General features: G+C 45.9%; 95 protein-coding genes, 1 tRNA gene, 2 pseudogenes and 1 riboswitch (2 of these 99 only partly in view). Of the genes and pseudogenes, 45 read left to right on the top strand and 53 right to left on the bottom strand.

From position 1 onward, the window contains the following. The 6 genes from ACGHVY_RS14410 to ACGHVY_RS14435 all read right to left on the bottom strand — a co-directional run. A protein-coding gene (locus tag ACGHVY_RS14410) for a hypothetical protein (protein WP_390599690.1) crosses the window boundary here: on the bottom strand, positions 1-341 show its beginning. It extends 517 nt beyond the left edge of the window; 341 of the gene's 858 nt are visible here — the first part of the coding sequence; the start codon lies at positions 339-341; the stop codon falls past the left edge of the window. A gap of 7 nt (positions 342-348) precedes the next feature. Then, positions 349-1,041: a hypothetical protein gene (locus ACGHVY_RS14415; RefSeq protein ID WP_390599691.1), complete on the bottom strand. Its 693-nt coding sequence runs from the start codon at positions 1,039-1,041 to the stop codon at positions 349-351. A 57-nt stretch (positions 1,042-1,098) separates the two neighbouring features. Beyond that, entirely contained in the window at positions 1,099-3,330 is a 2,232-nt protein-coding gene (locus ACGHVY_RS14420) for a DUF4493 domain-containing protein (protein WP_390599527.1), read from the bottom strand. A gap of 16 nt (positions 3,331-3,346) precedes the next feature. Next, entirely contained in the window at positions 3,347-4,609 is a 1,263-nt protein-coding gene (locus ACGHVY_RS14425; protein ID WP_308744449.1) for a DUF4493 domain-containing protein, read from the bottom strand. Between the two features lie 13 nt (positions 4,610-4,622). Beyond that, positions 4,623-7,076, bottom strand: coding sequence for a DUF4493 domain-containing protein (locus ACGHVY_RS14430; RefSeq protein WP_390599528.1), 2,454 nt, complete (start codon positions 7,074-7,076; stop codon positions 4,623-4,625). A gap of 225 nt (positions 7,077-7,301) precedes the next feature. Next, positions 7,302-10,277 carry a PEP/pyruvate-binding domain-containing protein gene (locus ACGHVY_RS14435; protein WP_390599529.1) on the bottom strand — a complete coding sequence of 992 codons (2,976 nt, stop codon included), beginning with the start codon at positions 10,275-10,277 and terminating at the stop codon, positions 7,302-7,304. Between the two features lie 170 nt (positions 10,278-10,447). Here ACGHVY_RS14435 and ACGHVY_RS14440 point away from each other — a divergent pair, with 170 nt between their 5' ends. The 5 genes from ACGHVY_RS14440 (at position 10,448) to ACGHVY_RS14460 (ending at position 18,798) form a co-directional block, all read left to right on the top strand. Next, complete coding sequence (locus ACGHVY_RS14440; protein ID WP_390599530.1) at positions 10,448-12,559, top strand: prolyl oligopeptidase family protein; 2,112 nt, start codon at positions 10,448-10,450, stop codon at positions 12,557-12,559. 216 nt (positions 12,560-12,775) lie between these two features. Then, positions 12,776-14,113 (top strand): NADP-specific glutamate dehydrogenase, encoded by a 1,338-nt coding sequence (gene gdhA / locus ACGHVY_RS14445; protein WP_390599531.1) that lies wholly within the window; start codon positions 12,776-12,778, stop codon positions 14,111-14,113. Positions 14,114-14,293: 180 nt separating this feature from the next. Further along, positions 14,294-15,457 (top strand): M24 family metallopeptidase, encoded by a 1,164-nt coding sequence (locus ACGHVY_RS14450; protein ID WP_390599532.1) that lies wholly within the window; start codon positions 14,294-14,296, stop codon positions 15,455-15,457. 186 nt (positions 15,458-15,643) lie between these two features. Continuing rightward, entirely contained in the window at positions 15,644-17,206 is a 1,563-nt protein-coding gene (locus ACGHVY_RS14455) for an arylsulfatase (protein ID WP_390599692.1), read from the top strand. 65 nt (positions 17,207-17,271) lie between these two features. Beyond that, positions 17,272-18,798 (top strand): arylsulfatase, encoded by a 1,527-nt coding sequence (locus tag ACGHVY_RS14460; RefSeq protein WP_390599533.1) that lies wholly within the window; start codon positions 17,272-17,274, stop codon positions 18,796-18,798. A gap of 189 nt (positions 18,799-18,987) precedes the next feature. Here the strand turns inward: ACGHVY_RS14460 and ACGHVY_RS14465 are convergent, their stop codons facing one another. Further along, on the bottom strand, positions 18,988-20,421 hold the full coding sequence (locus ACGHVY_RS14465; RefSeq protein ID WP_390599534.1) for a CCA tRNA nucleotidyltransferase: 1,434 nt from the start codon (positions 20,419-20,421) through the stop codon (positions 18,988-18,990). Positions 20,422-20,572: 151 nt separating this feature from the next. On the opposite strand from ACGHVY_RS14465, the gene ACGHVY_RS14470 reads away from it, so the two are divergent. Then, positions 20,573-21,412, top strand: a complete 840-nt coding sequence (locus tag ACGHVY_RS14470; protein ID WP_390599535.1) for a hypothetical protein — start codon at positions 20,573-20,575, stop codon at positions 21,410-21,412. 355 nt (positions 21,413-21,767) lie between these two features. On the opposite strand, the gene ACGHVY_RS14475 is transcribed toward ACGHVY_RS14470, so the two are convergent. Then, positions 21,768-22,760, bottom strand: coding sequence for a DUF3843 family protein (locus ACGHVY_RS14475; protein ID WP_390599693.1), 993 nt, complete (start codon positions 22,758-22,760; stop codon positions 21,768-21,770). Positions 22,761-22,780: 20 nt separating this feature from the next. Then, the gene (ruvA, locus tag ACGHVY_RS14480) at positions 22,781-23,389 is read right to left on the bottom strand and encodes a Holliday junction branch migration protein RuvA (protein ID WP_390599536.1); all 609 of its coding nucleotides are present in this window, start codon (positions 23,387-23,389) and stop codon (positions 22,781-22,783) included. A 232-nt stretch (positions 23,390-23,621) separates the two neighbouring features. On the opposite strand from ruvA, the gene ACGHVY_RS14485 reads away from it, so the two are divergent. The 4 genes from ACGHVY_RS14485 to ACGHVY_RS14500 all read left to right on the top strand — a co-directional run bounded on the left by ACGHVY_RS14485 (position 23,622) and on the right by ACGHVY_RS14500 (position 28,063). Then, the gene (locus ACGHVY_RS14485; protein ID WP_390599537.1) at positions 23,622-24,521 is read left to right on the top strand and encodes a diaminopimelate dehydrogenase; all 900 of its coding nucleotides are present in this window, start codon (positions 23,622-23,624) and stop codon (positions 24,519-24,521) included. A 101-nt stretch (positions 24,522-24,622) separates the two neighbouring features. Next, the gene (locus ACGHVY_RS14490) at positions 24,623-25,306 is read left to right on the top strand and encodes a DUF3857 domain-containing protein (protein WP_390599538.1); all 684 of its coding nucleotides are present in this window, start codon (positions 24,623-24,625) and stop codon (positions 25,304-25,306) included. Positions 25,307-25,424: 118 nt separating this feature from the next. Beyond that, positions 25,425-27,347 carry a DUF3857 domain-containing protein gene (locus ACGHVY_RS14495; protein ID WP_390599539.1) on the top strand — a complete coding sequence of 641 codons (1,923 nt, stop codon included), beginning with the start codon at positions 25,425-25,427 and terminating at the stop codon, positions 27,345-27,347. 65 nt (positions 27,348-27,412) lie between these two features. Further along, positions 27,413-28,063 carry a hemolysin III family protein gene (locus ACGHVY_RS14500; RefSeq protein ID WP_390599540.1) on the top strand — a complete coding sequence of 217 codons (651 nt, stop codon included), beginning with the start codon at positions 27,413-27,415 and terminating at the stop codon, positions 28,061-28,063. Between the two features lie 246 nt (positions 28,064-28,309). On the opposite strand, the gene ACGHVY_RS14505 is transcribed toward ACGHVY_RS14500, so the two are convergent. The 5 genes from ACGHVY_RS14505 to ACGHVY_RS14525 all read right to left on the bottom strand — a co-directional run bounded on the left by ACGHVY_RS14505 (position 28,310) and on the right by ACGHVY_RS14525 (position 33,311). After that, complete coding sequence (locus ACGHVY_RS14505) at positions 28,310-28,645, bottom strand: PDDEXK nuclease domain-containing protein (RefSeq protein ID WP_390599541.1); 336 nt, start codon at positions 28,643-28,645, stop codon at positions 28,310-28,312. A 41-nt stretch (positions 28,646-28,686) separates the two neighbouring features. After that, entirely contained in the window at positions 28,687-29,700 is a 1,014-nt protein-coding gene (locus tag ACGHVY_RS14510) for a tyrosine-type recombinase/integrase (protein WP_390599542.1), read from the bottom strand. Next, a complete protein-coding gene (locus ACGHVY_RS14515; protein ID WP_390599543.1) occupies positions 29,693-30,640 on the bottom strand; it encodes a tyrosine-type recombinase/integrase in 948 nt (315 codons plus the stop codon). The genes ACGHVY_RS14510 and ACGHVY_RS14515 overlap by 8 nt, the downstream gene beginning before the upstream one ends. After that, entirely contained in the window at positions 30,637-32,250 is a 1,614-nt protein-coding gene (locus ACGHVY_RS14520) for a tyrosine-type recombinase/integrase (RefSeq protein ID WP_390599544.1), read from the bottom strand. Before ACGHVY_RS14520 ends, ACGHVY_RS14515 begins: the two co-directional genes overlap by 4 nt. A 194-nt stretch (positions 32,251-32,444) precedes the next feature. Beyond that, positions 32,445-33,311, bottom strand: coding sequence for a PDDEXK nuclease domain-containing protein (locus tag ACGHVY_RS14525; protein ID WP_390599545.1), 867 nt, complete (start codon positions 33,309-33,311; stop codon positions 32,445-32,447). 154 nt (positions 33,312-33,465) lie between these two features. Between ACGHVY_RS14525 and rpiA the strand changes: the two genes are divergently transcribed. The 4 genes from rpiA (at position 33,466) to ACGHVY_RS14545 (ending at position 38,975) form a co-directional block, all read left to right on the top strand. After that, positions 33,466-34,167 carry a ribose 5-phosphate isomerase A gene (gene rpiA / locus ACGHVY_RS14530; RefSeq protein ID WP_390599546.1) on the top strand — a complete coding sequence of 234 codons (702 nt, stop codon included), beginning with the start codon at positions 33,466-33,468 and terminating at the stop codon, positions 34,165-34,167. Between the two features lie 191 nt (positions 34,168-34,358). Further along, a riboswitch (cobalamin riboswitch) is annotated at positions 34,359-34,546 on the top strand. A gap of 27 nt (positions 34,547-34,573) precedes the next feature. Further along, positions 34,574-36,967, top strand: a complete 2,394-nt coding sequence (locus ACGHVY_RS14535) for an anaerobic ribonucleoside triphosphate reductase (RefSeq protein WP_390599547.1) — start codon at positions 34,574-34,576, stop codon at positions 36,965-36,967. 4 nt (positions 36,968-36,971) lie between these two features. Then, a complete protein-coding gene (gene nrdG, locus ACGHVY_RS14540) occupies positions 36,972-37,430 on the top strand; it encodes an anaerobic ribonucleoside-triphosphate reductase activating protein (protein WP_308745571.1) in 459 nt (152 codons plus the stop codon). Between the two features lie 141 nt (positions 37,431-37,571). After that, complete coding sequence (locus ACGHVY_RS14545) at positions 37,572-38,975, top strand: MFS transporter (protein WP_390599548.1); 1,404 nt, start codon at positions 37,572-37,574, stop codon at positions 38,973-38,975. A gap of 285 nt (positions 38,976-39,260) precedes the next feature. Here ACGHVY_RS14545 and rseP read toward each other — a convergent pair whose 3' ends face one another. The 7 genes from rseP to tsaB all read right to left on the bottom strand — a co-directional run bounded on the left by rseP (position 39,261) and on the right by tsaB (position 46,046). Beyond that, a complete protein-coding gene (gene rseP, locus ACGHVY_RS14550) occupies positions 39,261-40,616 on the bottom strand; it encodes an RIP metalloprotease RseP (RefSeq protein ID WP_390599549.1) in 1,356 nt (451 codons plus the stop codon). A 45-nt stretch (positions 40,617-40,661) separates the two neighbouring features. After that, positions 40,662-41,846 (bottom strand): 1-deoxy-D-xylulose-5-phosphate reductoisomerase, encoded by a 1,185-nt coding sequence (locus tag ACGHVY_RS14555; protein WP_390599550.1) that lies wholly within the window; start codon positions 41,844-41,846, stop codon positions 40,662-40,664. A 2-nt stretch (positions 41,847-41,848) separates the two neighbouring features. Beyond that, entirely contained in the window at positions 41,849-42,709 is an 861-nt protein-coding gene (locus ACGHVY_RS14560; protein WP_308745574.1) for a M23 family metallopeptidase, read from the bottom strand. Between the two features lie 89 nt (positions 42,710-42,798). Then, positions 42,799-43,341: a ribosome maturation factor RimM gene (rimM, locus tag ACGHVY_RS14565; protein ID WP_308745575.1), complete on the bottom strand. Its 543-nt coding sequence runs from the start codon at positions 43,339-43,341 to the stop codon at positions 42,799-42,801. Beyond that, positions 43,338-44,642, bottom strand: coding sequence for a UDP-N-acetylglucosamine 1-carboxyvinyltransferase (gene murA, locus ACGHVY_RS14570; protein ID WP_308745576.1), 1,305 nt, complete (start codon positions 44,640-44,642; stop codon positions 43,338-43,340). The genes rimM and murA overlap by 4 nt, the downstream gene beginning before the upstream one ends. A 45-nt stretch (positions 44,643-44,687) precedes the next feature. After that, positions 44,688-45,299: a DUF4290 domain-containing protein gene (locus tag ACGHVY_RS14575; protein ID WP_308745612.1), complete on the bottom strand. Its 612-nt coding sequence runs from the start codon at positions 45,297-45,299 to the stop codon at positions 44,688-44,690. A 57-nt stretch (positions 45,300-45,356) separates the two neighbouring features. After that, on the bottom strand, positions 45,357-46,046 hold the full coding sequence (gene tsaB, locus ACGHVY_RS14580) for a tRNA (adenosine(37)-N6)-threonylcarbamoyltransferase complex dimerization subunit type 1 TsaB (protein WP_390599551.1): 690 nt from the start codon (positions 46,044-46,046) through the stop codon (positions 45,357-45,359). Between the two features lie 89 nt (positions 46,047-46,135). On the opposite strand from tsaB, the gene ACGHVY_RS14585 reads away from it, so the two are divergent. From ACGHVY_RS14585 to nadD, 3 genes are read left to right on the top strand one after another with little or no spacing between them, the layout of a single operon-like run. After that, positions 46,136-47,017 carry a YicC/YloC family endoribonuclease gene (locus ACGHVY_RS14585; RefSeq protein WP_308745578.1) on the top strand — a complete coding sequence of 294 codons (882 nt, stop codon included), beginning with the start codon at positions 46,136-46,138 and terminating at the stop codon, positions 47,015-47,017. A 53-nt stretch (positions 47,018-47,070) separates the two neighbouring features. Then, the gene (gmk, locus tag ACGHVY_RS14590) at positions 47,071-47,637 is read left to right on the top strand and encodes a guanylate kinase (RefSeq protein ID WP_308745579.1); all 567 of its coding nucleotides are present in this window, start codon (positions 47,071-47,073) and stop codon (positions 47,635-47,637) included. Positions 47,638-47,649: 12 nt separating this feature from the next. Next, positions 47,650-48,240 (top strand): nicotinate (nicotinamide) nucleotide adenylyltransferase, encoded by a 591-nt coding sequence (gene nadD / locus ACGHVY_RS14595; RefSeq protein ID WP_390599552.1) that lies wholly within the window; start codon positions 47,650-47,652, stop codon positions 48,238-48,240. 56 nt (positions 48,241-48,296) lie between these two features. Here nadD and ACGHVY_RS14600 read toward each other — a convergent pair whose 3' ends face one another. The 3 genes from ACGHVY_RS14600 to ACGHVY_RS14610 form a co-directional block, all read right to left on the bottom strand. Further along, positions 48,297-49,361, bottom strand: coding sequence for a metallophosphoesterase (locus tag ACGHVY_RS14600; protein WP_390599553.1), 1,065 nt, complete (start codon positions 49,359-49,361; stop codon positions 48,297-48,299). A 54-nt stretch (positions 49,362-49,415) separates the two neighbouring features. After that, a complete protein-coding gene (locus ACGHVY_RS14605) occupies positions 49,416-50,324 on the bottom strand; it encodes an Rpn family recombination-promoting nuclease/putative transposase (RefSeq protein WP_308745582.1) in 909 nt (302 codons plus the stop codon). A gap of 73 nt (positions 50,325-50,397) precedes the next feature. Further along, the gene (locus tag ACGHVY_RS14610; protein WP_390599554.1) at positions 50,398-50,571 is read right to left on the bottom strand and encodes a hypothetical protein; all 174 of its coding nucleotides are present in this window, start codon (positions 50,569-50,571) and stop codon (positions 50,398-50,400) included. 525 nt (positions 50,572-51,096) lie between these two features. Between ACGHVY_RS14610 and ACGHVY_RS14615 the strand changes: the two genes are divergently transcribed. Then, complete coding sequence (locus ACGHVY_RS14615) at positions 51,097-51,807, top strand: hypothetical protein (RefSeq protein WP_308745584.1); 711 nt, start codon at positions 51,097-51,099, stop codon at positions 51,805-51,807. A 142-nt stretch (positions 51,808-51,949) separates the two neighbouring features. Then, positions 51,950-52,843, top strand: a complete 894-nt coding sequence (locus ACGHVY_RS14620; RefSeq protein ID WP_390599694.1) for a 1,4-dihydroxy-2-naphthoate polyprenyltransferase — start codon at positions 51,950-51,952, stop codon at positions 52,841-52,843. Positions 52,844-52,847: 4 nt separating this feature from the next. Here the strand turns inward: ACGHVY_RS14620 and rfbB are convergent, their stop codons facing one another. The 3 genes from rfbB to ACGHVY_RS14635 form a co-directional block, all read right to left on the bottom strand. After that, on the bottom strand, positions 52,848-53,984 hold the full coding sequence (gene rfbB, locus ACGHVY_RS14625) for a dTDP-glucose 4,6-dehydratase (protein ID WP_308745585.1): 1,137 nt from the start codon (positions 53,982-53,984) through the stop codon (positions 52,848-52,850). A gap of 21 nt (positions 53,985-54,005) precedes the next feature. Further along, the gene (gene rfbA, locus ACGHVY_RS14630) at positions 54,006-54,875 is read right to left on the bottom strand and encodes a glucose-1-phosphate thymidylyltransferase RfbA (RefSeq protein WP_308745586.1); all 870 of its coding nucleotides are present in this window, start codon (positions 54,873-54,875) and stop codon (positions 54,006-54,008) included. Positions 54,876-55,002: 127 nt separating this feature from the next. After that, the gene (locus ACGHVY_RS14635) at positions 55,003-55,497 is read right to left on the bottom strand and encodes a metallophosphoesterase family protein (protein ID WP_308745587.1); all 495 of its coding nucleotides are present in this window, start codon (positions 55,495-55,497) and stop codon (positions 55,003-55,005) included. Positions 55,498-55,552: 55 nt separating this feature from the next. Here ACGHVY_RS14635 and ACGHVY_RS14640 point away from each other — a divergent pair, with 55 nt between their 5' ends. Together ACGHVY_RS14640 and ACGHVY_RS14645 are read left to right on the top strand one after the other, a co-directional pair. Continuing rightward, positions 55,553-57,619 carry an RNA degradosome polyphosphate kinase gene (locus tag ACGHVY_RS14640; protein WP_390599555.1) on the top strand — a complete coding sequence of 689 codons (2,067 nt, stop codon included), beginning with the start codon at positions 55,553-55,555 and terminating at the stop codon, positions 57,617-57,619. Between the two features lie 513 nt (positions 57,620-58,132). Beyond that, positions 58,133-60,382: an anion permease gene (locus tag ACGHVY_RS14645; RefSeq protein WP_390599556.1), complete on the top strand. Its 2,250-nt coding sequence runs from the start codon at positions 58,133-58,135 to the stop codon at positions 60,380-60,382. 412 nt (positions 60,383-60,794) lie between these two features. Here the strand turns inward: ACGHVY_RS14645 and ACGHVY_RS14650 are convergent, their stop codons facing one another. Beyond that, complete coding sequence (locus ACGHVY_RS14650) at positions 60,795-61,016, bottom strand: carboxypeptidase-like regulatory domain-containing protein (RefSeq protein WP_308745590.1); 222 nt, start codon at positions 61,014-61,016, stop codon at positions 60,795-60,797. A gap of 334 nt (positions 61,017-61,350) precedes the next feature. Between ACGHVY_RS14650 and ACGHVY_RS14655 the strand changes: the two are divergent. From ACGHVY_RS14655 to ACGHVY_RS14665, 3 genes and pseudogenes are all read left to right on the top strand, one after another. After that, positions 61,351-64,362 (top strand): annotated as a pseudogene (locus ACGHVY_RS14655) (SusC/RagA family TonB-linked outer membrane protein); the annotation flags it as partial. A 13-nt stretch (positions 64,363-64,375) separates the two neighbouring features. Beyond that, on the top strand, positions 64,376-65,845 hold the full coding sequence (locus tag ACGHVY_RS14660; RefSeq protein ID WP_308745591.1) for a SusD/RagB family nutrient-binding outer membrane lipoprotein: 1,470 nt from the start codon (positions 64,376-64,378) through the stop codon (positions 65,843-65,845). 40 nt (positions 65,846-65,885) lie between these two features. Next, positions 65,886-66,437, top strand: coding sequence for a lipid-binding protein (locus ACGHVY_RS14665; RefSeq protein WP_390599557.1), 552 nt, complete (start codon positions 65,886-65,888; stop codon positions 66,435-66,437). A 381-nt stretch (positions 66,438-66,818) separates the two neighbouring features. Here ACGHVY_RS14665 and ACGHVY_RS14670 read toward each other — a convergent pair whose 3' ends face one another. Then, positions 66,819-67,217 carry a response regulator gene (locus ACGHVY_RS14670; RefSeq protein ID WP_308745593.1) on the bottom strand — a complete coding sequence of 133 codons (399 nt, stop codon included), beginning with the start codon at positions 67,215-67,217 and terminating at the stop codon, positions 66,819-66,821. Positions 67,218-67,335: 118 nt separating this feature from the next. On the opposite strand from ACGHVY_RS14670, the gene ACGHVY_RS14675 reads away from it, so the two are divergent. From ACGHVY_RS14675 to ACGHVY_RS14695, 5 genes are all read left to right on the top strand, one after another. After that, positions 67,336-68,973, top strand: coding sequence for an ABC-F family ATP-binding cassette domain-containing protein (locus ACGHVY_RS14675; protein WP_308745594.1), 1,638 nt, complete (start codon positions 67,336-67,338; stop codon positions 68,971-68,973). A gap of 280 nt (positions 68,974-69,253) precedes the next feature. Beyond that, the gene (locus tag ACGHVY_RS14680) at positions 69,254-69,670 is read left to right on the top strand and encodes a DUF6769 family protein (protein WP_308745595.1); all 417 of its coding nucleotides are present in this window, start codon (positions 69,254-69,256) and stop codon (positions 69,668-69,670) included. Between the two features lie 86 nt (positions 69,671-69,756). After that, a complete protein-coding gene (locus tag ACGHVY_RS14685) occupies positions 69,757-71,055 on the top strand; it encodes an efflux RND transporter periplasmic adaptor subunit (RefSeq protein WP_390599558.1) in 1,299 nt (432 codons plus the stop codon). 74 nt (positions 71,056-71,129) lie between these two features. After that, the gene (locus tag ACGHVY_RS14690; protein WP_390599559.1) at positions 71,130-74,234 is read left to right on the top strand and encodes an efflux RND transporter permease subunit; all 3,105 of its coding nucleotides are present in this window, start codon (positions 71,130-71,132) and stop codon (positions 74,232-74,234) included. Beyond that, positions 74,231-75,424 carry a TolC family protein gene (locus ACGHVY_RS14695; protein ID WP_390599560.1) on the top strand — a complete coding sequence of 398 codons (1,194 nt, stop codon included), beginning with the start codon at positions 74,231-74,233 and terminating at the stop codon, positions 75,422-75,424. Before ACGHVY_RS14690 ends, ACGHVY_RS14695 begins: the two co-directional genes overlap by 4 nt. On the opposite strand, the gene ACGHVY_RS14700 is transcribed toward ACGHVY_RS14695, so the two are convergent. Continuing rightward, positions 75,419-76,882, bottom strand: coding sequence for a methyltransferase RsmF C-terminal domain-like protein (locus ACGHVY_RS14700; protein WP_390599561.1), 1,464 nt, complete (start codon positions 76,880-76,882; stop codon positions 75,419-75,421). The two genes, ACGHVY_RS14695 and ACGHVY_RS14700, sit on opposite strands and share 6 nt — an antisense overlap. A gap of 108 nt (positions 76,883-76,990) precedes the next feature. Here ACGHVY_RS14700 and ACGHVY_RS14705 point away from each other — a divergent pair, with 108 nt between their 5' ends. From ACGHVY_RS14705 to ACGHVY_RS14730, 6 genes are all read left to right on the top strand, one after another. Further along, positions 76,991-77,713, top strand: a complete 723-nt coding sequence (locus tag ACGHVY_RS14705) for a DUF6249 domain-containing protein (RefSeq protein ID WP_390599562.1) — start codon at positions 76,991-76,993, stop codon at positions 77,711-77,713. Further along, on the top strand, positions 77,713-78,264 hold the full coding sequence (locus tag ACGHVY_RS14710) for an RNA polymerase sigma factor (RefSeq protein ID WP_390599564.1): 552 nt from the start codon (positions 77,713-77,715) through the stop codon (positions 78,262-78,264). The genes ACGHVY_RS14705 and ACGHVY_RS14710 overlap by 1 nt, the downstream gene beginning before the upstream one ends. Then, entirely contained in the window at positions 78,245-78,574 is a 330-nt protein-coding gene (locus tag ACGHVY_RS14715; protein ID WP_390599565.1) for a DUF5056 domain-containing protein, read from the top strand. Before ACGHVY_RS14710 ends, ACGHVY_RS14715 begins: the two co-directional genes overlap by 20 nt. 197 nt (positions 78,575-78,771) lie before the next feature. Beyond that, complete coding sequence (cls, locus tag ACGHVY_RS14720; RefSeq protein WP_390599566.1) at positions 78,772-80,043, top strand: cardiolipin synthase; 1,272 nt, start codon at positions 78,772-78,774, stop codon at positions 80,041-80,043. Positions 80,044-80,107: 64 nt separating this feature from the next. Beyond that, positions 80,108-80,902, top strand: coding sequence for a thymidylate synthase (locus ACGHVY_RS14725; protein WP_390599567.1), 795 nt, complete (start codon positions 80,108-80,110; stop codon positions 80,900-80,902). 4 nt (positions 80,903-80,906) lie between these two features. Continuing rightward, on the top strand, positions 80,907-81,401 hold the full coding sequence (locus ACGHVY_RS14730; protein WP_308745605.1) for a dihydrofolate reductase: 495 nt from the start codon (positions 80,907-80,909) through the stop codon (positions 81,399-81,401). Positions 81,402-81,431: 30 nt separating this feature from the next. On the opposite strand, the gene ACGHVY_RS14735 is transcribed toward ACGHVY_RS14730, so the two are convergent. Next, on the bottom strand, positions 81,432-81,911 hold the full coding sequence (locus tag ACGHVY_RS14735; RefSeq protein WP_308745606.1) for an Lrp/AsnC ligand binding domain-containing protein: 480 nt from the start codon (positions 81,909-81,911) through the stop codon (positions 81,432-81,434). Positions 81,912-82,064: 153 nt separating this feature from the next. On the opposite strand from ACGHVY_RS14735, the gene ACGHVY_RS14740 reads away from it, so the two are divergent. Continuing rightward, positions 82,065-83,342: an IgA Peptidase M64 gene (locus tag ACGHVY_RS14740; protein WP_390599568.1), complete on the top strand. Its 1,278-nt coding sequence runs from the start codon at positions 82,065-82,067 to the stop codon at positions 83,340-83,342. Between the two features lie 36 nt (positions 83,343-83,378). Beyond that, a complete protein-coding gene (locus ACGHVY_RS14745) occupies positions 83,379-83,915 on the top strand; it encodes a GNAT family N-acetyltransferase (RefSeq protein WP_308745608.1) in 537 nt (178 codons plus the stop codon). A gap of 117 nt (positions 83,916-84,032) precedes the next feature. On the opposite strand, the gene ACGHVY_RS14750 is transcribed toward ACGHVY_RS14745, so the two are convergent. The 9 genes from ACGHVY_RS14750 to ACGHVY_RS14790 form a co-directional block, all read right to left on the bottom strand. Next, positions 84,033-84,503 carry a biopolymer transporter ExbD gene (locus ACGHVY_RS14750; RefSeq protein ID WP_294629015.1) on the bottom strand — a complete coding sequence of 157 codons (471 nt, stop codon included), beginning with the start codon at positions 84,501-84,503 and terminating at the stop codon, positions 84,033-84,035. 3 nt (positions 84,504-84,506) lie between these two features. Then, complete coding sequence (locus tag ACGHVY_RS14755; protein ID WP_308745609.1) at positions 84,507-85,100, bottom strand: biopolymer transporter ExbD; 594 nt, start codon at positions 85,098-85,100, stop codon at positions 84,507-84,509. 35 nt (positions 85,101-85,135) lie between these two features. Further along, positions 85,136-85,621, bottom strand: a complete 486-nt coding sequence (locus ACGHVY_RS14760) for a hypothetical protein (RefSeq protein WP_308745610.1) — start codon at positions 85,619-85,621, stop codon at positions 85,136-85,138. A gap of 6 nt (positions 85,622-85,627) precedes the next feature. Further along, a complete protein-coding gene (locus tag ACGHVY_RS14765; protein ID WP_390599569.1) occupies positions 85,628-86,428 on the bottom strand; it encodes a MotA/TolQ/ExbB proton channel family protein in 801 nt (266 codons plus the stop codon). A gap of 74 nt (positions 86,429-86,502) precedes the next feature. Continuing rightward, positions 86,503-86,590 (bottom strand) — tRNA-Ser (locus tag ACGHVY_RS14770). A 120-nt stretch (positions 86,591-86,710) separates the two neighbouring features. Further along, positions 86,711-87,487, bottom strand: coding sequence for a TatD family hydrolase (locus tag ACGHVY_RS14775; RefSeq protein ID WP_390599570.1), 777 nt, complete (start codon positions 87,485-87,487; stop codon positions 86,711-86,713). Next, complete coding sequence (locus ACGHVY_RS14780) at positions 87,481-88,197, bottom strand: hypothetical protein (protein WP_390599571.1); 717 nt, start codon at positions 88,195-88,197, stop codon at positions 87,481-87,483. Before ACGHVY_RS14780 ends, ACGHVY_RS14775 begins: the two co-directional genes overlap by 7 nt. Positions 88,198-88,213: 16 nt before the next feature. After that, positions 88,214-89,188: a polyprenyl synthetase family protein gene (locus ACGHVY_RS14785; RefSeq protein ID WP_308746781.1), complete on the bottom strand. Its 975-nt coding sequence runs from the start codon at positions 89,186-89,188 to the stop codon at positions 88,214-88,216. A gap of 71 nt (positions 89,189-89,259) precedes the next feature. Beyond that, positions 89,260-89,943: an energy transducer TonB gene (locus ACGHVY_RS14790; RefSeq protein WP_022136555.1), complete on the bottom strand. Its 684-nt coding sequence runs from the start codon at positions 89,941-89,943 to the stop codon at positions 89,260-89,262. Positions 89,944-90,165: 222 nt separating this feature from the next. Here ACGHVY_RS14790 and cmk point away from each other — a divergent pair, with 222 nt between their 5' ends. From cmk to pfkA, 3 genes are all read left to right on the top strand, one after another. Further along, entirely contained in the window at positions 90,166-90,852 is a 687-nt protein-coding gene (cmk, locus tag ACGHVY_RS14795; protein WP_390599572.1) for a (d)CMP kinase, read from the top strand. A 75-nt stretch (positions 90,853-90,927) separates the two neighbouring features. Beyond that, complete coding sequence (locus ACGHVY_RS14800; protein WP_308746779.1) at positions 90,928-91,791, top strand: 4-hydroxy-3-methylbut-2-enyl diphosphate reductase; 864 nt, start codon at positions 90,928-90,930, stop codon at positions 91,789-91,791. Positions 91,792-91,975: 184 nt separating this feature from the next. Next, entirely contained in the window at positions 91,976-92,956 is a 981-nt protein-coding gene (gene pfkA, locus ACGHVY_RS14805) for a 6-phosphofructokinase (protein ID WP_308746778.1), read from the top strand. Positions 92,957-93,032: 76 nt separating this feature from the next. On the opposite strand, the gene ACGHVY_RS14810 is transcribed toward pfkA, so the two are convergent. From ACGHVY_RS14810 to ACGHVY_RS14835, 6 genes and pseudogenes are all read right to left on the bottom strand, one after another. Beyond that, positions 93,033-93,884 carry an SDR family oxidoreductase gene (locus ACGHVY_RS14810; protein ID WP_390599573.1) on the bottom strand — a complete coding sequence of 284 codons (852 nt, stop codon included), beginning with the start codon at positions 93,882-93,884 and terminating at the stop codon, positions 93,033-93,035. Continuing rightward, positions 93,881-95,104, bottom strand: a complete 1,224-nt coding sequence (locus ACGHVY_RS14815) for an NADH:flavin oxidoreductase (protein WP_390599574.1) — start codon at positions 95,102-95,104, stop codon at positions 93,881-93,883. Before ACGHVY_RS14815 ends, ACGHVY_RS14810 begins: the two co-directional genes overlap by 4 nt. Positions 95,105-95,168: 64 nt before the next feature. Then, on the bottom strand, positions 95,169-95,930 hold the full coding sequence (locus ACGHVY_RS14820) for a DUF1295 domain-containing protein (protein ID WP_390599575.1): 762 nt from the start codon (positions 95,928-95,930) through the stop codon (positions 95,169-95,171). A gap of 316 nt (positions 95,931-96,246) precedes the next feature. Beyond that, positions 96,247-97,590, bottom strand: a complete 1,344-nt coding sequence (locus tag ACGHVY_RS14825) for a citrate/2-methylcitrate synthase (RefSeq protein WP_390599576.1) — start codon at positions 97,588-97,590, stop codon at positions 96,247-96,249. A gap of 22 nt (positions 97,591-97,612) precedes the next feature. Then, a pseudogene (icd, locus tag ACGHVY_RS14830) lies at positions 97,613-98,806 on the bottom strand (NADP-dependent isocitrate dehydrogenase); the annotation flags it as partial. A gap of 19 nt (positions 98,807-98,825) precedes the next feature. After that, complete coding sequence (locus ACGHVY_RS14835; RefSeq protein ID WP_390599577.1) at positions 98,826-101,069, bottom strand: aconitate hydratase; 2,244 nt, start codon at positions 101,067-101,069, stop codon at positions 98,826-98,828. A 66-nt stretch (positions 101,070-101,135) separates the two neighbouring features. Between ACGHVY_RS14835 and ACGHVY_RS14840 the strand changes: the two genes are divergently transcribed. Beyond that, the gene (locus ACGHVY_RS14840; RefSeq protein ID WP_390599578.1) at positions 101,136-103,076 is read left to right on the top strand and encodes an AAA domain-containing protein; all 1,941 of its coding nucleotides are present in this window, start codon (positions 101,136-101,138) and stop codon (positions 103,074-103,076) included. Positions 103,077-103,624: 548 nt separating this feature from the next. Here the strand turns inward: ACGHVY_RS14840 and ilvC are convergent. The 5 genes from ilvC to ilvD all read right to left on the bottom strand — a co-directional run bounded on the left by ilvC (position 103,625) and on the right by ilvD (position 109,623). Further along, positions 103,625-104,668 carry a ketol-acid reductoisomerase gene (gene ilvC / locus ACGHVY_RS14845; RefSeq protein ID WP_308746770.1) on the bottom strand — a complete coding sequence of 348 codons (1,044 nt, stop codon included), beginning with the start codon at positions 104,666-104,668 and terminating at the stop codon, positions 103,625-103,627. Between the two features lie 64 nt (positions 104,669-104,732). Beyond that, positions 104,733-105,476 carry an acyl-[acyl-carrier-protein] thioesterase gene (locus ACGHVY_RS14850; RefSeq protein WP_390599579.1) on the bottom strand — a complete coding sequence of 248 codons (744 nt, stop codon included), beginning with the start codon at positions 105,474-105,476 and terminating at the stop codon, positions 104,733-104,735. Then, positions 105,476-106,039 carry an acetolactate synthase small subunit gene (gene ilvN / locus ACGHVY_RS14855; RefSeq protein ID WP_308746768.1) on the bottom strand — a complete coding sequence of 188 codons (564 nt, stop codon included), beginning with the start codon at positions 106,037-106,039 and terminating at the stop codon, positions 105,476-105,478. The genes ACGHVY_RS14850 and ilvN overlap by 1 nt, the downstream gene beginning before the upstream one ends. A gap of 56 nt (positions 106,040-106,095) precedes the next feature. Beyond that, the gene (ilvB, locus tag ACGHVY_RS14860) at positions 106,096-107,793 is read right to left on the bottom strand and encodes a biosynthetic-type acetolactate synthase large subunit (RefSeq protein ID WP_308746767.1); all 1,698 of its coding nucleotides are present in this window, start codon (positions 107,791-107,793) and stop codon (positions 106,096-106,098) included. Positions 107,794-107,820: 27 nt separating this feature from the next. Continuing rightward, positions 107,821-109,623 (bottom strand): dihydroxy-acid dehydratase, encoded by a 1,803-nt coding sequence (ilvD, locus tag ACGHVY_RS14865; protein ID WP_390599580.1) that lies wholly within the window; start codon positions 109,621-109,623, stop codon positions 107,821-107,823. 482 nt (positions 109,624-110,105) lie between these two features. Here ilvD and ACGHVY_RS14870 point away from each other — a divergent pair, with 482 nt between their 5' ends. After that, the gene (locus tag ACGHVY_RS14870) at positions 110,106-110,699 is read left to right on the top strand and encodes a peptidylprolyl isomerase (RefSeq protein WP_390599581.1); all 594 of its coding nucleotides are present in this window, start codon (positions 110,106-110,108) and stop codon (positions 110,697-110,699) included. 130 nt (positions 110,700-110,829) lie between these two features. On the opposite strand, the gene ACGHVY_RS14875 is transcribed toward ACGHVY_RS14870, so the two are convergent. Then, entirely contained in the window at positions 110,830-112,116 is a 1,287-nt protein-coding gene (locus ACGHVY_RS14875; RefSeq protein WP_390599582.1) for a serine dehydratase subunit alpha family protein, read from the bottom strand. A gap of 132 nt (positions 112,117-112,248) precedes the next feature. Between ACGHVY_RS14875 and ACGHVY_RS14880 the strand changes: the two genes are divergently transcribed. Continuing rightward, a complete protein-coding gene (locus tag ACGHVY_RS14880; RefSeq protein WP_390599583.1) occupies positions 112,249-113,334 on the top strand; it encodes a PCMD domain-containing protein in 1,086 nt (361 codons plus the stop codon). Between the two features lie 19 nt (positions 113,335-113,353). Continuing rightward, positions 113,354-114,139: a porin family protein gene (locus tag ACGHVY_RS14885; protein WP_390599584.1), complete on the top strand. Its 786-nt coding sequence runs from the start codon at positions 113,354-113,356 to the stop codon at positions 114,137-114,139. Between the two features lie 87 nt (positions 114,140-114,226). Here ACGHVY_RS14885 and ACGHVY_RS14890 read toward each other — a convergent pair whose 3' ends face one another. After that, complete coding sequence (locus ACGHVY_RS14890) at positions 114,227-114,790, bottom strand: calycin-like domain-containing protein (protein ID WP_390599585.1); 564 nt, start codon at positions 114,788-114,790, stop codon at positions 114,227-114,229. A gap of 158 nt (positions 114,791-114,948) precedes the next feature. On the opposite strand from ACGHVY_RS14890, the gene aroC reads away from it, so the two are divergent. After that, a protein-coding gene (gene aroC, locus ACGHVY_RS14895) for a chorismate synthase (RefSeq protein WP_308747188.1) crosses the window boundary here: on the top strand, positions 114,949-115,343 show its start. 682 nt of this gene lie beyond the right edge of the window; the window shows 395 of its 1,077 coding nt (coding positions 1-395); its start codon is at positions 114,949-114,951; the stop codon falls past the right edge of the window.

Raw genomic sequence — 115,343 nt, forward strand, 5'->3', positions numbered from 1 at the left:
ACAGAAAACGTCTTAAAGTTACAATCAAAATCCTTTAGCATGGAGAACAGCAAACGACTGTCGTCACTATCAAAATTAACATAGGAGAAAGTGAGACCACCGATCCATTTTTTCTTAGGAATAAACCGGTAACTCACAATTCCACGGTCAAAACGTCCTATTGGTTTTATACGAACCAAGTTAGTGTTCTCCACAATATCTTTATCTTTCTTTCTCTCCAATTCCGCTTTATCCAAATAAATGGTATCACGTATTATAATTGTATCCCGTTGTTGTGCCGAAAGTGTCTGTACTCCAGCCAACACAACCATTACACATATATAGATTAATCGACTCATTATTCCTTCCTTATAAATAGAATGCTATACCTAATCCAATGGAGAATAGGTTAATTTTAAAGTTTGCCGAACTTGACGAACGCTCTCCGATATATACTTGATCTGTAGTCTGTTTTACCTTACTAAAATCTAGTCCAAGTACTCCAATACTGACCTCGACTGCTGTAAAATTGTTTATAAATGCAACAATACCAGGAGCAACTCCCAAACCAAAATCTGTAGTCTTTGAGTAAGTTCCAGTCAGCGAAGTATTATCCTTCGTAACGATCTTGGACTGACTTCCACCGACTTCCAACCTCGTTTCTGCAAAAAGAGCAAAACGCCTGCTTGTTCCTAAGTTGATATAATTTCGAAGAATCCCAATAGCACCATATGTATGCTTCAATTGATACATATCATTCACATCAAATTTAGTATCCTCGTCAAGATTCAAAGTCACACCATCTAATTTTGTTAATGTACGCCCATAAGAGAAACGCCCTCCGGCAGCCACATTATCTTTAAATGCATAACAAAACATTGGGCTCACCTTAAAGGTATATCCATCCGAATTAAAACCGTCAATTACCAGGAATTGGTAGTTCTGCTCGTTGTGTTCGGAATAAGAAACCGAACTACCCACAATCCATTGTCCTTTCGGAACAAAAGTACGAGCCTCTATATTACGTTTAAACTCTTGTGCCTGTGCAGTCATCCCCGCCATTAACAAGATATATATTAAAAACTTTTTCACGTGCAATATTTATTTGATAATCAACAGTTAATATACAAGTTCTACATCATCTATCCACATAATGCTTCCCACGGCCCCGGCAAAATAATCTCCATAACGACTAGATGAAGCAACCATCACAATATATTTGGGCAAACGAGTGTTATCACGATAATTCAGAGGAATGACAATTTCTGCCATTTCAGCGTCTTCGCCAATATCCTCCGTAAAGATACGCTCACCATAGGCTATTATATTCTCATCATTCGGATCAAAAGTACGTGTATTTTCCGGATGATTAAAATCTGTCTGCGCAACGACAGCCCATTCATATCCTGGAATATATTCACCACCCGTTCCAGACCAATCACCTATAGCCACATAAATGATTCCCTGATCTGGCTCCCCTGAAATCAATCCTTGCTCAGGCAATGGGTTAGTTACCGCTTTAGGACGATACTTAACATAGACACGTAAAGCTGACGGACGAGCAGTAAAAGGACGCCCCCAACCTAAGACACCATTTCCTTTCAATCCATCCATTATTGTTTTCAAATATCTGCCAGCAAATAGATTACCTGCTGCAAACTGTCCGATCCCCAAAACTTTGGCATCTGTTGAGGTTAACTTGGCAGAATATTTTCCACTATGTCTAATAGAAGCATCGGCAACCGTAATATCAACACTCGCAGATTTGGAACCATGATTTCCTGAATCCCAAAAAATATCACTTTCGGCAGATGAAGGCGCAATATAGGTAGGAACACTTCCCGACCAATATTCAAAACTACTATTTCCCAATTGCAATGCTTTTTCCGTAGTGAACGTACAGACAACTGTAGATAGTACATCACCATCCATTAATTGATATTCATACTTCGTGTCAGAAAGCAATCCTGTCACAGCAGACACACTCTGAACGTTCTGTCCGTCACGAACGGCATCTACTATTTTCCAGTCTTGTTCATCCGCCTTACGATAGCGGAAGGCCAATATACCTTGTGGCTCACGACCGGGAAGAACACTACCATACAAAGTTGCTTTTGTTGCCCACACTTCATAGACCGGAACAGGCTCTGTTTGTACGGTAGCATTTGAAACTACCATCTTCCAGTTTGCTGTACGCATCTTATTATTTGCGTCTGTCGCAGTTAAACTAATTGCATAAAACCCTTCGTTAACCGTATATTTTCGAATCAAATCAGCAGACAGAGTCAGATTCAATGCATATCCTTTGGATTCTGCTTTTTCATCAATCAGTATTCCACCTGCTGTCAACTGAGTTTTTTGTTCCTCTGTCAGATTTTTCAAGTCAAAAGAGTTTTCACTTGTTGCCAAAAATTCAGGAAACTGTTCAGATGAAAGAAGTACCTGTTGCAAAGCAGAAGAGCCAGTAATATTTATAGTAACATCCGAACCACTTTCAGTAGCAACATAACTTGTGGCATCCAGATTTAAAGTTTCATCTCCATATTTAGCAGTAAATACCGGGCGACGGTAATACATAACCTCTTCTTCAATGATTTCCAACGGAGTGGCATCCACTTGTAAATGTAAAATAGCTCCTCCGGTATCAGGATTTCCCACCTCAATATCCTTATATTCATAAGTCAACTGATAAAGAGTGGCTGCTTTTGCTTGTGGAATAGTATCAATCTGTGTATACGGACGTCCTGCAATATCAGTTGCCGAAAATGTACAAAACAAAGTATCACAATCGGCTGGAAGAGAAAAATATCCCATTGCTTCCAAATTATCCGCATTAAAATCCAATATTCCATTTTCTGCCTTTACGGCTATTGACACAGCATATTCTTCTTTAAAAACAGTTTTCAAAGATTCACCAAAAGCAACTTTTGTTACTGTGTTCGCAATATTGCATATTACATCTACCGGGGTTACTTTTGCTCTTTCGACAGTGAAAGGTTTAACTCCCTCATAGAACTTTTTGGTAAACGATGCAGCCACAGAATCTCCGGCAGTCACCCGTACCCGGTATTCACCGGAAGGCAATGTTATTCCTTCTTCCGGAAGTTCTGCCGTGCCCAAGTATTTACGAATCAACTTATCCGTATCATAAATTCGAATTTTACAATCTTTTGCCAAAGCACTTTCTTCATCAACAGTCAGAGAACGAGTAACAACCACCTGCAAGTCATTTTTCATCTGTACCTCCAAACGAAGCGTACCTTCTCCGCCATAGCCTATATTTTCATCACTCTGACAACCAGTTAAAGCCAGTAGAGATAAAATGATATATTTATTTATCTTTTTCATCATACTCCTTTACTTCATTTTACTTGGTATTCAACGTCAAAGTAGCTGTAGCAGATGCATTTGTTACATCTTTCACCGTAATCTTAAACTGATGCATGCCATGATATACCTGCAACAGTGGAACAAATTTTGTAATATTAAAAGGTACCGTCTCTGTTGTTTTCACTTCATCTCCAACCGGGAAACCTAATGAAATCAAGTTATTTTTATGATCCTCATCTGCCGGCGGGTTTGCCAAATCAAAGGATGTAGCACCAAACAACTCTACTACAGCCGCCACAAAATCGCTATCAGTACTTGTAATCTCCACAATCACATTCTTTATTCCTCTGGAAGCCAACAAATTCACAACAACAGGACCATCAACCTCTTCATTATAGTCATTTGCATCAATTGGAGTATTCAAATCAAAATTCTTATTACCACTTGTCACAGTAGGGTCAGTACCTTCCTTATCTCCTCCTGATGGAAAGTCGTCTATTCCCTCTTCCTTTCCGGGATGAACAGAACCATCCAACTCTACAATATCACAGGTAACATCATACTCAACGGACGGATTGACAACTCCTCCTGTGCCCGGATCACCATTAGCATCCCGCAATGTATAAGTAATAATCAACTGAGAGCCAATATTTATATTAGGAAAGGATTTATTAATTGGCACATCTAGTTCATCATCAAGCTCACCTATAAAGTTCGCATCAATTACATTACCACTCGCTTCCGCAGGAAAATAACCGGCACGAGTTTCATCTTTTTCAAAATTAAGAGAGTATTTATTATTAACAGTAACTTTAATATTAGCCTCATCCCCCAACAATTTCCTGAAATTCTCATCATATTGGATAGTCACCATGATACAATTCAATGTACAGTTAACCGTTTCAAGATTAGTAATCTGATCTTTCTGAATCTCAAAATTCTTCGATCCTTCACAATAGGGTTCATCAAATAAAGCTGTATCAACATTAGGAGCATGAGCTATCACTTTATATTTTCCCACCTTTAACTGAAAAATCTCAGGAAGCTCACTATATTTCCATTCCGAAACCAAAGTTTCATCTTCTGCATTATAGATGCCTACTATATAATTACTGGGATCTACTGTTTCAGCACGAGATACTGGAGTAGCATTTACATTTACCGACAGTCCCATAGAAGCCAAATTCACTTGTCCATAATCATTGGACTCTTTTCCAAAATCCATGTTTTCGCGATCACATGAAGTAAGTATATGCATACTCAAGATTAAAACGATTATTATAGATACTATTTTATTCATAGCACAGTTTTTTTTAATTATATTCTAACTTTATATTGTCAATATACAACTGACTTCCAATATATTCACCATCACTTAAATTCATTCTTGAAGGTACCTTGAAATATTTGTATTCTGTTACAGTTCCTGATTTGAATAATATATACAAATGGGTAGCCTGATGATGAACATCAACATAGTTTAGCTGAATTTTCTTTGGGGTATATTCAGCAACAATCCCCCCTTCTTTAAGATATTCATCCGCTAATACTATTTTATTATCTCCCTCTCTATGTTCAACAATCACTCGAATTTCAAAATTATCATTACTTTGTTGTTTACCCGACGCAGGAGTATACTTATAATAGAAAGATAAAGCCGCAGGACGAGAAACAAAAGCATAAGGAATGTAGGTACTCTCCGGACTTTCTGAATATTCTCCTAAATAAAGATAACCAGGATCCACTCTTTTCATGCTTCCATCCCAAAAAGGACCTGGAGCTGTGGTTCCTTTACCCCAACCTATAGTTCGTATTAATGCTGCATAATCTCCTTCATAACAATCAGCAGTCTGAATCGTACCGGAATTTGCGATATAAGCATAAGCACTGGCAATACCTCCACCACCATCAGCAGTAGTTTTCTCATTAATAGTATTCCAGCCCTTAGAGCTTTCACTATTCCATGGGAACCATTTACGCCACCAGTCATTTGTTCCGGTTTCATAAGACCACTCTTCCATATTGGCATTAGGAAGCTGCATTTCTTTTTCCGTATGAATCGTCAAAAGATTAGAAGTTCCAACAATATCACCTTCTTTATCTCTATTTACAAATCGACAAATCAATTTTTCGTTCGATGGAAGGCTTTTCAAATATATTTCTGTTCCCGATAACGAATAATCCGCAGCACTCCAATTTCCTTTTTTAGAATATTGAAAATCCCAGCCTGTTTCCACCACCTTATCTACCTGTAGCGTTGCTTTATTATTCCAAACATCACCAGGATAAGCCAAACTAAGTGTATATAATGGAGATTCAACAGTACTTTCTACCGACTTCATCCGACGAAGGTAGTTAGCTTCTATTTGCATTACGGAAGTCTGTGACTCAGGCAAAACAAAAGTCAGTTGATGTTGTTCCTTATCAGAGTTTATTTTCTTTGGAGTAATAGCTTGCTTGCTATCACCTACCTTCAACCAATAATTAACTTTTAATGGATCTCCATCAAGCGTCATATTCACATTCACTTTGGTCGTACCATAAGCAATTGTAGGTCCAGTAGTAATTGCAAACTTATTATCCAGACTATTCACTTTGAGAGTCAACGGTTCTTCATTGGTTTTTGAAAGTATATCAACCGCATTTAAAGTGAAAAGATGTTCTGCGTCCCCTTCTTTATATTCCAAGAAAGGGATAACATTTGTAAAATCAATCATCGCTATCTTATCCTTCTTGTCACTTAGACCTACGATTTTCAATCCTAACCCTTGCATTTTTTCTAAAATCTCGGCAGGCACATTAGCCAAGTCCACCGACTCCGGCCATCCTTGCTCAATCAAAGTATTGGAGTGAGTTGTCAAATTACAATGGGCAATCCCACCAGCCGCATTCAAATATGCGTAAATATGTGATGATTCTGCACTTTTACCTTCAACAACAGACAATGCTTCTGTCCCAAATCCATTCGCTTTCAGATAAGGAGCCGGAGCACTTAACGCTTCGTCAGAAACATCAATTGTTATTGGTTCCTGATTTGGAATATCGTCACTGAACGATATATTTACCATTGATGAACCTGCATCCACATCAAGCGTCAAAATATAAGCATGACGGGCTTCTGCAAAAAAAGTTTTTGCTTGCACAGTCACTTCCTGACTGCTACCTTGCTTTTTGCGAAATGTTGTACGGACTTGCAGCTCTCCTGGTTTAAAAAATCCATAACGTTCTTCTAATTTTTCATACTTAACTATATTATTTAAAGAAGAAGTAACCTCGGAAGAGTAAGAAGAAAAGAATTCTTTAAAAGCATCCGTATAAGCAATCTTTAGTTTTGCATTCGCTAAATAGCAAGTCACTTTCACATTAGTCGTTTTTCCTTTCGATATAGTAAACGATTGATTACCTTCAAAATATGGTAATTCGAATCCTTCATTTTCGACATCACTATACGAAGCAACTGCTGTATAATTTCCCGGACGAAGTGTAAGCTCATCATCAGACCGAAAATCTGCCAAAGTAGCCCATTTCCCACGAAGAGTTTCTCCTTTAAATATGGAAAAAGAGAAATCATTTACATCAGGAACTCCCTGTTCTGTTCCGTCACCCACCCGAGTATTGGTTCCCACTACCACCTCGGGATTTGCATTAACCTGTACATGTAATGTCCCACTTCCTTCACTACCTTCATCACGTTCTGAAGAACAAGAAAAAAACAGAGGCAAAAGACATATACAAAAAGCTAGTTTTACTAGTTGTCTGTTACTCATCTCTCTAGAATCTCTAAAATGTATAAAACTGAACGCAAAAGTACAGTTTTACTTCTTTATAATAAAGTATCCAAAGAAAGTTTTATTCCCCAATATGAAAAAAGGGACACAAATAAGTTTACGTATCTAAAAAAATGACTATTTTAAAGAGGTAAAACACAAAAGTTCTGTCTTTCATATGAAAAACAGAACTTTCCTTATTCAAGTTGAGAGTGTTAACAGAACTTATTTGTCGATACCCGGCATCAGGACGACTCCGAGCTTTTTCTTCCCGTCCATCTTGACAATCATCGGTTTTTCAAAACGGACGTGACGAAGGTATTTTGTTTCTTCCACTGCCGGCTGCGCGTTGAGAAATTCCTGATTATAAACCCCATCGTTCATAAAGGCATTGATGGTGAAATAGCCTACTCCAAAAGAAGTCAAGTTCTGGAAGAAGTGCGTGCCCTGACTGGGGTCTACGCGATAGTTGGTCAATCCGGCTTCTACGATTACACGGGCGGCGGAGATATGCGGCCACTTCACCGGGATACCCAACCATGTGTCACTGCTTCCCCAACGTCCCGGCCCGACAAGGACATAATTCTTGCCTGCGTCCAGGAATTGCTGGTTTATCTTCTCTATCTCCCAGGCAATAGCCTGATTATTCGAAGCACTGTAACCGTCGGTCTTGACATAGACAACATCACAAATGTCATTCATAACGCCATGTCCCAATGAGTTATACGAACGAAGCACTACATCCTCATCCGGTATCTCGTTCAAATCTTCATCCAACATCTCTTTACTATCTACGATAGGCCGGATTTGCAAGAGATAGAAAGTACCCGTTTTATCTTGCTCACGGCTCAGCGTAGCCGCAAACTCTATCTCAACGGGACGACGCATTTCCTGCTCACCATATTTCAACACTAATTGAAGAATACGTGCCAACGGAAAAACATCATGTTGAAGGATATTAGCAAACGTAATCACTTTACGGCCGCCCGGATACAAGCCATCCCTGATAATTTGGTCATACGGGTCATATGTAGAAGCGATGTAGCGCAAAGCGCCGTCATTTTCCGCCTCTTTCACATGAAGTTTCAAGAGGTTGAAGCCGTCGTCGATAGAGAAATCATGCCCTGCGTTCTTCAAGTCCAAAGCATAGAAACGGGTTTGTGTTTCTTTCAGGGCTATTTCCATTTCGCTGGTTTGTAACACCTGATTCGGATGATAAGGAGAGAAACGGAGAGTCATGCCACCGTCCACAATATACTTTCCTAATCCTAAAGCCAGGTTTACCGTTCCTTCTTCCGCCTTTTCATCGCCTAACGGATAATAATTCAACGAACGGGCTACGCCGGACATGGAAGGATAATAGCGGTCGCCATACTGATTGCCCACCACTTCCTGCAAGATTACAGCCATTTTCTCCTGGTCGATAACATTTGAAGTAGCCTGCATATACGCTTTGCTGTCGCGGAAATATACCGAAGCATACACTCCTTTGATAGCATCGGAAAGCATACGCAACATCTCATAACGGTCGTCCAGATAAGGAATCATATATGTATTGTAGATTCCGGCAAACGGTTGATAATGAGAGTCCTCTAATAAAGAAGAAGAACGGATAGCAATCGGAGACTTCACTACATCGAAGAAAGTGAAGAAATCCTCTACCAGTCTGTCCGGCAATTTTGCTTTCAGGAAATATCTCAGAATCACATCGTCGTCTGCATCCGAAAGGGCAATCTGATACAAATTATTAGTATCCATAAATTCATCGAATACGTCGGTACAGAGCACCACCGTCTTGGGAATGGCAACCCGCGCATTTTCAAACTCGTCAAACTCTGGATGACGCTTCACCATATTGTCGATAAAAGCCAGTCCGCGCCCTTTTCCACCTAATGAACCGTCACCGATACGGGCAAAATTGGAATAACGGTCGAAACGGTCGCGTTTGAAGACCGCCACGACCCCTTGATTCTTCATTTTGCGGTATTTCACGATAGCTTCGAAGATAATGCGACGATGAGCATCCACATCCTGAAGACTGCTCCAGGTGATAGGCTTCAAGAACTCCGCCACAGGAAACATAGCCCGCGAATAAAGCCAGCGGGACACGTGATTACGGCTAATATGATACAGGAAAGATTCGGCAGGCACGGCAAACAGGATATTCTGCAACTCTTTCAGATTACGTACGTGCGCTATCTCCTCACCCGTCTCGGGATTGCGGAAAACAAAATCACCGAAACCGAAATTGTCGGAAACGATGCGGCGCAAATCAACGTCCATCTTCTTCGAGTTCTTATCAATAAAACTCGCACCGTATTTCGCTGCATAAGAAGAGTTTTCCGATTCGGAAGACTGGATAATCAAAGGTACAAACGGGTCGTTCTTCCGTATCTCGGCACATAACTTGATACCTGCCAGACCGTCTTTCTCTCCCCGTTCCACTTTCGGGAAACGCACGTCGGTAATTACACCTAATATATTATTCTGATATTTGTGATAAATCTCCATCGCTTCCTGATACGTACGCGCCAACACGATTTTAGGACGCCCGCGCATACGAAGCGTACGCTGGTGTGCATTCAGAGCTTCCGTAGAAAATTCCTGGCTTTGCTTCAAAACGAACTTATACAGGTTCGGAAGAATGGAAGAATAGAAACGGATACCATCCTCTACCAACAGAATCAACTGCACACCCACTTCCTGTACGTCATGCTCCAAATTCATTTTATCTTCCATCAACTTAATGATGGACACCAACAAGTCGGTATTGCCCAACCAGCAGAACACATATTCGAACGCGCTCAAATCCTCGTTGATGATTCGTTTCGTGATACCATGACTAAAAGGAGTCAGGATAACGATAGGAATATGCTCATATTTCTCCTTGATATGCCGACCGATGTCAAAACTGTCGTTATCTCCCGTGCCCGGCATACAAATCACCAGGTCGAATGACATACTTTCCAACTGCGCCAACGCTTCCTCTTCCGTAGACACCTGCGAGAACCGGGGCGGATAACGCAGAGATAATGAAGTATATTCATTGAAAATCTTCTCATCGATGCGTCCGTCATCTTCGAGCATGAAAGCATCATAAGGGTTGGCTATTAACAACACGTTAAAAATTCGCCGGGTCATTAAATTAGCGAATTGCGTATCTTTGAAGTAAAGCTGGTTTAATTTATATTTACTGAGCATAAAATAATTCTCCTTTCTTATTCAAGTCGTCATTCTTCAAAATCACATTTTGCAAAGTTAATTCTTTAAATCTCATTTTCCACCATCTTCTTTATAAAGTTTACTTGTTTATCTCTTATTATTTTGTAGATTTGTAACTTTAAGTTTATTCAAAAAGACTTTTTATTCACATGAAAAAAGTAACTTTATTAATGAGTGGAATCATGGTGATGTCATGCGCTCCCCAGCAGAAAAAGCTGCTCTACCCCGAGACGGCAAAGGTAGACACAATAGACGTGTATTTTGGCACGCAAGTACCCGACCCTTACAGATGGTTGGAAAACGACACCAGTGCAGCTACTACCGCCTGGGTAGAAGCACAGAACAAAGTGACGAACGAGTACCTGAGCCAAATCCCTTTCCGGGAAAACCTCTTGAAACGATTGACGGAACTGGCCGACTATGAGAAAATCAGCGCCCCAATCAAAAAACATGGAAAATATTACTTCAGCAAGAACGACGGTTTGCAGAACCAGAGCGTATTCTACGTACAAGATTCTCTGGACGGTGAACCCCGCGTATTCCTCGACCCGAACAAACTGTCGGAAGACGGCACAGTAGCCCTCACAGGCCTTTACTTCTCCAACGACGGCCAGTACGCAGCTTACAGCATTTCACGCAGCGGCTCGGACTGGTCTGAAATTTATGTAATGGACACCGAAAGCGGCAAACTGCTGGAAGACCACATCGAATGGGCTAAATTCACCGGTGCCGCCTGGCAGGGAGACGGCTTCTATTACAGCGCTTACGATGCTCCAAGCAAAGGAAAAGAGTTCTCCAACGTGAACGAAAATCATAAAATCTATTACCATAAAATAGGTGAACCGCAATCGAAAGACAAACTGGTTTATCAGAATCCGGCTTATCCGAAACGCTTCTACACTTCCAGCACCAGTGAAGACGAACGCATCCTCTTCCTGACAGAATCCGGTGCCGGAAGAGGAAACAATCTGTTCGTCCGCGACCTGAAAAAGCCGAACTCCCCTTTCATCCAACTGACTACCGACCTCGACTACCAATACTACCCGATTGAAGTAATCGGTGACCAGATTTATATCTACACTAACTATGGCGCACCGAAAAACAGAATCATGGTAGCCGATATCAACCGTCCCAAACTGGAAGACTGGAAAGAACTCGTCCCCGAATCGGAAGCTGTCCTTTCCAATGCAGAAGTGATTGGTGGCAAACTATTCCTTACCTACGATAAGGACGCATCCAACCACGCCTACGTTTACAGTCTCGACGGCAAGCAATTGCAGGAAATCGAATTACCGTCACTCGGCTCTGTAGGTTTCAGCGGTAACAAGGATGACAAGGAATGTTTCTTCGGATTCACTTCTTTCACCATCCCCGGCGCTACCTATAAATATGATATGGACAGCAACACCTACGAACTATACCGCGCCCCGAAAGTACAGTTCAACTCGGACGACTTCGTGACCGAACAAGTGTTCTATCCCAGCAAGGACGGTGTGAAAATCCCGATGTTCCTTACCTATAAGAAAGACCTGAAGAAAGACGGCAAGAATCCCGTATTCCTCTACGGCTACGGTGGCTTCGGCATCAGCCTCAACCCAAGTTTCAGCGCCATCCGCATCCCGTTCCTCGAAAATGGCGGAATCTACGCCCAAGTCAACCTTCGCGGTGGCAGCGAATATGGCGAAGACTGGCACGTAGCGGGAACCAAAATGCAAAAACAGAACGTATTCGACGACTTCATCTCTGCCGCCGAATACCTTATCGACCAGAAATATACCGACAAGGACAAGATAGCAATCGTAGGCGGTTCCAACGGCGGTCTGCTGGTAGGTGCCTGCATGACGCAACGCCCCGACCTGTTCCGCGTTGCCATCCCGCAAGTAGGTGTAATGGATATGCTCCGCTACCACAAATTCACCATCGGCTGGAACTGGGCAAGCGACTACGGGACAAGCGAAGACAGCAAAGAGATGTTCGAATACCTCAAAGGCTACTCTCCGCTGCACAACCTCAAACCGGGCACTAACTATCCCGCAACCCTCGTCACCACTGCCGACCACGACGACCGTGTAGTTCCCGCTCACTCATTCAAGTTTGCCGCTACCCTGCAAGCAGACAATGACGGCACGAACCCCACACTCATCCGCATCGACAGCAAAGCCGGACACGGTGCCGGCAAACCGATGGCGAAAGTGCTGGAAGAACAAGCAGACATCTACGGATTTATCATGTATAACCTGGGAATGAAGCCGAAATTCTAAAGCGCGACTTTCTATTTGCAAACACATAGAAGCCCCGTAGCCTGTATTTTACATTACAGGTCACGGGACTTTGTGTTTTTCAACAGAGAAATATGACATTTTATTATTAATTAATCAAAATATCCGCTTCAAAACAAGCGAATTTGAAAAATTTTCCTATATTTGCAGTGAGTTAGTTGACATTTTATCAGAATCAACCTTTTAAAATATAGTATCATGAACATCCAAAAAATCATGTCCTCTTTAGAGGCAAAGCATCCCGGTGAATCTGAGTATCTTCAAGCAGTAAAAGAAGTTCTTCTCTCCATTGAAGATATATACAATCAACATCCTGAATTCGAAAAAGCTAAAATCATAGAAAGACTGGTAGAGCCCGACCGTATCTTTACTTTCCGTGTGACGTGGGTAGACGATAACGGTGAAGTGCAGACCAACCTCGGTTATCGCGTACAGTTCAACAACGCTATCGGCCCGTACAAAGGCGGTATCCGTTTCCACGCTTCCGTGAACCTTTCCATCCTGAAATTCCTCGGTTTCGAACAGACATTCAAGAACGCGCTCACTACCCTGCCTATGGGCGGCGGCAAAGGCGGTTCCGACTTCTCTCCACGTGGAAAGAGCAATGCCGAAATCATGCGCTTCTGCCAAGCATTCATGCTGGAATTGTGGCGTCATCTCGGTCCCGACATGGATGTGCCTGCCGGTGACATCGGCGTAGGCGGACGTGAAGTAGGCTATATGTTCGGAATGTACAAGAAGCTGACCCGTGAATTTACAGGCACTTTCACAGGAAAAGGATTGGAATTCGGCGGTTCCCTGATTCGCCCCGAAGCTACCGGTTTCGGCGGTCTGTACTTTGTCAATCAGATGTTGCAGGCAAAAAACATTGATATCAAAGGCAAGACAGTAGCCATCTCCGGATTCGGAAACGTTGCCTGGGGCGCAGCAACCAAAGCCACCGAACTGGGTGCCAAGGTAATTACCATCTCAGGTCCGGACGGATATATCTACGACCCGGACGGCATCAGCGGCGAAAAGATAGATTATATGCTTGAACTTCGTTCTTCGGGTAATGACATCGTTGCTCCTTACGCAGAAAAATATCCGAACGCAACCTTCGTAGAAGGCAAGCGTCCGTGGGAAGTAAAAGCGGATATTGCACTCCCTTGCGCGACCCAGAACGAATTAAATGGAGAAGATGCTCAAAATCTCATAAAAAATGACGTACTTTGCGTCGGAGAAATTTCCAACATGGGCTGTACGCCGGAAGCCATCGACCTTTTCATCGAACATAAGACGATGTATGCCCCGGGTAAAGCAGTCAACGCAGGTGGTGTTGCCACTTCCGGACTGGAAATGTCCCAAAATGCCATGCACCTGAGCTGGAGTGCCGCCGAAGTGGATGAAAAACTCCACGCAATCATGCACGGCATCCACGCGCAATGCGTGAAGTACGGTACGGAACCCGACGGATACATTAATTATGTAAAGGGTGCCAACATTGCCGGATTTATGAAAGTAGCTCACGCAATGATGGGACAAGGCGTCATTTAAAAAGACTTTGTTTAGTTGTATTTGTATTTGTGGTTTGCGCTGCTCGCCTCCTGTGACAGGACGCGGGCAGCGCTATTTTTTTGAAATTAACCATATTTTCCATGGAATTAATTATCTTTGTGGCATCAATAGGGTAACTAATAGTTCTACAATAAATATTCATGTAACAAATAAATAAAGATGCTACAACCCGAATTAAAATTCCGCCGCGATAAGATTCGCAGTCTGATGGCGTTACAGGGCATTGATGCCGCGCTAATCACTTGTAATGCAAATTTAATTTATACTTATGGCTGCGTAGTCAGCGGTTATATTTATCTCCCTCTCCACTCACCTGCATTGCTGTTTTTCAAACGTCCCAATAATATCACAGGCGAGCATGCGTTCCCTATCCGTAAACCGGAACAAATTGTCGATTTGCTGAAAGAACAGGGATTGCCGATGCCTGCAAAATTGATGTTGGAAGGCGACGAACTTCCCTACACGGAATATTGCCGTCTGGCAAGCCTATTCCCTGAAGCGGAAGTTGTGAACGGAACCCCGCTGATTCGCCAGGCACGCAGTGTAAAGACTCCTATCGAAATCGAAATGTTCCGCCGTTCGGGCATCGCCCATGCAAAGGCGTACGACCTGATACCAAGCGTATATCGTCCCGGCATGACAGACATCGAGTTTTCTACCGAAATAGAACGCCTGATGCGTCTGCAAGGTTGTTTGGGCATCTTCCGCGTATTCGGACGCAGCATGGAAATCTTCATGGGCAGCGTGCTGACCGGAGACAATGCCGGTTATCCTTCCCCGTATGACTTTGCTTTAGGCGGTCAAGGTCTTGACCCTGCCCTACCGGGTGGAGCCAACAAAACTCCGCTGAAAGAAGGACAAAGCGTCATGGTAGACCTGGGCGGCAACTTCAACGGATACATGGGTGACATGAGTCGCGTATTCTCCATCGGAAAGCTACCTGAAAAGGCTTATGCAGCTCATCAAGTCTGCCTCGACATTCAAGAAAAGATTGCCACCATAGCCCGTCCGGGTGTTTCTTGCGAGAAGTTATATGATGCAGCCATCGAAATAGTTACCACCGCCGGATTTGCAGACAAATTCATGGGTATAGGCCAGCAAGCCAAGTTTATCGGTCACGGCATCGGGCTCGAAATCAATGAAGCTCCGGTACTCGCCCCCCGTGTCAAGCAGGAACTGGAACCGGGAATGGTGTTTGCCCTCGAACCGAAAATCGTTCTGCCGGGCGTAGGGCCTGTCGGCATAGAAAACTCTTGGGTAGTCACCAACGAAGGAATCGAGAAACTGACTAATTGCAATGAAGAAATTATCGAATTAAGCTGATATCTGCATTAGGAGGACACTTATAAAAGGCAAAAAGCATATACAATGAGAAAGCCTCGATAAAAAGAGGCTTTCACTCTGTCATTTAAAACAGACCTTTTCAATATACTTTTTAATACATACATTAATAAACACACCCATTCTATCAAAAAATTTAATCAATTTAATAACACCCCCAACAAGATGATGAAACAACCTTTGATTCTAACCCTTGTATCTTCTGTTGCCTGCACAGCAACCGCAACGAACAAAACGCCGGAAAACACAACACCGACAAAGTCAAAAACCCCTAACGTCGTATTTATCTACGCCGATGACCTCGGCTACGGAGACTTGCAATGCTATGGAGCCAAAAACGTAGAAACGCCCAACGTCAACCGACTGGCGAAATCAGGCATTCTTTTCACAAATGCCCATGCCACAGCCGCAACCAGCACCCCTTCCCGCTATTCCATGCTGACAGGCGAATACGCATGGCGCAAAAAAGGTACAGACGTAGCTGCCGGAAACGCCGGAATGATTATCCGTCCCGAGCAATACACGATGGCGGATATGTTCAAAAGTACAGGCTACACTACCGCAGCCATCGGCAAATGGCATCTCGGACTCGGAGATAAAGGCGGCACACAAGACTGGAACGCTCCCCTGCCCTGCGCACTGGGCGATTTAGGCTTCGACTACCACTACATCATGGCTGCCACAGCCGACCGTGTCCCCTGTGTATACATCGAAAACGGGAAAGTAGCCAACTACGACCCCAGCGCCCCTATCGAAGTAAGCTACCAGAAGAACTTTGAAGGTGAACCTACCGGAAAAAGCAACCCTGAAATGCTGTATAACTTGAAGCCCAGCCACGGTCATGACATGTCCATCGTCAACGGGATTTCCCGTATCGGCTACATGAAAGGCGGCGGCAAGGCACTCTGGAAAGACGAGAATATAGCAGACTCACTGACTACCCACGCCATCCGGTTCATCGAAGAAAACAAGGATAAACCTTTCTTCCTTTATTTCGCAACGAACGACGTACACGTTCCCCGCTTCCCTCACGACCGTTTCAGAGGAAAGAACCCGATGGGACTGAGAGGTGACGCTATCGTACAATTCGACTATTGTGTCGGCGAAATCATGAACACACTGGAGAAACTGGGATTGAGAGAAAACACCCTTATCATCCTTTCAAGCGATAACGGCCCGGTAGTAGACGACGGATATGACGATAAAGCGGAAGAACTACTCAACGGACACAGCCCTGCCGGACCGCTGAGAGGTAACAAATACAGTGCCTTTGAAGGTGGAACCCGCATTCCTGCCATCGTCAGTTGGCCTGCCGGAGTGAGAAAAGGCATGACTTCGGACTTATTGGTTTCACAAGTCGACTGGTTAGCTTCTCTGGCTTCACTGACCGGAGCCATTATGCCAAAGAATACCGCACCGGACAGCTACAACTTCCTCGGAAGCTGGTTGGGCAAAGAGAAGAAAGACCGCCCGTGGGTTATCGAGCAGGCTTCCAACCACACTTTATCCGTCCGCACCAAAGACTGGAAATACATCGAACCGAGCAACGGACCGAAAATGATTCAATGGGGACCGAAGATTGAAACCGGAAACTCCAAAGAACCTCAACTCTACAAAATGCAGGAAGTAAAAGAGGTGACCAACTATGCTTCCCAGATGCCGGAAAAAGTGACCGAACTGCAAAATATTCTCCAAAGCGTACGCGACGGAAAGGATATAATAGGCAAATAATTCCGGGCACTCATACATTCAACCTTAAAAAACATACATTCAACTTTTAAAAATCAAACAACCTAATGGATTATAAATCAATCTCAATAGTTGGTGGCACACTGCTCTTATCCGCCCTGTCCGCCAATGCACAGAAAAAGACTGCCCAACCTAATATTATATTCATCCTTTGTGATGACATGGGATACGGAGATTTGGGATGCTACGATCAGCCGTTTATACGCACTCCACATATAGACGCTATGGCAGGCGAGGGCATACGTTTCACACAAGCCTATGCAGGCAGCCCCGTCAGCGCTCCTTCGAGAGCCTCGTTCATGACAGGACAACACAGCGGTCACTGCGAAGTACGCGGCAACAAGGAATATTGGGGAAATTCCCCCATCATCATGTACGGAAACAACAAAGAATTTTCCGTAGTGGGACAGCATCCTTACGACCCTGACCACATTATCCTGCCGGAAATCATGAAAGACAACGGCTATACCACAGGTATGTTCGGCAAATGGGCAGGCGGCTACGAAGGCTCCTGCTCCACTCCTGACAAACGGGGCATAGATGAGTATTACGGCTATATCTGCCAGTTCCAGGCTCACCTCTACTACCCCAACTTCCTGAACCGTTACAGCAAAGCGCTGGGCGACACAGGCGTAGTACGTGTCATTATGGACGAGAACATCAAATATCCGATGTACGGTCCCGAATACCAGAAACGCCCGCAATACTCCGCCGACATGATTCATGAGAAGGCAATGGAATGGTTAGACCATCAAGACGGCAAACAGCCTTTCTTCGGTATATTTACTTACACATTGCCTCATGCGGAACTGGTTCAACCGGAAGATTCTATCCTGAACGAATATAAAGCGAAATTCGACCCGGACAAAGTATTCAAAGGCAGTGAAGGCTCACGCTACAATGCCATCACGCATACACACGCCCAATTTGCCGCTATGATTACCCGCCTTGACTATTACGTAGGCGAAGTCCTGAAGAAACTGAAAGAGAAAGGACTGGACGAGAACACACTAGTCATCTTCTCGAGTGACAACGGCCCTCACGAAGAAGGCGGAGCCGACCCCACTTTCTTCGGCAGAGACGGAAAGCTGCGCGGACTGAAACGCCAATGCCACGAAGGCGGCATACGTATTCCGTTTATCGCCCGTTGGCCGGGACGTGTACCCGCAGGTGAAGTAAACGACCATATCTGTGCTTTCTATGATTTAATGCCTACTTTCTGCGACATAGCCGGCGTCAAGAACTATGAGAAGAAATACCGCAACAAGGAGAAAGACGTGGATTATTTCGACGGAATCTCTTTCGCTCCGACATTACTGGGCAAGAAGAAACAGAAACAGCATGACTTCCTCTACTGGGAATTCAACGAAACGAACCAGATAGCCGTGCGCATGGGTGACTGGAAGCTAATCGTCAAAAAGGGAAAACCGTCCCTCTACAATCTGAAGACCGATATTCACGAGGACAACGACATAGCCCTGCAACATCCGGACATCGTAGAAAAGATGAAAGCCATCATCTTTGAGCAACATACTCCGAATCCATATTTCTCTGTGACGTTGCCCAAGCAGTAACCGCAATTACCGGAAGAAATAACAAGATAAGCGATTATTATATTTCAGGCACGGATTACACGGATTTCACGATTTTTGTTAATCACATCACAAATGATTAGCTACCGTGTAATCCGTGAAATCCGTGCCTGAATAATATTCTTAGATAAGGTCGATTTTATTTAACCCTACCCTTTATATCAACTTATATCAGCGCACCGGCACCAACCCCATCTTCTTCGCCCGCTCCATCAGATAAGCATGGGCAGCTTCATATTCATTGGGAATCACACCGTCCAGAATAGCATCCTTTATCGCGCTTTTCAGCACACCCACTTCCCGACAGGGTTGCAAACCGAAGATTTCCATAATCTCCTCTCCGCTCACCGGCGGTTGGAAATTACGTACCCGGTCTTTTTCTTCCAAGTCTTTCAGCTTCTGACGTACCAACTGGAAATTATTCAGGAAACGCTGCTTGCGTTCCATATTCTTGGAAGTAATATCCGCTTCGCAAAGCATCATCAAGTCATCAATATCATCGCCCGCCTCAAAGAGCAAACGACGCACCGCCGAGTCCGTCACCACATCATCCGCAATGACAATAGGGCGCATATGCAGACTGACCAGCTTCTGCACATACTTCATCTTCTCATTCATCGGCAACTTCATCTTCCGGAAGATATTCGGAATCATCTTCTCACCAATGAAATTATGATTATGGAACGTCCATCCCGCCTTCGGCTCCCACCGTTTCGTGACAGGCTTGGCAATATCGTGCAGCAGAGCCGCCCAACGCAACCAAAGATTATCAGTCTTCTTGCTGATATTATCCAACACTTCAAGCGTATGATAAAAATTATCCTTGTGCGAACGCCCGTTCCGTGTCTCCACCCCTTGCAACGCTGCAAATTCCGGGAAAATCAACGGCAGCAACCCGCTACGGTCGAGGTCGATAAACCCTTTCGAGGGAATCGGCGAAAGAATAATCTTGTTCAGTTCGTCCGCAATGCGCTCACGGGAAATAATCTCAATCCGTTCCTTGTTGCGGCAAAGGGAGTCGAAAGTATCGTCATCAATATAAAAGCCCAACTGCGTGGCAAAACGGATGCAGCGCATCATGCGCAACGGGTCGTCACTAAAAGTAATATCCGGGTCGAGAGGAGTACGAATCGTCTTCTCCTTCATATCATCCAAACCGGCGAACGGGTCTACCAGTTCACCGAAACGCGCCTTATTGAGACAAACCGCAAGAGCGTTGATAGTGAAATCCCGACGGTTCTGGTCGTCTTCCAGCGTACCGTCCTCAACAATCGGCTTGCGCGAATCCCGCTGGTACGACTCCTTGCGTGCGCCGACAAATTCCACTTCCGTACCTTTATATTTAACCTGTGCCGTTCCGAAATTCTTGAAAACAGAAACGTGCGCACCCCGTCCCAGACGTTTGCCGAGTGCTTCCGCCATTGCAATTCCACTGCCTACAACTACTACATCTATATCTTTAGAGGGACGTTGCAGAAAAATATCGCGAACATAACCGCCTACCACATAGCACTCCAAACCGAGCGCATCCGCCGTTTCGGCTATCTGTCCGAAGATGGGTTCGCTAAATTGCTGCTTCAATTCCTCTTGAGTCAACTCTATCATTCCTTTTAGTTATACGTTTTGAGGGTGCAAAATTACAAAAATAAGGGATATATTTGTACTTTTGCCGTTAATAAGTGAACAATGAACCATAAACAGGCCGTCTGTCCTGGATAGTAAACCGTAAATAATAAAATAGTAAACAAAACTTGTAATGAAAAAACTGATTATCCTCTTTTGCGGCACGCTGGCACTGGCTGCCTGCGGCAACGGACTTGAGAAAAAAGCCAATGAGAAACTGGCAATTGCCAAGGCAGCCTACGAACGTGGCGACTACGAAGAAGCCAAGTCGCAAATCGACAGTATCAAAATCCTCTACCCCAAAGCCTTCGAAGCACGCAAAGCGGGACAGGCACTGATGCTCGATGTAGAGACAAAGGCACAGCAGAAGACACTCGCTTACCTCGACAGCGCCTTCCAGGCAAAAACCGAAGCGTTCAACGCCATCAAAGACAAATTCATCCTTGAAAAGGACGCTGAATACCAACAGGTAGGCAATTATCTCCACCCTGCACAGACCGTCGAAAAGAACATGCACCGCTCCTTTCTCCGCTTTCAGGTGGACGAACAGGGCAACATGAGCATGACTTCCATCTATTGCGGCGCAGGCAATATCCATCATATAGGTGTCAAAGTGATTGCCCCCGACGGTAGCTTTGCCGAAACTCCGGCTTCCAAAGACAGCTACGAAACGACCGACATGAATGAAAAAATAGAGAAAGCGGACTACAAACTGGGAGAAGACGGAAACGTTATCGGATTCATCAACCTCAACAAAGACAAGAATCTCCGCGTAGAATACCTCGGTGACCGTGCCTACAAAACAACCATGAGCCCGACCGACCGTCAGGCTGCGGCATCTGTCTACGAGTTGGCACAAATTCTTTCCGCCATGCAGCAGATTAAGAAAGAACAAGAAGAAGCCAATCTGAAAATCGAATTTATCAATAAGAAAAAAGAACGGAAAGCGCAGGAAGCAGCAACCGACAAGTAAAAGAAGCATCCTCGGCTAAAGATAAAAGAGTTGACGGGAACAGTTGCGATTTTTTCATATCAGCAACTGTTCCCGTCAACTCTATCATAACGTTCTCTATTCCCTGTTCCGAAGAAACGACGTTTCCTCATATAAAGAAACGGTGTACTCTGTCCTCATAAAACGGTGTAATCTCTCAACCCAAAAGAGCGTAGACTGCCACAGCCTTATTTCACCCTTCTATTCAACTGATTATTAGACTTTTCCTGCTTCGACTTACCCACCCGTTTTCCGGAATTCTTCTTTTTCCCCACTCCGGGCTTTGCCTTTCCGGCAAAAGGATTATTACTTTTTTTTTATTGGCATAGCTTACTTCTTATTCTCCTTCATAAAACTCACCCAAGAACCAGCGAGCCACAAAATCCCAATTCTCCTGTAGCAGCGCCTTTCCATTCTCGAACGGGAACTGCGCATCCGGCAGCAGATTATGTTCCATTCCATACTTCAGCAAGTCGAACGGACATAAACCCTCTTCGCAGAACATTTCATACGCCCCTTCTTCAGCCGCTTCGGCATTATAAAGCGGATTATTCCCGTCAGCAAAGAATTCGGCAACATCAGGGCCTATCAACAACCCTTTCGGATTGCCGTAAACAACGAAATTATCAAACTCCGCCAAATCCGGCAACAGAGCATCTTCCTCATCTTCCCACTTCAACGAATGTACAAAGAAGAATTTCAGTGCGTCATACGAATCGAAAAACAGGAGCGACTCCCCTTTGCTCGCTTCAAAGAAGCGTTCCACATTGGTCGGCATCTTCTCCCCCAGCAAAGCTGCCGGCAGAGGTTCGCGTTTCTTCCGCATCAACTCCGTTTCCATCATCCAGCCCGGAGCAAGGTGTTCGCTGATAGGAGCCGATTCAAAAACAGCGTCCAAGCGTTCGTAAAGCACCCCCGCAAACTCCAGTAAATCCGCGTCCATCGGATTCTCCACCCAGTCGAAATCATCACCGACCGGCGAATTGATAGCCCACAGCAGAAAAGCGATGTCCTCACGGTTGATTTCGTCCGGCAAGTAGTCCTCAGACAGCGGATAGAACGGCAGATAACGGCCGTAATTCTCCTTATGCCAATGAATAAACTCCCGCCAGTTTCCCGCGTCCGCCACGCAATCTTCCAGATACAGGGCACACGACAAAGCCACCCGTCGCTGGTCTTCCACCATTTCCCTGCCTTTATACATATAAGAGTTCGCTACCAACGGCAACAGTTCATTTGCCAAATTAAGATACCACTCATCCGTAGCCGTCACCTTCGCACGACCATGCATCTCAGTCCATGCCCGCATATAAATCTTCTGTTCCTTCATCGTTACAGTCGTTACAATCATTACAATCGTTTCAAGGCCAGTTTAATAACCTTTTCCACCGGAGCATCCGGCTCTTCCTTCATTATAGCCAACACCACCTTCTGCGAAGGCGCAGTGGCAAAACCGAGCATCGTCAACGCAGCCACAGCCTCTTCCTGCACTTCCGCATTGGCAGCTTGCAGCAACATGCCCCCCGCACCGGCAACGCCGCCCGAGGCAGACATTCCCATCGTCTTAATCTTGTCCTTCAGGTCGACAATCACACGCTGCGCAGTCTTCAGACCGATACCTTTCACCGTCTTCAGCATATTCGCGTTCTCGGTGCTGATTACATTCACCAGTTCGGCAGGCGAAAGGGCGGAAAGAATCATACGCGCCGTATTCCCGCCGATGCCCGAAACAGAAATCAGCAACAGGAAAATCTCCCGCTCCTGCTTCTCGGCAAAGCCATACAACACATACGCGTCCTCACGAATCGCCTCGTAAATATACAACTTACAAGTTTTTTTTCCTTGAATAGCCGAATAGGTATTCAAGGATATATTGGCGGCATACCCCACCCCGTTACAGTCGATTACCGCGGTTGCCGGACTGAGTTCGGCAAGCTCGCCTCTAATATATTCTATCATAATGGGAACAAAGATAAAACTTTCCCGCCACAGATTATCCCGTTTTCTACAGATTATTCGTTTTAAGAGCCCGACGGTTAAAATCTGACGCACGCACAAGGTGTATTCCACGCAATCCATAGCGAATCTAAAAAAAATAAAAATAATGCAGCCCGTAAACAATCCTTCCTAATAATTTGTTTACTTTTGTGGCAGAAACAAAGAAAAATGTTCATATAAAACCAAGAAAAGAATGAAAAAAGTAAGAGCCGCCATCGTCGGTTATGGCAACATTGGACACTACGTACTTGAAGCGTTGCAGGCAGCGCCTGATTTCGAAATAGCCGGAGTCGTTCGTCGTGCAGGAGCAGAGAACAAACCGGAAGAGTTGGCAAACTACGCAGTAGTAAAGGACATTAAAGAGCTGGAAGGCGTAGACGTGGCAATTCTTTGCACGCCCACCCGCAGCGTTGAGAAATATGCAAAAGAATACCTGGCTATGGGCATCAATACCGTAGACAGTTTCGATATCCACACCGGCATCGTCGATTTGCGCCGCACACTGGACGCAACCGCCAAAGAACACAAAGCCGTATCCATCATCTCCGCAGGCTGGGACCCGGGAAGTGACTCCATCGTGCGTACGATGCTCGAAGCGATTGCCCCGAAAGGCATCACTTACACCAACTTCGGCCCGGGCATGAGCATGGGACACACCGTAGCCGTGAAAGCCGTCGACGGTGTGAAAGCCGCCCTTTCCATGACCATCCCCACCGGTACGGGAATCCACCGCCGCATGGTGTACATCGAACTGAAAGACGGATACAAATTTGAAGAAGTAGCCGCCGCCATCAAGGCAGACCCATACTTCGTGAACGACGAGACACACGTGAAACTCGTTCCGAGCGTAGACGCGCTGCTCGACATGGGACACGGTGTAAATCTCACTCGCAAAGGCGTATCGGGAAAAACGCAGAACCAGTTGTTCGAATTTAACATGCGCATCAACAACCCCGCACTGACCGCACAGGTACTGGTATGCGTGGCACGCGCTTCGATGAGACAACAGCCGGGATGCTACACTATGGTGGAAGTTCCGGTCATCGACCTTCTTCCGGGCGACCGTGAAGAGTGGATTGGACACTTAGTATAATATTTTATCCATCCGATAAATAAAAAAATAGAGAAAGGAGTACCACCTTTCTCTATTTTTTTTATCTTTGTGGGAATAGTACTAAAAAAAACACACTAACAATGGGAAAACTATTCATTCTCTGCGCATTACTATTCCAATTCCTGTCGCCCGTTTACTCGCAGCAAACAGACACAGACGTCATCAAACCCAGTATGAAATACGGCAAACCCACCGAGGAAGAGCTGAAGATGACCACCTACGCACCGGACACCGCCGCAACCGCCGTCGTACTGTACACCAGAAACAACGCCCGCTACGACCTGCTGAACAATGACTTCCGGCTCGTGTACACCTATGAGGTAAAAATAAAGGTACTGAAATCCGAAGGCACGTCCTATGCGGACATCATCATACCTTATTATTCTAAAGAAAAAGCAGGCGGCACCATGAAAGAAAACATCACCCAACTCGACGCTTCCGCCTACAACCTCGAAGACGGCAAGATAGTACGCACCAAGATGAAACGCGACCTCGTCTTCGAAGAAAGGCTCAACAAGAACTATATGCAGATAAAATTCTCCATCCCCGCCGTCCGTGAGGGAACCGTATTCGAGTACAAATACCAGCTCAACTCCGACTTCTATTACAGCATCAACCACTGGGAAGCGCAGAGAAGCATCCCCGTCATCCACACGCAATATGACATCACCATCCCCGAATACTTCCTGTTCAACCTCGACATGAGAGGCTCACATTCACTGAACATGAGTTGCTTTATCCCACCAGCGAATATAAGTTGGTGAAATCCTTCTGGGAACTGATTGCCGAGAAAAACAACGAAATATTGGTACTCAAGAAAATATAGATATAAAATTATCATCTATGTGACACAGCACTTACAATGCTTAATCTTTATATATTATGAAACATCCCAATCAAACCAACTCTATAAAGCACTTCATAAAGAAAGTACCCACCCTGTCTTATGTCGTTTTTTGCCTGAGCCTTCAGGCAACGCCCGCCCGCGCACAAGACACGATGAAGGATGCCAATTCCGTCGTCACGGACGCCCGGACAGAAACCCTCTGCAAATCCATGACCCAATCCGTAGAAAAGGAAAGCCGGACTATCACCATACTCAACCGCAAAGGACTGGAAGACGCCACCTTTTATTGCGGATGCGACATGTTCCGTTCCTTACAGAAATTCTCCGGGGAAATCATCAACGCTTCGGGACAGACCGTGCGCAAGATAAAGAAATCCGACCTTCAAAAGAGCGAATACAGTTCCTCACTCACCACGGACGATTATTTCTATTATTACGAGTGCAACTACCCTTCCTTCCCCTTCACGGTGAAGTACGAATGGGAAATGAAATGCAACAACGGGCTAATCGGCTACTCCACCTTCGTCCCGCAAACGAGCTTCAACCAGGGCGTAGAGAAAGCCGCCTACCGGATTGAGCTCCCCGCCGGACAAGGTTGTCGCTATCGTGAATTGAACACGCAAGGAAAAGGAATCGAAGTGAAAGAATCCACCGGCCCCGAAGGACAGCAAGTAATAGAAGCCACCGCACACCGACTGTCTCCCATCCTCAGGGAACCTTTCGGACCAAGCTCCGCCGAATTATTCCCCCGCGTCTATTTCGCCCCTTCGGCTTTCAAGTACGACAAATCCGAAGGAGACATAAGTACCTGGCAAAAGTACGGAGCATGGCAGTACCAACTGCTCGACGGACGCGACCAGCTCACCGACCCTTTCCGCGCCAAACTGCACGAACTGACTGCCCACTGTTCCACCGACCGGGAGAAAGTGAAAGCCGTCTACGACTATCTCGCCAAGACCACCCGCTACGTCAGTATCCAGTTAGGTATCGGCGGCTTGCAGCCTATCGCCGCCACGGACGTCTGCTGCACGGGGTTCGGCGATTGCAAAGGCTTGTCCAACTACGTCCGCGCCATGCTGAAAGAACTGGGTATCCCCTCTACTTACACAGTCATCAGCACCACCAACGAACGGTTGCTCCCCGACTTTTCGAGCGCCAACCAGATGAACCACGTCATTCTGCAAGTCCCGCTTCCGCAGGATACGCTCTGGCTAGAATGTACCAATCCGCAGCTTCCTTTCGGCTACGTCCACCAGAGCATTGCCGGGCACGACGCCCTATTGATAGAACCGGGAGGCGGCAGGATACACCGTCTGCCCACTTATCCCGATTCGCTGAATACGCAATGCATCATCGCCGACGTCACCCTCTCCCCCACGGCGGAAGCGAAAATATCGGTCAACGAAGTGTCCCGCCTGTTCCAATACGAAGACGAAGCGGGCATCGTGTACCTGCCACCCAACAAGCAGAAAGACCGCATCCGCTCGGACATCAACCTGTCTCAGGCGGATATCCTGAACCTGCAAATAAAGGAGTGCAAAGAGGCAGCCCCGTCCATCACCTTCGACTATTCCGTCAACAGCAACCAATACGGGCATAAGACGGGAAACCGCCTGTTCGTCCCCGCCAACATTTTCAGAAAAGGGTTCAGCGTCCCTTCCGTCACGAAGCGCACGTATCCTATCCATATCAACTACGGCTATTCGGACACGGACAGCATCTGTATCCGCTTGCCGGAAGGATATGCCATCGAAGGTCTTCCGAAACCGATTGACGTGACGGGCAAATTCGGGAGTTTCCACTCCAGTGTCGAGGTGAAGGACAGGGAGATACATATCGTTCATCGTTTATTCATGCCGAAAGGGATTTATGCTCCCGATGAATACGAGACATTCATCGGCTTCCGTAAACTGGTGGCAGGGCAATATAGTGGCAAAATCATTCTAAAAAAGGAATAAGTGAGATAATTCGTTACGGAAAATAAAGTATCTTTGCGACTCAATACTTCAAAAAAAGGAGAACGTTGGAAAACAAAAGATACAATAATATAGAAGAATGGGCGAATACGCTCAGTCATGGAGCAGGCATCCTGTTGGGAGTCGTAGCCGGATATTTCTTGTTGGAAAAGGCTTCCGTGAACGTCGAAGCGCAATGGGCAGTACCTTGCGTCATTGTCTATCTGGCAGGGATGCTTTCGTCTTATGTCAGTTCCACGTGGTATCACGGCAGTCGTCCGGGGAGAGTGAAAGAGTTGCTCCGCAAGTTCGACCACGGTGCTATCTATCTGCATATTGCAGGTACTTACACGCCTTTCACGCTGCTCACACTGCGGCATGCAGGCGGATGGGGATGGGGAATTTTCTCTTTCGTATGGTTGTCGGCTGTTGTCGGTTTCATTCTCAGCTTTAAAAAGCTGAAAGAGCACAGCAATCTCGAAACGGTCTGTTATGTGGGCATGGGCGCTTCGATACTGGTTGCCTTGAAACCTTTGCTGGACCAGTTGGAGATGGCAGGAGCCACTCCCGCTTTCTGGTGGCTGATAGGCGGTGGAGGTTCCTATATTGTGGGAGCTGTATTTTACTCATTACGCAAGCCTTATATGCATGCCACGTTCCACCTGTTCTGCCTGGGCGGGAGCATAGGACATATCATTGCAATCTGGCTGATACTGTAATGAGGGGTAGGGACAAAAAAAAGGCTATCTATCCCAGACAGCCAATCTTTGTTAACCTTAAATCTAATACTATGAAAAACACAGTACAAAGATACGGACTTTCGGCATATCTCCAAATTTTCGGGGCGACGCAGGACGATTTATAACACGGTTTAATAGAATACAGAGGTTCGTTAACATTTAACGCTGTTAGGTTAAAAATTAACGAATACAATTTAAGCTTTCCAAGCGTAAGACCTAGGTTTTTTATTTAAGTTGGTCCTCTATTTCTTCAATGCTTGGCAAGCTGCTCTTAAAATCTTCCGGAAAGATTTTGGATAATTCATATTCCGAAATACCGATGGGTTGGCTGGAAGCTTCTAACGAATATCTTGCGAAAACATCATCTTTTGTTTTGCAAATCAGCAATCCAATTGTTTTATTATCCCCATCTTTTCTCATTATATGGTCTACTGCAACTACGTAAGAGCCAAGCTGTCCAAGAAATGCCGGTTCAAACTTAGTTGTCTTCACTTCATATGTTGCATAGCCATTTATGTTGGCTTCCAACTCTAATCCTTTGTATATAAACAATCTCTTCATTTTCTACACAACATAAATTTCTACGCAAAGTTGGCATAATATCACAGACTATCCAAAAAATCCATTAGTTTTTTATCGTCCTTCCAATGGCTTTTCACTTTATACTTCTTCTCTATTTCACAATTTGACAACGCTTTCGCCTTCATTTCCATATTAACTTCAGCATAAATATTGGTCGTATTAATGGATACATGCCCAAGCCAAGCTCTGATAGTATTGATATCAACACCTGATTGGAGTAGATGGGTTGCGGTTGTATGTCTGATTGTATGCGGACTGACGCGTTTCTTTTTAATTGTAGGCATCTTATCTTCTATCTTTTCTGCATAACGGGTTACCATCTCATAGATGCCAAAGCGGGTTATTGGTTGTCCAACTCGGTTTAAAAAGACATGGTCATCCTCTGTTCTGTTTTTGATAATGGAAGATAGTGCCTCACGGGTATGTTGCCATAATGGACATCTTCTTGTTTTATTTCCCTTGCCCGTTATAGTCACTACAGCCAAGCCCTTTTTCTTGGGTAGGGATAAATCCCTTATCAATAAAGTAGCAGCTTCTTCTGCCCGCGCTCCCGTATTATACAAAAAAAGTAAGAGGGCATAATCTCTCCACCCTTGGCTTGTACTTTTATCTGGTGCGTCCAGTAGTGCATTCATTTCCTCTTTTTCAAGGTACGTTATCAAAGTCCTCCTGGTCTTTTTGACAGGTATGTTTCTTATATTTCGACTCCATTCTATATGCTCCGGACTGTTGGCGGATACATACTTTGCAAGAGAACAAAAAGCAGCCAGTCTGATATTTCTGGTCTTGATTGAACATGACCTGTCTTTTTCAAGACTTTCCAGGAAGTTGGCAACCCTGGTATCTGTAATATCAGTAAGGAGTATCTTGTCCACTTCTTTTTTCACACACTTGGCAATAAAAGGCATCAGCAATCTGATCGCATCCCGGTACGATTTAAGCGTATTGGCAGACAGGTTACGTATATTTGTCAGATATTCACAAAGAAACCTTCGTATCCAGTATCCGGCATAAAACTTATTTTCTTCATTCATCTTTTCCTTGTTTTATGTATGATTCAAAACGGTTGTTTGCTTCTCCCAGCAGTCCATCGGTCATGGTCAGGTAGACTGACGTATGGGATAAATGTGTATGTCCAAGATATGTGCTCAACACAGGGAGCAACTGTTGGACGTCCTGATTCTCCCTATACCATGAAGTAAGCCGATGGACGGCGAAGGTGTGCCTCAGGTCATGTAATCTTGGCTGAAAGGGGGATTTATCCGAACGGGAGATACCGGCATGTTCCCTGATTCTTTCAAAAGCACCTCTCACGGTGTCTATATGCATGTCCAAGCCTTTCTTATCTAAAAAGAGTTTGCTTTCGGGTACGCAGCACATGCCTTGTTTCTCTCTCCATTTCAAAAAAGTATCAATCAACTCTCCAACCTTATGGTTGTATGTGACAATCCGTGACTTGTAAAATTTCGATTCTCGTATATGCACATACAAATCCGGTTGGTTCAGGTCTCTTATTCTCAAAGACATCGTTTCGTGGAGCCTCAATCCAAGAAAATAGGTCAGTTGCAGTATCATCTTCATGCATTCAGGATGGATTTTACTCCGGTTTTTCTGATATTCCATGGCTGAGCGGAACAACCGTTGCAGTTCCGGTTTGCTATAAATATAAGGTGTCATGTGCTCCAAACGCTTGGGCAAGTCTGCGGGAAGGGGTACATTGTTCATTATACCCCGTGACATGGCCCATTGGAACATGCCCTTTAAGGCTGTGTGCCTTATGAACCAGCCGGCAGTGACCGTTCCTGTGGGATAATATAAATAGGGTTCGACCTGTCCTACTGTCAGTTCCGCCGGATTCGTATCGCCACCGATATGCTTCATAAAAGAACGCAATGCTTGCGCGTTTGTCTTGAACTTTTCTCCCAAAGCCCGTCTGTAACTTATATAAAGTTCTGTCATTTCATTCAGTTTCATAGCAAGCCCTCCCAATCCATGTCAGCAACCTTACGTAAGTTCTTAATGTCGACTTTGGCATATATGCGTGTGGTATCAAGCCCGATGTGCCCCAGCAAATCTGCGATTTCTTTCAAGGAATGCCCGGTGTTGATAAGGCGTGTGGCACAAGTATGACGCAGGCTGTGCGGCCCGTAATGGCGCAACTCCAGTCCTTTGCCTTTCAGTTCGTCCCTGACCAGCTTGTATATAGTCGAAGTGGAAAGCTGTTCATGAGGGGCACGTCTGCATAAAAAGAGGTATTCGTTTCCGCTTTTATTAAAGCGTGCCTCTTTGATGTATCTGATAATGGCATCGCCAACGATGGGAAGCAAAGGTAGCACTTGTGGCCTGCAGTTCTTGGCCCGTCTTAAATACAGCGTTTCATTCCGCCAGTCTATATCTTTCAACTTCATGTTTGTCACCTCACTGCAACGAAGGCCATAGACAGTCAAAAGAAGCAATATGGCATAATCCCTGACACCTGTCCCGGCGGCATCCTTTTTGGATTGCAGGATATCTTGAACTGTCTCCCAAGGGACAAACGAAGGCAGGTTTTCATGGGCATATACTCTCGGGGCTTTTAAGCTATACACAAGTCCGGGATTACACAGACCTTTTTTTTCTGCGTATCTGAAAAATCCACGAAGGACAGTGACGGTATCGGCTATCGTTCTTCTGTTACAACCGTCCTCATCATGTCTCTTACGTATATAGTCATCAAGAACTGAAGACGTTATATCTTTCAATCCGTCGACTTTTAAGTTCAGCATCATCGTTTTGAGCTGACTGTATCTGCCTTCGGTGGTGCTTGAAGAATAGCCCTTGTTTTGTTCCAGCCAATCAAGATATTCCATCACATGTTCTTTAAAGGGAAACGCATCATCTTCACATATAAGCTGACCCATATAAGATAACCAACTGGTAGTATATGATATAAAACGTCTTCTGGCGTATTTCCCGGATGCATTTCTTACTCCGGGTTTCTGTACAGTCATCCAACTGTCAGCGGATTCTCGGATATCCTCAATACTGACCATACGTCCGTCCTCAACATGCAGATAGTCAATTAAATGAAGTTGGTATGCGGCTATATCCCGTAGTGTTTGTGTAGCCCCACCTTTGTCTTCCCATATTTGAAGATACTCAGCCCGTTCTTTCAACAAAGGATAGGTGAGATAACGTAACTTATGATGTTTACGGGTAAAAAGGCGGTTCAAAATAATAGCATTATTTGTATAGATGCCATCTAATTTGCCTATGTAGGCAAGCCATAAAAAAGCAATATCCATATATTTTCGAACACTGCCGGGAGCGTTGTCCTTTTTCTTCATCGGATGGTTCTTTTTTGTCTTTGACCATGTGATGGCGGCATCCTTGATGCTGCTGATAGGGACCTGTTCAGAGAAGCCATCTTCAAGCTTGAGGCTTGTGACTATCAGTAGTAGATAATCTGCCAAAGAGAGCAGATAATTATGGCTGTAGTTGCGCTTTTCAGCCATGAAAGCAAGATAGTTTTCACGTTCCTTCAATAAAGGGGCGTCGAGGTGCTTTTGCAAGTACCATTTGCGTCGAATGAGTGTTTCAAGCATAATTCTTCTTTTTGAGGTTAATACTTAGGTTGTTTCCTAAATATGAAGAATTAAGGCGAGTTATATGCTTTTTAGAGCAAGTAGTTTGGTCAAATGGAGACTTTTAGCTTTTTTTGTAGCTAAATTTATGTTGTGTAGAAAATGAAGAGATTGTTTATATACAAAGGATTAGAGTTGGAAGCCAACATAAATGGCTATGCAACATATGAGTTGTTATGTTGTGCACAACATAATAATTCTATGACAACATAGCTATGAACATCGACATTATAAAAAAGCATATCAAAAAATTGTTCGGTTTCACCAATTACCAGACGATACTCCCGCCCCATATAGGCAAATCCCGTCCCGAGTTCCATAAGAAACTTTTCAATATTCTTTATCAATGCATCTTTCAACTCTTTCTCATTATATTTGCTCGTAATACCAACGAAATCAAAATTATAGGGATCTCTAGTTATTTCCTGCGCTAAATCACTTTCCACCGCCGGTAAAGTGTTTCTAAAATTAGTGATGGGTTTACCTTGCCGCTCATACAAATCCGTATCAAGGAAATTAAGTAGAAGTGCCCGCGACCAACCTTTTTCTATTGTTTGCTGCACAAAGAAAAAAGATTTCTGTGAGTCATATTTCTTGTCAAGAATAAAGCGTATATGTCCCCACGGAATACAACAGACGGTGTCCTTTACAAATTGCGCCACATCTTGTGGCGTGATTTCGTCTTTCAATGAATCAACAGTTTGTGCCACAAGATGTGGCGCAATTGCAATCTCCCTAGAAAACACAGTATACATCTGCTTCATATATTGCAGATTACGAACCGAGAAACCTTTTACATCAGGAAATATGGCTTGCAAATCCTGACTAAGTCCCTTATAAAAGCCATTCCCCCATTTACTTTCAGCTTTTTTAGTAACAATATCTCCGCCAAGGGACCAATAAAAATGAAGCATTTCTGAGTTCACCTTTACCGCAGCCTTTATTTGGCTCTTTCTAAAACGTAAGCTAAGTTCGCTTATCCACTCTGTATATTCTTTATCTATCTTTAAAAGTTTACTCATATTCACTTGCTATTTTTGCAAAGGTACTAATTTATCCACAAGCAAAGAAGATTCTCCACCATAAGAATAGCCAAAGTAATTAAGGGAATTATAGAAGAAACAAAAAAGCTCCATTATCCGTTATATTTATACTACCAAATAAAGAATAATTTCAATGGACTGGGAAAATTATCTGATAAAGCACCTTCAATGGTCGGACACCATTATCAACCATGAAGCGAAAGAACACGTAGCCCGCGAGATTGCCGCAATAGCCAAAGACGGGGAAACCATCGGAGCCGGTTCCGGATCCACCGTCTACCTGACACTGTTCGAACTGGCACAGCGGATTCTCGAAGAGCACCTACATATCGAAGTCATCCCCGCTTCCAAAGAAATCTCCATGACCTGCATACAGCTAGGCATCCCCCAAACCACCCTCTGGAACAAACGTCCCGACTGGACTTTCGACGGAACGGACGAAGTAGACCCGCAGCAGAACCTGATAAAAGGTCGTGGCGGAGCCATGTTCAAAGAGAAACTGCTCATCCGGAGCAGCCGCAAAACATTCATCATCATCGACCCCGGCAAACGGGTCGACCGACTGGGAAGCAAATTCCCCGTTCCCGTAGAAATCTTTCCCGATTCACTGGCTTATGTGGAAAGCGAATTGCAACACCTAGGCGCATCGGAAATCATTCTACGCCCCGCCCACGGAAAAGACGGACCAATCTTTACAGAAAACGGTAACTTCATCCTCGACACCCGCTTCAGCTTCATTGACGATTCTCTCGAAGAACGGCTGAAGAAAATCACCGGCGTCATAGAGAGCGGACTGTTCATAGGTTATGACATTGAGGTTATCGTAGCGGAATAAAAATCGCCTATCAGCCACCCATCTAAAAAACAGAGTTTTTTTAGTCCTTTCCTTAAGAGCAAAATAGAGAAATTCCCACAAAAGTATTTTCTTAAAAGTTTTCCAAAACGGAAAACTTTCTGTATCAGCGAGAAAGAAAAGTTTCCCGAAATTTAATGTTAAAAGCTAACCGATGTATTGGATTATCTTCTATCTTTGTATCCGTTTTCGGAGCTAAAAAGAGGTTTAGTCAATGAGGGAACGCTGTGCAAATCGGCGACAGTACCCGCTGCTGTAATTCTCTGTGAATCCGCACACTATGTCACTGCACCGGTAGGTGTGGGAAGGCGCTGCGAGGGAGGGATAAGTCAGAAGACCTGCCGGAATCGAATAAACATATTATTAATCACTTTCGGGAGTTAAAGTTATGAACTACGCGGAAATTTGTATCATCAAACGTGATGGTAAAAGAGAAGATTTCTCTATCAGTAAGATTAAGAATGCAATCAGCAAGGCATTCAGTGCAACGGGGATTCAGGATGAGCAGCAGTTGGTGGCTGACATCACGATGAATGTAATCAGTCAGTTTGCCACTCCTACGATTACCGTAGAGGAGATTCAGGATTTAGTGGAAAAGGCATTAATGAAGGTTAGGCCGGAAGTAGCGAAGAAGTATATCATCTATCGCGAATGGCGGAATACGGAACGGGACAAGAAAACCCAGATGAAGCACGTGATGGACGGTATCGTTGCCATTGACAAGAACGACGTCAACCTGAGCAACGCCAACATGAGCAGCCACACCCCTGCCGGACAGATGATGACTTTTGCATCCGAAGTGACCAAAGATTATACTTATAAATATCTGTTGCCGAAGCGTTTTGCCGAAGCGCACCAGTTGGGCGACATTCATATCCATGACTTGGATTATTATCCGACCAAGACGACGACTTGCATCCAATATGACATGGACGACCTCTTTGAACGAGGCTTCCGCACAAAGAACGGCAGCATCCGTACCCCGCAAAGTATTCAGAGCTACGCGACGCTGGCTACTATCATTTTCCAGACTAACCAAAACGAGCAGCACGGCGGACAGGCGATTCCCGCTTTCGACTTCTTCATGGCGAAAGGAGTGGCGAAGTCTTTCCGTAAGCATATGGCTTCGTTCATCAACTTCTATGTGGCGATGGAGAACGGCAGCCAGGCGGACGAGAAGGCAATCCGTACGTTGATTAAGGAGTATCTGCCGTCTATCAAATCTACCGAGGCAGAGCGCGAAACGTTGCGTATCGCTTTGATAGCCCTGCAAATCATTATAGATAAGGAACATCTGGCACGCATCACGGAGAAAGCATACCAGCAGACCCGCAAGGATACACATCAGGCGATGGAAGGGTTTATCCACAACCTGAACACGATGCACTCACGCGGAGGTAACCAGGTGGTGTTCAGTTCTATCAATTACGGTACGGACACTTCTGCAGAAGGGCGGATGGTGATTGAGGAATTGCTGAAAGCTACCATCGAGGGCTTGGGTACACGGGGAGAAGTGCCTGTATTCCCGATTCAGATATTCAAGGTGAAGGACGGGGTGTCTTACTCGGAAAAGGACTTTGAGAAAGCGATGAAAGCGGAGAATATAGAAGACGCGATGAAAGACCGTTACGAAGCTCCGAACTTCGACTTGTTGCTGAAAGCTTGCCAGACTACCGCGAAGGCGTTGTTCCCGAACTTCATGTTCCTTGATACGCCTTTCAACACGAACGAGAAATGGAAAGCGGACGACCCGAAACGTTATATCTACGAATTGGCGACAATGGGTTGCCGTACACGTGTGTTTGAGAATGTGGCGGGAGAAAAATCGTCTTTGGGACGCGGTAATCTTTCTTTCACTACGCTGAATATGCCGAGATTGGCTATCGAAGCCCGCATTAAGGCTGAAAACTTAATAGAGGATGAACGCAACACGGATGCCATCGAGCAAAAAGCGAAAGAGATTTTCATCGAATCCGTACACAATATGGCTGCTTTGGTAGCCGACCAGCTTTACGAACGTTACCAATACCAGCGCACGGCACTGGCACGCCAGTTCCCGTTCATGATGGGGAATAACGTGTGGAAAGGCGGTGCCGAACTGAATCCGAACGAGCAGGTAGGCGATGTATTGCGCAGCGGTACGCTGGGAATCGGCTTTATCGGCGGGCACAATGCGATGGTGGCTCTTTACGGCAAAGGTCACGGTCACAGCCAGAAGGCATGGGACACGCTGTATGAAGCTGTGATGGAAATGAATAAGGTAGTGGATGAATACAAGGCGAAATATAACTTGAATTATTCGGTACTGGCTACTCCCGCCGAAGGACTTTCAGGACGTTTCACGAAGATGGACCGCCGGAAATACGGAAAAATCCCCGGAGTGACAGACCGTGATTATTATGTAAACTCATTCCACGTAGACGTGAAAGAGCCGATTAGCATCGTTGAGAAAATCAAACGTGAAGCTCCTTTCCACGCCATCACCCGTGGCGGACATATCACGTATGTGGAGCTGGACGGGGAAGCGCAGAAGAATGTGCGTGCCATCGCCAAAATCGTGAAAGTGATGCATGACGAGGGAATCGGTTATGGTTCTATCAATCATCCGGTAGATACTTGCCACAACTGCGGCTACAAAGGGGTGATTTTCGACAAATGTCCGGTTTGCCAAAGTGAAAGTATTCTCCGCATGCGTCGTATCACGGGTTATCTGACGGGCGACCTGAGTTCTTGGAACTCTGCCAAACGGGCGGAAGAAAAAGACCGTGTGAAACATTTGTAAACCAATGAATTTATTAGGAACTTATCCTGAAACAATAGTGGACGGTGCAGGCATCCGGTATTCTATTTATCTTGCCGGATGCGCTCATCACTGTCACGGCTGCCACAACCCGGAAAGCTGGAATCCGAAAGCGGGGGAACTGTTGACGGAAGAGAAGGTTTCGTCTATCATCAGGGAGATTAAAGCGAATCCGTTGTTGGACGGGGTGACTTTCTCCGGCGGGGACCCTTTCTTCTATCCCGAAGAATTTCTGTCGCTCGCCAAGCGGGTGAAAGAAGAGACGGGGATGAATGTGTGGTGCTATACCGGGTATACGTATGAGGAGATTCAGGTGAAACCACGGTTGAAGGCTATTCTTCCTTACATCGACGTGTTGGTGGACGGACGTTTCGAGCAGTCGCTCTTTTCTCCTTACCTGGAGTTTCGGGGGAGCAGCAATCAACGGATTCTGAAACTAAAGTAATCCCGAAGGGGGAGATAATCCAAAAGTTGAGAAAATCTCCACCACTAAAAAAACTTATTTTTCAAAGAAAACAAAAACACCTGTACGGTTGTTTTGTTTACTTTTACGGACAAAAGATAATTCTGCAAGAATAAGTTTTTTATGGTACAAACAATAACTACGACTCATATATCTGACGAATCCGACGGATTGCCGATGCCCAAACGTATTTGGGCGGTGGTATCCGTCGGATTCGCTCTTTGCATGTCTGTACTGGACATCAATATAGTTAATATCGTATTGCCTACGCTTTCGCATGACTTCGGGACGACGCCTGCCGTGACTACGTGGATTATCAATGGGTATCAGTTGGCAATCGTCATATCCCTGTTGTCCTTTTCCGCTTTGGGGGAGATGATTGGTTATCGGAAAGTCTTTCTTTCGGGCATCGGGTTGTTTTGTATCACTTCGCTGATTTGCGCGCTGTCCGATTCATTCTGGACGCTGACGGTGGCACGTATTTTCCAAGGGTTCAGCGCTTCCGCCATTACGAGTGTGAATACGGCGCAGTTGCGGTATATTTACCCGAAAAGTCAGATTGGCCGGGGGATGGGAATTAATGCGATGGTGGTTGCCATATCGGCAGCGGCAGGTCCTTCTGTGGCTAGCGGTATTCTTTCGATTGCCAGTTGGCATTGGTTGTTTGCCATTAACGTGCCGTTGGGAATCACGGCGTTGTTTTTGGGTATCAAGCATTTACCGAAGCAGGAAGAATTGTCGAAACGAAAGTTCGATTATATCAGTGCCATAGCGAATGCGATAACTTTCGGGTTACTGATTTACACGCTGGACGGATTTGCGCATCATGAGAAGATGGATTTTCTGGTCGTTCAGTTGGTGGTGGTAGCGGTAGTCGGGACGTATTATGTACGTCGGCAGTTGACTCAGACAACTCCTCTCCTACCGCTCGACTTGCTGCGAATACCGATTTTCCGGTTGTCTATCCTGACTTCCATTTGTTCGTTTATCGCGCAGATGTCGGCAATGGTATCCCTGCCGTTTTTCCTTCAGAACACGTTGGGGCACAGTGAGGTGATGACCGGGTTGCTGCTTACTCCGTGGCCGTTGGCTACGCTTGTCACGGCACCGTTGGCGGGGTATCTCGTCGAGCGTATCCATCCGGGGATATTAGGCAGTATCGGAATGGTGCTGTTTGCCGTCGGGCTTTTCTCGCTTTCGAGCCTGACTGCCGAGTCGTCCGATATTAGTATTATTCTGAGGTTGATGATATGCGGGGCGGGCTTCGGGTTGTTTCAGACACCGAATAACAGTACGATTATCTCGTCAGCTCCGACGCAGCGTTCGGGCGGAGCGAGCGGAATGTTGGGGATGGCACGTCTCTTGGGACAGACTACGGGAACGACATTGGTGGCTATGCTTTTCAGTTTTATCACGCATGACCGAAGTACGGCTGTCTGCCTGATGGTGGGAAGCGGATTTGCAGTTGTGGCGGCTATCGTCAGCAGCTTGAGATTGTCACAGCCTTCTACGCTCAAAAGTAAATAAGAGGAAGCCTTAATGATTTAACAATCATTTCTGACCCAATATACAGGCAAACCGAGAAAACGCCTTTTCTCATAGACAAACCTAGACATTTGCATTTCTTAGATACAAAAACGGCGTATTAACACTGTGTTAAAACGCCGTTTCTATATTCCATAAATCAGGTTCTATATTTCATTGAATATCAACGGAATGTAGTACATTTACGTTCTTGCGTCCACACATTCCGAAGATAATTCCGTTGCGAATGAAGTTTCTATTCCAACAACCAGCACACAGTGCCGGAAGTTAGAAGAAGAACCTCAATATATCATTGAAATTTGCCCAAATCAATAGACCGAAGAGCAAAACCATACCGGTCATCTGGGCGTATTCCATAAACTTGTCACTCGGTTTGCGACGGGCTATCATCTCGTAGAAGAGGAAGAGCACGTGACCGCCGTCCAAGGCAGGGATAGGCAGAATGTTCATGAAAGCCAGGATAATGGAGAGGAAGGCTGTCATGTACCAGAACTGATGCCAATCCCATGTTGCGGGGAAGATACTTCCGATAGTTCCGAAGCCGCCCAGTTGCTTGGCTCCTTCTTTGGAGAAGAGATATTTCATGTTGCCGACGTAGCCTTTCAAAGTCTTCACGCCGAGGGAAACGCCTGCGGGGAAGGATTCGAGGAAAGCATACTGTTTCTTCACCATTGGCAGCAAGCGGTCTGTCACCAGGCAGGCGGTTACTCCCATCATGTAGGCGGAGTCTACACGCATAGTCAAGGTGTCTGTTGCACCGCCACGTACATAAGTAAGGCTGATGAGACGAGGGTCGATGCTGTCTTTGAGCATAGTTGCTTCGTTTTTCTTACGTTCCGCCATCGTTTGCTTGAAGTCGGAGAAAGAAATCGGTGTTCCGTTCAGGGCGATGATGCTGTCACCCGGCAGGATGCCAGCTTGTGCGGCAGGAGAGTTTACCATTACGCTGTCTACAACGTACGGGAAACGGTAGGACGCGAAGCGGACGCTGTCTGCCAACAGGCGTTGCATCAGGTCTTCGGGAATGTAAACGGATGCTTTCGCACCGTTGCGGAGAACGCTTACTTCGCGGGCATCGGCTATTTGACTTAGCATATCGCCGTCATAACGTTCGAAAGGAACGCCGTCGGCAGAGAGAAGTACGTCACCATCCTGGAAGCCGACTGCCTTGGCTGTCTCGTTGAAGTCCATACCGAGGGGGGCTTCCTGTACCTTTATATATTGGTCACCCCAGGCGAAAAGTATCATTGAGTAGATGAACAGTGCCAGCAGGAAGTTGAACAGTACGCCACCAACCATGATTAACAGGCGTTGCCACGCCGGTTTGGAGCGGAATTCCCACGGTTGTTCGGGTTGTTTCATCTGTTCGGTATCCATCGACTCATCAATCATACCGGCTATCTTTACATAGCCGCCCAACGGCAGCCAGCCTACGGCATATTCAGTATCACTTTTCTTGGGTTTGAATTTAAAAAGGGTGAACCAAGGGTCAAAGAATAAGCAGAATTTCTCTACACGCACCTTAAATAAACGGGCAAAGAGAAAATGCCCGCCTTCATGAATGATGACGAGCAGCGAAAGGCTCATTATCAATTGCAGGGCACGAATCAAAAATGTTTCCATGTTTATTATTTACTATTTTACTATTTACAAATTACTAATCATTGCTCAGAGACTTTGCCGGCTCACCAGTTCGGAAGCGATTCTCCGTGCTTCCGCGTCGGTGGTTACATAGTCATCGTATGTGGGGTTGGCTATAAACATAGCTTGTTCCATTGTCTTTTCTATCACGTCGCTCATGCCGAGGAAGCTGATGCCGTCTTTCAGGAAAGAGGCCACCACTACCTCGTTGGCGGCATTGACGATGCAGGGCATATTGCCGCCTCTGTACATGGCTTCATAAGCCAGGGCGAGGTTGCGGAACCGCTTCGTATCGGGCTGCTCGAACGTCAGGTTGGTGCACTTGGCAAAATCAAGACGGTCGAAAGTGGAACTGATACGGTCGGGATAAGAGAAAGCGTACTGGATGGGCAGGCGCATATCGGGCATGCCTAACTGTGCTTTCACCGCACCGTCCTCAAACTGTACCATCGAGTGGATGACGGATTGCGGATGCACCACTACTTCAATCTGGCTGGGCTGGACACCAAACAGCCATTTGGCTTCGATCACCTCAAAACCTTTGTTCATCATAGAAGCGGAGTCGATGGTTATCTTGGCTCCCATCTCCCAGTTGGGATGCTTGAGGGCTTGCGTCTTGGTTACAGATTTCAGTTGTTCCAGGGTGCAGGTGCGGAAAGGCCCGCCTGAAGCGGTGAGTATTACTTTTTCTATCGGGTTGCCGACTTCTCCTGCCAAACACTGGAAAACTGCCGAATGTTCGGAATCTACGGGCAAAATCGGTGTGCGGTATTGCTGCGCTAATTGATTAATCAGTTCGCCGGCTACGACCAGCGTTTCTTTGTTTGCCAGCGCAATGGCTTTGCGGGCACGGATGGCGTTGATAGTCGGTTTCAGTCCGGCATAGCCTACCATGGCCGTCAGCACCATGTCGATGGGCGCGGCTTCTACAATCTGGCAGATGGCATCGGTTCCTGCGTACACTTTGATGGGCAGGTCGCTCAATGCTTCTTTCAGTTCGGGATACTTTGCTTCGTTGGCTATCACCACTACTTCCGGCTGGAACTTCCGTGCCTGGGCAATGAGGAGTTCGACGCGGTTGTTGGCTGTCAGCGCATAGGCTTCGTACAGGTCGGGATGTTCCTCGATGACCTGCAATGCCTGTGTACCGATAGAGCCGGTGGAGCCTAAGATGGCTATTTGTTTCTTCTTTTTATTCGTTTCTATATTCATTATTAAAATACGATATATTTCTCCGGATTCACCGGATGACCTTTGTACCAAAGTTCGAAATGCAGGTGCGGGCCCGTGCTGAGGGTTCCGCTATTGCCTACCAGGGCGATGGCTTCGCCACCTTTCACGCGGTCGCCTTCTTTCTTGAGCAGGGATCCGCAATGCTTGTAGATTGAAATAAAATCCTGGTTATGCTGCACGCCAATCAGGTAGCCGGTTTCGGCGGTATATGTGCTTAGAATGACGGTTCCATCCATTGTAGCCAGCACACTTTCGTTGGGGTTGGCGGCAATGTCCGTACCGAAATGTTTCTTTTCTGCGTTGAAATGGCCGGAAACCATTCCGCGGGTGGGACGGTAAAGGATAAGTCCCGTCACGTCCGGTTGGGAAGTGATGGATGTCAGGTTGTACTTCTCATTTTCTTCGTACTGGCGGCGGAACTCTTCTTCGCGTTTGGTGCGTTCCATCAAGGTGTCTTCGCGGGCGGCGGTCAGCGAATCGAGCGTCTGCACGCTGTCGATGGGGACTTTGCCGCTGAAGATGTCCTGAATGTTCATTATGTAGAGGTTCTGCCGGTTGAGAACCGCTTGCAGGGAGTCTACACGCAAGGCGTTGCCTACGATTTGGGAGCGGACTTCACTATTCATGTAGCCCGGAAGGTAGTTGCGCAAAGGAGTGAAGGCGATGATGCAGGCAGCAATCAGGAAAAGCACTGCCAACACGCTGAGCAGTACCGAAAGACCATTGAGTTTGGATACACGAAGCCCCACAATCTCTTCAAGTGTATTCTCGTTGACAATCGTCAGTTTATACTTAAACTTGAAATTCTTCCAGAAAGCTTTACTTCGTCTTTTCTTTGGCATCTCGGGTATTTACTATTTTACGATTTACTATTTACTATTTTCAGATTTGCTATTTTCGGGTGATGAGTGGTTCATCGTTTTGTTGGTTCTCACCGGTCATCTTCCAGTTCATCCAGGTTCAGCAACCCTTCGGGAAGCTCCACGGTGATGAGTTTCTGTTTCTGGTCTATTCCCAGGATAAACTCTTCTTGTGCAGGAACCAACAGTTCCTCGCCATCTTCTTTTTCGACAACGAAAAGGGTGTTGACGGTAGTTGTATCTACATCCACCAATTCACCCAGTGAGCCGTGGTGAATGTCTTCCATGCGGAAACCGATAAAGAAGTTCCAGGATAATTCGCCGTCTTCGGCTTCTTCGGCGTGCGCCACGGGAAAATAGACTTCTATGTTGGTGAACATACGGGCACGTTCGGCAGTATCTATTCCTTCAAGTTTCACCAAAGCGGTGGAGTCGGAACGGAAGCGGTATTCTTCGATGAAGAAAGGCACGAAGATACCGTCGAGCAGGCAGACAAGATAATCACAATCCACGCGGTCGAAAATGTCGTCCGTAAAGGTGAACTGCAATTCACCGTGGATGCCGTGCGGCTTGTTGAATAATCCTATTTTATATACTTCTTCTTTCTTTATCATATTCGGGTGATTCGGGCGCCGATGGCGTTCAGACGTCCTTCGATGTTCTGATAACCACGGTCTATTTGTTCAATGTTACTAATGGTACTGGTTCCTTCGGCACTCATTGCGGCAATCAGAAGGGCGATACCGGCACGGATGTCGGGGGACGTCAGACGTGCGCCGCGCAGCTTGAAGCCGTGGTTGTGACCGATGACTACGGCGCGGTGAGGGTCGCAAAGAATGATTTGCGCGCCCATGTCTATGAGTTTGTCAACGAAGAACAGGCGGCTTTCGAACATTTTCTGATGGATGAGCACGCTGCCTTTGGCTTGTGTGGCTACTACGAGCATCACACTCAGCAAGTCGGGGGTCAGTCCCGGCCAGGTGGCGTCCGCTATGGTCATGATGGAGCCGTCGATAAAGGATTCTATCTCGTAGGTTTCCTGTGCGGGGACATAAATATCGTCTCCTCTTTGTTCGAGCTTGATGCCCAGACGACGGAAACTTTCGGGGATAATACCGAGATTCCCGTAAGAAACATTCTTAATGGTAATCTCGCTTTTTGTCATGGCCGCCATGCCGATGAAGCTGCCGACTTCAATCATATCGGGCAGTACGGTGTGTTGCGTGCCATGCAATGCTTCTACTCCTTCGATGGTGAGCAGGTTGGACGCGATGCCGCTGATTTTCGCGCCCATGCGGTTGAGCAGGCGGCAGAGCTGCTGCACGTAGGGTTCGCAGGCTGCATTGTAGATGGTAGTAGTACCTTTGGCAAGTACGGCTGCCATCACTATATTGGCTGTTCCGGTGACGGATGCTTCGTCCAGCAGCATGTAGTTGCCCTGGAGCCTGCCGGCGGTGATTTCATAAATACCCCGTTCTTCATCGTAACGGAAATCCGCGCCCAGGGCTTGGATGCCGACAAAGTGAGTATCCAGTCGGCGGCGGCCTATCTTGTCTCCGCCCGGTTTGGAAATCAGCGCTTTGCCGAAGCGTGCCACCATCGGCCCGATAAGCATCACGGAACCGCGCAAACTGGAGCATTTCTTCAGAAATTCATCGCTTTCGAGGTAAGCGAGATCTACGTTTTCAGCTTTAAAGCTATAAGAGTCAATGCCTTTCTTTGCAACGGTAACACCCATCTCGCGCAGGAGCTGGATAAGGTTGTTGACATCCAAAATGTCAGGTATATTGTTCACCGTCACTTCCTCAGCAGTCAGCAACGTGGCACAGATTATCTGCAAAACTTCGTTTTTGGCGCCTTGCGGATGAATCTCCCCGCAGAGCCGATGTCCCCCTTCTATTACAAATGAAGCCATTGTTCAAGCATTAAGTTTTAAATATCAAGTATCAAATACTTGTTTCTAATATCTTCTCTTGTTATTCTGACGATTATTGGTATAGTTCGTCTTCGGACGATAGTTCTGATTGAGACGCTCTGCCATAAGGCGGATAATATCATCAGTCATCTGAAGCTTGCCGTCAGAAAGTTCGTAGAGATCTTCGGCAATCTTCTTATCATCTACCGTATCTTTGTTCCAAGCCATGTAGTCCTTCTTCATATGGTTGCAGATGAGGGCTATGAGATTTCTCTTTTCGTTTCCTTCGGGAAATTCAATGGCTTTCTTTATCAGGATTTCCAATGTGTGTCCGTAGTGGCGGTAACGCATACGGGCAGTGCAGTAAGGAATAGGTTCCGGACGGGTCACCAAGTTATCTTTACGGATAATCTCGTAAGGATAATCGATATCCAGTTCGAAGCCGGACATGATGGCGAGATGATCCCAGAGCTTATGCTTGAAGTCGGGTACATCGCGCAGGTGAGGGAACATATTTCCCATGATATTGATAATAGTGTTGGCACAACGCTGACGTTCTGCCCGATCCTCGATAGTCAACGCGTAATCGACCATGTTCTGGATGCTACGCCCGTATTCGGGAAGCGGCATTCTTTTTTGTTGAGTATTATATTGCATATCTTTAATGGATAATTCTACAATGGATGATGGATAATTGTTCATAACAGACGGAGCTTATAAAAGTTTTTTAGGCATTGAAGCTACAAATTCCTTCAGGTAGAAAGGTTCGAAATAAGCTACGTCTTTATAGTCTTCGGCGGCTACTGCCTTCTCTGCGAGCGGGAACATCATTTTTGCCAGCGGATGGATATCATCAATGAAATGCGCGTTGGGATGCGTAATCTTCTCGCGGCATTTACCGGCTCCGTTTCCGTAGAAGTAGACCGGCTGCCGGTCAAGATATTCCAAGTAGGATGTTTCGTCCACGATGTCGGCGGCAATGGCACGTTTCACGTTCAGGCTGCGGTCATAAAGGGCTGCATAGACTTCCATGCGGCGGGCATCAATCATCGGACAGAGCAACGCGTCTTCGGGAAGATCGTGATACAACAATACGGGAACGCTCAATACTTCGAGTGTCGGTATTCCGATCAGAGGGACATTGCGTCCGTAACAAACTCCTTTTGCCATCGAAACTCCTATCCGGAGCCCCGTATAAGAACCCGGTCCGCAACTTACGGCAACCGCATCCAACGGAATAGCATGACTGTCAATGAACGACAGCGCTTCATCTACAAATACTCCCAGAGACACGGCGTGTGAAGGACCTTTCAAGTCCTCTTTCACAAAAATCGTCTGTCCGTCTTGACTGACCGCTACCGAGCAAACAGAAGTAGAGGTTTCAATATTTAGTATACACGACATAAAAATCAGCTTATTAAATTGTCGCAAATTTACATGATTATTTCCAATTCTTAAAATATTCGTGTACTTTTGCACAAAACTTTAAGGATATGATACAGTCTATGACAGGATACGGCAAAGCTACGGCCGAACTCCCCGACAAAAAAATAAATGTAGAAATCAAGTCGCTCAACAGCAAAGCGATGGACTTGTCCACCCGCATTGCTCCGGCTTACCGTGAAAAAGAGATTGAAATCCGCAACGAGATTTCTAAAGTGCTGGAACGTGGAAAGGTGGATTTCAGCCTGTGGATTGAGAAGAAAGAGGGCGCAGACGCTATCCCTGTCAATAAGGCAATTCTTGAAAATTACTACCTTCAACTGGATTCAATCTGCAACGAACTGGGTATCCCTCGTCCGGAACCGGGAGACTGGCTTCAGGTATTGCTCCGCATGCCGGATGTGATGTCGAAAACGGAAATTCAGGAACTTTCGGAAGAAGAATGGAATACGGTTCATGCCACTGTGCTCGAAGCGGTCGGTCACCTAGTGGATTTCCGCAAGCAGGAAGGTGCCGCACTGGAAAAGAAATTCCGTGAGAAGATTGAGAATATCAACAGCTTGCTCGAAAAAATCACTCCGTACGAGAAGGAACGTGTGGAGAAGGTGAAAGAGCGTATCACGGATGCTCTCGAAAAGACTTTGAACGTGGACTACGACAAGAACCGCCTGGAACAGGAGTTGATTTATTATATCGAGAAGCTGGACGTGAATGAAGAGAAGCAACGATTGGGCAACCATCTGAAATATTTTATCAGTACGATGGAAAGTGGCAACGGACAGGGCAAGAAACTCGGATTTATCGCTCAGGAGATGGGACGTGAAATCAATACGCTGGGCAGCAAATCCAACCATGCCGAGATGCAGAAAATCGTCGTTCAGATGAAGGATGAGTTGGAACAGATTAAGGAACAGGTGTTGAACGTTATGTAATTCAAATCTTGAACGTAATTTAAATCTTGAATGTAATTTAAACCATTTCACCAATGACAGGCAAATTAATTATTTTCTCTGCCCCGTCAGGGTCGGGCAAATCTACTATCATCAATTATCTGCTGACGCAGAACTTGAATCTTGCGTTTTCTATTTCTGCCACCAGTCGCCCGCCACGGGGTACGGAGCAGCATGGGGTCGAATATTTCTTCCTCACGCCTGAAGAGTTTCGTTGCCGCATAGAGAATAATGAGTTTCTCGAATATGAAGAGGTGTATAAAGACCGCTACTACGGCACGCTGAAAGCGCAAGTGGAAAAGCAACTGGAAGCCGGACAGAATGTGGTATTCGATGTCGATGTGGTAGGCGGATGCAATATCAAGAAGTTTTATGGCGACCGGGCTTTGTCGGTGTTTATTCAGCCGCCTTCGGTAGAGGAACTGCGCTGCCGCCTGGAAGGGCGCGGAACGGATGCTCCCGAAGTGATTGAAAGCCGTATCGCAAAGGCGGAATATGAATTGAGTTTTGCTCCGCAGTTTGATCGTGTCATCGTGAATGACAATTTGGAAATAGCTAAAGAGGAAGCCTTGAAGGTCATCAAAGAATTCTTGGAAAAATAACAAAGTAGAGGGATGGCGGAAAAAGTCAGCAAGCCAAAAACCGGAATTTTCAGCGGGTCATTCAATCCGATTCATATCGGGCATCTCGCTTTAGCCAATTATCTTTGTGAATACGAGGGATTGGACGAAATTTGGTTTATGGTCAGCCCGCAAAATCCTTTAAAGACACAGGCTGAGTTATGGAGTGACGAGCTTCGTCTTCAATTAGTCGGGTTATCTATCAGTGATTACCCCCGCTTCCAAGTCTCGGATTTTGAGTGTCATCTGCCACGCCCTTCTTATAGCGTACATACATTGGAGAAGTTGCGCGAAGCGTATCCCGAACGTGAATTTCATTTTATTATCGGTTCAGATAATTGGGCACGCTTCGACCGTTGGTATCAGTCGGAGCGTATCATCAAAGAGAACCAAATCATCATTTATCCCCGTCCGGGCTTTCCCGTGAATGAAGAGGAATTGCCGGAAACGGTACGTCTCGTTCGCTCCCCTATGTTCGAAATCAGTTCTACGTTTATCCGTGAGGCTTTGGATGCAGGAAAGGACATCCGATATTTTCTGCATCCGAAAGTTTGGGAAGCAATAAAAGGTCTGCGAAATACTTAAAGCACATATCCGACAAAGTGTGAGATTCTACAAAAAAGTCATGCGAGAAAGTGTATCTACTCTGTCAGCCGATGGAGAGTAATCATTATTATTTCTGCCGGAGCACCGATACGGATTGGCATTTGTGAGGTGCCGATGCCATTGGTGACAATCAAGGGAATCTTTGCCGAGTTATAAGCCAGTCCGGTCACAAAACGATTGCCGTAATGTGAGGGCAGTATCGGAGCAATTCCAAAGATACGGACTTGTCCGCCATGTGTGTGTCCCGCCAAGGCAAGGTCGGTGTTGGCTATCGAAACGTCTTCTATATAATCCGGTGTGTGCACGAGCAGGATTACGAAGTCTTTGGGAGAAAGTGCCAAAGACGGTGACACGCCATTGCGGGCAAGGTCGAAAGGGTTGCGCACTCCGGCGATAAGAATCTGCTGGCCGTCTTTGCGAAGCGTATCCACTTTATGTTCCAACACACGCATTCCGTAATGTTCCATCGTACGCACAATATCATCGTGGCAGCGTTCATAGTCGTTATTTCCCATCACTCCGTAAGTCCCCATCGGTGTCTTTACACGCGAAAGTGCAGCGAACAAGGGTTCTACGTATTCGCAGCCTTCCTGGTAATCACCGCCCATCAAGAGGACATCTGCCTTTTGAGCAATCAAAAGATTGACCAGGCTGTTCAAACCTTGTTCTTTGAATAAGCTCTTATAGTGCAAGTCGGAAATGAAAGCGATGCGGAACCCCTCGAATGCTTCGGGAACGTCACGGTGGGTAAAGTCGTAGTTCACGACACGGTCTATGCCCGCATAGGCAGAAGAAAGTTTGACTGCCGAAGAGGTTATCTTTGTGCCACGAAGCACCCAGTCAGCGTGTTTGTCATCAACGACGGTTTCTTGTTTCTTGGGTTTACGTTTCTTGTTTTTCGAGACGTTCAGATCTTTAAGTTGAGAATGGTCGGGGGCGAACATCCCGGCAATGGCATCGGTAGTATCTGTTATCTCCTTGGAGACGGAGTCGATATTCAAAACAAGATGCGGCAAGGTTGATACGACATTCTTTTTCGATTTACAAGAAACCAGCAAAAGTAACATCAGCAGAATAAAGGGGTATATTGTTTTCTTCATTTCTCGTTTATAAATGCAGATGATTGAACGGAACCAATAAATTCATATTTCCTTTCAGATTCTCTCTATTTCCCCAATTGGAAGCCCTGTGTATTTGGCAATCATGCCATCAGACAATCCGTCCGACTTCATCTTCCTTACTATTTCCATTTTTTCTTTTTCACGGCCTTTTTTCAGTCCTTCTTCCAACCCTTCTTTCAGTCCCTCTTCATGTCCTTCCTCATGTCCTTCTTTCCGTGCCGTATTCACAGCATTCACAATATCCCGGTACGCTTTCACGCTGTCCTCATACTCTCTCAACTGTTTTGGGGTGAAACGGGTTATTGAAGCAGCTTCGAACAGACGGCTGAAGACGCGTTCCTGCAATGCAGCTGGACGTTCCAGCAGGCGGGATAGATTTTTCAAGACGAAAACCCATTTTTCGAACAATGTTTCCAGTTCATGTTCCGTCTTGGTAAACTTGGGGAGTTCCAAATAGATGAATGTAAGTTTGTCGTAAAATACTTTTTTGGTATTTACATCCATCAATTTCACCTCATGATGAAAATAGTCCTTTGAATCCTTGTCTTCATCGAACACAAAATTGAGTATTCCTACCGTATAGACCGATTCGAGTCGATAATCCCAATCTCCCCGTTTGGCCTGTTCGCGGATGGGAAAGGTGGAATAATAGACACTGCGGTCTTTGAAGAATTGTTGGAATACATTCTGCATCTCGACAATGAATTTTTCACCGCTTTCCGTTTCACAATACACATCAAAGATGGCACGGCGGTCTTCTTTACGAATACCCAATTGCTCGCCGTTAAGATAAGTAAGGTCTTCGATGATATATGTTCCATGAAAAAGAGCGTTCAAAAAGCCGATTAACAGTTCTTTATTCATGGGTGTTCCGAAAAGGTATTTGAATCCGAAATCTGTTCTCGGGTCAATATATAGTTCCTTCCATTCATTTACTGACATAAGCGTGAGATTTAAATGATTAGAAAACAAAGATAATCGTTTTAATTTGATATCTGATAAACTAAATGAAAGATTATTCATATCTGTTTCTTTTCGTACGTTTCTTCTCAGCCAATCCACCAATCCACTGATACACCGATACAGGTTCCCACAGAAAGCAGTATTTCTTCTCTAATCGATTAATACTCCTACCAGCAACCACAGTGCTGACCGAACCGGAACGCTTCCTGTTCTTTCGAGCAAACATGCAGCAATAAAGTCAGGCAAAAGTGAATATACTCTTTTGTCCAAAAGATTAAATGAGAAAAAGTCGTGGATAATTGTGAGGAAATGAGCCAAAGGGTATTTCAAAATTTACTACAAGTTACACAGTCCCATAGAATCGGCAAAATTCTGTTTCGCAACACATCTATTCAATTTATCACTGCTGAATATGGGACAAAATCATCGTTTTCGATATCTTTGTGCCGGAAACGTAAGTATTAATCTTTTAAAACAGTATGGTAATGAATTGAATAAACAGGAAACAGATATTTGGGAAACATTTGCATTTTTACAAAAGGCCTTCCACTGAATGAATTAAACAATAAGTAATAATCATGGAAAGCGCTCTTGTTCATACTTGAAAAGATGAAATCAATTTTCCCAAAATCAGTATGGTTTATGATTGACAGGAAAAGCTATGAGGAATATTACATTAAAATGTTTTATGACAACGAGTATAATCATTCAAACGGAAAAGACTTGTAACCATCATCCCAAAAACAAAAATATGAAGAAAGCCAATCTTATAATATTGTTTCTTTTATGGTCAATAGCTTGCTATTCACAAACTATTGACCAAGTTGAGAACGACACTACTGTAATAACAGAATACAACGATGGAGTATTATGGCTCTATAGGGATATTGAAAATGTCACTGTAGGAACCACATGTTATAAAATCAAAGACTACGGGAAACATTATCAAATACATATTTACATCTATAATCATAGTGACACATCTTTACTGTTTGACCCGACAAAGGTTTCAGCATATTTAACGACAAAAACAGCAGACACACTACAACTTCAAGTATATACAAACGAAATGTTTCAGAGAAAGGTAAGACGGTCACAAACATGGGCCATGGCTTTATATGGATTTTCTACCGGACTTAGTGCAGGAATGGCAGGATATTCCACTTCTTACTCTACCACTTATTCACCGAATGGTCTTCCATACACCACAGTCACCCAACATTATGATGCAAATGCTACATTGCAAGCCAATATGGCCGCATCCCATCAGATGCAGACGTTAGGAAACATGATGGAAAACGACAGAGAAGTCAAGGAACAGGGGTATATGAAAATAAACACCATTCATCCGGGTGAATGTATCATAGGCTATATGAATATCAAACGAAAAAAAGGAACCATTATGACCGTCTTCATCCCCGTTAATGGCGTTGTGTATTCTTTCGACTGGGATGTGAGGTAAAAGTAATAGAGAATATTTCCCAAATAGTATTATCTTTGTCCGTCAAAACTTCTTATGGGATATAAAAGTACAGAAACAGCAAGAAGATAACAGCATGGAAGAAGTAGAACGCAACAGCATGGAAGATGCAAAACGTAACAGTATGGAAGCAGTAAAGCGTAACTCATTGCAAGCATGGATATTAGCAGCACGCCCCAAGACACTCACAGGAGCCATCACCCCCGTCATGATAGGTACGGCCCTTGCCGCAATGGACGGACATTTCCATTGGCAGCCCGCACTCGTCTGCTGCCTGTTTGCGGGTTTGATGCAGATTGCCGCCAATTTCATCAATGACCTTTTCGACTTCCTCAAAGGAACCGACCGCGAAGACCGCCTGGGCCCTGAACGCGCCTGCGCACAAGGATGGATTTCTCCACAGGCGATGAAAAGAGGAATTATTGTGACCGTTGCCCTTGCCTGTCTTATCGGTTGCACATTGCTTTTTTTTGCCGGATGGGAGCTTATTATTGTAGGAGTACTTTGCGTATTGTTTGCTTTTCTTTATACTACGGGACCTTATCCCCTCTCCTACAATGGTTGGGGAGATATATTAGTCATTGTCTTTTTCGGATTCGTACCCGTGGGTGGAACTTACTATGTGCAAGCATTGACATGGACACCGGACGTCACCATCGCTTCCCTTGTCTGCGGATTGCTAATCGACACCCTGCTGGTAGTGAACAACTACCGCGACCGCGAAGCGGACGCACACAGCGGAAAACGGACGGTTATTGTCCGCTTCGGCGAGAAGTTCGGACGCTACTTTTATTTGTCATTGGGGATTGCGGCTTCTCTCCTCTGCCTGTATTTCCTTTTTGAAGGACATATCTATGCAGCCCTTCTACCACAACTCTACCTGATTCCCCATGTATTTACCTGGAGACGGATGGTAAAGATATATAGTGGTAAAAAATTAAACAGCATATTAGGCGAGACTTCGCGCAATATGCTGCTTATGGGTATTCTTTTATCAATCGGAATGTTGATAAGTTGAGAAATTATTTCCCGTACATCTTTTCGTAATAACCTTGATAATCACCACTGGTGACTTCTTCTACCCAAGCCTGGTTTTCCAAGTACCATTCGATGGTCTTGACGATTCCGATTTCGAATTTCGTTTCCGGATACCATCCTAAGGCATTTGTAATCTTCGTCGGATCGATGGCATAGCGCTGGTCGTGTCCCAGGCGGTCTTTGACGAAAGTAATCAGGTCTTCGTTAATCCAGTCGACAGATATTTCGCCGTTGGCATCTTTCACTTTCTTCTTGAGTATCTTACGATATTCGGGGTTCTCTGTCATCAGGCGGTGAATGGTAGCGATAGTCAGTTTCACGATTTCGAGATTTGTCTTCTCATTATGTCCGCCTACGTTGTACACTTCGCCCTCCTTGCCTTCACGCACTACGAGGTCGATTGCCTTGCAGTGGTCTTCCACATAAAGCCAGTCGCGCACGTTGCTGCCGTCACCGTAGACAGGCAGATGCTTTCCTTCAAGGATATTCTTGATAATCAACGGAATCAGTTTCTCCGGGAAGTGGTACGGACCGTAGTTATTGGAGCAACGGGTAATCGTAACCGGCATCTTATACGTGTCGTGATAAGCCATTACAAACATATCCGCACTTGTTTTGGAAGCACTGTACGGGCTGTGAGGACAAAGCGGGGTCGTTTCGGTGAAATACCCTTCGGCTCCGAGTGAACCATACACTTCGTCGGTAGATACCTGATGATAACGTACGCCCTTTCTCCAAGTCGGATACCCCTGTTCGTCTTTACCCATCACCCATGCACGACGCGCACAATCCAGCAGATTCTGCGTTCCGAGAATATTCGTAATCAGGAACAGTTGCGGATTTTCGATGCTGCGGTCCACATGACTTTCGGCAGCAAAATTCACTACATAGTCAAAGCGGTACTCAGCAAAAAGACCGTCTACAACATCGCGGTTGCAAATATCTCCCTTGATAAAGAAACAGCGTTCGTTGTCAATGTCTTTGGCAATCGTTCCCAAGTTACCTGCATACGTCAGAGCGTCCAGTATCACGACTTTGGCATCGCTATGCTTGGCTAAGATGTACTTGATGTAATTCGCACCGATAAAGCCTGCGGCACCGGTCACTAAATAAGTTTTCATATTTTATTTATTATGTTGATTTTAGGATTGTTTTGCCAGTTCGATGAGGTACTTGCCATACTCGGTCTTTTCGAGCCGCTGTCCCAACAGAAGCAGTTGCTCGGTCGGAATCCATCCCTGGCGCCAGGCAATTTCTTCAATGCAACTAACGTAAAATCCCTGACGGTTCTGAATAGTAGCCACGAAATTGGAGGCTTCCAGCAGACTGTCGCAATTTCCCGTATCCAGCCAGGCGAATCCGCGTCCGAACAGTTCGACTTTCAACGTACCTTCTTCCAGATAAAGGCGGTTCAAATCCGTTATTTCATATTCTCCACGAGCCGAAGGGCGAAGAGCCGCCGCTTTCTCGGTCACGCTGGCATCATAGAAGTAAAGTCCGGGCACTGCATAATTACTTTTCGGCACTTCCGGCTTTTCTTCCAAAGAAATCACATTTCCCTGTTCGTCAAACTCCACCACACCGTAAGCGCGCGGATCTTTCACGTAATAGCCAAAAATACAGGCTCCTTTTTCCACACTTGCAGCCCGGCGAAGCATGGCGGAGAATCCCTGTCCGTAGAACATATTATCACCGAGAATCAGACATCCCGGTTCACCGTTCAAGAAATCAGCTCCCAAGACGAAAGCCTGTGCCAATCCGTTGGGTTGCTCCTGAATCTTGTAGGAGAAGGACATTCCCAATTCCTCACCCGTCCCCAGCAAATCACGGAACATCGGCAAGTCACGCGGAGTTGAGATAACCAGCACTTCACGTATGCCTGCCAACATCAGTGTGGACAGCGGATAATAAATCATCGGCTTGTCATACACAGGCATAATCTGTTTGGAAATCGCTTTGGAAAGCGGATAAAGGCGGGTAGCACTTCCTCCGGCGAGAATAATTCCTTTCATGTTCGTCTAAGTTAATTCATTAACTGTGTGCAAAGGTCGGAAAGAAATCTGAAATGACAAAAATAATGTGCCATTATTTCAATGCGCCGCCATGCCAATTCTCGATTGCGGCTCATAGGATGAATCATTATTTATCCGCCAGTTCGATTACTTCCAAATCTCTGAACGCCCCCTGGTCGATAACAAAACGCACCAAGGTCCGCACCTTATGGAAGCCGGACATCCCTGCCGCCCCCGGATTGATATGTAGCATATCCAGTGTTTTGTCATATTTCACCTTTAATATATGCGAATGTCCGCTGACGAAAAGTTTTGGCGGACGTGCCATCAGGCTGCCGATAATCGAAGGATCATACTTCCCCGGATAACCACCGATATGCTTTATCAGCACTTCCGCACCGTCCACCGTAAAGCGGTTTACCTGCGGAAACAGTTTTCTGATTTCCTGCCCGTCTATATTTCCATAGACGGCACGGAACGGACGAAATGCTGCCAGCTTCTCCGCAACTTCCACTGAGCCAATATCTCCGGCATGCCAAATCTCGTCACACGGCTCGAAATATTCCAAGTATTTCTCGTCCCAGTAAGCGTGAGTATCAGATAATAATCCAATTCTTGTCATAAAATTCTTTGTTTAATCCCACAAAGATACTATATTTGGAAAAATCTTAAAGCACATGGAAAGCAAATATAATTATTTTAAGCGGGATATCAGTTGGCTGTCATTCAACTACCGCGTATTGATGGAAGCTCTGGACGAGCATCTCCCGCTCTACGAGCGTATTAATTTTATTTCCATCTACTCTTCCAATCTCGAAGAATTTTACAAAATCCGTGTAGCCGACCATAAAGCTGTCGCTTCGGGAGCTACGGAAAGCGACGAAGAGACCGTACAATCCGCCCGCGAGCTTGTAGAAGAAATCAACAGGGAAGTCAACCGGCAACTGGACGACCGTGTACGCATCTACGAACAAAAGATACTGCCCGCCCTGCGCAAAAACCATATCATATTCTATCAGGACAGACACGTAGAACCGTTCCACCAGCAGTTTATCAAAGACTTCTTCAAAGAGGAAATCTTTCCTTATCTTCAGCCCGTACCCGTATCCAAGGATAAAATCGTCTCCTTCCTGCGAGACAACCGGCTTTATCTTGCCATCCGCGTCTATCTGAAGAACACCGAGCCACGTACTCCCTATTACTTCGTCATGAAACAACCCTACGCCAAGGTACCCCGCTTCATCGAACTTCCGTCTTACGAGAAGAATCACTACCTGATGTTCACCGAAGACATCATCAAGGCGAACCTCAACCTCATCTTCCCCGGCTACGACATCGACTCGAGCTACTGCATCAAAATCTCCCGCGACGCCGATATCCTGATTGACGACACCGCCAGCAGCGCCGACCTCGTGGCCCAACTGAAGAAAAAAGTAAAGAAACGCAAGATAGGCGACGTATGCCGTTTTGTCTACGACCGTGCCATGCCGCAAGACTTCCTGGACTTCCTTGTAGACGCCTTCCATATCCACCGTGACGAACTCGTCCCCGGCGACAAGCACTTGAATCTGGAAGACCTGCGCCATCTCCCCAACCCGAACAAATCTCTGCGTGGCCTTGAAAAACCGAAGCCTATGAAGCTCACCGTCCTCGACGAAAAGGAATCCATCTTCAACTACGTCGCCCAAAAGGACTTGCTGCTCTATTACCCTTACCACTCTTTCGAGCACTTCATCCACTTCCTCTACGAAGCCGTACACAACCCGGAAACCCGCGAAATCATGGTGACACAATACCGCGTGGCCGAAAACTCCGCCGTCATCAACACCTTGATAGCCGCCGCCCAAAACGGTAAGAAAGTCACCGTATTCGTAGAACTGAAAGCCCGTTTCGACGAAGAGAACAACCTCGCCACCGCCGAAATGATGCAAGCCGCCGGCATCAAAATAATATACAGCATCCCCGGTCTGAAAGTCCATGCCAAGGTAGCCCTCATCCGCCGCCGCGGACTGAACGGCGAAAAACTCCCCAGCTACGCCTACATCAGCACCGGCAACTTCAACGAGAAAACCGCCACGCTCTACGCCGACTGCGGACTCTTCACCTGTCGCAAAGAGATAGTGAACGACCTCTACAACCTCTTCCGCACGCTCCAAGGCAAGGAAGACCCGAAGTTCACCACTCTTCTCGTTGCCCGCTTCAACCTCATCCCGGAACTGAACCGCCTCATCGACCGCGAAATAGCCCTCGCCGACCAAGGCAAGCAAGGACGCATCATCCTCAAAATGAACGCCCTTCAAGACCCCACCATGATTGACCGCCTCTACGAAGCATCCGAACACGGCGTACAAATAGACCTCATCGTCCGCGGTATCTGCTGCCTCATCCCCAGTCAGCCATACAGCCGTAACATCCGTGTCACCCGTATTGTAGACAGTTTCCTGGAGCACGCCCGCATCTGGTACTTCGGCAACGACGGCAACCCCAAAGTCTTTATGGGATCGCCCGACTGGATGCGCCGTAACCTCTACCGCCGCATCGAAGCCGTCACACCCATCCTCGCTCCTGACCTGCGCGACAGCCTGATAGAAATGCTCAACATCCAACTCGCCGACAACCAAAAAGCCTGCTGGGTGGACGCCCAACTGCAAAACGTATTCAAAAAAAGAATACCCGGCACGCCAAGCATCCGAGCACAATACACCTTCTATGACCGGCTGAGTAAAAATACAAACACACTATAATCAACAAATGGCAAAGAAACAGATTCATTTCCGTACGCGGTTATGAACTAATTTCGAACTTGTGCTAATTTGTCGTTAATACTGAATGAATTTATGATTGATGATGCATGATTTTATTCGTCTGACAGTTGTTGAACTTTCGTCTGACAACTGTTATTCTTCCGTCTGACAACTGTCAGACGAAAGTTCAACAACTGTCAGACGAATAAATTTATATATAACGGGGATTAAATCATTGCATACTGCCAATCTAATTTTAGAAAAACTAAGATTAGTTCATTTCCGTACCGTTCAGCTCATTTCCGTACGGAAATGAATTGGTTTGAAGATAGTTATCAAAAAAAAACGTTCAGACTGCCCCCGCAATCCCCACACCACACTCCCATCTCGCAACAAGCCCCCGCATGGCTCTAATTTTTCCTTGATGTAACACAAATGTAACACATATGACACCTCTCTGCAACGTCTATTCCCGTCCTTTGCACCCGGAAATAACATACACACATATTATTTATGGAGACAATTTATTTATGCATCATCATCTTCCTCTTCGTCCTCGCCATTTTCGACCTGATAGTCGGCGTGAGCAATGACGCAGTCAACTTCCTGAACTCGGCGGTAGGCGCCAAGGCCGCCTCGTTCAAAACCATCCTGTTCATAGCCGGCATCGGCATCTTCATCGGCGCCTCACTGTCCAACGGAATGATGGACATCGCCCGTCACGGCATCTACCAGCCCGAGCACTTCTACTTTGCCGAAATCATGTGCATCCTGCTCGCCGTCATGCTGACCGATGTAGTACTGCTTGACGTATTCAACTCCATGGGTATGCCCACCTCTACCACCGTATCCCTCGTCTTCGAGCTCCTCGGCGGAACCTTTGCCCTCTCCCTCATCAAAGTACACAACAGTGATACCCTCGGCCTAGGCGACCTCATCAATACCGACAAGGCTCTCTCCGTCATCATGGCCATCTTCGTATCCGTCGCCATCGCCTTCTTCTTCGGAATGCTCGTGCAGTGGATAGCCCGCGTGGTCTTCACCTTCAACTATAAGAAAAAGATGAAATACAGCATCGCCCTCTTCGGCGGCATCGCTGCAACCTCCATCATCTACTTCATGCTCATCAAAGGTCTGAAAGACAGTTCTTTCATGACCCCCGACAATAAACACTGGATACAGGAAAACACATGGATGCTCATCACCGTCTTTTTCGTATTCTTCACCATACTGATGCAAATACTCCACTGGCTCAAAGTCAACGTCTTCAAAGTCGTCGTCCTCATGGGCACCTTCGCCCTTGCCCTCGCCTTCGCCGGCAACGACCTCGTCAACTTCATCGGCGTCCCCCTCGCGGGCTTCTCATCCTTCATGGACTACACCGCCAACGGAGCAGGCAACGCCAACGGCTTCCTGATGACCTCACTGCTAGGCCCCGCCAAAACCCCGTGGTACTTCCTCATCGGCGCCGGTGCCATCATGGTCTATGCCCTCTGCACCTCTAAAAAAGCCCATGCAGTAATCAAGACTTCCGTCGACCTCTCCCGCCAGGACGAAGGTGAAGAAACTTTCGGAAGCACCCCGATAGCCCGCACGGTAGTCCGCATCAGCATGACACTTGCCAACAGCATCTCACGCATCATGCCGGAAAACAGCAAGCAATGGTTCAGCTCCCGCTTCCGTAAAGACGAAGCCATCATCGCCGACGGAGCTGCCTTCGACCTTGTCCGCGCATCCGTCAACCTCGTACTGGCAGGTCTGCTCATCGCCTTGGGAACTTCACTGAAGCTCCCCCTCTCCACCACCTACGTCACCTTCATGGTAGCCATGGGTACTTCACTCGCCGACCGCGCCTGGGGACGTGACTCCGCCGTCTACCGTATCACAGGTGTACTGAGCGTCATCGGCGGCTGGTTCATCACCGCAGGAGCAGCCTTTACCATCTGTTTCTTCGTCGCCCTCGTACTCCATTACGGTGGCAACATCTCCATCATCGCCCTTATCGCCCTCGCTGTATTCATCCTGATACGCAGCCAGGTGATGTATAAGAAACGCAAAGCGAAAGCGCAAGGCAACGAAACGCTGAAGCAACTCATGCAGACCACAGACAGCGAAGAAGCCCTGCAACTGATGCGCAAGCACACCCGCGAAGAGCTCTCCAAAGTACTGGAATATGCAGAAACGAATTTCGAACTCACCGTCACCTCTTTCCTGCACGAAAATCTCCGCGGACTGCGCCGTGCGATGGGTTCCACCAAGTTTGAAAAGCAGCTCATCAAACAGATGAAGCGTACGGGAACCGTAGCCATGTGCCGTCTCGACAACAACACCGTACTCGAAAAAGGACTTTACTACTACCAGGGCAACGACTTCGCCAGCGAACTGGTATACAGTATCGCCCGTCTCTGCGAACCGTGCCTGGAACATATCGACAACAACTTCAACCCGCTGGACGCTATCCAGAAAGGTGAATTCAGCGATGCCGCCGAAGATATCACCTACCTGATTCAACAATGCCGCAAGAAGCTGGAAAACAACGAGTACAACAACATGGAAGAAGAAATCCGCCGCGCCAACGACCTCAATGGTCAGCTCTCACTACTGAAACGCAAAGAGCTGCAACGCATACAAAGCCAATCGGGAAGCATCCGCGTAAGCATGGTCTATCTGACAATGGTTCAGGAAGCTCAAAACGTAGTGACTTACACTATCAACCTGATGAAAGTAAGCCGCAAGTTCCAAATGGAAAACGAAATGCCATAAAGCCAACCTCCGCCCGAAACGGCAGATATAAGAAAGTCATTGCAAACGAATACTCAAATCGTTTGCAATGCCCCCCAAAAAAACATAAGCCCCGAAAACAAAAGGACGAAATCCAGATGAATGCAGTACTTGCTACAATCAAGTCTTCTACATATTATTCCATATTCAAGTAGATGTTTCTTCTCCTTCCCAAAAAGGAAATCCCTCTCAATTTCCCCCACCCAATCGGGTAGAATCTCAGCACTCGCTTCGAAAACGGAAAAAGAGCCAATACCACTCATTTCACAAAAACAGGAAAAGAAAGTTTCAATAAAAGAAACAAAGTGAAGTGTTAAATTGCTAAATTCGAAAAAGAAATACTGATTTACAGTATGATAGAAGAAAAACAAAAGAGGAAAAGGAAGAAAAAAGACTAATAAGTCTTAGAAGTACTTGGTACATTAGTGATTGTAAACTTACCATCAATATCAGTGATAGTACCAAGGGAAGTGCCATTCACCAATACTGAAGCACCTACGACAGGTTGTCCGTCCTCTTCAGAAGTTACCAACCCGGTAACTCTGGACGTTTGCGCTGTCATCAAACCTATGCCTATAAAAAGGAAGGTCATTAAGAACATCAATTTTCTTTTCATAAATTCTCTCTTAAATTTAACCTATAAACAGATTTTTTCATATCTAACAGGTTGCAAAGATAATACAAATTATAACAAGTAGAAAAATATGTTATACTTTTAACTAAAAAGTATCATATTGTAAGCACATCAATAGATAAAATGAGAGTTTAAAACGAAATATTTTCTATTTAGCAATTTTTAAGCATTATAATTATCAGTAAGAAAGTGTCAACAAAATCAAGATTTGAGCAAGAAAATCGTTAGCTCTTCTCCAAACAGAGCATCTTTTCGTTATTTTACGACTACAAATATAGAAAAGGAGTATTAACAATAGTGAAAGTGGAAAGGGCTATTACCAAGTACTTCTAAAACTTTGCGCGTTTCTTATGTAGGAATGATTCCACAAGACGTGACAATCAGAGAAGGATTGCTGAAAATTATCCTTCGTTCGGATGCGAAGGCATTGGACGAAGTAGTAGTCACCGCTTTGGGTATTAAGAGAAGCGAGAAGATATTAGGTTATGCTGCTTCTACGGTCAAGAGTGACGATCTTGTTGCAGCTAAGTCAGGTTCGGTGATGTCCGGACTTTCCGGAAAGATAGCCGGTGTAAATATCTCCAGTGCCGGGACAGCCGGTAGTTCTCAAAAAGTGATTGTGCGTGGATACTCGTCCTTCGCAAGCAACCAGCCGCTGTACGTCATTGACGGTGTGCCGATGTCCAACAATACCAGCCTCTCCAACGACCTCGGCAACGGTGTTATCGACGCCAGTGACGCAGTCGACTTCGGTAACGGTGCCAACGACATCAACCCGGACGATGTAGAATCGGTGACCATATTGAAAGGCGCGTCAGCTACGGCACTCTACGGCTCGAGAGCGGCCAACGGTGTCGTGATGATTACCACCAAACGTGCCAAACAAGAAAAACTGACAATCTCTTATGACGGTTCATTCATGGCTTCGAACGTGCTGCGCGTGCCGCAGGAACAAGACAAGTTCGGCCAGGGATGGGGAATCTGGGACAGTGCCGAGAATGGTTCATGGGGACCTGTACTCGACGGCAGACTCCATGAATGGGGTTCCTACAACCTGAGCACTCCGATGAAAAAGAATTTCTCGTTCGTGAAAGACAACCTTCGCAACTTCTACACTACCGGATTCGAGATGAACAACAACGTCAGCGTACGTACCGGTAACGAAAAGATGGGATTGATGCTTTCTTACGGCAACACCTCTTCAAATGGTGTATTGCCCGACAACGCCGACAAATATGAACGTAACACGTTCTCTTTCCGCGGCAACATGAACTTCGGCAAGTTCAGCGCCGACGCAAGCATCACCTATATCCGCAAGGATATGACAAAAGCTGCCGCCGGACAGGGTAAAGCAGGAGCAACCATGCAGCAGGAACTGATACAGCATCCCGTAGACATAGACTACTCAGTAATGAAAGACTATAACGACGAACGTTATGACGCCGACAACTATTATACTTGGTACGCGCAAAACCCGTACTGGGTACTCGCCAACAACAAGAACAGCTATCAGGACGACCGTATCTACGGTAAACTGGAATTGTCATACGAAGTCATCCCCGGATTGAAAGCTGTGGGACGTCTTGGCGGCGACTTCACCAACTCACGCCAGAAACTGCGTACTGCGAAACTGACTTACGCAGACAACTCGTACAGTACCGACGGCGGTAAATCCGATGAAAAGGGGACTTATACCGAACGTACCGACAACTACGACCAAATCGACGCTACGATATTCGTAAACGCCAACTATAATATCGGTTCGGACATTACACTGGGCGGTACCGCCGGTTGGAACCTCAACCAACGGAAGTCGTCTTACCTCAAGTCTTATCTCGAGGGGCTCTTCATGGAGGGATGGTACAACCTGCAGAACGGTATCGACAAACCTGTCAGCACCAACTACAGAGACTTGCGCAGAACAATCGGTGCTTTCGCCCAGGTAGAATTCGGGTACAAGAATTTCTGGTTTGTCAACCTCTCCGGACGTAACGACTGGTCGTCAACCCTGCCAATCAACAACAACAGTTTCTTTTACGGTGGCATCAATACGTCACTCATACTGACCGATATGTTCCCTTCACTGAAAAACAACGTGATGGACTTCCTCAAAGTACGTGCCGCATGGGGACAAACCGGTAATGACGCTGATGTATACAGAACATTGGCATACTATATCCCCGACCATATCTCCAGTGGATTCGGATACCTCGACGCACCCTTGAACGGTGCGCTGGGACTGACTGAATACAACCGCCAGCCTAACAACAACCTGAAACCGGAAAAGACTTCCGAATGGGAATTAGGACTGACAGCCAACTTCTTCAACAACCGCATCGGCATCGATGTCGCTTATTATGACAAGCTGACCAAAAACCAAATCATCTCGGCAGATGTAGCGCCGGAAACCCGCTACACGACAGCCGTACGCAACGTCGGTGAAATTTCGAACAAGGGTATTGAAATTGCGCTGAATTTCACTCCGGTACGCACCAAAGAAGTAGAATGGGACTTGGGCGTGACGTTCAGCAAGAACTGGAGCAAGGTAAACAAACTGTGGAACGAAGGCAGCAAACCGGTGACGGAATATGTATTGCAAACCGCATACAGTGTGAACTTCGTAGCTAAGGTGGGTGAACCGCTCGGTATTTTCCAAGTGCCCGCCATCGCAACCGTACAAGACGAGAACAGCCCCTACTACGGGAAAACAATTGTTGACGCCAACGGTATCCCGACCACCAGCAACAGCGAAATGAAGACTATCGGTTCTTCATCTCCCGACTTCACCATGGGCTTCAATACAAGCCTCAAATACAAAGGTTTCACCCTTTCAGCAGTAGCCGACTGGCGCAAAGGCGGCTATATGTACTCATACACCGCGCAGTTGATGCATTTTGTGGGTAACACGACTCGCTCGGTATTCAACAACCGCGACCCGTTCGTTGTGCCCAACTCCGTTGTCGCACTTCCGGGCGGCGGATATGCAGAAAACAACAATCCGGTGACGAGCGACAACATGAGCAACTATTACAGCGACTCTTACTCAAGAAGCCAGTTCGAAAACTTCGTTATCCCGAAAGGCTACCTGAAACTGAGAGAACTGGTACTCTCTTACTCACTGCCCAAAGCATGGATTTCCAAACTCGGAATCCGCCAGTTGGACGTAAGTTTCATCGGACGCAACCTCTTCATGTGGACCCCGAAAGCCAACAATTACGTTGACCCTGAAATCACAAACTATGGTAATGACATCACCTCTGAACTCGGAGAGTTTGCCGCTCTTCCTTCTACACGCAACATAGGTGGTGGTATTAAAGTTGTATTCTAAAAGACGATTGAAGATGAAAAAGATTAAATATTTATATATAGGTGTATTAAGCACCGTCCTGTCCGGAATGTTCACTTCCTGTGAGAACTACCTGGATGTCAATGAAAACCCGAACTATCCGGGCGAATCACAAGTTACCGTGACGTCCCTGCTCCCGTCCGCATTCACCGGCTCGGCAGCCGTGATGGGTTATCTATACCAGCTTTACGGCGGAATGTGGTCACAGCACTACACACAAAACCCGTCGTCCAGCCAATACATCACGCTGGTCAACTACGCCATGACTTCATCCAGCGACCTGCGTCTCTGGAGAATCCCTTATGCCGACGTACTGCCCGACCTCGACCTCGTGATTAAGAAATCGGAAGCCGAAGGCGCATGGAACTACTGGGTAGCAGGCAAAATCATGACTGCCTTCACCTATCATGTGCTCACCGACGCTTACGGTGACATCCCGTTCACCGAAGCGCTGCAAGGACAAAACTGTAAATATGACGACAGCAAAACAGTAGTATATCCGGGCATCCTGAAGATGCTGAATGACGCAATCGACAAAGAAGCCGACGCATCTGCACCGGGACTTCTGACAATGGGGGTGGAAGATTACATTTTCGACGGAGACATCTCCAAGTGGATCAAATTTGCCAAAACACTGAAACTCAAACTATTGATGAGAGACTTCAATGCAAACAAGACGGAGATACAAACGATGCTTGCCGCAGGAGGATTCCTGACAGACGGAGACGCTACGGTGCATTGCTTTGAGGACATTGTGAACAAATCGAATCCGTTCTATGAAAACGACCGTCGCCAGTTGAACACTACGAACAACGTGCGTGCTTGCACTACACTAGCTAACTATCTGGCAGCACACAACGATCCGCGTATCGAAGATTTCTATGACAAGGCGGCGGACGGCTCTTACAGGGCTATTCCGTACGGAAACAGAACGTCTACCGTTTACTCCATCCGGACAACAGCCCGTGCCACGATAGGTGCTCTCGACCCTGTCTATTATATGTCGGCTGCCGAAGCAGAATATCTGTTGGCAGAATGCTACGCACGACTGGCAGACAAAGCGAGTGCCAAAACTCATTACGACAACGCCGTAGAACTCTCATTCGAAAGATGGGGACGCGATGGCAGCTCATTCATCACAGCCGATGGCGACTACGAATTTGACAGTACCAATGAAGCCAGTATGTTGAAGTGCATCCTTACCCAGAAATGGATTGCCAGCACCCGTTGCCAAGCCTGGGACACCTGGTTTGACATCAACCGTACAGGAATACCGGCGATAGGAACACTGACTACGGAAAATCCGGGTTATGAACTGGGAACACTGGCATACAACGAGAACAGTTCTTTGGCCAAAGGACAATATGCCCACCGCTTCATCTACTCCAGAGAGTCATTGGACTACAACACCAACGCTCCTTCGGTAGTTCCGGGAATCACCGAACCGTTGTGGTGGCATAAATAAACGAATGGATATTGATTTTTAGAAAAAAGAAAGGATATATATGAAACCTATTAAATATTTATTTTTCCTGATGTTCGCCCTGGTGACTTTCGCTTCATGCGACACCTACGGAGACTATGAGCAGGAGTTTGCACCCACTTACCCGCTGGGCGGACAGTACTACGTAAAAGTGCTTGATGAGAACAATCAAGAGATAGTGATGCATCAAATGACAAGCGACGGGGTTACCTATAATGTATATGGAACCTATATGTATCTGTATAATACGGCTGAAAACGATAAAGACAAACTTTGGATCAAGCTGCCGAGTGACGACTCATTTGACGCCGGTATCCTGGGCAAAATCAGTTGTGACGTAACGGCACGCACTTTCAGCGGAACAGCCGGAAATATGGAAGCGGACGGTCATACAGTTGTCGGAGAATTTACCGTTACCTCAGGTGTCATGACCGAGAAAAGCGTGACAACACCGACAAACGGGAAAGCCGACGGCATAGAAGTCAAATACACTCTGAACGGAAAAACCTACACGGTGAAAGGTTTTCGCTGGACGGCATGGGACGAAGACGAGACTTGGTATTCTCCGGTATAAAAAGATTCTTCAGAGGGGATAGGCCAGCCTTATCCTCTCTCTCTAACTGAACTAATTTCTCTCAAAGGAGGGACTTTACATAGCGTCGCTTCTGAACTCTAACAAATTAACAGAGGCGAACAAAAATAGGCCAACCGTGAGGTTCGCCTATTTTACTTTTTTTAAGCACGGATTACTCTCTTATACACTATATTTCCAAAAGCCGTAAAAGCCGTGTATACCGTATAATTCGCACCTAAGAATTATCGTTTAATTGTGATGAAGCATGAAGATAAGCAGACTGAAAATGTAAACATACGGCACATTTTGTGATACCATTTTTCTACTGACCGATACTATTTTCTACCAATCCGCCCTATTTACTTTTTTTAAGTATCCATTCTACCATTGCAAGTCGGGTAAGTATTTACTTAGTGTAGTGCGGAGAATTCCCAAAGTGATCGGTTTCACCAGCACTTCCGTCGCTCCCGCGTTCATCGCGTTTTCCTTATCGGAGCTGAAAGCGTAAGCAGTCTGCATGATGATGGGGATTTCTGTATTGGACTCACGGATTATTTTCGTCGCTTCCAGTCCGTTCATTACGGGCATTTTGATATCCATCAGCATCGCTTTGACTTTTTCGTGGTGTTGCTGGAACAACTGCACCATTTCTTCGCCGTTTCTAGCCCATTCGATATCACATTTTTTACCTATGATAGCCTTTATTAATTTGAAGTTGCTGTCATCATCCTCAGCCACCAGAATCAGTGGACGGAATTCATTGGTTTGTTCACCTTCCATATTGTTTTACTATTGTTATTTTATCTGTTTTTTAAGGGTAGTCTCCCTTTTCAGCCCGCAAGGTATAAAAAATATTCATATATTTCGCTATCTTTGCGCTTCAAATTAAAAGAATAGTATGATTTCTGTTGACGGATTGGCCGTAGAGTTTGGCGGCACTGCTTTATTTAGTGATATTTCCTTTGTAATTAATGAGAAAGACCGCATCGCCCTGATGGGTAAAAACGGGGCAGGAAAAAGTACACTGCTGAAGATTCTGGCAGGTGTGCGGCAGCCTACCCGCGGCAAGGTTTCCGCGCCGAAAGATTGTGTGGTGGCTTACCTGCCGCAGCACTTGATGACGGAAGACGGACGGACGGTGTTTGACGAAACGGCACAGGCGTTCGCACATCTGCACGAGATGGAAGCGGAGATTGAGAGATTGAACAAGGAGTTGGAGACGCGGACGGACTACGAGAGTGACAGTTATATGTCACTGATTGAGGAAGTTTCCGCGTTGAGCGAAAAGTTTTACTCGATTGATGCCACGAATTACGAGGAAGATGTGGAGAAGGCGTTGCTGGGACTGGGGTTCAAGCGGGACGACTTCCAGCGTCAGACGAGTGATTTCAGCGGCGGATGGCGGATGCGTATCGAGCTGGCGAAGTTGCTGTTGCAGAAACCGGATGTACTGTTACTCGATGAGCCGACGAATCATCTGGATATCGAATCTATCCAGTGGTTGGAAGATTTTCTGATTAACAACGGTAAGGCGGTGATTGTGATTAGTCACGACCGCAAATTCGTGGATAATATTACGACACGCACTATTGAGGTGACGATGGGGCGTATCTATGACTATAAGGTGAATTACTCCCAATATCTGCAACTGCGCAAGGAACGCCGCGAGCAGCAGCAGAAGGCATATGACGAGCAGCAGAAGTTTATCGCCGAGACGAAGGAGTTTATCGAACGTTTCAAGGGGACGTACTCGAAGACGTTGCAGGTGCAGAGTCGCGTGAAGATGTTGGAGAAACTGGAGTTGCTGGAAGTGGACGAAGAGGATACGTCGGCATTGCGGCTGAAATTCCCGCCCTCGCCACGGTCGGGCAGTTATCCGGTGATTATGGACGGTGTAGGCAAGTCGTACGGTGAGAAGACGGTGTTCCGCAACGCGAATCTGACGATTGAGCGTGGGGACAAAGTGGCTTTCGTCGGCAAGAACGGTGAGGGTAAGTCTACACTCGTGAAGTGTATCATGAGGGAGATTGAGCACGATGGCACGCTGACGCTGGGGCATAATGTGCAAATCGGGTATTTCGCGCAGAACCAGGCATCGCTGATGGATGAGAACCTTACGGTGTTCCAGACGATTGATGATGTGGCGAAAGGCGAGATTCGGAATAAGATTCGTGATTTGCTGGGAGCTTTCATGTTTGGCGGGCCGGAAGAATCGATGAAGAAGGTGAAGGTGTTGTCCGGCGGTGAGCGGACGCGGTTGGCGATGATTAAGCTGCTGCTGGAGCCTGTCAATCTTCTGATTCTCGATGAGCCGACGAATCATCTTGACATGAAAACGAAGGATATTCTGAAACAGGCACTGCTCGATTTTGACGGAACGTTGATTGTCGTTTCGCACGACCGTGACTTCCTCGACGGATTGGTGACGAAGGTGTATGAGTTCGGCAACCAGAAAGTGACGGAACATCTTTGCGGCATCTATGAGTTCCTTGAGAAGAAAAAAATGGATTCATTGCAGGAACTGGAAAAGAAATAATATTTTTCAGACAGAAGAACATAAGAACAAAAATTAAAACTGTAGTTAAATAAACAGCAGGAATAATTTTCTAAGCGCAGCCTTTACGTTCTTTTGTTCTTATGTCTGAATTTATCAACTTATAACACCCTAATAAATAATAAAAAGAGGGTGATGGCTAGAAAAAGAAAGAAAAGTATTTGTATATTTGTGCACATTAATATAGCAGGACTTAGAAAGAACAAGCTATGTCAAACAAAGAAAAAGAACCACTAAAAAAATAATTTCTCTAAAAGAAAGGATGAAGGGGAAGAAACGAATGATAGTAACTCTGCTGTTTTTTATCAACATTATCATGTTGGTGGCAGCCGTTATTCCCCATCACCACCACTCCGACGGAATGATTTGCATGAAGCAGGACTTGCCGGTAGAACAGCAGTGCCCCATGCATCACCACCATCACCACCCGGCAAACGACTCGTGTTGCAGCAGCGAGTGCCTGACGCGATTTCAATCACCTATCCCATCCGTACATACGGATAGCGGTCCGGATTACGTATTCATCGCTACGCTGTTCACGGATGTAATCATAGAACATTTATTGCGACCGCAAGAGAGACGGGTCAAGAACTACTACGTCTACCGAGACTCTCTGCATGGTACGGATACTCCCCGTGCCACTTCCCTTCGCGCTCCCCCCTACTCTGTTTTTGCGTAAAAACGTGAATGCAAATCTGTTGCATCCGCATTACCGTATCTTTGTAACGTAAAAAAACAGTAAAACTCAGTAGGAAAATATCATTTATGAAGAAGATTTTTTTGATGGGAATCTTGGGCTTGTTCGCCTTAGGCTCCTGCACTAACAAAAATGTGCATAGTCATGACCATGAAGGACATGATCATAGTACCGTCACACACAACCATGATGGACACAATCACGAAGCGGAAGGGCATGATCACAAGGCGGAAGGCGCCGGACACAATCACGAAGGAGAATGTAATGGCGACCATAGTCACGGTTCCGCAAACAATCACAAGGGGGGTACCACCGACGGCCACAACGAAGCCGCCGATGCCCACAGCGACGAGATTATTCTCCCGAAAGCGAAAGCTGACGCCGCCGGAGTAAAGGTGAGCGTCGTAGAGCCCGCCCCTTTCCAGCAAGTCATCAAAACCAGCGGACAGGTACTGGCTGCACAAGGTGACGAATCCGTAGCCGTAGCCACAGTGGCAGGTGTTGTCTCTTTCCGCGGAAAGGTGACGGAAGGCATGAGCGTGGGACGCGGTACTCCGTTGGTAACCATTTCTTCGCACAACATCGCAGACGGCGACCCGGTGCAGCGTGCCCGCATCGCTTACGAAGTTTCGAAGAAAGAATACGAACGTATGAAAGCGCTTGTAACCAACAAAATCGTATCCGACAAGGATTTTGCACAGGCGGAACAGAATTACGAAAATGCCCGCATCAGTTACGAAGCGCTCGCAAAGAATCATTCGGCAATCGGACAGAATATCACCGCACCTATCGCCGGCTACGTGAAGAGTATCCTTGTGAAAGAGGGAGACTATGTGACCATCGGACAACCGCTGGTCAGTGTGACGCAAAACCGCCGTCTGTTCCTCCGTGCCGAAGTGTCGGAAAAGTATTACCCGTATCTCCGTACAATCAATTCCGCCAATTTCCAAACACCTTATAATAATATGGTGTACGAGTTGAGTGCGTTAAACGGCCGACTTCTTTCTTTCGGAAAGACATCGGGTGACAATTCTTTCTACGTGCCCGTGACTTTCGAGTTTGACAACAAAGGCGATATCATTGCCGGCTCGTTCGTAGAGGTTTATCTGCTTTCTTCACAACTGGAAAATGTGCTCTCCCTTCCCCGCACAGCATTGACCGAGGAGCAGGGAATATTCTTTGTATATCTGCAACTCGATGAGGAAGGATACAAGAAGCAGGAAGTCACTCTAGGTGCCGACAACGGCAAGAGCGTGCAAATCCTGACCGGAATAAAACCGGGCGACCGTGTAGTGACCGAGGGAGCTTATCAGGTTCGCCTGGCAAGCGCCAGCAACGCCATTCCTGCGCACAGCCACGAGCACTAAGCGGCAAGGTGCCGCAGCCGGATTTCCTTGCGGTGCATCTATCCAATTTTGTATCACTCAATTGATGAATTATCATGCTTAACAAAATCATACATTACTCCCTGCACAACCGCCTGGTTGTGCTCTGCGCGGCCGTTCTCCTGCTCATCGCGGGGACTTACACTGCCATGCATACGGAAGTAGACGTTTTCCCCGACCTCAATGCCCCTACGGTGGTCATCATGACCGAAGCCAACGGCATGGCAGCCGAGGAAGTGGAACAACTCGTCACCTTTCCTGTCGAAACAGCCGTGAACGGTGCTACCGGTGTACGCCGCGTACGCTCCTCTTCCACCAACGGTTTTTCTGTTGTATGGGTAGAATTTGACTGGGGAACAGATATTTACCTTGCCCGTCAGATTGTCAGCGAGAAACTGGCAGTAGTCAGCGAATCTCTCCCTGCCAACGTCGGCAAGCCGACTCTCGGCCCGCAGTCTTCGATTCTCGGTGAAATGCTTATCGTCGGTCTGACTGCCGACTCGACCTCGATGCTCGACCTCCGGACGATTGCCGACTGGACGATTCGTCCCCGCCTGTTGTCTACCGGTGGTGTGGCACAGGTGGCAGTACTGGGCGGAGACATCAAAGAATACCAAATTCAGCTAGACCCGGAACGGATGCGCCACTACGGCGTTTCAATGGGCGAAGTGATGACTGTCACCCAGGATATGAACCTCAATGCCAACGGTGGCGTGCTATACGAGTTTGGAAATGAATACATTGTACGTGGCGTACTCTCCACATCAAAAATAGAAGAGCTCGGCAAAGCTGTCGTGAAAACGGTGAACACTTTCCCTGTGACACTGGAAGATATCGCTGATGTGAAAATCGGACCGAAAGCTCCGAAACTGGGAACGGCTTCCGAGCGCGGCAAACCTGCCGTACTGATGACTGTCACCAAACAACCTGCCACCAGCACGCTCGAACTGACAGACAAACTGGAAGCTTCGCTGAAAGACCTTCAGAAGAATTTGCCTGCGGACGTGAAAGTGTCTACCGATATCTTCCGTCAGAGCCGTTTTATCGAAAGCTCTATCGGCAACGTGAAAAAGTCGCTTTTTGAAGGTGGTATCTTTGTGGTCATCGTTCTTTTCCTGTTCCTGGCGAATGTGCGCACAACGGTGATTTCGTTGGTGACATTGCCTATCTCGCTGCTTGTTTCTATTCTGACGCTACATTACATGGGGCTGACTATCAATACGATGAGTCTCGGCGGTATGGCGATTGCCATCGGTTCGCTGGTGGACGACGCAATTGTCGATGTAGAGAATGTGTACAAGCGGCTGCGGGAGAACCGCCAGAAACCGGAAGCCGAACGGCTTAGTACGCTCGAAGTGGTGTTTAACGCCTCTAAAGAGGTGCGTATGCCTATCCTTAATTCGACATTAATTATTGTTGTCAGTTTTGTTCCTCTTTTCTTCCTGAGTGGAATGGAAGGACGTATGCTGGTTCCATTGGGCATTGCGTTTATCGTGGCACTGTTTGCTTCAACGGTAGTTGCACTCACGCTGACACCGGTGCTCTGTTCATATCTACTAGGCAGCGGCAAGACGAACAAGGAGCTGAAAGAATCTTTCGTAGCACGTTGGATGAAAGGGATTTACGGAAAAGCTCTTACATGGGTGCTGGCACACAAACGGTTGACTTTGGGTAGTACTATCGGACTGTTTGTTATTGCTCTCGGTGTGTTCTTTACTCTCGGACGCAGTTTCTTGCCTTCTTTCAACGAAGGTTCTTTTACTATCAATATCAGTTCTCTGCCGGGTATCTCTTTGGAAGAAAGCAACAAAATGGGGCATCGCGCAGAGGAATTGTTGCTCACCATTCCCGAAATACAGACGGTGGCCCGCAAAACGGGGCGTGCCGAATTGGACGAGCATGCGCTTGGCGTGAACGTGTCGGAAATCGAGGCGCCTTTTGAACTGAAAGATCGCCCGCGCAATGAGCTTGTTGCCGAGGTTCGCGAGAAGTTGGGTACAATCACCGGCGCGAATATAGAAATCGGCCAGCCTATCAGTCACCGTATCGATGCTATGTTGTCCGGTACAAAGGCGAATATTGCTATCAAACTTTTTGGTGACGACCTGAACAAGATGTTCTCGCTCGGCAACCAGATAAAAGGGGCTATCGAGGATATTCCGGGCATCGCCGACCTCAACGTGGAGCAGCAAATCGAACGTCCACAGTTGAAAATCCAGCCGAAACGGGAAATGCTGGCCAAATTTGGAATCACCTTGCCGGAATTTTCGGAGTATGTCAACGTAGCTCTCGCAGGAAAAGTCATCTCACAGGTTTACGAAAAGGGGAAGAGTTTCGACCTTATCGTCAAGGTGAAGGATGACGCGCGAGATGAAATGGAGAAAATCCGCAATCTGATGGTGGATACCAACGACGGCCGCAAAGTTCCTCTGAACTACGTGGCGGAAGTGGTTTCGTCCATGGGGCCGAACACAATCAACCGCGAAAATGTAAAACGTAAAATCGTGATTTCCGCCAACGTGGCCGACCGTGACTTACGCAGTGTGGTGAACGACATCCAGGAACGTATCGACACGTCCGTACAGCTCCCCGAAGGGTATCACATCGAATATGGCGGACAGTTTGAAAGCGAACAGGCTGCCAGCCGGACATTGGCACTGACTTCATTTATCAGTATTGTCGTTATCTTCCTGCTGCTTTACCATGAATTCCGTAACGTGAAGGAATCCGGCGTTATCTTGCTGAACTTGCCGCTTGCACTGATTGGCGGCGTATTTGCACTGGTTATCACCACGGGAGAGGTGAGCATTCCGGCTATCATCGGCTTTATCTCTCTGTTCGGTATTGCGACCCGAAACGGTATGTTGCTCATCAGCCACTACAACCATCTGCAAAAAGAGGAAGGTCTGAATGTCTACGACAGCGTGATACTGGGGTCTCTCGACCGTCTGAACCCGATTCTGATGACTGCATTGTCTTCTGCCCTGGCACTGATTCCACTTGCACTAGGTGGCGATCTGCCCGGAAACGAGATTCAAAGCCCGATGGCTAAAGTTATTCTGGGCGGACTTTTAACATCTACATTCCTGAACGGTTTCATTGTCCCGATTGTTTACCTGATGATGCACTCCCCCAAAAAACAAATAAAAGAAAAAGTATGAAACGAATTATTATCATAGGTTCTTTTACTGCTACAGCACTTTTCGCCCTGACAGGCGGTGCACATGCTCAGAGTAGCATAGAGCAGGTATTAAAAAATATAGAAACGAATAATAAGGAATTGCAGGCAAATGCCCAACTTATTACTTCGCAAAAATTGGAATCCCGAACGGAGAATAACTTGCCCGACCCCACACTTTCTTATGCGCATCTTTGGGGTGCGAAAGATAAGAGTGAAACAATTGGCGAGCTGGTTGTTTCACAAAGCTTCGATTTCCCCAGTTTATATGCAACACGCAATAAGCTGAACCGATTGAAAGCCGAAGCTTATGACAGTCAGGCAGATGTTTTCCGCCAAGAGAAATTATTGCAAGCAAAAGAACTTTGCCTGGATATTATCATGCTCCGCCAGCAGAAAAACATCCTGGAAGAGCGTCTGCGCAATGCGGAAGAGCTTGCCAAGATGTACACCAAACGTCTGCAAACGGGAGACGCGAATGCACTCGAGACGAACAAAATTAACCTGGAACTGCTGAACGTGAAAACAGAAGCGTCTCTGAACGAGACGGCACTTCGCAATAAGTTGCAAGAACTGAATACGTTGAACGGAAATATTCCGGTAGTTTTCGAAGAGAATCAATATGCGGCTGTGCCTTTCCCCTCTGATTATCAGATTTTGAAGTCTGAGGTGATGTCCGCAGACCGCACGTTGATGGCACTTGGCAACGAGAGTCTGGTTGCTCGCAAACAGATTGCTGTCAACAAGTCTCAGTGGCTACCGAAACTGGAGTTGGGTTATCGACGGAATACAGAGACGGGAGTACCGTTCAACGGTGTAGTGGTCGGCTTTTCTTTCCCAATTTTCGAAAACCGGAATAAGGTAAAGATTGCCAAAGCACAAGCGCTGAATATTGACTTGCAAAAGGATAATGCCGCATTGCAGGTGGAATCTGAACTGGCACAGCTTTATCGGGAAGCTAAAGCGCTGCATACTTCTATGGAAGAATACAGCAAGACTTTCCAGTCCCAACAAGACCTGGCATTGCTAAGACAGGCTTTAACGGGCGGACAAATCAGCATGATTGAATACTTTGTCGAGGTATCCGTGATTTATCAAAGCCACCAGAATTATTTGCAACTGGAAAATCAGTACCAAAAAGCGATGGCACGAATTTACAAAAGTAAACTATAAGATCTTTATCTCGTCCGGCAAATATCCGCTACGGATACGCCACTCTTGCGGATAAAGATTGTTTGCACGATTGCCGATGTTCTTTACGAAACCGAGAGGGATATTCCGGTAAGTAAGTAAAATATAACCGCGAGGGGCTGTTGCCGACAAGGCAATGGCCTCTTTCCGTAAATAGGCAATCGCTTGTTCATAAGTTATATCTTCGGTTGCAAAAGCTCCCTGCCGCAATAGCGCGGAACTCATCGCCAAAGCGTGGTCGGGAATCAAATCCTTCCCTTTCACCTCTCCTATGCCAACTCCCGCCAATACGATTTTCAGACTTTGCTTCATAGCTGCCAGTTCTTCAACGTATTGTTGCGGAAAGGCTTGAATCTTGGTTCCCTCTACCGATACTATATATCCGTGGGATTTCTCTTCATTCAGCCAACTCTTGACTATATTCAGATGCTCTTTGGAGACAACTGAAGGGATTGCCCCGCCTTTCTTATCCTTTTTCTTTGCTGCCTTGTTTTTTGAAGAAAGAAAAGCTGGCATAGTATCTGCTTCTGTTTCCGGTTTGCGAAGGGCAGCAAGGAAAAAGCCTTCGCCTTTGGTTTTGTGCGGGAAGAAATGGTAGACGGAAGCCACTTGTTCAGAATTCCCGCCCATATCTGGGGTATCAGACTTCTTATATAAGAGATTTCCTGTTATATTCCAGTCTTCCGAAATGTCCAGGACTAGCGGTTCGGCTCCAAATTCTTGCTGAATCCAACAGACGTTTTCTTCGTCTTCTCTTGTATTATAGGTACACGTACTATATATAAGAATTCCACCGGGCTTCAAGGCAGGCCAGATATCTGCGATAATTCTTCGCTGCCGTTGCCAGCATATTTCCACATTTTCAGGACTCCACTCTTCAACTGCTACCGGATCTTTGCGGAACATTCCTTCACCGGAACAAGGAACGTCGGTCAGAATCACGTCAAAGAAAGACGGCAAGGACGAAAAATCAGCAGGATCATTGTTCGTAACAACTACATCCGGATGTCCCCACTTTGTCAGGTTCTCCGCCAAAATCTGCGAACGGTTTCTGATGACTTCATTGGCAACCAACAGACTTCCTTCAGGAAGTACACTGCGGGCATGAGTCGATTTTCCACCGGGGGCAGCACAGAGATCCAACATCACCACCGGCTCTGTGACATATTGCCGGAGCACCTGCTCTACAAACATGGAAGAGGCTTCCTGAACATAATAGCACCCCGCATGAAACAACGGGTCGAACGTAAAAGTAAGACGCTCATCAAGATAAAAGCCCTCGGATGCCCAAGGAACGGGAACAAGTTGAGAATCCATTCTCAACTTGTTAAACCTTATGCTGACAGGAGGTTCCTGTTGGATAGCAACAGCCAGTTTGTCGTATTCTTCATCGCCCAATAAAGAGCGGGTGTACTTTATGAAAGAAGCGGGTAAATCCATTTTCGTATAATAATTTGCGCAAATATCAAAAATATTTCGTCTCTTTGCAACTTTCTCGGATATTAACTACGTCTAACAGACAAAGAAACAAATAAAAGAACTATTTATATGAAAAATTTTCTACTTGCTTTGATGGTTGTATTGACCACTTGCACATTGGCTATCGCCCAAAATAATACGACTATTATACGTGATTCCGTTGGAAGCGTAAAAGTTAGTGTAAAAAAAGGCAGTAAAGCGAATGCGAACAACACTGCTGTGACAGTGATTGGTGTGGACACTACGGATGCTGACTCTACCGAAGTTGATACAGATTCAAGCAGCGTAAGTCATGGTAACGCCAGTTTTACCATAAATACGGATGATGACGATTTTCCATTCAACAAATTCGGCAATGCCATTAGCGGTGGCATTCTAGTAGCTATTATCAGTATAATCGCCGTATTCGGGTTACCGGTATTTATTCTATTTGTCGTATTCTTCTTCCGTTACAAGAACCGGAAAGCACGCTATCGCCTTGCCGAACAGGCACTTGCAGCAGGACAACCGTTACCGGCGGATTTTATCCGTGAAAACAAACCTGTCGACCAACGCTCACAAGGTATCAAAAATACATTTACCGGTATCGGGCTTTTTATCTTCCTTTGGGCAATCACAGGTGAATTCGGAATTGGCGCTATCGGACTTCTAGTCACATTCATGGGTATCGGACAATGGATTATAGGTTACAATCAGAAACAAAATCCGGATACATCCGATACATGGATGCACAATATCGGCTCCAAAGAGAAAGGTAACGGGCTGAATGAAGAAAAGAACGAAGAAGAATAATGAGTCAACTCAACGATATATCGCTAGTCGCACAGGTCGTGGTGTTCAAGAACACCAGGGCCTTCGACCAGTTAGTGGGAAAGTACCAGTCGGCTGTACGGCGGTTCTTCCTGAACCTGACTTGCGGCGACAGCGAATTGAGTGATGACCTGGCGCAAGACACCTTTATCAAAGCATACACGAACATTGCTTCTTTCCGAAACTTATCCAGTTTCTCCACGTGGCTGTATCGTATTGCCTATAATGTTTTTTATGATTATATTCGCAGCCGAAAAGAGACGGCTGAGTTGGATACAAGGGAAATAGACGCCATCAACAGCACCGAACAAGAAAATGTCGGTCAGAAAATGGATGTCTACCAGTCACTCAAAACGCTCAAAGAAGTGGAAAGAACCTGCATCACGTTGTTCTACATGGAAGATGTAAGCATCGACAAGATTGCGGGGATAATAGGAATACCGGCAGGAACGGTGAAAAGCCACCTGTCGCGTGGAAAAGATAAATTAGCAATGTATTTAAAACAAAACGGTTATGACAGAAGTAAACAATGATAAGCTCTTGCGGGATTTCTTCTCGAAAAACAAGCAGGAAATAGCGGACAACGGATTCAGTCGCCGTGTCATGCACCACTTGCCCGACCGAAGCCGTCGGCTGGCACGTATCTGGAGTGCTTTCATTATGGCGGTAGTAACTGTACTTTTCGTTTGGCTGGGCGGTTTGGAAGCTACTTGGGGAACGATAAGGGATGTGTTCATCGGTATGCTCAATCATGGCACCACAAGCCTTGACCCGAAATCAATAATTATCGCAACGGTTGTCCTGATATTCATGGCAACCCGTAAAGTGGCCTCCATGGCGTAAATGCTATTGGAAACATATATAATTACAAACCTGGAGAACGTCTGTTTATCTCCGGGCTTTTTTATTCTTCATAGCAAGAAATCTTTATTAACTGTTCTGTCTGTTAAACAATAATAAATCTACCCTTTCTTCCGGGCAGCCCCAAACTTAGATGTTGTATCTTTGTTGTTCTGTAAACTAAAATAGAGAGAAAAGTTTTGAAACTACGTATATTTATTTTATTTCTGTTTTTGTCTTTATTACGTGCCCAGGCAGATGTTATCGACAGCTTGATGACGTATCCCCGGGACTCTATCGGGCTAACGAGGGATTCTCTCGTATTGCATTTCCTGGGAGAATCGGGAATCCCTGTCTCCGATAATAATAAAGTCAAACTGCTGAAAAGCGGACGGGAGAAGTTTATCGATTTATTTGAAGCCATACGGGAAGCCAAACACCATGTCCATCTGGAATATTTCAATTTCCGCAATGACTCCATTGCCAATGCCTTATTCGACCTGCTGGCCGAAAAGGTGAAGGAAGGCGTTGAAGTACGGGCGATGTTTGACGCTTTCGGCAACTGGTCGAACAATAAACCGCTAAAAAAAAGACATCTCAAGAAAATACGCGAACGGGGCATCGAGATTGTTAAATTCGACCCGTTTACTTTCCCTTATATCAATCATGCCGCCCACCGCGACCACCGGAAAATCGCCGTTATCGATGGAAAAGTGGCTTATACAGGTGGGATGAATATCGCTGATTACTACATCAACGGTTTACCGAAAATCGGAACATGGCGGGATATGCATATGCGCATTGAAGGGGATGCGGTCAACGACTTGCAGGAAATATTCCTCACAATCTGGAACAAGGAGACTAAACAGAATATAGGCGGAGAAGTTTATTTTCCCCTGCATAAAGAGCAGACGGACAGTACTAATATCGTGGTTGCCATTGTCGACCGTACTCCGAAGAAGAACAGCCGTATGCTGAGTCATGCGTATGCGATGAGTATCTATTCGGCACAAAAGAATGTGCACATTGTCAATCCTTACTTCGTGCCTACTTCTTCCATTAAGAAAGCGCTGAACCGCTCTATCGACCGGGGGGTAGACGTGACAATAATGGTTTCTTCCGCTTCTGATATTCCGTTTACACCGGATGCGGCGCTCTACAAACTGCATAAACTGATGAAAAGAGGGGCAACCGTCTATATGTACAACGGCGGATTTCATCACTCGAAAATTATGATGGTAGACGATTTGTTCTGCACGGTCGGCACCGCCAACCTGAACAGCCGTAGCCTACGATATGATTACGAGACGAATGCCTTCATTTTTGACAAGAAAACGACTGCCGAACTAAATAGTATGTTTCACAACGACATCGAACACTGTACCCAACTGACACCTGAATTTTGGAAAAAGCGTTCACCCTGGAAAAAGTTCGTCGGATGGTTTGCGAATTTATTCACCCCATTTTTGTAATTTTGCGCAAACGTGTAATTCCTCATGTGATGAATTCACCAATGATTTGATAATTTATTTACGTATGAAACAATACCTGGATTTACTCAACCGTGTGTTAACGGAAGGCACGGAAAAAAGCGACCGCACCGGAACGGGAACCATCAGCGTTTTCGGTCATCAAATGCGCTTCAATCTCGAAGATGGTTTTCCTTGTCTGACAACGAAGAAACTGCATTTAAAATCAATCATATATGAGCTGCTCTGGTTTCTGCAAGGGGACACCAACGTGAAATACCTACAAGAACACGGAGTACGTATATGGAATGAGTGGGCCGACGAGAACGGTGACTTAGGTCACATCTACGGTTACCAGTGGCGCTCATGGCCTGATTACAACGGTGGATTTATCGACCAAATCAGCGAAGTAGTGGAAACGATCAAACATAGTCCGGATTCACGCCGCATCATCGTAAGCGCCTGGAACGTGGCTGACTTGAATAATATGAATCTCCCACCCTGTCATGCGTTCTTCCAGTTTTATGTGGCGGACGGACGGCTGAGCCTGCAACTTTACCAACGTAGTGCCGATATTTTCCTCGGTGTTCCTTTCAACATCGCTTCTTACGCATTATTATTACAAATGATGGCACAAGTGACAGGATTGAAGGCCGGTGACTTTGTCCATACTTTCGGTGATGCACATATCTATCTGAATCACTTAGAACAGGTAAAACTGCAACTGTCGCGCGCACCCCGCCCATTGCCGCAAATGAAAATCAACCCGAATGTGAAAAATATCTTCGATTTCAAATTTGAAGATTTTGAATTAGTCAATTACGATCCGCATCCGCACATTGCCGGAGTAGTAGCCGTGTAATCCTATGAGTAGAATATCAATTATCGCCGCCGTTGACCGGCATATGGCAATAGGTTTTCAGAATAAACTTCTTTTTTGGTTGCCAAACGACTTGAAACGCTTCAAGTCGCTGACTACCGGAAATACAATTATAATGGGACGCAAAACTTTCGAATCTCTTCCGAAAGGTGCATTACCCAACCGTAGAAACGTAGTACTGTCTTCGAATCCGGCAACTGAATGTCCTGGCGCTGAAGTTTTTCCTTCACTCGAGGCCGCCCTGCAAAGTTGTCTGGAAAACGAACATGTATATATAATCGGGGGGGCAAGCATTTATCGGCAAGCGCTTCCTCTTGCGGATGAACTCTGCTTGACAGAAATAGACAGTACCGCCCCGGAAGCTGATGTCTATTTTCCAGAAGTTTCTCCGGAGATATGGCAAGAAAAAAACAGAGATGCTCATCCTGCGGATGAGAAACATCTCTGCTCCTATGCTTTTGTCGATTACGTAAGAAAGTAGATCTACCTTCTGTCCGGAACAAAGTATTGATTAATCTTCGTCATCTACGTCGACCATTATAGGCATCTGCCGCTTAATGGCTTCGTGGAAGGAGATAAGCGTTTCCGTACGCGCCAACCCCAGCGGTTGCAACTTATCGTGAATAATACTCAACAAGTGGTGGTTATTCTTTGCATAAATCTTAATGAACATGTCGTATTTTCCGGTGGTGAAATGACATTCCACTACTTCAGGAATAGCCTCCAAGGCTTTTGTCACCGAATCAAATGATTCGGGATCTTTCAGATATATACCGATATAAGCACAAGTCTCATATCCTACTTTTTCGGGGTCAATAACATATTCCGAACCTTTGAGTATACCCAAGTTAGTCAGTTTCTGAATACGTTGATGAATTGCAGCACCGGATACATTACAAGCTCTTGCCACTTCCAAAAAAGGAATACGGGCATTGCCTGCAATCAGTTTCAGTATTTGTTCATCTAAAGTATCTAATTGATGATGTCCCATTTCTTAAACCAAATTGTTTTTATCTATGAATCTTTTGTGCAAAGTTAGCGATTTTCCGGCAACAAATACTATAATCTATTACTTTTATTTATACGAAGCAGATAAATCAACAATAGTTTGTATCTTTGCAAAAAACATAAATATACCATTTATATGAAACAAATTTGCTGTATCGTTCTATTCTTCTTAACTTTTGCAGAAGGCTATGCACAGAACTTTGCCGATTATTTTCAAGACAAAACATTGCGAGTGGACTATATTTTCACCGGAAATGCCAAGCAACAAGCTATCTACCTGGATGAACTGTCACAGCTCCCTTCCTGGGCCGGTCGACAACACCATTTATCCGAACTTCCTTTGGAAGGCAACGGACAAATCATCGTGAAAGACCTTGCCACGAAACAGTGTATTTATAAGACTTCTTTCTCTTCTCTATTTCAAGAATGGCTGACTACGGATGAAGCCAAAGAAACAGCAAAAGGATTCGAAAACACTTTTCTTCTCCCTTATCCCAAACAAGCGGTCGAAGTGGAAATTACTTTATATTCTCCACGCAGGGAACTAATGGCCAGCTACAAACATATTGTCCGCCCGAACGATATTCTGATTCATAAACGTGGTGTGTCACACATCACTCCACACCGTTATATGCTTCAAAGTGGTAATGAGAAGAATTGTATAGACGTCGCTATTCTTGCTGAAGGATACACGGAAAAGGAAATGGAGCTATTCTACCAGGATGCACAAAACGCCTGTGAAAGTCTTTTTTCACACGAACCATTTCGTTCTATGAAAGACAAATTCAATATTATTGCCGTTGCCAGTCCGTCTACGGATAGCGGTGTAAGTGTCCCCCGCGAAAACCAATGGAAACAAACGGCTGTTCACTCCCACTTCGACACTTTCTATTCGGATCGTTATCTGACTACCAGCCGGGTGAAATCAATCCATAACGCTCTAGCCGGTCTCCCTTACGAGCATATTATTATTCTCGCCAATACTGATGTATACGGTGGTGGTGGAATCTATAACTCTTACACCTTGACTACCGCTCATCATCCGATGTTCAAGCCGGTAGTAGTTCACGAATTCGGGCACAGCTTCGCCGGATTAGCCGACGAATATTTCTATGAGGATGATACAATGACAGATACTTACCCACTGGATATCGAACCGTGGGAACAGAACATTTCTACACGAGTGAACTTTGCTTCCAAATGGGAGAATATGCTCCCGGCAAGCACTCCAATACCAACTCCTACTGCTGAAAAGAAGAAATATCCGGTTGGAGTGTACGAGGGAGCCGGTTATTCTGCCAAAGGTATTTACCGCCCCGCCTATGATTGCCGTATGAAAACTAACGGATATCCGGAATTTTGCCCGGTTTGCCAACGTGCCATCCGCCGGATAATCGAATTTTATATTCCTTAAAAATTATATGACTATAAATTTTAAAAGCCAAACCGTATGATTAGATTCCAACCGATTACCACATCGGATTTCCAGCATTACAAGTTTATGGAAGAACTGCTTATAGATGCATTTCCACCAGAAGAATACCGCGAGTTGAACCAACTACGCGAATACACCGACCGTATGGGTAACTTTCATAATAACATCATCTTTGATGATGACCTGCCAATCGGCTTTATCACCTATTGGGACTTCGACAGTTACTACTATATAGAACACTTCGCCACCAACCCTGCCTTACGAAATGGAGGATACGGAAAACGCACACTTGAATACTTGTGCAATTACTTAAAACTGCCGATTGTACTTGAAGTAGAACGTCCGATAGAAGATATGGCAAAACGCCGTATCGGATTCTACCAACGACAAGGTTTCGTTCTGTGGAATGAAGACTATTATCAGCCGCCATATAAACCGGGAGATGACTCTTTGCCTATGTATTTAATGGTACATGGCAATCTTGAACCGGAGAAAAATTATGAAGAAATAAAGCATAAGCTTCATACAGCCGTTTACGGAGTAAAAGAATAAAAGGAGCAAAAAACAAGTAAAAGACACTGATGAAGTAAAAGAATAGTGAAAATAATAATAAAGAGAGGGCTTCCAATAATTTGGAAGCCCTCTCTTTATTATTATTAAATTAACTAATTACTTCTCGCCACGTTTTGTAGCAGAATAGTTAATCTTCAAAGCATAAGATTTTCTAAGAGCATTTTTTACGTCAGTAATAATACCCATCTTAGTCTTCTGGTCAACCTTCAGAGATACAGTCATTTTAGCCGCATCTCCCTCACTCATACTAGCACGTTCCTGAAAAATGAAATCTTGTACTTCACCAACTTCAGCGTAGCTGTCGTTGAGCTGAATACGACTTTCAGTACCCATTTTCGCGCGATATTCCTGAGTAGGTTCACCTACATAAATGAATGTCACCAGTGATTTCTTCTCCAATTTTTCGAGTTCAGTACCTTGCGGAAGCGTAAACTGCACCTTTAATGTTACCTCACGCATTGTTGTTACAATCATAAAGAAGAACAACAAGGTAAAAATAAGGTCAGGCAATGAAGAAGTATTCAACGCCGGCATTTCACGTTTACCAGTCTTATTAAATTTTCCCATTACTTACTTCTTTTTTTCTCCGTATTTTTTAGGTTCTGCCTCAGAAATTCGTTGCGGATAAATTTCACGAACTGCTTTTTGCTGTTCATCGCTCAGTTCTGCGTATTTTACTCCAAATTTCTGTTCAGCCAACTCGTCTCTCAATTCATTATATGCAGCAACCAATTCGTTCTGCACACTGATATATGCCTGATAAGAAGATCCACGGTCATTCTGCAAAGAAATTACGTGCTTGTCATTAACCATATATGTGCCAAAGAATTCCACACTCTTTTGTGTCTTTTCAGGCATATTCTCCGCGTTATTGACGTTAGCAATAAATTCTTTAGCTTTATCTCTCAACTGATCAACACTGATATAATCATTACCGCACATCAAGGCGTCATCCTTATTCAGATAAACCTGCAAGACGTTACGTTCTTTGATCTTATCCGTATTCTGTTGGTCTTGATCTTCGGGTGGCGGCGGCAAAAGTCTTGCCAAACCACGGTCCGTATCCATTGATGTCGTAATCAAGAAGAAGATCAGCAACAAGAAAGCGATATCCGCCGTAGAACTTGAGTTAATATCAGGAACTTTTCTTTTTCCTTTTGCCATTGTAATTACTTATTTAATTGAGTATCCCCAATTGATTACGATATTTTTTTCTTTATACCACTCGCGATGATTGCAACAACAGTCACAAACAACAGGATGTAAATAGAATAAAGGAACATATCAGTCAGTTTCAGCCAGAAAGGAACGTTGTCCGTACCGCTATAACCTGGAATTTGCATCGGTGTACCGTCCCCCATAGACCAAGCTACAACTAAAACAACAATCAAAAGCACTAAGCCAAGTAAAGACTTAATTGCATTTGCCGGATTATCTTTCAAAGCTGCGCCAAATTGGAATATAGCAGCAATAACAGTAGCAGCAACAGCCAAACCAAACAATGCATAAATGAGCATCAGCAAAGTATTAGTATGTGCCGGTTGCCACATTTCAGGATCTACTCCTACGACAACATCCGCACCCTGAGCATCACCACCAAGGTAGAAAAGTCCCAGTACAATGAGGATGACAGCAAACATCGCATACAAAGTATAATACGATATTCTATATGTTAACTTACTCATTTCGAATTATTTTTTGTATTTCAAATTATATTTGATTACCATATCAAGCAAAGAGATAGAAGAATCTTCCATTTCGCTTGTAAGAGCTTCAATCTTAGCAAGTACGTAGTTGTAGAATACCTGAAGAATCAAAGCAACGATCAAACCGAAGATAGTTGTAATCAAGGCAACTTTCATACCACCAGCAACAACCGTTGGAGAGATATCACCTACCTGTTGGATTTTGTCGAACGCCTGCACCATACCAATTACAGTACCCAAGAATCCGAGTGACGGAGCCATTGCGATAAACAGTGTAATCCAAGAACATCCTTTTTCAAGGTAACCGGCCTGTACACCACCGTAAGATACAACTGATTTTTCAACAACATCGATACCCTGGTCAATTCTCATCAAACCTTGGTAGTAGATAGAAGCAACCGGACCTCTCGTGTTACGAGCAATATCTTTAGCAGCTTCAACATCACCTTTTTCCAAAGCGGCCTCAATAGATGCCATAAATTTCTTTGTGTTGATTTCAGCCAAGCTCAAATAGATGATACGTTCGATACAGAAAGCCAAACCGATCACCAAAGCGATAGCTACCAAACTCATAAAAGATGCAGTACCTTCAATGAATTTAACTTTCAATTCCTTGTGAATACCACCTTCTTCTGCAGCAGGAGTAGCAGCAGTAGCCTCAGCAGCGGGAGCAACAGCTTGTTGTTCAGTTTGTTCTGCTGCAGGAGCGTCTTGAGCCTGAGCAAGTTGAATAGAGCCAAATGTAAAGGCACCAATCACAGCAACAATTGCGAATAACTTTTTCATTGTGTGTCTAATTTTTAAGATTAATTAATTGATTATTATTATTGTTTTTACTTCTCGTCCTGTTTTCAATTCTGCGGAGAGACGGGGATTCGAACCCCGGATACGCTTTAGGCGTATACACGCTTTCCAGGCGTGCCTCTTCAACCACTCGAGCATCTCTCCTTATGAGTTTTCCGCATTTTCAGCTACAAATGTATCCTTTTTTTTCTTTTCTTGAAGCATTATCCCTTTTTTATCTTGAATAAATACTGCAAATTAATATAATTTAAAACCTTTCGAACCTTATTTGCGGATTCCAAACACTTTTAGTGCATTTTCTGAAGTGACCTGAGACACGTATTCAAAGGGCATTCGATAAATTTCCGCTACTTTTGCAAGAGTATCCTTCACATTCGCGCTTTCATTTCGCTTGCCACGGTTCGGAACCGGAGTTAAATAGGGAGAGTCGGTTTCGAGCACAATACGTTCCAAAGGAACTGTCAGCAGTGTCTCCGGCAGAGCAGATTTCTTAAAAGTAACTACACCGTTAACTCCCAACATAAATCCTTCGAATTCCAGTAATTTCTCGGCTTCTTCCACTGTCCCGGTAAAACTATGAAAAATACCGGTGAGCGGAGTGTTTTTATAGGATTCCATTACCTTATATATATACTCGAACGCATCCCTTGAATGAATAACAATCGGCAACCGATATTCGAGCGCCCACTCAATCTGCCTTTGAAAGACCAACAGTTGTTCTTTCAAAAAGGTCTTATCCCAGTAAAGATCAAGACCGATTTCACCAATAGCAACATACCGATTGGTTCCCGCCAACTGCTCATGCACAACGGCCAATTCCTGTTCATATGTTTCATTAACAGAAGTGGGATGCAGCCCAATCATCGGGAAACAATAGCCCGGATAGCCAGCACATACAGATAACATCGGATTAATCGTCGTACTATCAATATTCGGCATAAAAATATATGAAACACCGGCTTCACGTGCACGTTCAATTACTTGTGGCAAATCTTCGGAAAATTCTTCTAAAAAGAGATGAGAGTGAGTATCTATCAGCATGATATTTCGTTTTTTTCTTTTACTTTTTCACTGGAACGATAGTAATATACCAGACCGTAATCACGGCATTTTTCCAGTCTGACCTCATTGGGAGTGATGTCCTGATATTTAGCTTCAACCTGATTCCAAATATCCAATATTAATTCATCGGCACGGTCGCGCATGGAAGCCAGTTCGTCAAGGCTCCGACTTGTCAATGCCTGATAATTCTTCTGCCGCTCATAGCTATCTAGAAAGATATCGTAATGCACTTTCACACGTGCAATAGTAGGATTATAAATAGGTATACCACCCTGAGATGTCCTCCGCTGTTCACCTTCAATAATCTTTTTCCCCCACTCCACCAATGCGGCTTCACTCAGCAAATCCGGTACCGTACTCGCATTAGGCAGACCGTACAATTCTTTATGTGCCACTTTTATTTCATCACGGAGCACAGCCAAGTTGAGCACCTGGATGAAATGAGAAATATACAGTCGGGCGGTTTTCACATTTGCCTGATGTTTCCTGCTCGCCCGCGACTGATTATCATAGCATTGTGTATAATAAATCTGCGCCGCTTCAAACCTTTGCAGAAAATTACGTGCTTCGAACAATGTCTTCAGCGTAATTGCCAGGTCACGTACATTATACAGTTCTCCCTTTTCAACCGCTATTTTCAGCGCCCGAACTCTCGCCTGGTCTGTATTTGGTAGTCGTCTGTATGGCATATTTTCAAGAGCTTAGCTACATTTCACGATACATCAATAATTTCACCAAGTTCTTTAATTCTTTTTTTCGATCCTCTGCCACTGCTACTGCCGAAAGACTTTCCATGGCAAGTGTATAATACTCGCGCATCTTGTTTTCGCAGACATTACGAATATCCAGTTGATTATACAGTTCCGTCACTGCTGCTATTTTCTCAGCAGGCTGATAAGTTTCAGCATTCAGCCAACAGTCCAGTTCTTCTTTTTGCTTTTCGTCCGCACGGTTCAGCGCTTTGATAAGCATATACGTTTTTTTGTTGCAAAGAATGTCACCGCCTATTTTCTTACCGAACACTTCCGGATCTCCATAAACGTCCAACAAATCATCCTGCAACTGGAATGCGATTCCTATCTGCATTCCGAAATTATACAGGTTCTCGGCATCTTCAGCAGTTGCTCCTGCCAAAATAGCACCGATTTTAAGACTACCTGCCAGCAATACGGCTGTTTTCAGACGAATCATTTCGATATATTCATCTTCTGTGACATCACAGCGAGATTCAAATTCCATATCCAGTTGCTGTCCTTCACAAATTTCAAGTGTGGTCAGACTGAACAGTTCCATCACTTCTTTCAAATATTCCGCTGGACACGCTGTCATGTACCGAAATGCCAAAATCAACATAGCATCGCCCGAAAGCACGGCAGTATTATCATTCCAAACTTTGTGCACAGTCGGTTTCCCTCTGCGTACCTCCGAACGGTCCATCAAGTCATCATGCAGTAATGTATGGTTATGGTAAACCTCGATAGCAATAGCAGGATCGTAGATAGATGCGACATCCTCACGATACAGATTATACGCCATCAACATTAATACAGGACGTATCCGCTTCCCCCCTAGAGAAAGGATATACTCAATCGGTTCATAGAGCCCTTCCGGTGTCCGGGTAAACTGAATTTCAGAAATATGACTGTTTATTTTATCAAGTAATTGAGAAGCTGTGAACATGATGGATGAAAAATATTAATGAATGAAAAAGAGGCTGCTTACGGCAGCCTCTTAAATTATTGTATTACAAATTACTGCAGCCTGAACATTACAGGAACTGTAAATTTAACACGTACCGGTTTACCGCGCTGCATACCAGGTTTCCACTTCGGCATGGTATTTATCACACGGAGGGCTTCTTTATCCAAATACGGGTCAACGCTACGTACAACTTTCGCATCTACGATACTACCGTCCTTGTTAACAACGAACTGTACGATAACACGTCCTTGAGTTCCGTTTTCCTGTGCTATAGTCGGGTATTTAATATTCTTAGCCAGATACTGCATCAAAGCTGCCTGTCCGCCCGGGAAGTCCGGCATATTTTCTACAACTTCGAAGATCGTTTGTTCTTCCGGCTCTTCTTCAACAACCTGTACCGGTACGTATTTTACCTCTACCGGAGCAGCATTATCTTCATTGATAATGGTTGTTGTTTCATCAATTTCGGCTTTATCGTCGACAATCTCCAATAATTCAGCCACTTTCGGAGCTTCGGGTGGTGGTGGAGCTTGTTGTTCGGGGGTCTCGGTAATAGGAATGATTTCCTCTTCAAACACAACGTCAGCTACTGCCTGGCTTGTATCAATTTTCACGTCACGCTGGGTCCATTCGAACGCCACGAACATGAAAGCTAACACTACCACGTAACCAACGAGCAACCATGTAGACTTCTTGCCTTCCAGGTCTGCTTTGGGTGATTTTTTAACTTCCATAAAAATAATTAATATAATGATTAATAAAAAAAAGTGTCTTCCTATGTGTCTTTGGGCAAATATAGTACATTTTCAGTTAACCGCCTGTTTCTTCCTGTCTTTTTATCCGGCTTTTTAACTTTTTTAATTCTTTCGTACTTACTTCACTCTTTTTTAGACCGAACGTTCGGTCTGTCTTTAAAAATAAACGTATCTTTGGCGGACAAATTAGATGAGCTGAATATGAAAAAGATAGTAATAGCAGTCGACGGTTTTTCCTCTTGCGGAAAAAGCACCATGGCCAAGGATCTTGCCCGTGAAATAGGATACATTTACATTGACAGCGGAGCCATGTATCGTGCGGTCACTTTATATGGTATAGAGAACGGGATTTTCAACGGTGATGTTATCGATGTCGAAAAACTGAGAAATGAAATCAAGAATATTCATATTTCTTTCCGCTTGAATCCGGAAACAGGGCGTCCGGACACCTACCTCAACGGCATGAATGTGGAAAACAAAATCCGTACGATGGAAGTTTCATCGAAGGTTAGCCCTATCAGTGCGCTCAACTTTGTACGTGAGGCAATGGTAGCTCAACAGCAGGCAATGGGGAAGGAAAAAGGAATCGTGATGGACGGCAGAGACATCGGGACTACCGTTTTTCCGAATGCAGAATTGAAGATATTCGTTACCGCTACACCGGAAATCCGCGCACAGCGCCGTTATGAAGAGTTGAAAGCAAAAGGCCAGGAGGCCAGTTTCGACGAAATATTGGAGAATGTGAAGCAACGGGATTACATTGACCAAAATCGCGATGTAAGCCCGCTGCGCAAAGCCAAAGATGCTCTCTTGCTAGATAATACGAATTTGACAATCGAGCAGCAGAAAGAATGGTTGTTCGAGAACTTTAACAAGGTAGGCAAATAGCTTCCCTTCATGGCTTGAAGGATATTCTTTATAATATAAGTGATATTATTCAATATGGTATAAGTAGCTTTCTATATGATTAAAGTAGAGATAGATGAGGATTCGGGTTTCTGTTTCGGGGTAGTGACTGCCATCCACAAAGCAGAAGAAGAGTTGGCAAAAGGAGAAACGCTTTATTGTCTTGGAGATATAGTGCACAATAGCCGGGAAGTGGACAGGCTGAAAACGATGGGATTAATTACCATCAACCGTGAAGAGTTCAAGCAGTTGCGAAACGCCAAGGTTCTGCTCAGAGCACACGGGGAACCACCTGAAACTTACATGATTGCCCGCGAAAATAATATAGAGATAATAGATGCTACCTGCCCGGTAGTATTACGTTTGCAAAAACGTATCAAGCAAGAGTTTCTACAAGACGGAAATCAAGAAAAACAAATTGTCATATACGGCAAAACCGGTCACGCAGAAGTGTTGGGCCTAGTGGGACAGACAGACGGAAAAGCGATTGTCATCGAAAAAGCCGAGGAAGCGAAGAAACTGGATTTAAGCAAGAATATCCGGCTTTTCTCGCAGACAACCAAGTCGCTCGACGAATTCCAGGAAATTGTAGAATACATTAAAAAGCATATCTCACCGGACGCGACTTTCGAGTATTACGACACGATTTGCCGCCAGGTTGCCAACCGCATGCCCAAGCTCAGGGAGTTTGCGGCTACGCATGATTTGATATTTTTCGTCAGCGGGAAAAAGAGTTCGAACGGAAAGATGTTGTTTGAAGAGTGTCTGAAAGTGAATCCTAATTCACATTTAATAGACAACGAAAAGGAGATAGACGTTTCTTTGCTCCAAAACGTACAATCAATTGGTGTGTGCGGGGCTACTTCAACTCCTAAATGGCTGATGGAAAAGATATACAGTCACATTCAGGCACTTATATAAAAACAACTGCCTATTTCATAAAAGAATAACAGCAGAGAAACAGATAAGAATAAAAAGAAAGCAAAGAACAGCTATTTGAACATTTTTAATGTTTTCGTCATGCGAAAAAAAACTTCATAAACATTGCTTTCAACTTTTTATTGTACATTTGCCACGTCAAACTAATTAATGAAAAGATTGTGTTATGGGAACAGTAAAGTGTATCGGAATTTTAACTTCCGGCGGTGATGCGCCGGGAATGAACGCAGCTATACGTGCAGTGACACGTGCGGCTATCTATAACGGACTACAAGTTAAAGGTATATATAGAGGCTACAAAGGTCTGGTGACAGGCGAAATCAAAGAATTCAAAAGCCAAAACGTAAGTAACATCATCCAACTGGGGGGAACTATTCTGAAAACAGCCCGCTGCAAGGAGTTCACCACTCCTGAAGGACGCCAACTTGCTTACGATAACATGAAGAAAGAAGGCATTGACGCCCTGGTCATCATCGGTGGTGACGGTTCGTTGACAGGTGCTCGCATCTTCGCGCAAGAATTCGATGTCCCATGTATTGGACTGCCGGGAACAATTGACAATGACCTTTACGGAACAGATACAACTATCGGTTACGACACAGCACTGAATACGATTTTGGACGCAGTAGATAAGATTCGCGACACAGCCACTTCGCACGAACGTTTGTTCTTTGTGGAAGTAATGGGACGTGATGCCGGTTTCCTCGCGCTGAACGGAGCAATTGCTTCGGGAGCCGAAGCTGCTATTATTCCTGAGTTCAGCACGGAAGTCGACCAACTGGAAGAATTTATCAAAAACGGGTTCCGCAAATCAAAGAATAGCAGTATCGTGCTGGTAGCCGAAAGCGAACTGACAGGTGGCGCCATGCATTATGCGGAACGTGTCAAAAACGAATATCCTCAATATGATGTGCGTGTGACCATCCTCGGACACTTGCAGCGTGGCGGTAGCCCTACTGCTCATGACCGTATTTTGGCAAGCCGCCTGGGTGCGGCAGCTATTGACGCGATTATGGAAGACCAGCGTAACGTAATGATTGGTATCGAACATGACGAAATCGTTTATGTACCGTTCAGCAAAGCTATCAAAAACGACAAGCCGATAAAGAGAGATCTTGTGAATGTACTGAAAGAACTTTCAATCTAAGAGAAAGAGGTTTCATTCAACCATAAAAAAGAAACGGTGGATAACTGGAAAACAGATTATCCGCCGTTTCTTCTTTCTACTCAAACCATTGCGCTAACGAACGCTCCGTTATTTCCCACAACTGCTCTCTCTGCACATGGTTTATGTATTTGTCAGATAAGATTTTCCGATGATTATTGACATAGAGTTGTCCCGTCACACCGGCTTCCTTCTCGTCCAACAACAGCCCAATTGCCGTAGAAGCCCCTTTCGCGGGCTTACGGATAAAAGGACGGAAAAAGATATCCGTCAAGGGGTCGAACCACTTGTGCATCGTGATGATATCGGTAGAGACGATTCCCGGATCAGCGGCATTGACAGTGATTCCTTTCTCGCGAAGTTGTTCGGCAAGTTCGAAAGTAAACAGTAATAAAGCCAATTTCGTATTGCTGTAAACAGGTATTCTCCAGAACTGCCCCTGCTTTCCCCTATGCAGGAAATCAGGAAAATCGAGTCTCCCGATTGCATACGTGCACGAAACCATATTTACGATACGTGCTCCACGCACCATAGCCGGGATTAATTTACGCGTCAATAAGTAAGGAGCCACGTAATTTACGCTGACCGTCCGTTCAAACCCGTCGCTCGTAATAGAAAATCCCGTTTCCATTGTTCCGGCATTGTTCATCAATAGGGAGACAGGAAGGTTGCGTTCTAAAATCTGCCCGGCAAAAGAAACGACAGATTTCATGGAAGATAAATCAACCGCTATCACTTCCAAATTCGGATTTCCCGTTTCTTCGATTAGCCGTTGCCGGACAGTCTCCGCCTTCCGGTGGTTATAACAAGCCATTATTACCCGATAACCAGCTTTGGCCACAGCACGGGTTATTTCTGTACCCATACCGCCATCAGCTCCGGTGATGATTGCCCATTTCACTTCATTCATTGCTTTTCAAGTTTATCAATCTCCTTCTGCAAGCAGGAAGGTAGTGGTTCTTTCAAATGTTGATGGCAAGCCATCTCTATCGTATACATACGTCCTATGCAATAATTACTGTGCCCGCAGTTGCAACGCGCCTGCTCTTCCTGCGCCATCCGGTTGACGAATCCCGGTTCGTTGAGTAAAGCGCGAGCCATCTGCACAGCATCAAAGCCTGCATCCAGCACTTCGTCTATTTTCGGACGGGAGACAAGACCGCCGACATAAATCAACGGAGCGCCCGGAAGGGCTTCACGGAATTTCAACGCATCTTCGAGGAAATACGCTTCTTTGAAAGGCACGGACGGAATCATCCACTTCCCGAATATCCGCACTCCGTACTTCAGCCACCAGCAGTCCATGTAGTAAGACATTGAACGGACAGGCATCGCCCCCCGCATCACATACATCGGTGCCTTGCTTACAAAACCACCGCTTAACACCAAGCCATGGGCACCAAGTTCCAACAAACGTTTCGCCACTTGTATGGATTCTTCTATTTCCATTCCACCTTTGAAGCCGTCACGCATATTCATTTTGACAAAAACAGCCATATCGCTGCCTGCCGCTTTCATTACTTCTTCCATCACCAGTTCCATAAACCGCATCCGGTTCTCCAGCGAGCCACCGAATTCGTCTTTCCGATGATTTGTGTAAGGAGACAGAAACTGACTAATCAGATAGCCATGTCCAGCATGCACCTCAACAGCGTCGAATCCGGCTTCCCGTGCCAAGTTGACTGCATTTCCATAAGCTTGTGCCAGTTCCGGCAACTCTTCTTTTTTCAATCCGCGAACAAATGTAGGAGAATAAAGATTGAATCCCGAAGAAGCGGATACAGGGGTGACACCACAAATATTCTTATGGGACATATTCCCGCAATGCCCTATCTGTATGCCTACTGCAGCACCTTCGTCATGCACTGCTTTCGTCAATTCATGTAAACGCGGGATGATAGACGGACGCAGCCATAACTGACGGTCGAAAGAAAGTCCGCTTTGTGTCACAGCAGCATAAGCCACTGTCGTCATACCTACCCCGCCCGCAGCTACCGAGCGGTGGTAATCCAATAACATTTGTGAAGGATTGTTCCCCGGACACATACTCTCGAAGGCTGCCGAACGAATCGTCCGGTTCCGCAGCGTTAAAGGACCAAAAGTGACCGGAGTAAAAAGTTTGGATTTCATAGTAATTGAAATTTATTCAAGTCTTATTTAATTTACGAAAACATTCATTATTAATAATTCATTCCTAATAAAGAAAAGGGAACACCCGTTTCTTCTCTCCCACCGCGTCACCGAATTCTTCGCGATAACGACACCAAAGCGCGTGGGCGCGCGGAACAAGATTAGCAATCGTCCACCAAAGAAAGACAAATCCGGAGAGAGAGCAAGTGAGTATTGCCCAGCCCGCCCATTCTATTATTTCACCGAAATAATTGGCGGACGTGACATAGCGGTACATTCCTTTTTGCGGCAGATAATGCCCTGTATCTCCCGGTTTGCGCAAGTGGCGGATGACATAGTCCGAATGCCAGTTTACCAACATGCCTGTGAAAAACAACAATGTACCTACAATAAACCATGGAGACGTAAACCATTCGGGCTGATACATCGTTTCGGGAGCCAAATAGAATATCCATTCGCCTTGCATATAGCCATTCAGCAGGTTAAAAAGAATTCCCATCGACATGATTGCCAGCGGCATTTTGCTTTTTCCGGTCAGCAACAAAGGAAAAATGAAGGCGCGCTGAAAATAATGTATCTGGAAAAACAAGAAGAAAGTCAATATCACCGGTTCAAAACGGCGGTCGGAATGTATCCACATGGCACACATCACTAGAAAGACGGGAGCTTCCATCAGCACCCAGGCTAATTTGTTGGATATAGCCGCTCCCCACGATGCCGTACGAAAAATGCCGTATCCAGCTTTCACAAAGTAAAGGGCAATAAAAACAAATAAAGCTATCAGGCTCATTATGCCCAAAAACAGATTAAAAGCAGTCGTAGTCATATAGAAATTCTTTTGCGATATGCAAAAGTAACAAAAATAGGACAATTTACAGCACAAAACTTCTTAAATTAAAAACTCCATTATATATGAACAGTTTTCTTTAATAAGTTTCAGCGAGTTAAAACGCCATTCATTGTATGGAAAAACGCCCTTTTCTACTCATAACTACACTACATCAAATGCAAACGACATTGCAACCGTTAAATGTAAAAAAATTGTCTTGAATAAGTACTCCCCGAATGTATATTCCGGAAATTTCCGGAATATACATTCGGGGAGTACTCTACAATATATTCAATAAAAGGATTTGTCCTTATCAGCGTTTCTTAATCGGAATATAAGCCAAATCATCAAGAACATTCTTGTAAGCGGGACGGATGATACGCTTGCCGTCGAAAGTCAGTTCTTCATTGCGGTGCGCACACCAGCCTACAATACGTGCCATTGCGAACAGAGGGGTGAAAATCTCCTGAGGTAGCCCAATCATTTCATAGACGAAACCCGAGTAGAAGTCGATGTTGCTGGAGACGGTCTTTCCGTTGTTCTTGACACGGCCGAAAGTAGCGATAGCACGTTCTTCCAACAGTTCGAGGAAAGCAAATTCGCTCTCTCTGCCTTTCTCGCGGGCAAGGTCACGGGCAAGTTCTTTCAACAAGAGTGCACGAGGGTCGGAAATGGTGTAGACGGCATGACCAATACCGTAGATGAGCCCAGTCTTGTTGTACACTTCCTTGTTAAGCATACGAGTGAAATAAGTATCTATTTCGTCTACGCTAGTCCAGTCCTTGATGTTTTCTTTCAAGTGCTGGAACATATCGGCAACCTGGATATTCGCGCCACCATGGAGCGGGCCTTTCAGTGAACCGATACCTGCGGCGATGGCCGAATAAGTATCCGTTCCGGTGGAGGAAGTGACGCGGACGGTGAAGGTTGAGTTGTTACCACCACCGTGCTCTGCCTGAAGAATCAACAACAGGTCGAGGGTGCGGGCATCCAGTTCGGTGTAGTCCTTTTTCAGCATATACAGGAAGTTTTCGGCAATAGACAGCTTTTCCTGCGGGTGGCGGATATGCAGAGAACGTCCGAAAGTGGCATGGCGAAGCATGTTATAAGCATAAGCAATGATGGTCGGGAATTTCGAGATAAGATCAATACTCTGGCGCATCAGGTTGTCACGCGAGGTGTCGTCCGCATTCGCGTCGAAACGGTACATTTCGAGTACGCTGCGCGAAAGGATATTCATGATATTATTGCCTTCCAGTTCGATAATATTCATTTTTGTCTTCTGTTCCAACGGCATATTGTCGTTAATCAGTTCACGGAAAGAAAGCAGTTCTTCCTTGTCCGGCAGACGACCGGAGAGCAACAGGTAAGCCACTTCTTCAAAACCGAAACGTTTCTCCTTGATGATGGCGTGCGAGATATCTTCCACGTCATAGCCGCGATAGAACAATTTGCCCGGTATGGGTTTCAGTCCGCCGCCCGGAATACGCTCGTAACCTACCACATTACCGATTTTAGTCAAACCGACCAATACACCTGTACCGTCTTCATTACGCAGTCCGCGCTTCACGTCAAACTTGGGGAACAATTCATTGTCAATCCGGGTAGCTTCCTTCATATCTTCGGAGAGCTTGTAAATCAAATATTCTTTCTTCATCTTTCTTGGTATTTATTCGTTGCTGTTGTTTTTCAATCCGTTCCACTATTTCGCGTGTGAAGGCGGAAGTCGGAAGAGAGGTTCCATTCGGCATAAAACGAGCCAAATCATGTGTAGCGCGGGCTTCCAGGAAACTTTGTTCCAAGGCTTTTTCAATCAGAGTTGCCGCTTCTTTCCAGTCAAAATACTCGAGCATCATCACTGCCGAAAGAATGATGGAGCAAGGGTTCACCACATCTTTTCCCGCGATGTTCGGAGCAGTTCCGTGAGTAGCTTCAAAGATGGCGTGACCTGTATTGTAGTTGATGTTCGCTCCCGGAGCGATGCCGATGCCGCCTACCATAGCCGCCAGTTGGTCGGAAACGTAGTCGCCATTCAGGTTCAAAGTCGCTATCACGGAGTATTCTTCGGGAATTAGGAGCGTGTTTTGCAGGAAAGCGTCGGCAATGCAATCCTTTATCACCAGTCTTCCATCTGCCAAGGCATCTCCAAATTCGCGCTGTGCCAGTTCATACCCCCATTTTTTGAAACCACCTTCGGTGAATTTCATGATATTTCCCTTGTGTACCAATGTCACGGAAGGAAGATGATGGTCGAGTGCATACTGGCAGGCGGCACGTACAAGACGTTCTGTACCTTCCTTTGATACGGGTTTCACACCGAAAGAGGACGTTTCCAGAAAACGGACTTTTGTCACGCCCATTTCGTCTTTCAGGAATTTGTAGAACTTCTCAGCTTCCGGAGTGCCTGCTTCCCACTCGATTCCTGCATAAATATCTTCCGTATTTTCGCGGAACACGCACATATTCACTTTCTCGGGAGCTTTCACCGGCGACTGTACTCCCTGATACCAGCGGACGGGGCGAAGGCACACATATAAATCGAGCGTCTGCCGCAAGGCTACATTCAGCGAACGGATGCCGCCCCCGACAGGAGTTGTCAACGGGCCTTTGATACCTACCAGATATTCCTGAAAGGTTTTCATCGTTTCGTCCGGTAACCACGAACCTGTCTCGTTGAAGGCACGTTCGCCCGCCAGCACTTCTTTCCATTCGATGCGACGCTTGCCGCCGTAAGCTTTCCGAACGGCCGCGTCCACCACAGCCTGCATGGAAGGAGTCACTTCGGCTCCCACTCCGTCTCCGGTAATATAAGGTACGATAGGTACATCGGGCACCAGCAGCGTACCATCTGCTTTCATGGTTATTTTGCTCATCTTTTTATCTGGCGTTTAGTTATCTTGCGTTTAAGGCAGAACCGGCGCGAAACCAGGCAATCTGCTGTTCATTGTATGTATGTTGCACTTCAAAACTCTCTTTCGTCCCGTCATCGTGATGAAGGACGACGGTCAGGTTCCGTCCCGGCGCAAAGTGCACCAACCCAAGTACGGAAAGGACGTCGTGCTCACGAATCCTATCGTAATCGGCCTTATCGACAAATGTCAGGGCAAGCATTCCTTGTTTCTTCAAGTTCGTTTCATGAATACGGGCGAAACTCTTGGCGAGAATCACACGGACATTCAGAAAACGCGGTTCCATAGCGGCATGCTCGCGGCTGGAGCCTTCACCATAATTCTCTTCGGCAACAACGATAGAGGGAATCCCCTGGGACTTGTACATCTTCGCCGTGCCGGATACTGTTCCATATGTATTTGTCGAACGGTTCCAAACCTTGTTCGTTTCTCCGTTGAAAGCATTGACAGCTCCCATCAGCATATTGTCGGAGATATTCTCCAAATGTCCGCGGAAACGAAGCCACGGTCCCGCCATAGAAATATGGTCGGTAGTGCATTTGCCTTGCGCTTTGATTAACAACGGCATATTCAACAAGTCCTGGCCGTCCCAAGCCGGAAAAGGAGTCAGCAACTGGAGACGTTGGGAGTCCGGTTTCACCTTGATTTCCGTTCTCGCTCCATGCGGGGCGATATAACCCTCGTTTCCTTGCGCAAAACCCTTCAAAGGAAGTTCGTCCCCGACAGGTTCCGCCAGTTTCACCTTTTCGCCGTCGTGGTTCACGAGTCTGTCTTTCAAAGGATTGAAGCACAAGTCACCCGCGATAGTCAGCACCATAGTCAGTTCGGGAGAAGCGACGAAAGCGTAAGTGTTAGGATTGCCGTCAGCACGTTTCGCAAAGTTACGGTTGAAAGAGGTAACGATGGAATTCTTCCGTGTCGGGTCGTCCGTCTCACGTTTCCACTGGCCGATACACGGTCCGCAGGCGTTCGCCATGATAGTAGCTCCTATCTGTTCAAAAGCACCAATCATTCCATCCCTCTCGGCAGTGGCGCGAATCTGTTCCGAACCCGGATTCACAATCAGAGGGGCAGCTACACTCAGGTTCTTTTCGGCAACTTGTTTGGCCAGAGAAGCGGCACGGCTCAAATCCTGATAAGAAGAGTTGGTGCACGAACCGATAAGCCCGACTTCCATCTTGCGGGGATAACCGTTCAGCAACACTTTCTCCGCAAATTCAGAGATAGGAGTGGCGGCGTCCGGCGTGAAAGGACCGTTGATATAAGGTTCGAGTTCCGACAGGTCGATTTCGATGACACGGTCGTAATATTTCGCAGGCTCGTCCGTCACTACTTCGTCCGCCCGCAGGTCGGCGCCAACGGATTCTGCCCAATCGACTACACATTCCCTTCCGGTAGCCCTCAAATAGGTAGCCATGCGCCTGTCGAACGGGAAAAGCGAGGTGGTAGCCCCTACCTCGGCACCCATATTACAGATGGTTGCCTTTCCGGTGGCGGAAAGAGATTCGGTGCCAGAACCGAAATATTCAATGATGGCATTCGTTCCGCCCTTCACGGTGAGGATGCCGGCGAGTTTCAAGATGACATCTTTCGGAGATGCCCAGCCGTTCAGTTTTCCGGTCAGACGAACACCGATTATCTTCGGCATTTTCAGTTCCCATTCCATGCCTGTCATCACGTCCACGGCATCCGCGCCACCGACACCGATAGCCACCATGCCCAGACCGCCCGCATTGGGGGTGTGAGAATCCGTTCCCACCATCATTCCGCCGGGAAATGCATAGTTTTCGAGTACCACCTGGTGGATAATGCCGGCTCCCGGTTTCCAAAAGCCGATACCGTAGCGGGAAGATACATCGCGAAGAAAGTCGTACACTTCTTCGTTAGTCATTCGCGCCGTGGCGATGTCTTCCTTCGCTCCTTTGTAGGCTTGTATCAAGTGGTCGCAGTGCACCGTTGAAGGCACGGCCGCCCGATCTTTGCCGGAGTTCATGAATTGAAGCAGAGCCATTTGGGCGGTAGCGTCCTGCATTGCCACCCGGTCAGGGCGGAAATTCACATAGTCCTCTCCCCGTTTGTAGTCTTTCACATCAGCCACATCATAAAGATGAGCATACAAGATTTTCTCGGCCAACGTCAAAGGACGTTTCAATACAGCCCGCACGTGTTCCAGCTTTCCTTTATAAGCAGCGTAGAAGGCTTCCAACATAGTCACATCATATACCATATCGCTTTTTGTTTTTTTAGTCTATCTATTAAAATAACGAACATCGTTCGAGTAATGTTTAACAAAATGAAATATTTTTTCGACCCAGGGAGAAGATTTGTTACCTTTGCCTCTATTATGAATAATAATCCGAAAAGTCCGACAGCCGACCTTCAGCAACAACAGCTCCTTCTACGGATGGAGTACGAATACGAGAAAGAGGAATTCAAGCGGCAGACCGAAACGATGGGTATTGCCCGGAAAGTGAAACGCGGTCTGTGCTGGCATCCCGTCTCTCCCGGTCGAAGTTACTACAATTCTCTGAATCAGCTTGTAATAGATATTACACGTACCGAAAATAAAGAAATAGAGCACTCTTTTGAGTTCGGGCGTCCCGTCTGCTTTTTCCATCAGTCGCTTGAAGGGAAGATGAAGTATATGAATTTCATCGCTACCGTCAGTTACGCGGATGAAGAACGGATGGTGGTCGTGCTGCCCGGAGCGGGAGCTTTGGCAGAGTTGCAAACTCCCAATATACTGCTTGGCGTACAGCTTTATTTCGACGAGACGTCTTATCGGGCTATGTTCGAAGCGTTGGAAGATGTAATCCGTGCCAAAGGCAACCGGTTGGCAGAACTGCGCGACACATTGCTCGGAACACAGAAGCCCAGATTTCGTGAGCTATATCCGGTACGCTTCCCGTGGCTGAACAGTACGCAGGAAACGGCTGTCAACAAGGTGCTCTGCACACGTGACGTCTCCATTGTCCACGGTCCGCCGGGAACCGGAAAGACGACGACGCTTGTCGAAGCCATTTATGAAACGCTGCACCGGGAACCGCAGGTGCTTGTCTGCGCGCAGAGCAATACCGCCGTCGACTGGATTTGCGAGAAACTGGTAGACCGGGGTGTGGCGGTGCTCCGCATCGGCAATCCCACGCGGGTAAACGACAAAATGTTATCTTCCACTTACGAACGACGGTTCGAGAGTCATCCGGCTTATCCTGAGTTATGGGGCATCCGTAAGTCTATCCGCGAAATGAACGGCCGGATGCGCCGAGGAAACTACGCCGAACGGGAAGGCATGCGCAACCGCATGAGCCGCCTGCGTGACCGCGCCACGGAACTGGAAATACTCATCAATACCGACCTTTTCGACAGCGCCCGTGTGATTGCCTCGACTTTGGTGAGCAGCAACCACCGCCTGCTCAACGGGCGGCGGTTTCCCACCTTATTTATAGACGAAGCCGCCCAGGCACTCGAAGCCGCCTGCTGGATTGCCATCCGCAAGGCAGACCGGGTCATCCTCGCGGGCGACCATTGCCAGCTTCCGCCTACCATCAAATGCATAGAAGCTGCCCGCGGCGGACTGGAACGCACCTTAATGGAAAAGGTAGTCCAACAAAAACCGTCTGCCGTCTCATTGCTGAAAGTACAATACAGAATGCACGAATCCATCATGCAGTTCCCTTCCGACTGGTTCTACCACGGTGAACTGGAAGCAGCTCCCGAAGTACGCTACAGGGGAATCCTAGATTTCGATACACCGATGAATTGGATAGATACCTCGGAAATGGATTTCCACGAAGAGTTTGTGGGCGAGAGTTTCGGACGTATCAACAAAGAGGAAGCAAACCTACTCTTACAGGAACTGGAAGCGTATATCAACCGAATCGGCAAGGAACGGATATTGGAAGAGCGGATTGATTTCGGGCTGATTTCACCTTATAAGGCACAGGTGCAATATCTGAGAAGCAAAATCAAAGGAAGCAGTTTCCTGCGCCCTTTCCGCAGCCTCATCACCGTGAATACGGTAGATGGCTTTCAAGGGCAGGAGCGGAATGTCATTTTCATCAGTCTTGTCCGCGCCAATGAGGAAGGGCAGATAGGATTTCTGAACGACCTGCGAAGAATGAACGTGGCTATCACCCGGGCACGAATGAAGCTCGTCATACTGGGAGATGCAACCACTCTGACCAAGCATCCTTTCTACAAAAGGCTGATGTCGTTCATTAAAAAAGAGGATTAACTTATTAATCCTCTTTTCAGTGGTTAAGAATCCACTTTCTCACGAAACCAAATTCCTTATTAACACAAACAAAACAAACAATATTTTATTATTTTAGGTACTATTATTTCTATCTCATCAATTTACCGCTACGGCAAATTAAAACATATGTATATCGAAAGAGTCCATCATCAGCATCCACATGAATCTTTCTTCAATGGAGTTCCGAAAAAATCAAACTATAAAGGGAATAATACAACCGTCTACCGGCTTGGAATAATCAGTATCTTTAATCAACCAAACTTATCATCACACAACTATCCAAAAATATGCTGCGAATGCAGGCTAAAGTTAAAAAATAAACAAAACACTTCTCATACGGTATCATTTGTTTCAGTTTGATATCGCAAAGATAAACATAAACTTACATTTTTCGCCTATAACCGCCATATATTTTCAAAAAAAACTTTTATTTCCCTAGAATACAGATTAACAGCTCATTATCGGGTAAAAGAAAAGGGAGAACCCAAAGTTCTCCCCTCTTATAAAACTTGTATAATCCAGTCGGATTAATTATTCTCAGGACGAAGTTTGCGTACTGTAACAGCAGTCTGCCACATTTCGCTTTCGCGAAGTTCTTTCAGTTCCACTTCCAGTTTCTCACGATAATCCGGCTTAGAGTTGGAGTCGATAGAAATCTGGGCTTCGTTACCAGTCTTAACACTGTGGTACAACTTTTCAACTACCGGCTTGATAGCGTCGTGGAAAGGTCCCATCCAGTCGAGAGCACCACGTTGGGCAGTAGTAGAGCAGTTTGCATACATCCAGTCCATACCGTTCTTTGCGAAAAGCGGCATCAATGACTGAGTCAGCTCTTCTACAGTTTCGTTGAAAGCTTCGGAAGGAGAATGACCGTTTTCACGCAATACTTCATACTGTGCCAGCAACAGCCCCTGAATAGCCCCCATCAATGAACCGCGTTCGCCTGTCAGGTCAGAAGTAGCTTCACGTTGGAAAGTAGTTTCAAACAGATAGCCTGAACCGATACCGATACCCAGTGCGATTGTCTTTTCGTAAGCCTTACCCGTAGCATCCTGATAGATAGCGTAAGAAGAGTTCAAGCCACGGCCTTCAAGAAACATGGTACGCAAAGAAGTACCCGAACCTTTAGGAGCAACCATGATAACGTCGATATCAGCAGGAGGAACTACGCCTGTACGGTCGTTCCAGGTGATAGCAAAACCGTGAGAGAAATAAAGAGCTTTTCCGGCAGTCAGGTAAGGCTTGATAGTAGGCCATACAGACATTACTGCCGCGTCAGACAACAGGCACATAACGATAGTACCTTTCTCGCAAGCTTCTTCGATTCCGAACAACGTTTCACCCGGAACCCATCCGTCTGCTACTGCCTTATCGTATGTTTTTCCTTCACGCTGTCCAACGATTACATTGAAACCGTTATCACGCAAGTTCAGTGCCTGCCCCGGGCCCTGCACACCATAACCGATTACAGCAATTGTTTCATTTTTCAATACTTCACGAGCTTTTTCTAATGGAAATTCGTCACGGATTACTACTGTTTCAATAGTTCCGCCAAAATTCAACTGTGCCATTTTCTTTTTTGTTTTTAGTTTTGATGGCTTATGCCATCCGTTATTAATTGATTCTATATCCTATTTATTCAAATATTACTTTCGAGCGGCAGACTACCTCACTGCCATTCTTCTTCACTTCGACATGAAACTCGTTCTCATTGGCTTCGTCACAGAAGAACGAGAGCTCATCTCCGAAATAACTTTCCGCCACATACGCCATTTCAAAACGGCGAATACGCTTGGTCTTATACAGTTCTATCGGGAACAAATCGAGGATATGTTCTATGTAGCGGATACTGTTCACATGACCGTTGATGTCGATATCGCTGTATTTTGCCGCCAGCGTAGCCAACGGCTTGTCACTGGTCACCTTGATGCGAGAGGGCTTGTCTATCGGACAAGGTTCATCGCACACATAGTCTACGATGCTTCCACCGTGCAACGTCAACAAGTCCGCGGGCTTGCGGGTATTCAGGTTAATCATAGCCCATACCGAACGGGCGTAGCCTATCTTTTTGCCGTCTTTGTCGATAACGGCAAAGTTACGGTCGGTGAACAGGCGATACACGTTCTCCACCCACGTCTGAACCGAGAAGTCTTCATATTGGTAAGGCATTTCGTCCAGTTCAATAGCTAGGCGGGAAAGCACCCAGGTGTAATTATCCTCGTTCAGCGTCGCAATGCCGAAGCCACGGTCATTGGCATGGAAACCTGCGCAATTCAGCAGATGGTTGCCCAATACGCCCATTGTCAGGCGTCCGTTGAAGTCGACGTGGAACGGTTCCGCAACAAACTTATAAGTTCCTATTTTATTTGATTCGCTCATTATTCCTGTTGTTTTTTACTTTGGTTATAGCCGGCTTCCCGCCCGTCGAGAAACTCGTTCACCCGTTCGAAGCAACTGGTAGTGATAGCCACGCGTCCCGAACGCACAAACTGCAGAACACAATTCAAAGCCTTCAGTTCACCATAAAGTGAAGTAATGTCCTCACTCATGCCGTTCTTCTCGACAATGGAGAATACAGGATTCACCTCTACCACGCGAGCGTTATACCTGCGTATCACTTTGGATGCTTCCGGTGTCTCTTGAAACTCAGGGGTAGATACCTTATATAAGGCAATCTCATGGAAGTAAATTTCATCTTCCGTAAAGTAGTGAGCCTGGATAACGTCAATCTTCTTCTCTATCTGCTTCACCACCTTCTCTATCGTATCCTTATCCGTCCAAGCCGTGATGGTATATTTATGTACGCCTTTGATTGACGACGCGGATACATTCAGGCTTTCAATATTTATCTGCCGACGGGTAAATACAGCCGTTACCTGATTCAGCAATCCGGCGATATTCTCCGAATGAACAATGATGGTATATAATGTCTTATCACTCATAACTCTAAATTTTAAATGCGAACTCTCAACTCTCCGTTCCCAACTCTCTATTTCTCCTAGCACTCCAGCAACATTTGATTTACCGAGCCACCCGGGGGAGTCATCGGCAAGACATTGCCCTCTTCCACCACGCAGGCTTCAAGCAGGAACGGGCCGTCCGTAGCCAGCATTTCCTCGATGGCTTCCTTCAGTTCTTCCCGGGTGAAGACACGTTTGGAAGGAATGTCATAGGCCGAAGCTATTTTCATGTAGTCCGGGTTCAACATCGGCGTAAATGAATAGCGGCGGTTGAAGAACATGGCTTGCCATTGGCGTACATTGCCGAGGAAGTTGTTGTTCAAGCAGATAATTTTCACCGGAGCTTTCCGTTCCATGATAGTTCCCAACTCCTGGATATTCATCTGGAGTCCGCCATCGCCCATAAATGCGCATACGGTACGTTCCGGTGCGCCGAAAGTTGCACCGATAGCGGCAGGAAGACCGAAGCCCATGGTTCCGAGTCCGCCGGAAGTGATGATGCTACGTTCTTTCGTATATTTAAAGTAGCGTGCGGAAATCATTTGGTTTTGACCTACGTCCGTCACCAGGACAGCTTCGTGGCGGGTTGCGTCACTTACTGCACGTGCCACTTCGCCCATGCTCAGAGAATCCGTGGCAGGATGAAGTTCGGGGCGTATTACTTTCTCTTCTTCAACTTTCTCATATTCCTTGAAACTGTCTATCCATTCTGTATGGGTGTTCTTCTTCAGAAGTTCCGTTACGGATGCCAATGTATGCTTGCAGTCTCCTAAGACGGCCACATCTACTTTCACATTCTTGTTTACTTCCGCAGGGTCAATGTCGAAGTGGATTACTTTTGCCTGTTTGGCATAGGTAGCGAGGTTGCCTGTCACACGATCATCGAAACGCATGCCGACAGCAATCAGGACATCGCATTTGTTGGTGTTGATGTTCGGCCCCAAGTTGCCGTGCATCCCCAACATCCCCTTATTCAACGGGTGTTCCGTCGGCAAAGCCGAAAGACCGAGCAATGTGCAACCCGCAGGCATGTCCGCCTTTTCGATGAAAGCACGCAATTCGCTTTGCGCATTGCCCAACTCAACGCCCTGTCCCACCAGTACAAGCGGACGTTCGGCATTATTTATCAGTTCGGCAGCCGCTTTTACAGCGTCCTCGTCCGTATCGGGCACGGGGACGTAGCTGCGGATAAAGTCCAGTTTCGTCGGTTCGTATTTCGTTTTCTCCACTTGCGCATTCTTGGCAAAATCCAGCACTACCGGGCCAGGACGACCACTACGGGCAATATAGAACGCACGCGCTACAGCCCAGGCTACATCTTCCGCCCGACGAATCTGATAACTCCATTTAGCGATTGGCTGCGTGATACCTACCAAATCGACTTCCTGAAACGCATCCGTTCCGAGGAAAGCAGTTCCTACCTGTCCGGCAATCACCACGATAGGCGTACTGTCTATCATTGCGTCCGCAATACCTGTAATCGTATTGGTAGCACCGGGGCCGCTTGTAACCAGACAAACACCTACTTCACCCGATACGCGGGCATAACCTTGTGCCGCATGGGCAGCTCCCTGTTCGTGACGAACCAAGATGTGGTTCAATGTATCCTTATGGTCAAATAAGGCATCAAACACCGGCATGATAGAACCACCGGGGTATCCGAAGATGGTGTTTACTCCCTGATGTTCCAAGGAGCGCATCAACGCCTCTGCACCTGTTATTAAGTCTTTACTCATTCTTTTTTTGATATTGAAAGATGTGTATCAATCGATTATTCTCACTGCTCCCTTATCGGCGGAACTGACCATACTGGCATATGCCTTCAGACTCTTCGGCACGTAACGGTCGCGAGTGACAGGTGCCATCGGGCGGGCAGCCAGTTCTTCATCCGTTAATCGCACGTTAATCGTCCGGGCGGGAATATCGATTTCAATAATATCTCCATCAACAATCTTTCCGATATTACCCCCTGCTGCCGCTTCGGGCGAAATATGTCCGATACTCAAGCCGGAAGTTCCACCGCTGAAACGTCCGTCGGTAATCAAGGCACATTCTTTCCCGAGATGGCGGGATTTTATATAAGAGGTAGGATAAAGCATTTCCTGCATACCCGGACCACCCTTCGGACCTTCGTGCGTGATGACGACGACGTCGCCACTGACGACTCGACCGCCGAGGATGCCTTCACAAGCTGCTTCTTGCGAATCAAAAACTTTGGCAGGGCCGGTAAATTTCCAAATACTTTCGTCTACGCCTGCTGTCTTTACTACACAACCGTCTTGGGCGATGTTGCCTTTCAGCACTGCCAGTCCGCCGTCCCTGCTGTAAGCGTGTTCCAGGTCGCGGATGCATCCGACCGCACGATCTTTGTCCAATTCCTTATAGTACATGCCCTGTGAGCCGAGTACAAGGTTGAATTTGTTGGCGGCTGCGCTCGAATATTTCTTGATGGCTTTCTCGCTGACATTCGGGCTGGTGATTGAGTTTTCGTTGATAGCTTCCGCCAGGGACATTCCGTCTACGCGGCGAACAGACGTATCAACAAGTCCGGCTTTTGCCAGTTCGTGCATAATAGCGATAATACCACCGGCACGGTTTACATCTTGGATATGGTATTTCTGTGTATTCGGAGCTACCTTGCAGAGGCAGGGAGTTTTGCGGGAAAGCATGTCAATATCATCCATCTTGAAATCCACTTCCGCTTCGTGGGCAATAGCCAGCAGATGGAGCACCGTATTGGTGGAACCGCCCATCGCGATATCGAGTGTCATTGCATTCAGGAAGGCCTCGCGGGTAGCGATGCTGCGAGGGAGTACACTTTCGTCTCCCTCATTATAATATTTCATTGCATTCTCTACAATCAGCTTGGCAGCGTCTTTGAAGAGTTGCGTACGATTTTCGTGAGTAGCTACGATGGTTCCGTTTCCGGGAAGAGCCAGTCCGATAGCTTCATTCAAGCAGTTCATGGAGTTGGCGGTGAACATGCCGGAACAACATCCGCAGGTAGGACAGGCGTTCTGCTCGATATTGGCCACTTCTTCGTCACTTACGCTCCGGTCGGCGGATTTAATCATGGCGTCAATCAAGTCGAGGTGCTGGCCGTTCCACTCTCCCGCTTCCATCGGTCCGCCCGATACAAATACGGTAGGGATATTCAGGCGCATGGATGCCATCAACATTCCCGGAGTGATCTTATCGCAGTTGCTGATACACACCATCGCGTCCGCCTTATGTGCGTTGACCATATATTCTACACTGTCGGCAATGATGTCGCGCGAAGGAAGCGAGTAAAGCATTCCATCGTGCCCCATGGCGATGCCGTCGTCGATGGCGATTGTATTGAATTCCGCAGCGAAGCATCCCAGCTTTTCAATCTCAGCCTTCACCAACTGACCGATTTCATGCAGGTGCACATGTCCCGGCACAAACTGCGTGAACGAATTGACGATAGCGATAATGGGCTTGCCCATCTGTTCTTTCTTCATGCCGTTGGCTGCCCATAACGCGCGGGCTCCCGCCATCCGACGGCCTTGTGTACTAAACGAACTGCGTAATTGCTTTTTCATTTCAATCTGTCTTTTAATTAAAGAGCCTCTCTCACATCAGTGAGAAAGGCTCCAAATTCTATCTTTTATGGTACGAATACATACAACACAAAAACCTTTCTCACGCTCTTGATGGCACCACCACGACGCGAATAATATGCAGGACTGCTAGGTTAATAGATGTATGTGACATATTCATATCTTCTTTTCCTTTATTTTTGTGCTGCAAAGGTAAGGGCTTTTTTATTATCTCCAAACAAATCGAAGAAAAAAATCACTTAAAAGCTAATAATTGTAAGATAAGAGTGGTATTATTTCTCTATTTTATCACTTAAAGGTTGAATTTACAACTATTATACAAGTATGTGTCCCAACAAAGCTTTCTGACAAAAGCACTTAATAATCTGAAATTTACATTCCCTATGCCGATGTACAAGCAAATAATTCGTATCTTTGCCAGCCCGTTTGCCGGGATTTATTAATTTAGAAATATAAAATATCAGATGGAAACAGTAGAAAACAAGTACATTACCGTTGCATACAAACTATATACAATGGAAGATGGTGAAAAAGAGTTGTTCGAGGAAGCAAAAGCAGAACACCCTTTTCAATTCATTTCAGGATTAGGAACAACACTCGAAGATTTCGAGAATCAAGTGACTGCTCTTTCTAAAGGTGATAAATTTGAGTTTACCATCGCAGCAGATAAAGCATATGGTCAATATGACGAACAACACGTGATTGACCTTCCTAAGAATATTTTCGAAATTGACGGCAAGTTCGATAGCGAACGCATCAAAGAAGGCAATATCGTTCCTTTGATGACCAGTGACGGCCAGCGCGTGAACGCAAGCGTAGTGGAAATCAAACCGGACGTGGTAGTAGTCGACCTTAACCACCCGTTGGCAGGCGCCGACCTTATCTTTGAAGGTGAAGTGCTTGAAAGCCGTCCTGCTACGAACGAAGAAATCCAGGAATTGGTGAAAATGATGAGCGGCGAAGGCGGATGCGGTTGCGGATGCGACAGTTGCGGTGGTGGATGCGGTGACCACGAATGCGGCGACGATTGCGGTTGCGAAGGCGGACACTGCCACTAATTAAGAAATAGGGCTGTTGATAACAGCGGCTAATAAAAATAAAATGGATAATGAACTTTCCGGTTTCATTATCCATTTTTTATTTGTCGGTTCTTTAATTCACTTGTTCCTTAATTTGCCTGTTTCTTATTCAGCATCCTTTGTGCGTCATAATATCAAGCACCATTTTATCCGTTTCGTTCATGGCCTGCGAGCCGATTCTTGTCAGATTGCGGATACTCTGGTCTACATCCTCATCAATAATTCCTTCTACGGAAGTCACACAACGGTTTTCCATAGCCATCATAGCTGACAATACGGCTGTCGAAACTCCGGTAGTCACTTTCAGGGCACAACTCGGTTTCGCACCGTCACAAATCATTCCCGTCAGGTTGGCAATCATATTTTGAACAGCAAAGGTTACCTGGTCGTAGCTTCCGCCCATCAGCCAGGTGATTCCGCAACTGGAACCAGTGGCAGCTACTACACAACCGCACAAGGCAGACAAGCGCCCCAAACTTTGTTTAATATAGATGACCGTGAGATGGCTCAACATTAGGGCGCGGATAAGTTCTTCTTCGCTCTTATTGTTTTCTTCAGCAAAGACTACGACGGGTAATGTGGCAGATATGCCTTGATTACCGCTGCCGGAGTTGCTCATGACCGGAATCATGGCTCCCGCCATGCGGGCGTCACAAGCGGCTGAAGTATAAGAAAGGATATGCGAAAATACACTGTCGCCTATCACCTTATGTTCATACGTACCACGAAGCATTTTTCCTAAAGAATGTCCGTAGTTACCTTTAAAGGCTTGTTCGGCAGCCGCTTTGTTCAGGCGGGCAGTGTCGAGAATGAAACGGATTTCATCCAAGGGGGCTGTCAGGGCAAAGTCATAAACCTTGCGCAGGCTCAGTTCAAGAGAAGAATCTTCTTCCTCCGTACTGGCAGTATGCTGTTTGTCGAGCAAAACTTTCTCGTCTTTGGCTATATATATAAAGGTAGTGTGTCCGCCGGCAATGACGGCTTTGGCAGTTTTACCGCCGGCCTTACAAATCACTTCAATGTATAGCTTCTCTTCAATATCTTCCTTTAAAGAGATACAGATTCGCTTTTCTGCGATAAACTGTTTGCCTTGCGCCACTGCTTCCGGCGTGCAGTCTCTCAAGACTTCCAACTGATAGTCTGATTTGCCGATTAACACGCCCAGGGCAACAGCGATAGGAAGCCCCACCATACCTGTACCGGGGATTCCTACTCCCATGGCATTCTTCAGTATATTAGCACTCAATAATACCTCTATCTTTTCGGGTTTCTCACCCAATGTTTCTGCCGCTTTGGCTACGCAAAGTGCCACGGCAATTGGTTCCGTACAACCGATAGCCGGAATTACTTCTTTTTTTATCAGCCCTATAATTTGCTGTCTTTCAGATTGAGTCATGCGCTTTTAAAGTTTTGTTCCCACAAAAATAGAAAATTCTTTTCTATCCTGTACGTCTTAGTGAACAAATAAAATCTCATTTTGTTATTAATTCTTCGAAGAACCAAAGTTTTAAGCAAAAATAAGAGAAAAATGAAAGCAAAACACGTGATTTTCTATTTGCTATTGGTTATTATTTCGTCTTCTTGCATTCGCGACGAAGCTCCCAATGCAGAAGCAGATATACTAAGTTGCAAACTGCCGGAAGTAGTAATGACTACCCACCCCATCATTAATAATAATTCTGTCACTCTCTTTGTCGGACCGGAAACGGATATTTCAGAACTTGCACCGGAGTTTACTCTGACTCCGGGAGCAACTATCAGTCCGCAAAGCGGAACTGTGCGAGACTTTAACTCTCCGCAGAAGTACACCGTCACAGCCGCCGACGGTGTCTGGAAAAAGACTTATACAGTATCCGTCATAGATACGGAACTTGCTACGAATTATCATTTCGAGGATACTCTGGGCGGAAAGAAATACTACATCTTTGTGGAACGTGAGGGCGACAAGGTAGTCATGGAATGGGCCAGCGGAAATGCCGGTTATGCCCTGACAGGAGTACCTAAAACGGCCGATGACTACCCCACCTTCCAGATAACGGACGGTAAAGAAGGGAAATGCCTTTCATTGGTGACACGCAGCACGGGATTCTTCGGTCAGTTGATGGGAATGCCTATCGCGGCAGGAAACTTGTTCATCGGTTCTTTCGATGTAGGCAATGCCATGAGCAACCCGCTGCAAGCTACGAAATTCGGGCTTCCTTTCCGATATGTCCCGACTTACCTGGCAGGTTATTATAAATACAAGGCGGGAGATAAATTCACAGAAGGGGGAAACACTGTCGAGGGGAAACGTGACATATGCGATATATACGCCATCATGTACGAGACGAGCGAATCTGTCTCTACGCTGGACGGTAGCAATGCGTTCACCAGCCCCAACTTGGTTTCGATGGCACGCATCGACAATGCCAAAGAAACAGACGAATGGACGTATTTCAAACTGCCGTTCACCACCCTGCCCGGCAAGTTCATTGATAAGGAGAAACTGAAGGATGGCAAGTATAATGTTGCCATCGTATTCACGTCAAGTCTGGAAGGCGCTTATTTCAACGGAGCAATCGGAAGTACTTTACTGATTGATGAAGTCGAACTAATCTATCACTCGGAAAATTAATTTTATAACAGCTATAAAGATGAGAATTTACCCACATATATTCAGTTTGCTTGCCTGTATAGGAGTAGCCCTGCCCGGCTATTCACAAGTAGACAGAAACGAGACACTCATCCGCTCCGCCCTGCGCGGACTGGAATATGAAGTAAAAGCAGGAATCAGTATCGGCGGCACGGCTCCGCTTCCTCTGCCTGTGGAAATCCGTTCGATAGACGGTTATAATCCGACACTTGCCATTACTATCGGTGGCGAGGTCACCAAATGGGTGGCTGTCCAGAACAGGCTGGGCATCATTGTCGGGCTACGTCTTGAAAACAAGGCGATGACGACCGAAGCTACCGTAAAGAATTACAATATGGAGATTCTCGGGCAAGGCGGCGAAAGAATCAGCGGTGTATGGACGGGTGGAGTGAAAACCAAAGTACACACCGCAGGGCTGACAATACCTTTAATGGCCACTTATAAATTGACGAGCCGATGGAATGTAAAGGCTGGACCTTATTTCTCCTATATACTTTCAAGAGACTTCTCTGGACATGTATATGAAGGATATTTACGGGAAGACGACCCTACCGGCCCCAAAGTGGAATTTACCGACGGAAAGATTGCAACCTATGATTTCTCGGACGACTTGCGGCATTTCCAGTGGGGATTGCAGGCAGGAGCCGGATGGAGAGCTTTCAAGCATCTGAATGTATATGCAGACCTCACCTGGGGACTGAATAACATCTTCAAAAACGACTTCCATACGATTACTTTCTCCATGTATCCCATCTATTTGAATGTCGGTTTCGGATATGCATTTTAAGAGCATATTCCTTAGATAAAAGCGGGGCTGCCTGAAAGAGATTTCTCCTTTAGGCAGCCCCGCAAAAAGTATCTGCAAGATTCGTATTTATCTGGATTTCTCTACCTGCCTCACACCGGAATAGGTCACTTTCACGGTCTGTTGCAATGCAGTCACTTTCACATTAATATTCATGGTGAGATTTTCACCTTCCACCGTACCTTCCACTGTGGTGGCACAAGTGCCGAGAGCGGCGGCAACTCCCGAAAAGATCAAATCCTGCTGACCGGTGAAAGTCGAGGCATCAGCCTCTTTTTTTACCGTACATTTATCTATTACGATATCACCGAACTTCATGATAGTTCCATTCAGAAACAGTTCAAACTCTTTCAATTCCATTTTCACTTCCGTGTCGCTGACCTGGGAAATAGTTATAAACTTGGCTATCCCATTGCCAATCACCGTTTCCTGATCGGAGTCGTCCGGTTTCATTGATATATCCAGATTCCCCCAATACGTCCCCACTACATCCGGGGCCGTTACGACCGCTTCCTCCTCTTCTGGTGGATTAGCACCACTTATATCATTATCATTATCATCATCACTGCTGCAAGCTGTAAAGAGAGCGACGGAGCATGCCAATGCCCATAAATACAAAAGTTTCTTTTTCATACATTGTTGGTTTAGTTATTAAATAATCGTCAATTATAAACTAAAAAGGAGAAAAAAGGTTCAATATGCTTCCTTTTTTGAAGATATTTTGAGTTCTCAACAATCTTATCGAAAACTTTGTTATATTTGCATACAGTAATTTTAAAAAAGCCACAACTATGTTTAATTCATTTGGCAACATCTTTCGGCTCACGAGTTTCGGCGAGTCTCATGGAAAAGGAGTTGGGGGAGTGATTGACGGATTTCCTGCAGGAATCACCATCGACGAAGAATTTGTACAGCAAGAACTGAATCGCCGCCGTCCGGGACAATCCATCCTTACCACACCACGTAAAGAAGCTGATAAAGTTGAGTTCCTTTCCGGTATTTTCGAAGGCAAATCTACCGGATGCCCTATCGGTTTTATCGTATGGAACGAGAATCAGCACTCTAGTGACTACAATAACCTGAAAAATGTATATCGTCCTTCACACGCTGACTATACTTACACCGTGAAGTATGGCATCCGTGACCACCGCGGTGGCGGACGCTCTTCGGCACGCGAAACGATTTC

Origin of the sequence: Bacteroides sp. f07 (assembly GCF_042854785.1) — a bacterium.
Classification (GTDB): domain Bacteria; phylum Bacteroidota; class Bacteroidia; order Bacteroidales; family Bacteroidaceae; genus Bacteroides.

Bases quoted from the DNA above. Each gene is read 5' to 3' on its own strand.
- ACGHVY_RS14705 (WP_390599562.1), top strand. From the start codon at position 76,991: ATGAAAAATTTTCTACTTGCTTTGATGGTTGTATTGACCACTTGCACA.
- ACGHVY_RS14825 (WP_390599576.1), bottom strand. From the start codon at position 97,590: ATGAAGAAAGAATATTTGATTTACAAGCTCTCCGAAGATATGAAGGAA.
- ACGHVY_RS14665 (WP_390599557.1), top strand. From the start codon at position 65,886: ATGAAACCTATTAAATATTTATTTTTCCTGATGTTCGCCCTGGTGACT.
- ACGHVY_RS14640 (WP_390599555.1), top strand. From the start codon at position 55,553: ATGGAAAGCAAATATAATTATTTTAAGCGGGATATCAGTTGGCTGTCA.
- ACGHVY_RS14885 (WP_390599584.1), top strand. From the start codon at position 113,354: ATGAGAATTTACCCACATATATTCAGTTTGCTTGCCTGTATAGGAGTA.
- ACGHVY_RS14660 (WP_308745591.1), top strand. From the start codon at position 64,376: ATGAAAAAGATTAAATATTTATATATAGGTGTATTAAGCACCGTCCTG.
- ACGHVY_RS14545 (WP_390599548.1), top strand. From the start codon at position 37,572: ATGGTACAAACAATAACTACGACTCATATATCTGACGAATCCGACGGA.
- ACGHVY_RS14605 (WP_308745582.1), bottom strand. From the start codon at position 50,324: ATGTCAGTAAATGAATGGAAGGAACTATATATTGACCCGAGAACAGAT.
- ACGHVY_RS14700 (WP_390599561.1), bottom strand. From the start codon at position 76,882: ATGGATTTACCCGCTTCTTTCATAAAGTACACCCGCTCTTTATTGGGC.
- gdhA (WP_390599531.1), top strand. From the start codon at position 12,776: ATGAACATCCAAAAAATCATGTCCTCTTTAGAGGCAAAGCATCCCGGT.
- ACGHVY_RS14650 (WP_308745590.1), bottom strand. From the start codon at position 61,016: ATGAAAAGAAAATTGATGTTCTTAATGACCTTCCTTTTTATAGGCATA.
- rimM (WP_308745575.1), bottom strand. From the start codon at position 43,341: ATGATAAAGAAAGAAGAAGTATATAAAATAGGATTATTCAACAAGCCG.
- ACGHVY_RS14485 (WP_390599537.1), top strand. From the start codon at position 23,622: ATGAAAAAAGTAAGAGCCGCCATCGTCGGTTATGGCAACATTGGACAC.
- ACGHVY_RS14820 (WP_390599575.1), bottom strand. From the start codon at position 95,930: ATGACTACGACTGCTTTTAATCTGTTTTTGGGCATAATGAGCCTGATA.
- ACGHVY_RS14450 (WP_390599532.1), top strand. From the start codon at position 14,294: ATGCTACAACCCGAATTAAAATTCCGCCGCGATAAGATTCGCAGTCTG.
- ACGHVY_RS14870 (WP_390599581.1), top strand. From the start codon at position 110,106: ATGGAAACAGTAGAAAACAAGTACATTACCGTTGCATACAAACTATAT.
- ACGHVY_RS14520 (WP_390599544.1), bottom strand. From the start codon at position 32,250: ATGCTTGAAACACTCATTCGACGCAAATGGTACTTGCAAAAGCACCTC.
- rfbB (WP_308745585.1), bottom strand. From the start codon at position 53,984: ATGAAAACTTATTTAGTGACCGGTGCCGCAGGCTTTATCGGTGCGAAT.
- ACGHVY_RS14810 (WP_390599573.1), bottom strand. From the start codon at position 93,884: ATGAATGAAGTGAAATGGGCAATCATCACCGGAGCTGATGGCGGTATG.
- ACGHVY_RS14840 (WP_390599578.1), top strand. From the start codon at position 101,136: ATGAAATATTTTTTCGACCCAGGGAGAAGATTTGTTACCTTTGCCTCT.
- ACGHVY_RS14535 (WP_390599547.1), top strand. From the start codon at position 34,574: ATGAACTACGCGGAAATTTGTATCATCAAACGTGATGGTAAAAGAGAA.
- ACGHVY_RS14680 (WP_308745595.1), top strand. From the start codon at position 69,254: ATGAAGGGGAAGAAACGAATGATAGTAACTCTGCTGTTTTTTATCAAC.
- ACGHVY_RS14610 (WP_390599554.1), bottom strand. From the start codon at position 50,571: ATGTTTGCTCGAAAGAACAGGAAGCGTTCCGGTTCGGTCAGCACTGTG.
- ACGHVY_RS14875 (WP_390599582.1), bottom strand. From the start codon at position 112,116: ATGACTCAATCTGAAAGACAGCAAATTATAGGGCTGATAAAAAAAGAA.
- ACGHVY_RS14505 (WP_390599541.1), bottom strand. From the start codon at position 28,645: ATGAAGAGATTGTTTATATACAAAGGATTAGAGTTGGAAGCCAACATA.
- ACGHVY_RS14420 (WP_390599527.1), bottom strand. From the start codon at position 3,330: ATGATGAAAAAGATAAATAAATATATCATTTTATCTCTACTGGCTTTA.
- ACGHVY_RS14560 (WP_308745574.1), bottom strand. From the start codon at position 42,709: ATGCCAAAGAAAAGACGAAGTAAAGCTTTCTGGAAGAATTTCAAGTTT.
- rpiA (WP_390599546.1), top strand. From the start codon at position 33,466: ATGGACTGGGAAAATTATCTGATAAAGCACCTTCAATGGTCGGACACC.
- ACGHVY_RS14775 (WP_390599570.1), bottom strand. From the start codon at position 87,487: ATGCTGATAGATACTCACTCTCATCTCTTTTTAGAAGAATTTTCCGAA.
- ACGHVY_RS14435 (WP_390599529.1), bottom strand. From the start codon at position 10,277: ATGCTCAGTAAATATAAATTAAACCAGCTTTACTTCAAAGATACGCAA.
- ACGHVY_RS14490 (WP_390599538.1), top strand. From the start codon at position 24,623: ATGGGAAAACTATTCATTCTCTGCGCATTACTATTCCAATTCCTGTCG.
- ACGHVY_RS14690 (WP_390599559.1), top strand. From the start codon at position 71,130: ATGCTTAACAAAATCATACATTACTCCCTGCACAACCGCCTGGTTGTG.
- ACGHVY_RS14645 (WP_390599556.1), top strand. From the start codon at position 58,133: ATGGAGACAATTTATTTATGCATCATCATCTTCCTCTTCGTCCTCGCC.
- ilvN (WP_308746768.1), bottom strand. From the start codon at position 106,039: ATGAGTGATAAGACATTATATACCATCATTGTTCATTCGGAGAATATC.
- rfbA (WP_308745586.1), bottom strand. From the start codon at position 54,875: ATGAAAGGAATTATTCTCGCCGGAGGAAGTGCTACCCGCCTTTATCCG.
- ACGHVY_RS14890 (WP_390599585.1), bottom strand. From the start codon at position 114,790: ATGAAAAAGAAACTTTTGTATTTATGGGCATTGGCATGCTCCGTCGCT.
- murA (WP_308745576.1), bottom strand. From the start codon at position 44,642: ATGGCTTCATTTGTAATAGAAGGGGGACATCGGCTCTGCGGGGAGATT.
- ACGHVY_RS14715 (WP_390599565.1), top strand. From the start codon at position 78,245: ATGACAGAAGTAAACAATGATAAGCTCTTGCGGGATTTCTTCTCGAAA.
- ACGHVY_RS14815 (WP_390599574.1), bottom strand. From the start codon at position 95,104: ATGAAATCCAAACTTTTTACTCCGGTCACTTTTGGTCCTTTAACGCTG.
- ACGHVY_RS14850 (WP_390599579.1), bottom strand. From the start codon at position 105,476: ATGAGCGAATCAAATAAAATAGGAACTTATAAGTTTGTTGCGGAACCG.
- nrdG (WP_308745571.1), top strand. From the start codon at position 36,972: ATGAATTTATTAGGAACTTATCCTGAAACAATAGTGGACGGTGCAGGC.
- ACGHVY_RS14475 (WP_390599693.1), bottom strand. From the start codon at position 22,760: ATGAAGGAACAGAAGATTTATATGCGGGCATGGACTGAGATGCATGGT.
- ACGHVY_RS14760 (WP_308745610.1), bottom strand. From the start codon at position 85,621: ATGAGTAAGTTAACATATAGAATATCGTATTATACTTTGTATGCGATG.
- ACGHVY_RS14465 (WP_390599534.1), bottom strand. From the start codon at position 20,421: ATGATAGAGTTGACTCAAGAGGAATTGAAGCAGCAATTTAGCGAACCC.
- ACGHVY_RS14515 (WP_390599543.1), bottom strand. From the start codon at position 30,640: ATGAAACTGAATGAAATGACAGAACTTTATATAAGTTACAGACGGGCT.
- ACGHVY_RS14455 (WP_390599692.1), top strand. From the start codon at position 15,644: ATGAAACAACCTTTGATTCTAACCCTTGTATCTTCTGTTGCCTGCACA.
- ACGHVY_RS14555 (WP_390599550.1), bottom strand. From the start codon at position 41,846: ATGAATATAGAAACGAATAAAAAGAAGAAACAAATAGCCATCTTAGGC.
- ACGHVY_RS14880 (WP_390599583.1), top strand. From the start codon at position 112,249: ATGAAAGCAAAACACGTGATTTTCTATTTGCTATTGGTTATTATTTCG.
- tsaB (WP_390599551.1), bottom strand. From the start codon at position 46,046: ATGTCGTGTATACTAAATATTGAAACCTCTACTTCTGTTTGCTCGGTA.
- ACGHVY_RS14750 (WP_294629015.1), bottom strand. From the start codon at position 84,503: ATGGGAAAATTTAATAAGACTGGTAAACGTGAAATGCCGGCGTTGAAT.
- ACGHVY_RS14575 (WP_308745612.1), bottom strand. From the start codon at position 45,299: ATGCAATATAATACTCAACAAAAAAGAATGCCGCTTCCCGAATACGGG.
- ACGHVY_RS14695 (WP_390599560.1), top strand. From the start codon at position 74,231: ATGAAACGAATTATTATCATAGGTTCTTTTACTGCTACAGCACTTTTC.
- ACGHVY_RS14835 (WP_390599577.1), bottom strand. From the start codon at position 101,069: ATGGTATATGATGTGACTATGTTGGAAGCCTTCTACGCTGCTTATAAA.
- ACGHVY_RS14425 (WP_308744449.1), bottom strand. From the start codon at position 4,609: ATGAATAAAATAGTATCTATAATAATCGTTTTAATCTTGAGTATGCAT.
- ACGHVY_RS14745 (WP_308745608.1), top strand. From the start codon at position 83,379: ATGATTAGATTCCAACCGATTACCACATCGGATTTCCAGCATTACAAG.
- ACGHVY_RS14800 (WP_308746779.1), top strand. From the start codon at position 90,928: ATGATTAAAGTAGAGATAGATGAGGATTCGGGTTTCTGTTTCGGGGTA.
- pfkA (WP_308746778.1), top strand. From the start codon at position 91,976: ATGGGAACAGTAAAGTGTATCGGAATTTTAACTTCCGGCGGTGATGCG.
- ACGHVY_RS14635 (WP_308745587.1), bottom strand. From the start codon at position 55,497: ATGACAAGAATTGGATTATTATCTGATACTCACGCTTACTGGGACGAG.
- ACGHVY_RS14510 (WP_390599542.1), bottom strand. From the start codon at position 29,700: ATGAATGAAGAAAATAAGTTTTATGCCGGATACTGGATACGAAGGTTT.
- ACGHVY_RS14765 (WP_390599569.1), bottom strand. From the start codon at position 86,428: ATGAAAAAGTTATTCGCAATTGTTGCTGTGATTGGTGCCTTTACATTT.
- ACGHVY_RS14790 (WP_022136555.1), bottom strand. From the start codon at position 89,943: ATGGAAGTTAAAAAATCACCCAAAGCAGACCTGGAAGGCAAGAAGTCT.
- ACGHVY_RS14415 (WP_390599691.1), bottom strand. From the start codon at position 1,041: ATGGCGGGGATGACTGCACAGGCACAAGAGTTTAAACGTAATATAGAG.
- ilvD (WP_390599580.1), bottom strand. From the start codon at position 109,623: ATGAAAAAGCAATTACGCAGTTCGTTTAGTACACAAGGCCGTCGGATG.
- cmk (WP_390599572.1), top strand. From the start codon at position 90,166: ATGAAAAAGATAGTAATAGCAGTCGACGGTTTTTCCTCTTGCGGAAAA.
- nadD (WP_390599552.1), top strand. From the start codon at position 47,650: ATGGCGGAAAAAGTCAGCAAGCCAAAAACCGGAATTTTCAGCGGGTCA.
- ilvC (WP_308746770.1), bottom strand. From the start codon at position 104,668: ATGGCACAGTTGAATTTTGGCGGAACTATTGAAACAGTAGTAATCCGT.
- ACGHVY_RS14495 (WP_390599539.1), top strand. From the start codon at position 25,425: ATGAAACATCCCAATCAAACCAACTCTATAAAGCACTTCATAAAGAAA.
- ACGHVY_RS14470 (WP_390599535.1), top strand. From the start codon at position 20,573: ATGAAAAAACTGATTATCCTCTTTTGCGGCACGCTGGCACTGGCTGCC.
- ACGHVY_RS14675 (WP_308745594.1), top strand. From the start codon at position 67,336: ATGATTTCTGTTGACGGATTGGCCGTAGAGTTTGGCGGCACTGCTTTA.
- gmk (WP_308745579.1), top strand. From the start codon at position 47,071: ATGACAGGCAAATTAATTATTTTCTCTGCCCCGTCAGGGTCGGGCAAA.
- ACGHVY_RS14585 (WP_308745578.1), top strand. From the start codon at position 46,136: ATGATACAGTCTATGACAGGATACGGCAAAGCTACGGCCGAACTCCCC.
- ACGHVY_RS14740 (WP_390599568.1), top strand. From the start codon at position 82,065: ATGAAACAAATTTGCTGTATCGTTCTATTCTTCTTAACTTTTGCAGAA.
- ACGHVY_RS14685 (WP_390599558.1), top strand. From the start codon at position 69,757: ATGAAGAAGATTTTTTTGATGGGAATCTTGGGCTTGTTCGCCTTAGGC.
- ACGHVY_RS14620 (WP_390599694.1), top strand. From the start codon at position 51,950: ATGGAAGCAGTAAAGCGTAACTCATTGCAAGCATGGATATTAGCAGCA.
- ACGHVY_RS14785 (WP_308746781.1), bottom strand. From the start codon at position 89,188: ATGTTCACAGCTTCTCAATTACTTGATAAAATAAACAGTCATATTTCT.
- ACGHVY_RS14755 (WP_308745609.1), bottom strand. From the start codon at position 85,100: ATGGCAAAAGGAAAAAGAAAAGTTCCTGATATTAACTCAAGTTCTACG.
- ACGHVY_RS14780 (WP_390599571.1), bottom strand. From the start codon at position 88,197: ATGCCATACAGACGACTACCAAATACAGACCAGGCGAGAGTTCGGGCG.
- ACGHVY_RS14440 (WP_390599530.1), top strand. From the start codon at position 10,448: ATGAAAAAAGTAACTTTATTAATGAGTGGAATCATGGTGATGTCATGC.
- ACGHVY_RS14730 (WP_308745605.1), top strand. From the start codon at position 80,907: ATGAGTAGAATATCAATTATCGCCGCCGTTGACCGGCATATGGCAATA.
- ACGHVY_RS14710 (WP_390599564.1), top strand. From the start codon at position 77,713: ATGAGTCAACTCAACGATATATCGCTAGTCGCACAGGTCGTGGTGTTC.
- ACGHVY_RS14615 (WP_308745584.1), top strand. From the start codon at position 51,097: ATGAAGAAAGCCAATCTTATAATATTGTTTCTTTTATGGTCAATAGCT.
- ACGHVY_RS14725 (WP_390599567.1), top strand. From the start codon at position 80,108: ATGAAACAATACCTGGATTTACTCAACCGTGTGTTAACGGAAGGCACG.
- ruvA (WP_390599536.1), bottom strand. From the start codon at position 23,389: ATGATAGAATATATTAGAGGCGAGCTTGCCGAACTCAGTCCGGCAACC.
- ACGHVY_RS14600 (WP_390599553.1), bottom strand. From the start codon at position 49,361: ATGAAGAAAACAATATACCCCTTTATTCTGCTGATGTTACTTTTGCTG.
- ACGHVY_RS14460 (WP_390599533.1), top strand. From the start codon at position 17,272: ATGGATTATAAATCAATCTCAATAGTTGGTGGCACACTGCTCTTATCC.
- ACGHVY_RS14525 (WP_390599545.1), bottom strand. From the start codon at position 33,311: ATGAGTAAACTTTTAAAGATAGATAAAGAATATACAGAGTGGATAAGC.
- rseP (WP_390599549.1), bottom strand. From the start codon at position 40,616: ATGGAAACATTTTTGATTCGTGCCCTGCAATTGATAATGAGCCTTTCG.
- ACGHVY_RS14735 (WP_308745606.1), bottom strand. From the start codon at position 81,911: ATGGGACATCATCAATTAGATACTTTAGATGAACAAATACTGAAACTG.
- ilvB (WP_308746767.1), bottom strand. From the start codon at position 107,793: ATGAGTAAAGACTTAATAACAGGTGCAGAGGCGTTGATGCGCTCCTTG.
- ACGHVY_RS14670 (WP_308745593.1), bottom strand. From the start codon at position 67,217: ATGGAAGGTGAACAAACCAATGAATTCCGTCCACTGATTCTGGTGGCT.
- ACGHVY_RS14430 (WP_390599528.1), bottom strand. From the start codon at position 7,076: ATGAGTAACAGACAACTAGTAAAACTAGCTTTTTGTATATGTCTTTTG.